Annotated in this window: 106 protein-coding genes, 6 tRNA genes and 1 pseudogene (1 of these 113 running past the window's edge); 56 read left to right on the forward strand and 57 right to left on the reverse strand. The window is 72.2% G+C overall.

The genetic code is table 11. The features are described from left to right. Positions 1-139: 139 nt before the first annotated feature. Positions 140-904, reverse strand: coding sequence for a VOC family protein (locus tag ACWDLG_RS29560; protein WP_449926062.1), 765 nt, complete (start codon positions 902-904; stop codon positions 140-142). Between the two features lie 138 nt (positions 905-1,042). Here ACWDLG_RS29560 and ACWDLG_RS29565 point away from each other — a divergent pair, with 138 nt between their 5' ends. After that, positions 1,043-1,291: a hypothetical protein gene (locus tag ACWDLG_RS29565; protein ID WP_354912439.1), complete on the forward strand. Its 249-nt coding sequence runs from the start codon at positions 1,043-1,045 to the stop codon at positions 1,289-1,291. Positions 1,292-1,604: 313 nt separating this feature from the next. Here ACWDLG_RS29565 and ACWDLG_RS29570 read toward each other — a convergent pair. From ACWDLG_RS29570 to ACWDLG_RS29600, 7 genes and pseudogenes are all read right to left on the reverse strand, one after another. After that, positions 1,605-2,108 (reverse strand): annotated as a pseudogene (locus ACWDLG_RS29570) (O-acetyl-ADP-ribose deacetylase); the annotation flags it as partial. Between the two features lie 22 nt (positions 2,109-2,130). Beyond that, positions 2,131-3,534, reverse strand: coding sequence for a dihydrolipoyl dehydrogenase family protein (locus ACWDLG_RS29575; RefSeq protein WP_449926065.1), 1,404 nt, complete (start codon positions 3,532-3,534; stop codon positions 2,131-2,133). A 34-nt stretch (positions 3,535-3,568) separates the two neighbouring features. Beyond that, positions 3,569-3,736, reverse strand: coding sequence for a hypothetical protein (locus ACWDLG_RS29580; protein ID WP_449926068.1), 168 nt, complete (start codon positions 3,734-3,736; stop codon positions 3,569-3,571). 43 nt (positions 3,737-3,779) lie between these two features. Further along, positions 3,780-3,854, reverse strand: a tRNA-Val gene (locus ACWDLG_RS29585). 1 nt (position 3,855) lies between these two features. Beyond that, positions 3,856-3,926: transfer RNA gene (locus ACWDLG_RS29590), tRNA-Cys, on the reverse strand. A 29-nt stretch (positions 3,927-3,955) separates the two neighbouring features. Continuing rightward, positions 3,956-4,027 (reverse strand) — tRNA-Gly (locus ACWDLG_RS29595). Positions 4,028-4,083: 56 nt separating this feature from the next. After that, on the reverse strand, positions 4,084-4,737 hold the full coding sequence (locus ACWDLG_RS29600; RefSeq protein ID WP_449926070.1) for an ACT domain-containing protein: 654 nt from the start codon (positions 4,735-4,737) through the stop codon (positions 4,084-4,086). Positions 4,738-4,871: 134 nt separating this feature from the next. Here ACWDLG_RS29600 and dusB point away from each other — a divergent pair, with 134 nt between their 5' ends. The 3 genes from dusB (at position 4,872) to ACWDLG_RS29615 (ending at position 8,915) form a co-directional block, all read left to right on the forward strand. Further along, on the forward strand, positions 4,872-5,981 hold the full coding sequence (gene dusB, locus ACWDLG_RS29605) for a tRNA dihydrouridine synthase DusB (RefSeq protein ID WP_449926073.1): 1,110 nt from the start codon (positions 4,872-4,874) through the stop codon (positions 5,979-5,981). A gap of 67 nt (positions 5,982-6,048) precedes the next feature. Continuing rightward, positions 6,049-7,935 (forward strand): TRAP transporter permease, encoded by a 1,887-nt coding sequence (locus ACWDLG_RS29610; RefSeq protein ID WP_449926076.1) that lies wholly within the window; start codon positions 6,049-6,051, stop codon positions 7,933-7,935. Further along, positions 7,932-8,915 carry a TAXI family TRAP transporter solute-binding subunit gene (locus tag ACWDLG_RS29615; protein ID WP_449926079.1) on the forward strand — a complete coding sequence of 328 codons (984 nt, stop codon included), beginning with the start codon at positions 7,932-7,934 and terminating at the stop codon, positions 8,913-8,915. Before ACWDLG_RS29610 ends, ACWDLG_RS29615 begins: the two co-directional genes overlap by 4 nt. 46 nt (positions 8,916-8,961) lie before the next feature. Here the strand turns inward: ACWDLG_RS29615 and ACWDLG_RS29620 are convergent, their stop codons facing one another. Continuing rightward, complete coding sequence (locus ACWDLG_RS29620; protein ID WP_449926082.1) at positions 8,962-9,456, reverse strand: DUF2087 domain-containing protein; 495 nt, start codon at positions 9,454-9,456, stop codon at positions 8,962-8,964. A 48-nt stretch (positions 9,457-9,504) separates the two neighbouring features. On the opposite strand from ACWDLG_RS29620, the gene ACWDLG_RS29625 reads away from it, so the two are divergent. Beyond that, complete coding sequence (locus ACWDLG_RS29625; RefSeq protein WP_449926084.1) at positions 9,505-10,101, forward strand: hypothetical protein; 597 nt, start codon at positions 9,505-9,507, stop codon at positions 10,099-10,101. Between the two features lie 213 nt (positions 10,102-10,314). On the opposite strand, the gene ACWDLG_RS29630 is transcribed toward ACWDLG_RS29625, so the two are convergent. The 3 genes from ACWDLG_RS29630 to ACWDLG_RS29640 form a co-directional block, all read right to left on the reverse strand. Continuing rightward, positions 10,315-11,520 (reverse strand): ROK family protein, encoded by a 1,206-nt coding sequence (locus tag ACWDLG_RS29630; RefSeq protein WP_449926087.1) that lies wholly within the window; start codon positions 11,518-11,520, stop codon positions 10,315-10,317. Positions 11,521-11,568: 48 nt separating this feature from the next. After that, positions 11,569-14,073, reverse strand: a complete 2,505-nt coding sequence (locus tag ACWDLG_RS29635; RefSeq protein WP_354912421.1) for a DEAD/DEAH box helicase — start codon at positions 14,071-14,073, stop codon at positions 11,569-11,571. A gap of 68 nt (positions 14,074-14,141) precedes the next feature. Continuing rightward, positions 14,142-15,383 carry an acyltransferase family protein gene (locus tag ACWDLG_RS29640; protein WP_449926091.1) on the reverse strand — a complete coding sequence of 414 codons (1,242 nt, stop codon included), beginning with the start codon at positions 15,381-15,383 and terminating at the stop codon, positions 14,142-14,144. A gap of 181 nt (positions 15,384-15,564) precedes the next feature. On the opposite strand from ACWDLG_RS29640, the gene ACWDLG_RS29645 reads away from it, so the two are divergent. Further along, positions 15,565-16,812 (forward strand): sensor histidine kinase, encoded by a 1,248-nt coding sequence (locus ACWDLG_RS29645; protein WP_449926094.1) that lies wholly within the window; start codon positions 15,565-15,567, stop codon positions 16,810-16,812. Beyond that, positions 16,803-17,450, forward strand: coding sequence for a response regulator (locus tag ACWDLG_RS29650; protein ID WP_449926097.1), 648 nt, complete (start codon positions 16,803-16,805; stop codon positions 17,448-17,450). The genes ACWDLG_RS29645 and ACWDLG_RS29650 overlap by 10 nt, the downstream gene beginning before the upstream one ends. A 40-nt stretch (positions 17,451-17,490) precedes the next feature. On the opposite strand, the gene mihF is transcribed toward ACWDLG_RS29650, so the two are convergent. The 3 genes from mihF to ACWDLG_RS29665 all read right to left on the reverse strand — a co-directional run bounded on the left by mihF (position 17,491) and on the right by ACWDLG_RS29665 (position 19,551). Continuing rightward, entirely contained in the window at positions 17,491-17,799 is a 309-nt protein-coding gene (gene mihF / locus ACWDLG_RS29655; protein WP_354912413.1) for an integration host factor, actinobacterial type, read from the reverse strand. Positions 17,800-17,901: 102 nt separating this feature from the next. Beyond that, positions 17,902-18,324 carry a GlcG/HbpS family heme-binding protein gene (locus ACWDLG_RS29660; protein ID WP_354912411.1) on the reverse strand — a complete coding sequence of 141 codons (423 nt, stop codon included), beginning with the start codon at positions 18,322-18,324 and terminating at the stop codon, positions 17,902-17,904. 54 nt (positions 18,325-18,378) lie between these two features. Beyond that, positions 18,379-19,551: an ROK family protein gene (locus ACWDLG_RS29665; protein WP_354912409.1), complete on the reverse strand. Its 1,173-nt coding sequence runs from the start codon at positions 19,549-19,551 to the stop codon at positions 18,379-18,381. 23 nt (positions 19,552-19,574) lie between these two features. On the opposite strand from ACWDLG_RS29665, the gene ACWDLG_RS29670 reads away from it, so the two are divergent. Together ACWDLG_RS29670 and ACWDLG_RS29675 are read left to right on the forward strand one after the other, a co-directional pair. Further along, positions 19,575-20,744: an MFS transporter gene (locus ACWDLG_RS29670; protein ID WP_449926101.1), complete on the forward strand. Its 1,170-nt coding sequence runs from the start codon at positions 19,575-19,577 to the stop codon at positions 20,742-20,744. Positions 20,745-20,778: 34 nt separating this feature from the next. Further along, positions 20,779-21,768, forward strand: coding sequence for a phosphotransferase enzyme family protein (locus tag ACWDLG_RS29675; RefSeq protein ID WP_449926104.1), 990 nt, complete (start codon positions 20,779-20,781; stop codon positions 21,766-21,768). Between the two features lie 50 nt (positions 21,769-21,818). Here ACWDLG_RS29675 and ACWDLG_RS29680 read toward each other — a convergent pair whose 3' ends face one another. Further along, positions 21,819-27,044: a DNRLRE domain-containing protein gene (locus tag ACWDLG_RS29680; protein WP_449926107.1), complete on the reverse strand. Its 5,226-nt coding sequence runs from the start codon at positions 27,042-27,044 to the stop codon at positions 21,819-21,821. 78 nt (positions 27,045-27,122) lie between these two features. After that, positions 27,123-28,082 carry a hypothetical protein gene (locus ACWDLG_RS29685; protein ID WP_449926110.1) on the reverse strand — a complete coding sequence of 320 codons (960 nt, stop codon included), beginning with the start codon at positions 28,080-28,082 and terminating at the stop codon, positions 27,123-27,125. A 284-nt stretch (positions 28,083-28,366) separates the two neighbouring features. On the opposite strand from ACWDLG_RS29685, the gene ACWDLG_RS29690 reads away from it, so the two are divergent. Genes ACWDLG_RS29690 through rbsK form a run of 9 tightly spaced genes read left to right on the forward strand, consistent with a single transcriptional unit; the run spans position 28,367 to position 37,805 of the window. Next, a complete protein-coding gene (locus ACWDLG_RS29690; RefSeq protein WP_449926113.1) occupies positions 28,367-29,461 on the forward strand; it encodes a LacI family DNA-binding transcriptional regulator in 1,095 nt (364 codons plus the stop codon). Continuing rightward, positions 29,458-30,369, forward strand: coding sequence for a carbohydrate ABC transporter permease (locus ACWDLG_RS29695; protein WP_354912401.1), 912 nt, complete (start codon positions 29,458-29,460; stop codon positions 30,367-30,369). The genes ACWDLG_RS29690 and ACWDLG_RS29695 overlap by 4 nt, the downstream gene beginning before the upstream one ends. After that, positions 30,366-31,184 carry a carbohydrate ABC transporter permease gene (locus tag ACWDLG_RS29700; RefSeq protein WP_354912399.1) on the forward strand — a complete coding sequence of 273 codons (819 nt, stop codon included), beginning with the start codon at positions 30,366-30,368 and terminating at the stop codon, positions 31,182-31,184. The genes ACWDLG_RS29695 and ACWDLG_RS29700 overlap by 4 nt, the downstream gene beginning before the upstream one ends. Positions 31,185-31,193: 9 nt before the next feature. Further along, positions 31,194-32,516, forward strand: a complete 1,323-nt coding sequence (locus ACWDLG_RS29705; protein ID WP_354912397.1) for an ABC transporter substrate-binding protein — start codon at positions 31,194-31,196, stop codon at positions 32,514-32,516. After that, positions 32,513-33,484 (forward strand): ADP-ribosylglycohydrolase family protein, encoded by a 972-nt coding sequence (locus tag ACWDLG_RS29710; RefSeq protein ID WP_449926118.1) that lies wholly within the window; start codon positions 32,513-32,515, stop codon positions 33,482-33,484. Before ACWDLG_RS29705 ends, ACWDLG_RS29710 begins: the two co-directional genes overlap by 4 nt. A 7-nt stretch (positions 33,485-33,491) precedes the next feature. Further along, the gene (locus tag ACWDLG_RS29715; protein ID WP_449926121.1) at positions 33,492-34,460 is read left to right on the forward strand and encodes an ADP-ribosylglycohydrolase family protein; all 969 of its coding nucleotides are present in this window, start codon (positions 33,492-33,494) and stop codon (positions 34,458-34,460) included. Then, positions 34,457-35,596 (forward strand): ADP-ribosylglycohydrolase family protein, encoded by a 1,140-nt coding sequence (locus tag ACWDLG_RS29720; protein ID WP_354912391.1) that lies wholly within the window; start codon positions 34,457-34,459, stop codon positions 35,594-35,596. The genes ACWDLG_RS29715 and ACWDLG_RS29720 overlap by 4 nt, the downstream gene beginning before the upstream one ends. Beyond that, a complete protein-coding gene (locus tag ACWDLG_RS29725; RefSeq protein WP_449926125.1) occupies positions 35,593-36,924 on the forward strand; it encodes an ADP-ribosylglycohydrolase family protein in 1,332 nt (443 codons plus the stop codon). The genes ACWDLG_RS29720 and ACWDLG_RS29725 overlap by 4 nt, the downstream gene beginning before the upstream one ends. Further along, the gene (gene rbsK / locus ACWDLG_RS29730) at positions 36,921-37,805 is read left to right on the forward strand and encodes a ribokinase (RefSeq protein WP_449926127.1); all 885 of its coding nucleotides are present in this window, start codon (positions 36,921-36,923) and stop codon (positions 37,803-37,805) included. Before ACWDLG_RS29725 ends, rbsK begins: the two co-directional genes overlap by 4 nt. Before the next feature lie 104 nt (positions 37,806-37,909). Here the strand turns inward: rbsK and pcp are convergent, their stop codons facing one another. Beyond that, positions 37,910-38,527: a pyroglutamyl-peptidase I gene (pcp, locus tag ACWDLG_RS29735; protein ID WP_449926129.1), complete on the reverse strand. Its 618-nt coding sequence runs from the start codon at positions 38,525-38,527 to the stop codon at positions 37,910-37,912. Between the two features lie 138 nt (positions 38,528-38,665). On the opposite strand from pcp, the gene ACWDLG_RS29740 reads away from it, so the two are divergent. Further along, positions 38,666-38,935, forward strand: coding sequence for a DUF6968 family protein (locus ACWDLG_RS29740; RefSeq protein WP_449926132.1), 270 nt, complete (start codon positions 38,666-38,668; stop codon positions 38,933-38,935). On the opposite strand, the gene ACWDLG_RS29745 is transcribed toward ACWDLG_RS29740, so the two are convergent. Continuing rightward, positions 38,928-39,272, reverse strand: coding sequence for a hypothetical protein (locus ACWDLG_RS29745; RefSeq protein ID WP_449926135.1), 345 nt, complete (start codon positions 39,270-39,272; stop codon positions 38,928-38,930). The genes ACWDLG_RS29740 and ACWDLG_RS29745 overlap by 8 nt on opposite strands. Positions 39,273-39,296: 24 nt before the next feature. On the opposite strand from ACWDLG_RS29745, the gene ACWDLG_RS29750 reads away from it, so the two are divergent. The 5 genes from ACWDLG_RS29750 to ACWDLG_RS29770 all read left to right on the forward strand — a co-directional run bounded on the left by ACWDLG_RS29750 (position 39,297) and on the right by ACWDLG_RS29770 (position 44,431). Beyond that, positions 39,297-40,097, forward strand: a complete 801-nt coding sequence (locus tag ACWDLG_RS29750) for an alpha/beta hydrolase (RefSeq protein WP_354912378.1) — start codon at positions 39,297-39,299, stop codon at positions 40,095-40,097. 25 nt (positions 40,098-40,122) lie between these two features. After that, positions 40,123-40,920: an HAD family hydrolase gene (locus tag ACWDLG_RS29755; protein ID WP_449926139.1), complete on the forward strand. Its 798-nt coding sequence runs from the start codon at positions 40,123-40,125 to the stop codon at positions 40,918-40,920. A gap of 301 nt (positions 40,921-41,221) precedes the next feature. Next, positions 41,222-41,599, forward strand: a complete 378-nt coding sequence (locus ACWDLG_RS29760) for a hypothetical protein (protein WP_354912372.1) — start codon at positions 41,222-41,224, stop codon at positions 41,597-41,599. A gap of 167 nt (positions 41,600-41,766) precedes the next feature. Beyond that, entirely contained in the window at positions 41,767-42,888 is a 1,122-nt protein-coding gene (locus ACWDLG_RS29765; protein ID WP_449926142.1) for an alpha/beta hydrolase, read from the forward strand. Between the two features lie 253 nt (positions 42,889-43,141). Continuing rightward, entirely contained in the window at positions 43,142-44,431 is a 1,290-nt protein-coding gene (locus tag ACWDLG_RS29770) for an FAD-dependent oxidoreductase (RefSeq protein WP_449926145.1), read from the forward strand. Positions 44,432-44,442: 11 nt separating this feature from the next. Here the strand turns inward: ACWDLG_RS29770 and ACWDLG_RS29775 are convergent, their stop codons facing one another. The 4 genes from ACWDLG_RS29775 to ACWDLG_RS29790 all read right to left on the reverse strand — a co-directional run bounded on the left by ACWDLG_RS29775 (position 44,443) and on the right by ACWDLG_RS29790 (position 47,579). Further along, positions 44,443-45,024, reverse strand: a complete 582-nt coding sequence (locus tag ACWDLG_RS29775; RefSeq protein ID WP_354912363.1) for a hemerythrin domain-containing protein — start codon at positions 45,022-45,024, stop codon at positions 44,443-44,445. 80 nt (positions 45,025-45,104) lie between these two features. After that, a complete protein-coding gene (locus ACWDLG_RS29780) occupies positions 45,105-45,440 on the reverse strand; it encodes a hypothetical protein (RefSeq protein WP_449926149.1) in 336 nt (111 codons plus the stop codon). A 118-nt stretch (positions 45,441-45,558) separates the two neighbouring features. Further along, a complete protein-coding gene (locus ACWDLG_RS29785; RefSeq protein WP_449926152.1) occupies positions 45,559-46,992 on the reverse strand; it encodes a serine/threonine protein kinase in 1,434 nt (477 codons plus the stop codon). A 53-nt stretch (positions 46,993-47,045) separates the two neighbouring features. Continuing rightward, positions 47,046-47,579, reverse strand: a complete 534-nt coding sequence (locus tag ACWDLG_RS29790; RefSeq protein ID WP_449926155.1) for a hypothetical protein — start codon at positions 47,577-47,579, stop codon at positions 47,046-47,048. A 172-nt stretch (positions 47,580-47,751) separates the two neighbouring features. Here ACWDLG_RS29790 and ACWDLG_RS29795 point away from each other — a divergent pair, with 172 nt between their 5' ends. Further along, the gene (locus ACWDLG_RS29795; protein ID WP_449926158.1) at positions 47,752-48,639 is read left to right on the forward strand and encodes a helix-turn-helix domain-containing protein; all 888 of its coding nucleotides are present in this window, start codon (positions 47,752-47,754) and stop codon (positions 48,637-48,639) included. Between the two features lie 58 nt (positions 48,640-48,697). On the opposite strand, the gene ACWDLG_RS29800 is transcribed toward ACWDLG_RS29795, so the two are convergent. Next, complete coding sequence (locus ACWDLG_RS29800; protein WP_449926161.1) at positions 48,698-49,525, reverse strand: response regulator transcription factor; 828 nt, start codon at positions 49,523-49,525, stop codon at positions 48,698-48,700. 84 nt (positions 49,526-49,609) lie between these two features. Between ACWDLG_RS29800 and ACWDLG_RS29805 the strand changes: the two genes are divergently transcribed. The 3 genes from ACWDLG_RS29805 (at position 49,610) to ACWDLG_RS29815 (ending at position 53,340) form a co-directional block, all read left to right on the forward strand. Further along, the gene (locus ACWDLG_RS29805; RefSeq protein ID WP_449926164.1) at positions 49,610-51,193 is read left to right on the forward strand and encodes an AMP-binding protein; all 1,584 of its coding nucleotides are present in this window, start codon (positions 49,610-49,612) and stop codon (positions 51,191-51,193) included. 75 nt (positions 51,194-51,268) lie between these two features. Then, positions 51,269-52,576 carry an ABC1 kinase family protein gene (locus ACWDLG_RS29810; protein WP_449926167.1) on the forward strand — a complete coding sequence of 436 codons (1,308 nt, stop codon included), beginning with the start codon at positions 51,269-51,271 and terminating at the stop codon, positions 52,574-52,576. A 32-nt stretch (positions 52,577-52,608) separates the two neighbouring features. Continuing rightward, complete coding sequence (locus ACWDLG_RS29815; protein WP_449926170.1) at positions 52,609-53,340, forward strand: sulfite exporter TauE/SafE family protein; 732 nt, start codon at positions 52,609-52,611, stop codon at positions 53,338-53,340. Here the strand turns inward: ACWDLG_RS29815 and ACWDLG_RS29820 are convergent. From ACWDLG_RS29820 to ACWDLG_RS29845, 6 genes are all read right to left on the reverse strand, one after another. Then, positions 53,337-54,212, reverse strand: coding sequence for an SGNH/GDSL hydrolase family protein (locus tag ACWDLG_RS29820; protein ID WP_354912338.1), 876 nt, complete (start codon positions 54,210-54,212; stop codon positions 53,337-53,339). The genes ACWDLG_RS29815 and ACWDLG_RS29820 overlap by 4 nt on opposite strands. A 97-nt stretch (positions 54,213-54,309) precedes the next feature. Beyond that, positions 54,310-55,797 (reverse strand): M1 family metallopeptidase, encoded by a 1,488-nt coding sequence (locus ACWDLG_RS29825; protein WP_449926175.1) that lies wholly within the window; start codon positions 55,795-55,797, stop codon positions 54,310-54,312. 65 nt (positions 55,798-55,862) lie between these two features. Beyond that, positions 55,863-56,549 (reverse strand): type 1 glutamine amidotransferase, encoded by a 687-nt coding sequence (locus ACWDLG_RS29830; protein WP_449926178.1) that lies wholly within the window; start codon positions 56,547-56,549, stop codon positions 55,863-55,865. A gap of 137 nt (positions 56,550-56,686) precedes the next feature. Further along, positions 56,687-57,220 (reverse strand): hypothetical protein, encoded by a 534-nt coding sequence (locus ACWDLG_RS29835; protein ID WP_449926181.1) that lies wholly within the window; start codon positions 57,218-57,220, stop codon positions 56,687-56,689. 17 nt (positions 57,221-57,237) lie between these two features. Next, positions 57,238-58,239, reverse strand: coding sequence for a LacI family DNA-binding transcriptional regulator (locus ACWDLG_RS29840; RefSeq protein ID WP_449926184.1), 1,002 nt, complete (start codon positions 58,237-58,239; stop codon positions 57,238-57,240). Next, complete coding sequence (locus ACWDLG_RS29845; protein WP_449926186.1) at positions 58,232-59,572, reverse strand: rhamnulokinase; 1,341 nt, start codon at positions 59,570-59,572, stop codon at positions 58,232-58,234. The genes ACWDLG_RS29840 and ACWDLG_RS29845 overlap by 8 nt, the downstream gene beginning before the upstream one ends. Before the next feature lie 98 nt (positions 59,573-59,670). On the opposite strand from ACWDLG_RS29845, the gene rhaI reads away from it, so the two are divergent. The 4 genes from rhaI (at position 59,671) to ACWDLG_RS29865 (ending at position 64,098) form a co-directional block, all read left to right on the forward strand. Continuing rightward, the gene (gene rhaI / locus ACWDLG_RS29850; RefSeq protein ID WP_449926189.1) at positions 59,671-60,816 is read left to right on the forward strand and encodes an L-rhamnose isomerase; all 1,146 of its coding nucleotides are present in this window, start codon (positions 59,671-59,673) and stop codon (positions 60,814-60,816) included. Positions 60,817-60,901: 85 nt separating this feature from the next. Then, a complete protein-coding gene (locus tag ACWDLG_RS29855) occupies positions 60,902-63,001 on the forward strand; it encodes a bifunctional aldolase/short-chain dehydrogenase (RefSeq protein ID WP_449926192.1) in 2,100 nt (699 codons plus the stop codon). 98 nt (positions 63,002-63,099) lie between these two features. After that, positions 63,100-63,576 (forward strand): nucleoside deaminase, encoded by a 477-nt coding sequence (locus tag ACWDLG_RS29860; protein ID WP_449926195.1) that lies wholly within the window; start codon positions 63,100-63,102, stop codon positions 63,574-63,576. Between the two features lie 12 nt (positions 63,577-63,588). Beyond that, on the forward strand, positions 63,589-64,098 hold the full coding sequence (locus tag ACWDLG_RS29865; protein ID WP_354912312.1) for a pyridoxamine 5'-phosphate oxidase family protein: 510 nt from the start codon (positions 63,589-63,591) through the stop codon (positions 64,096-64,098). A gap of 94 nt (positions 64,099-64,192) precedes the next feature. Here the strand turns inward: ACWDLG_RS29865 and ACWDLG_RS29870 are convergent, their stop codons facing one another. Next, positions 64,193-65,086, reverse strand: a complete 894-nt coding sequence (locus tag ACWDLG_RS29870) for an NAD-dependent epimerase/dehydratase family protein (RefSeq protein ID WP_449926199.1) — start codon at positions 65,084-65,086, stop codon at positions 64,193-64,195. A 204-nt stretch (positions 65,087-65,290) separates the two neighbouring features. On the opposite strand from ACWDLG_RS29870, the gene ACWDLG_RS29875 reads away from it, so the two are divergent. Beyond that, a complete protein-coding gene (locus ACWDLG_RS29875) occupies positions 65,291-65,449 on the forward strand; it encodes a hypothetical protein (protein ID WP_449926202.1) in 159 nt (52 codons plus the stop codon). Between the two features lie 104 nt (positions 65,450-65,553). Here ACWDLG_RS29875 and ACWDLG_RS29880 read toward each other — a convergent pair. The 3 genes from ACWDLG_RS29880 to ACWDLG_RS29890 form a co-directional block, all read right to left on the reverse strand. Then, positions 65,554-65,628: transfer RNA gene (locus ACWDLG_RS29880), tRNA-Val, on the reverse strand. A gap of 12 nt (positions 65,629-65,640) precedes the next feature. Beyond that, positions 65,641-65,712, reverse strand: a tRNA-Gly gene (locus ACWDLG_RS29885). A gap of 150 nt (positions 65,713-65,862) precedes the next feature. Beyond that, a complete protein-coding gene (locus ACWDLG_RS29890) occupies positions 65,863-66,399 on the reverse strand; it encodes a CGNR zinc finger domain-containing protein (RefSeq protein WP_449926205.1) in 537 nt (178 codons plus the stop codon). Between the two features lie 102 nt (positions 66,400-66,501). Here ACWDLG_RS29890 and ACWDLG_RS29895 point away from each other — a divergent pair, with 102 nt between their 5' ends. Both ACWDLG_RS29895 and hutH read left to right on the forward strand, forming a co-directional pair. Next, complete coding sequence (locus ACWDLG_RS29895) at positions 66,502-67,260, forward strand: class I SAM-dependent methyltransferase (protein WP_449926208.1); 759 nt, start codon at positions 66,502-66,504, stop codon at positions 67,258-67,260. A 215-nt stretch (positions 67,261-67,475) separates the two neighbouring features. Beyond that, positions 67,476-69,026, forward strand: a complete 1,551-nt coding sequence (hutH, locus tag ACWDLG_RS29900) for a histidine ammonia-lyase (protein WP_449926210.1) — start codon at positions 67,476-67,478, stop codon at positions 69,024-69,026. Positions 69,027-69,120: 94 nt separating this feature from the next. Here hutH and ACWDLG_RS29905 read toward each other — a convergent pair whose 3' ends face one another. Further along, complete coding sequence (locus ACWDLG_RS29905; protein ID WP_449926213.1) at positions 69,121-70,278, reverse strand: Rid family hydrolase; 1,158 nt, start codon at positions 70,276-70,278, stop codon at positions 69,121-69,123. 57 nt (positions 70,279-70,335) lie between these two features. Between ACWDLG_RS29905 and ACWDLG_RS29910 the strand changes: the two genes are divergently transcribed. Genes ACWDLG_RS29910 through ACWDLG_RS29920 form a run of 3 tightly spaced genes read left to right on the forward strand, consistent with a single transcriptional unit; the run spans position 70,336 to position 73,041 of the window. Then, positions 70,336-71,205, forward strand: a complete 870-nt coding sequence (locus ACWDLG_RS29910; protein ID WP_449926216.1) for a LysR family transcriptional regulator — start codon at positions 70,336-70,338, stop codon at positions 71,203-71,205. 4 nt (positions 71,206-71,209) lie between these two features. Beyond that, on the forward strand, positions 71,210-72,211 hold the full coding sequence (locus ACWDLG_RS29915; RefSeq protein WP_449926219.1) for a chorismate-binding protein: 1,002 nt from the start codon (positions 71,210-71,212) through the stop codon (positions 72,209-72,211). Beyond that, positions 72,208-73,041: an aminotransferase class IV gene (locus ACWDLG_RS29920; protein ID WP_449926222.1), complete on the forward strand. Its 834-nt coding sequence runs from the start codon at positions 72,208-72,210 to the stop codon at positions 73,039-73,041. The genes ACWDLG_RS29915 and ACWDLG_RS29920 overlap by 4 nt, the downstream gene beginning before the upstream one ends. Before the next feature lie 94 nt (positions 73,042-73,135). On the opposite strand, the gene ACWDLG_RS29925 is transcribed toward ACWDLG_RS29920, so the two are convergent. Then, complete coding sequence (locus tag ACWDLG_RS29925; protein ID WP_449926225.1) at positions 73,136-74,551, reverse strand: LVIVD repeat-containing protein; 1,416 nt, start codon at positions 74,549-74,551, stop codon at positions 73,136-73,138. A gap of 155 nt (positions 74,552-74,706) precedes the next feature. Here ACWDLG_RS29925 and ACWDLG_RS29930 point away from each other — a divergent pair, with 155 nt between their 5' ends. After that, positions 74,707-75,237: a DUF305 domain-containing protein gene (locus ACWDLG_RS29930; protein ID WP_449926228.1), complete on the forward strand. Its 531-nt coding sequence runs from the start codon at positions 74,707-74,709 to the stop codon at positions 75,235-75,237. A 104-nt stretch (positions 75,238-75,341) separates the two neighbouring features. Here ACWDLG_RS29930 and ACWDLG_RS29935 read toward each other — a convergent pair whose 3' ends face one another. Further along, positions 75,342-75,758 (reverse strand): SsgA family sporulation/cell division regulator, encoded by a 417-nt coding sequence (locus ACWDLG_RS29935; protein WP_354912278.1) that lies wholly within the window; start codon positions 75,756-75,758, stop codon positions 75,342-75,344. 416 nt (positions 75,759-76,174) lie between these two features. Here ACWDLG_RS29935 and ACWDLG_RS29940 point away from each other — a divergent pair. Further along, a tRNA-Val gene (locus ACWDLG_RS29940) sits at positions 76,175-76,249 on the forward strand. A 65-nt stretch (positions 76,250-76,314) separates the two neighbouring features. Here ACWDLG_RS29940 and ACWDLG_RS29945 read toward each other — a convergent pair. The 3 genes from ACWDLG_RS29945 to ACWDLG_RS29955 form a co-directional block, all read right to left on the reverse strand. After that, positions 76,315-76,452, reverse strand: coding sequence for a hypothetical protein (locus ACWDLG_RS29945; protein WP_449926231.1), 138 nt, complete (start codon positions 76,450-76,452; stop codon positions 76,315-76,317). A 329-nt stretch (positions 76,453-76,781) separates the two neighbouring features. Beyond that, complete coding sequence (locus ACWDLG_RS29950) at positions 76,782-77,792, reverse strand: FkbO/Hyg5 family chorismatase (protein ID WP_449926234.1); 1,011 nt, start codon at positions 77,790-77,792, stop codon at positions 76,782-76,784. A gap of 19 nt (positions 77,793-77,811) precedes the next feature. Then, on the reverse strand, positions 77,812-79,293 hold the full coding sequence (locus tag ACWDLG_RS29955) for a class I adenylate-forming enzyme family protein (protein ID WP_449926237.1): 1,482 nt from the start codon (positions 79,291-79,293) through the stop codon (positions 77,812-77,814). A gap of 319 nt (positions 79,294-79,612) precedes the next feature. Here ACWDLG_RS29955 and ACWDLG_RS29960 point away from each other — a divergent pair, with 319 nt between their 5' ends. Next, complete coding sequence (locus ACWDLG_RS29960) at positions 79,613-79,999, forward strand: RidA family protein (RefSeq protein ID WP_449926240.1); 387 nt, start codon at positions 79,613-79,615, stop codon at positions 79,997-79,999. Positions 80,000-80,250: 251 nt separating this feature from the next. On the opposite strand, the gene ACWDLG_RS29965 is transcribed toward ACWDLG_RS29960, so the two are convergent. From ACWDLG_RS29965 to ACWDLG_RS29980, 4 genes are all read right to left on the reverse strand, one after another. After that, positions 80,251-80,646 carry a hypothetical protein gene (locus tag ACWDLG_RS29965; RefSeq protein WP_449926243.1) on the reverse strand — a complete coding sequence of 132 codons (396 nt, stop codon included), beginning with the start codon at positions 80,644-80,646 and terminating at the stop codon, positions 80,251-80,253. A 263-nt stretch (positions 80,647-80,909) separates the two neighbouring features. Then, on the reverse strand, positions 80,910-81,065 hold the full coding sequence (locus ACWDLG_RS29970) for a hypothetical protein (RefSeq protein WP_354912260.1): 156 nt from the start codon (positions 81,063-81,065) through the stop codon (positions 80,910-80,912). 117 nt (positions 81,066-81,182) lie between these two features. Next, positions 81,183-81,413 (reverse strand): hypothetical protein, encoded by a 231-nt coding sequence (locus ACWDLG_RS29975; protein ID WP_449926246.1) that lies wholly within the window; start codon positions 81,411-81,413, stop codon positions 81,183-81,185. 9 nt (positions 81,414-81,422) lie between these two features. After that, entirely contained in the window at positions 81,423-82,109 is a 687-nt protein-coding gene (locus ACWDLG_RS29980) for an HAD family hydrolase (RefSeq protein ID WP_449926249.1), read from the reverse strand. Between the two features lie 58 nt (positions 82,110-82,167). On the opposite strand from ACWDLG_RS29980, the gene ACWDLG_RS29985 reads away from it, so the two are divergent. Then, positions 82,168-82,314, forward strand: a complete 147-nt coding sequence (locus ACWDLG_RS29985; protein WP_449926252.1) for a hypothetical protein — start codon at positions 82,168-82,170, stop codon at positions 82,312-82,314. Positions 82,315-82,521: 207 nt separating this feature from the next. Here ACWDLG_RS29985 and ACWDLG_RS29990 read toward each other — a convergent pair whose 3' ends face one another. After that, entirely contained in the window at positions 82,522-83,697 is a 1,176-nt protein-coding gene (locus tag ACWDLG_RS29990; protein ID WP_449926255.1) for a cytochrome P450, read from the reverse strand. A 59-nt stretch (positions 83,698-83,756) separates the two neighbouring features. After that, positions 83,757-83,915, reverse strand: coding sequence for a hypothetical protein (locus tag ACWDLG_RS29995; RefSeq protein WP_449926258.1), 159 nt, complete (start codon positions 83,913-83,915; stop codon positions 83,757-83,759). 158 nt (positions 83,916-84,073) lie between these two features. On the opposite strand from ACWDLG_RS29995, the gene ACWDLG_RS30000 reads away from it, so the two are divergent. Both ACWDLG_RS30000 and ACWDLG_RS30005 read left to right on the forward strand, forming a co-directional pair. Further along, a complete protein-coding gene (locus ACWDLG_RS30000) occupies positions 84,074-85,309 on the forward strand; it encodes a hypothetical protein (protein ID WP_354912244.1) in 1,236 nt (411 codons plus the stop codon). Beyond that, positions 85,306-86,010: a DUF2786 domain-containing protein gene (locus tag ACWDLG_RS30005; RefSeq protein WP_449926262.1), complete on the forward strand. Its 705-nt coding sequence runs from the start codon at positions 85,306-85,308 to the stop codon at positions 86,008-86,010. Before ACWDLG_RS30000 ends, ACWDLG_RS30005 begins: the two co-directional genes overlap by 4 nt. Before the next feature lie 165 nt (positions 86,011-86,175). On the opposite strand, the gene pgm is transcribed toward ACWDLG_RS30005, so the two are convergent. Next, entirely contained in the window at positions 86,176-87,783 is a 1,608-nt protein-coding gene (gene pgm, locus ACWDLG_RS30010) for a phosphoglucomutase (alpha-D-glucose-1,6-bisphosphate-dependent) (RefSeq protein WP_449926265.1), read from the reverse strand. A gap of 59 nt (positions 87,784-87,842) precedes the next feature. Here pgm and ACWDLG_RS30015 point away from each other — a divergent pair, with 59 nt between their 5' ends. From ACWDLG_RS30015 to ACWDLG_RS30050, 8 genes are read left to right on the forward strand one after another with little or no spacing between them, the layout of a single operon-like run. Continuing rightward, positions 87,843-88,832 carry an ABC transporter substrate-binding protein gene (locus ACWDLG_RS30015; protein WP_449926268.1) on the forward strand — a complete coding sequence of 330 codons (990 nt, stop codon included), beginning with the start codon at positions 87,843-87,845 and terminating at the stop codon, positions 88,830-88,832. After that, positions 88,829-89,653 (forward strand): ABC transporter permease, encoded by an 825-nt coding sequence (locus ACWDLG_RS30020; protein WP_449926271.1) that lies wholly within the window; start codon positions 88,829-88,831, stop codon positions 89,651-89,653. The genes ACWDLG_RS30015 and ACWDLG_RS30020 overlap by 4 nt, the downstream gene beginning before the upstream one ends. Beyond that, complete coding sequence (locus ACWDLG_RS30025) at positions 89,641-90,330, forward strand: ABC transporter ATP-binding protein (protein ID WP_354912230.1); 690 nt, start codon at positions 89,641-89,643, stop codon at positions 90,328-90,330. The genes ACWDLG_RS30020 and ACWDLG_RS30025 overlap by 13 nt, the downstream gene beginning before the upstream one ends. Beyond that, positions 90,327-91,316, forward strand: coding sequence for an ABC transporter substrate-binding protein (locus ACWDLG_RS30030; RefSeq protein WP_449926275.1), 990 nt, complete (start codon positions 90,327-90,329; stop codon positions 91,314-91,316). Before ACWDLG_RS30025 ends, ACWDLG_RS30030 begins: the two co-directional genes overlap by 4 nt. Beyond that, positions 91,316-92,146 carry an LLM class flavin-dependent oxidoreductase gene (locus ACWDLG_RS30035; RefSeq protein WP_449926278.1) on the forward strand — a complete coding sequence of 277 codons (831 nt, stop codon included), beginning with the start codon at positions 91,316-91,318 and terminating at the stop codon, positions 92,144-92,146. Before ACWDLG_RS30030 ends, ACWDLG_RS30035 begins: the two co-directional genes overlap by 1 nt. Continuing rightward, positions 92,136-93,236, forward strand: coding sequence for an LLM class flavin-dependent oxidoreductase (locus tag ACWDLG_RS30040; protein WP_449926281.1), 1,101 nt, complete (start codon positions 92,136-92,138; stop codon positions 93,234-93,236). The genes ACWDLG_RS30035 and ACWDLG_RS30040 overlap by 11 nt, the downstream gene beginning before the upstream one ends. Continuing rightward, on the forward strand, positions 93,236-94,114 hold the full coding sequence (locus ACWDLG_RS30045; protein WP_449926284.1) for an ABC transporter substrate-binding protein: 879 nt from the start codon (positions 93,236-93,238) through the stop codon (positions 94,112-94,114). Before ACWDLG_RS30040 ends, ACWDLG_RS30045 begins: the two co-directional genes overlap by 1 nt. A gap of 45 nt (positions 94,115-94,159) precedes the next feature. Next, positions 94,160-95,053, forward strand: coding sequence for a TIGR03564 family F420-dependent LLM class oxidoreductase (locus ACWDLG_RS30050; RefSeq protein ID WP_449926286.1), 894 nt, complete (start codon positions 94,160-94,162; stop codon positions 95,051-95,053). A 105-nt stretch (positions 95,054-95,158) separates the two neighbouring features. Here ACWDLG_RS30050 and ACWDLG_RS30055 read toward each other — a convergent pair whose 3' ends face one another. From ACWDLG_RS30055 to ACWDLG_RS30080, 6 genes are all read right to left on the reverse strand, one after another. Then, positions 95,159-95,566: a VOC family protein gene (locus ACWDLG_RS30055; RefSeq protein WP_354912213.1), complete on the reverse strand. Its 408-nt coding sequence runs from the start codon at positions 95,564-95,566 to the stop codon at positions 95,159-95,161. Next, positions 95,563-96,036, reverse strand: coding sequence for a helix-turn-helix transcriptional regulator (locus tag ACWDLG_RS30060; protein WP_449926290.1), 474 nt, complete (start codon positions 96,034-96,036; stop codon positions 95,563-95,565). The genes ACWDLG_RS30055 and ACWDLG_RS30060 overlap by 4 nt, the downstream gene beginning before the upstream one ends. Beyond that, complete coding sequence (locus ACWDLG_RS30065) at positions 96,033-97,184, reverse strand: 4-hydroxybenzoate 3-monooxygenase (RefSeq protein WP_449926293.1); 1,152 nt, start codon at positions 97,182-97,184, stop codon at positions 96,033-96,035. Before ACWDLG_RS30065 ends, ACWDLG_RS30060 begins: the two co-directional genes overlap by 4 nt. A gap of 79 nt (positions 97,185-97,263) precedes the next feature. Continuing rightward, positions 97,264-98,004, reverse strand: coding sequence for an IclR family transcriptional regulator (locus ACWDLG_RS30070; protein ID WP_354912204.1), 741 nt, complete (start codon positions 98,002-98,004; stop codon positions 97,264-97,266). Between the two features lie 9 nt (positions 98,005-98,013). After that, positions 98,014-98,649 carry a CoA transferase subunit B gene (locus ACWDLG_RS30075; protein ID WP_449926296.1) on the reverse strand — a complete coding sequence of 212 codons (636 nt, stop codon included), beginning with the start codon at positions 98,647-98,649 and terminating at the stop codon, positions 98,014-98,016. Further along, on the reverse strand, positions 98,649-99,401 hold the full coding sequence (locus ACWDLG_RS30080) for a CoA transferase subunit A (protein ID WP_449926298.1): 753 nt from the start codon (positions 99,399-99,401) through the stop codon (positions 98,649-98,651). The genes ACWDLG_RS30075 and ACWDLG_RS30080 overlap by 1 nt, the downstream gene beginning before the upstream one ends. Before the next feature lie 267 nt (positions 99,402-99,668). Here ACWDLG_RS30080 and ACWDLG_RS30085 point away from each other — a divergent pair, with 267 nt between their 5' ends. From ACWDLG_RS30085 to ACWDLG_RS30095, 3 genes are all read left to right on the forward strand, one after another. Further along, the gene (locus ACWDLG_RS30085; RefSeq protein WP_449926300.1) at positions 99,669-100,265 is read left to right on the forward strand and encodes a glycoside hydrolase family 25 protein; all 597 of its coding nucleotides are present in this window, start codon (positions 99,669-99,671) and stop codon (positions 100,263-100,265) included. Between the two features lie 43 nt (positions 100,266-100,308). Then, positions 100,309-102,279 (forward strand): threonine--tRNA ligase, encoded by a 1,971-nt coding sequence (thrS, locus tag ACWDLG_RS30090; protein ID WP_449926302.1) that lies wholly within the window; start codon positions 100,309-100,311, stop codon positions 102,277-102,279. Between the two features lie 91 nt (positions 102,280-102,370). Beyond that, positions 102,371-102,760, forward strand: coding sequence for a peptidase inhibitor family I36 protein (locus ACWDLG_RS30095; RefSeq protein WP_354912189.1), 390 nt, complete (start codon positions 102,371-102,373; stop codon positions 102,758-102,760). 60 nt (positions 102,761-102,820) lie between these two features. Here the strand turns inward: ACWDLG_RS30095 and ACWDLG_RS30100 are convergent, their stop codons facing one another. After that, a complete protein-coding gene (locus ACWDLG_RS30100) occupies positions 102,821-103,543 on the reverse strand; it encodes a PIG-L deacetylase family protein (RefSeq protein WP_449926304.1) in 723 nt (240 codons plus the stop codon). 121 nt (positions 103,544-103,664) lie between these two features. On the opposite strand from ACWDLG_RS30100, the gene ACWDLG_RS30105 reads away from it, so the two are divergent. Then, positions 103,665-104,219 carry an HIT family protein gene (locus tag ACWDLG_RS30105; protein ID WP_449926306.1) on the forward strand — a complete coding sequence of 185 codons (555 nt, stop codon included), beginning with the start codon at positions 103,665-103,667 and terminating at the stop codon, positions 104,217-104,219. 62 nt (positions 104,220-104,281) lie between these two features. Here the strand turns inward: ACWDLG_RS30105 and ACWDLG_RS30110 are convergent, their stop codons facing one another. From ACWDLG_RS30110 to ACWDLG_RS30120, 3 genes are all read right to left on the reverse strand, one after another. Then, positions 104,282-106,348 carry a hypothetical protein gene (locus tag ACWDLG_RS30110; RefSeq protein ID WP_354912181.1) on the reverse strand — a complete coding sequence of 689 codons (2,067 nt, stop codon included), beginning with the start codon at positions 106,346-106,348 and terminating at the stop codon, positions 104,282-104,284. Positions 106,349-106,600: 252 nt separating this feature from the next. Beyond that, positions 106,601-108,154 carry a glycoside hydrolase family 10 protein gene (locus ACWDLG_RS30115; protein WP_449926309.1) on the reverse strand — a complete coding sequence of 518 codons (1,554 nt, stop codon included), beginning with the start codon at positions 108,152-108,154 and terminating at the stop codon, positions 106,601-106,603. A 111-nt stretch (positions 108,155-108,265) separates the two neighbouring features. Then, on the reverse strand, positions 108,266-109,891 hold the 3' portion of the coding sequence (locus ACWDLG_RS30120) for an elongation factor G-like protein EF-G2 (protein WP_449926311.1). The gene runs 513 nt beyond the window's last position; 1,626 of the gene's 2,139 nt are visible here — the last part of the coding sequence; its start codon lies beyond the right edge, outside the window — the gene reads right to left on this strand; its stop codon occupies positions 108,266-108,268.

Here is a 109,891-nt window from a genome sequence, read left to right on the forward strand (position 1 = left end):
GCATCGGGCGGCGCTCAGGCACCGGTGACCGGCCTGCGGCGGGCGGCGCTCAGGTGCCGGTGACCGGCCTGCGGTGGGCGGTGTTCAGGTGCCGGTGACCGGCCCGCGGTGAGCTGTCACCTGGCGCCGGCGGCCGTGCTCAGGAGGAGCTGGTGATGATCGCGCAGCGGGCGCCGAACGGGTCGTCGACGGCCGCGAAACGGCCCACTCCCTCCACCGACTCCGCCGGCATGACGACGGTGGCGCCGAGCTCCTGCGCGCGGGCGAGCGTGGCGTCGCAGTCGGCGACCTCGAAGTAGGGCAGCCAGTGCGGCGCGTCACCCTCCCCGAGCGGCGCGAGGCCGCCGAAACTCGCGTCGTCGCCCTCGGCGGTCGAGATCACGATGTAGTCCATGGGGCCCATCGGCACCGTCTCGACCCTCCATCCGAAGACGACCTGGTAGAACGGCTGGACGGCGGCGGGATCGGACACGTGGAGCTCGGCCCAGGCCAGCGAGCCCTGTTCGGTGACGAGGTCGAGGCCCTTGGTGTCGCCGCCCTGCCAGACGGCGAAGCGGGCGCCGGCCGGATCGGTGAAGTGCGCCATGCGCCCCGCGGTGAAGACGTCGAACGGCTCGGCGCGGACACGGCCGCCGTGCTGCACGACCAGCTTGGCCGTCGCGTCGGCGTCGGGGGTGGCGAAGTAGGTGGTCCACGCCGCGGTGGCCCCCTCTTCCATGAGCGGCCCGAGAGCCGCGACGGTCCTGCCGTCCTGCTGGAAGAAGCCGTAACCGCCGGCGTCGGGCCCCGCCGACTGGAAGGCCCAGCCGAAGACGCCACGGTAGAAGGCGGCGGCCGCCTCGACGTCGGGAACGCCGAGGTCGATCCAGTCGGGCGCGCCTGGAAGGAACTGGGTGGTCAGCATGCAGCCAGCTTGACACCCGCCACCGGCGAAAACCGGGAACGCCGACGGGCGCAGCGGGTCGCGCGTGCGGGGGCGCGTTTTCCCTCCGAAACCGGGTAGCTGATCGCCGTCATGTCCCAGCGAGCGGGGAGGCCGACGATGCCGCTCATCGACACCGAATGCGTTCGGAAGCTGCTGGAGTCAGGCGACCCCGACGCGACCCTGGTGTACGTGCGGGGCGACTGCGTGGTGATGCCGGGTGACCAGATCGACGAGGCGCACCGCGGACTGGTCATCGCCAGGCGTGCCGACCTGAGGGAGTTCGTCGCCGGTGAGCACGCCACCGAGCAGCAGCTGGAGACGCTCGCGCACCGGCTCGACAACGTGGTCCGCGACCTGGGCTCGTAGGGCGGGGTCACCACTCGTTCTCGTACCAGCGGCGCAGCCGGTCGAGGACCGCCCGCAGCGCGTCCGGGTCGGCCGCGGGTCCGCCGGAGCGGGCGTCGCCGGCGATCGAGGCGGCCAGCCGTACGGCGTCGCTGACGTGGGCCTCGGCCACGTCGACGGTCGTGATGCGCCGCCAGAGCGGCCAGTCGAGGTCCACGGCCGCGCCGAGCTCGTGGAGCACGCCCACGTCGCCGGTCTCGAACGCCGCGCGCCAGTGGTCGCCCGCCTGCGCCGCCAGCACGGCCATGATCTCGTCGTCGGTCGGCCCGGCGCCGGCCGCCGCCTGCTCGAAGGCGGCGTAGGCGTCGGGCCCGAACAGCACGAACCGCACGTCCTCCACGTCGGTGTGCGCGGCGGTGACGGCGCACACGGCGATGCGGGCTGCGTCGTCGAGCGGCCAGCCGTAGATGCCGGCGGAGACGGCGGGGAAGGCCACGCTGGCCGCGCCCAGCGAGTCGGCGACCTTCAGCGACTCGCGGTAACAGGAGGCCAGCAGCGCGGCGCGGTCCTGCTCGGCGGAGTGGACGGGGCCGACCGTGTGGATCACCCAGCGGGCCGGGAGCCGGCCCGCCGTGGTGGCGGCGGCCTGGCCGGTCGGCAGGCCGCGGCCGTACCGAGAGGCGCGCAGTTCGCGGCACTCCTCCAGGATCGCCGGACCGCCGCGCCGGTGGATGGCGCCGTCCACCCCGCCGCCGCCCATGAGAGAGGAGTTGGCGGCGTTGACGACGGCGTCGACCTGCTGCTCGGTGATGTCGCCCTGGACCAGCGTGAGCCTCATGTGAAGGTCCTACCCCCGGATGTCAGAGCCCGTACTCCTCCAGCAGCCGCAGCCACACCTCGCTGACCGTCGGAAACGCCGGTACGGCGTGCCACAGCGTCTCGAGCGGCACCTCGGCCGTGACCGCGACCGTGGCGGCGTGCAGCATCTCGGCCACGGCGGGCCCCACGAACGTGACGCCCAGCAGCACCCTGCGCCGCTCGTCGACGACCGCCTTGATCCGCCCGGTGTATCCCTCGCCGAGCAGCGACGCGCCCGCGACGCTGCCCATGTCGTACTCGACCACGCGCACGTCGAAGCCCTCGTCGCGGGCCGCCCGCTCGGTACGGCCGACCGAGCAGACCTGCGGGTGGGTGAACACCACCTGGGGGGCGCCCTTGCCGTCGGCGCTGTCGCGCAGCGAGGGGGCGTCGTCGGGCCTGCCGTCGGCGCGGGCGGCGATGACGTCGCCGCACACCCTGGCCTGGTACTTGGCCATGTGGGTGAGCAGGTTGCGGCCGTTGACGTCGCCCACCGCGTACAGCCAGTCCGATCCGGGTACCCGCATGCTGTCGTCCACCTCGACGGGGCCGTTCAGATCGAGCCCGACCCCGTCGGTGGCGGGCCGGCGGCCGGTGGCCACCAGCAGCTCGTCGGCCACCACGCTGTCGCCGCCCTCCAGGTGGACGGTGACGGGGCCGCCGTCGCCGTCCCGCTCGACGCGGGTCACCTTGGCGCCGAGCCGTACGTCGATCCCCGCCTCGCGCATCGCGTCGACCAGCATCCGCCCGGCGTACGGCTCCATCCGCCCGAGCAGGCCGCCGCCGCGCACCAGCACCGTCGTCTCGGCGGCGCCCAGGGAGTGCAGCGCCTGCGCCATCTCGCAGGCCACCACCCCGCCGCCGAGGACGATCAGGCGACCGGGCACGTCGCGGACCGTGGTGGCGTCCCTGCTGAACCACGGCCTGGCCTCGGCCAGCCCCGGCACCGGCGGGACGACGGGGACGCTGCCGGTGGCCAGCACCACCGCGTGCCGGGCGCGGAGGGTGGTGACCGTGCCGTCCTTGCCCGTCACCTCCACCAGACGCTCGCCCGCCAGGCGCCCCCTGCCGCGCAGGAGCGTCGCGGGCAGCGAGGTGACCCACTCCGCCTGGCCGCTGTCGTCGAGGTTGCCGACCGCCTTGTCCCTGGAGTTGAGCACCGCCGCCACGTCGATGGGCCCGTCCAGCGTCAGGCCGGGGACCATGGCCACCTCGGCCGCCAGCTCCATCGGCCGCAGCAGCGCCTTGCTGGGAACGCACGCGTAGAAGGAGCACTCGCCTCCGGTGAGGTGATCCTCGACCACGGCGCAGGACAGGCCGCCGCGCACCACCCGCCCTGCCACGTTCTCTCCTGCGGGACCCGCGCCGATCACGACCACGTCCACGTCGGTGCTCTGCATCGTCATGTTCCGACGGTACGGCCTGCGGGACCGAAGACCGTCACCAGGTCAGGCGAACCGCCTCGGGGAGCGGTGGCAGGAAGGTCGGCCCCCGCCGCCTGCGGGCCTCGGCGCAGACGGGGCACGGGTCGCGGGAGAAGGCCTCCGCGGTCACCCGCTCGTCGTCGCGGGCGCACGATCTCCGGACAAGATCGGACCGTGCGGTCATGGCCGGAGAAACACGAAACCCCAGGCCCGAGGGCCTGGGGTAGTGGTGGACGATACTGGGATTGAACCAGTGACCTCTTCCGTGTCAGGGAAGCGCTCTCCCGCTGAGCTAATCGTCCGAGGTGGAGACGGGATTTGAACCCGTGTGGACGGCTTTGCAGGCCGCTGCCTCGCCTCTCGGCCACTCCACCGAGGGAGGCCTTCAGCTATGGCCTCTCCGAGCGGAAGACGGGATTCGAACCCGCGACCCTCACCTTGGCAAGGTGATGCTCTACCACTGAGCCACTTCCGCGTTGCCGCTCGTTCGCGGCGACAAGGAAACTCTAGCGGAGTTTCCGAGCACATGCGTCATCCATCGCTCCTGCGTAGCTGCCTGGCGACACTCCGCTCCGTCGACGGCAGGCTCAGGAAGATCTCCAGGATCCTGGTCAGCCGGTGGACCTCGATGCGATGGAAGGCGGGACCCTCCGAACGCGCCAGCATCAGCACGAGCGCCAGCGGGGGCAGCGGAGCGGCGATGACGTGCAGACCAGACTCCAGGCTGGCGGCCAGCGGCCGCGGCGGGGTGAGGTCGAGCATGGGCACCTCCCGCGGGGCGCGCCAGCTGGAGTAGACGGGGGTGCGCGGATCGCCGTCGGTGGCCGCCGCCGCCCAGTCGGCGCTGAACAGCACCGGCATCGAGTCGATCAGCGTGGACAGCCCCCTGTCGCCCGCGGTGGCGATGTACTTGAGGATCTCCAGCTCGGGATAGGTGCCGGGGGCCTCGCGCGTGGTCCAGAAGCCTTCCACCGTGACGCCCGGCACCCCGGCCAGGCTCTTGGCCAGGGCCTCCTTCGAGACGCCGTCGGGACAGAAGACCGTGAGGTCGTCGAGCGCCCTGCCCGCGCCCCGCTCAAGTACGGTGACCTGGGTGATGTCGGCTCCCGCCGTACCGAGGACGTGGGTGATCCGGCCAAGGGCGCCGGGCCGGTCGGGCAACGCGACGCGCAGTCGCAGAAGCATCCATGGCCTCCCGAGGTCGCAGATCGATCCCAGGTCACACCCTATCCGCGAATAACGCTCACGGCCGCTGGTGCGCTAGAACTTAACGAACCGCAAGCCGAAGCAGTCACAGGAAGCGAGGGCGGCGTTCCGCCATGAAGATCGGGCCCCTCGAGGTGTGGCCACCGGTGGTGCTCGCGCCCATGGCGGGCATCACCAACGCGCCCTTCAGGGTGCTCTGCCGCGAGCAGGGCGCCGGGTTGTTCGTGTGCGAGATGATCACCACCAGGGCCCTGGTCGAGCGCAACGCCAAGACCCTGCGGATGATCAGGTTCGCCGACACGGAGCGGCCCAGGAGCATCCAGCTCTACGGCGTCGACCCCGAGATCGTCGGCAGGGCGGCGAAGATGATCGCCGAGGAGGACCTGGCCGACCACATCGACCTCAACTTCGGCTGTCCCGTGCCCAAGGTCACCCGCAGGGGCGGCGGGTCGGCGCTGCCGTACAAGAGGAACCTGCTGCGGCGGATCCTGCGCGCCGCGGTGAGCAACGCGGGCGCCCTCCCCGTGACGATGAAGATGCGCAAGGGCATCGACGACGACCACCTCACCTACCTCGACGCCGGCCGGATCGCGGTCGAGGAGGGCGTGGCCGCCATCGCCCTGCACGGCCGTACGGCCAGGCAGCACTACGGCGGCGTCGCCGACTGGAGCGCGATCAGGCGGCTGAAGGAGGCCGTCACCGAGATCCCCGTCCTCGGCAACGGCGACATCTGGAGCGCCGACGACGCCCTGCGCATGGTGGCCGAGACCGGCTGCGACGGCGTGGTCGTGGGGCGCGGCTGCCTCGGGCGGCCCTGGCTGTTCAAGGACCTGGACAACGCCTTCAACGGCGGCGCGGAGCGGGCCAGGCCGACCCTCGGCGAGGTCGCCGACACCATGGCCAGGCACGCCGAGGGGCTCACCGCGTGCTTCGACGTCGAGCGCTACGCCGTCGCCGACTTCCGCAAGCACGTCGGCTGGTACCTCAAGGGCTTCTCCGTCGGCGCCGACCTGCGGCGCGAGCTGGCCACCGCCGAGTCGCTCGACGGGCTCAGGGCGGGCCTGGCCAAGCTCGACCGCGACCAGCCGTGGCCGCCCAACACCGACACCCCGCGCGGCAAGTCGGGCGAGCGCGACCGGGTGCACCTGCCCGACGGCTGGCTCGACGACCCCTACGACAGCGTCGTCCCCGAAGAGGCGGAGTCGGACGTCTCGGGTGGCTGACCGGCTCTTGACCGGCACCACATGATCCCTTGACTATCTGTCGGTGCACCTGGGTAACGTGCCCAGCGTGAGCGCCTCTTCCACCGAGGACCTGATCGCCGCCTACGACGCCGAGCGGCCCGTCCGCCGGCTCAGCGAGCGCCCCGCGGCCCTGGTGACGATCGTCTCGCTCGGGCTGGCGCTCTACGTGCTGTGGTGGACCTTCTTCCCCGGCGCGCTCCAGCCGTACCGGATCGGGTTCCTGGCGGTCGTGCTGCCGCTGGTGTTCATCTGCTACGGCCGCGACAAGGAACGCCCCTCGCTCCTCGACTGGACCCTGGCGGGCCTGTCGCTGGTGGCCTGCCTCTACCCGCTGGTGACCTTCGACGAGTTCATCAGGCGCGCCTTCGACCCGACCACGCTCGACGTCGTCACAGGCCTGGCGATCACCGCGCTGGTGCTCGAGGCGGCGCGCAGGACCGTCGGCTGGATCCTGCCGGCCGTCTGCCTGGTCTTCATCGCCTACGCCTACTGGGGCGGCTGGATCCCGATCGGCTGGGCGATCGGCCATCGCGGCTACGACGTCGACCGCATCGTCGTCGCCTTCACGATGGGCACCGAGGGCATCTACGGCGTCCCGCTCGACGTGGCGGCCACCTACATCATCCTGTTCACGATCTACGGCGCGGTCCTCGACCACTCCGGCGCCGGCAAGTTCTTCGTCGACGTCTCGCTGGCCGCCTTCCGCCGGTCACGCTCGGCGCCCGGCCGTACGGTGGCCATGGCGGGCTTCCTGCTCGGCACGGTCAGCGGCTCGGGCGTGGCCACCACCGTCAGCGTCGGCAGCGTGGCCTGGCCGGTCCTCAGGCGCGCCGGGTATCCGCGAGAGCAGGCCGGCGGCGTGCTGGCCGCCTCCGGCATCGGCGCGATCCTGTCGCCGCCCACGCTGGGCGCCGCGGCGTTCATCATCGCCGAGTACCTCAGGGTCAGCTACCTGCAGGTGCTGCTCTACGCCACCATCCCGACGGTGCTCTACTACCTGGGCATCTTCCTGGCGATCGAGATGGACGCCAGGAAGTACGGCACGCACGCGGTCGCCGTCGACGCCCCCAGGGCAGGACACCTGATCAAGCGGTTCGGCTACCACTTCAGCTCGCTCTTCGTGATCATCATCCTGATGGCGGCCGGCCAGTCGCCCTTCCGTGCGGTCGTCTACGCGACGCTGCTGGCCTTCGCGCTGTCGTTCCTCGACCCCGAGCACCGGCTCACGCCGCGCAGGGCCGCCGAGGCGCTGGCCGCGGGCGTCAAGGGCGTGCTGCCGGTGGCGGCCACCTGCGCGGCGGCCGGCACGATCGTCGCGGTCGTCACGCTGACCGGGCTCGGGCTGAAGGTCAGCTCGCTCATCGTCGGGCTGTCGGGCGGCAACCTGGTCGCCACCGCCGTGCTGTGCGCGGTGGCGGTGCTGCTGCTCGGCCTGGCCGTGCCCGTGACGGCGTCGTTCGTGATCGCCGCCGTCATCATCGGGCCCTCGCTGGCCAAGCTCGGGGTGAGCTTCCCCGAGGCGTACATGTTCATCTTCTACTACGCGGTGCTGTCGGAGGTGAGCCCGCCGACCGCGTTGTCGGCCTTCGCCGCCTCCGCCCTGACCGGCGGCAACGCCTACCGCACCATGCTCGCCACGTGGAAGTACTCCCTGCCCGCCTTCCTCGTGCCGTTCGCGTTCGTGCTGACCCCGGCGGGAGGCGCCCTGCTGGGGCAGGGGACCCCCTGGCAGATCGCCTGGACGTTCGCCGCGTCGGCGCTGGCGGTCGTGGCGCTCGCGGTGGCCACGGGCGGGCCGGCGGGTCCCGCCGAGCGGGTCCTGTGCGGGGCGGCGGCGTTGCTGCTCCTGGTGCTGTCCCCGGTGCCGATCGCGATCGGCTCAGGTCTTGCTCTGCTGGCGCTCGCCGTACACCTAGTGAGGAGACGCACATGAGGTTGTTGTCCGCGGCGTTCATGGCGGCCTGCATGGCCGGGGTGGTGGCCCTGGCCGGCTGCGGAGGCGACAGGAGCGCCGAACGAGCAGAACAGCCGACGGGAGGCGGCGGCGGGAAACGGCTGTCGATCGCGACCGGCAACACCACCGGCGTCTACTACATCATGGGGGGCGGCCTGGCCGACCTCATCACCAAGAACCTGCCCGGCTACGAGGCCACGGCCGAGGCGACCGGCGCGTCGGTGGAGAACATCCAGCGCGTGGCCAGGGGCGACTCCGACCTCGGCTTCACCCTCGCCGACTCCGCGGCCGACGCGGTGCAGGGCAAGGGCGCCTTCTCCGCGCCCCAGCCGATCAGGGCCCTGGCCCGCCTGTACAACAACTACACGCAGGTCGTGGCGAGCGCCGAGTCCGGCGTCAAGAGCATCGCCGACCTCAAGGGCAAGCGGGTCTCCACCGGCTCGCCCAACTCCGGCACCGAGGTGATCTCGCTGCGGCTGCTCAAGGCGGCCGGCCTCGACCCCGACAAGGACGTCACCCGCCAGGCGCTCGGCCTGCCCGAGAGCGTCGACGCGCTGAAGTCCGGCGGGCTCGACGCGCTGATCTGGTCGGGCGGGCTGCCCACCCCCGGCATCACCGACCTGACGACCACCATGAAGGACGAGGCGGTCTTCGTGCCGCTCGCCGACGTGCTGCCCAAGCTGCAGGCCGAGCACGGGCAGGTCTACACGGCGGGCAGCATCGGCAAGGACGTCTACCAGGCGCCGGCCGACGTCGCCACGGTGGTGGTGCCCAACCTGCTGGTCGTCAACGAGAAGATGGACCCCGCGCTGGCCGGGAGCATCACAAAGCTGATCTTCGACCACCACGCCGACCTGGTGGCGGTCTCGAAGGCGGCCACGGAGATCAACAAGGAGACGGCGGTGCGGACCGAGCCCGTCATGCTGCACGACGGGGCCAAGAAGTACTTCGGCTCCTAGCCGAGATCTTTCACAGATCCAGAAGACCGGGCGCGCGGCCGCGGCGTCACACCTCGACGGGGCCGCCGCTGCGCCAGTAGACGTTGGCGTCCCTGCTCAGCAGGTCGTGATCGACCAGGTAGCGCCGCAGCGCCGAGAAGTCGTGGTGGAAGGCCCGCAACGCCACGTTGACGTCCTTCTCGGTGTAGCGGACGCCCGGCTCGAACACCCTCACGATGTGGCGCAGGACCACCAGGCGCTTGTCCGCCTTCGCCGGGATCTCCCTCAGCCGGCCGTCGACCAGGAACGCCTGCAGGACCCGCTCCTCCTGGGTCATGGCCCGCGGTGGCGGGGCCGCCGCCTTCAGCAGCTCGCGGAACCGCTCGGGGCGCGCCGCCCAGCTCCCGTCCGCATGCCGTACGGCCAGGCCGCCGCGCTCGAGCCGGACGAGGACGTCCTCGTCGGCCTCCGGCCGCTCGCCCAGCACCAGCGCGGCGAAGGCGCGCAACGTCGCGTCCTGGTGGAGGAGCCCGAGGACTCGCCGGATGTCTTCGTCGTTCATGCAGCCATTTTGAACCAAAGGATCACCTCAAGCGTCTGATCCACCGTGATGACCAACTTCCTGCTCGCCGGCGCCCTCGCGTTGACCGCCTCCGCCCCCACCATCCCCCCTGGCTTCCTGCTCTGGGACAAGGCGGCGACCGCGAAGGACAACGACCCCGAGACGAACTGGGCCGTCAGCAGGCGCACCACGGCCAAGCTGACCGTGAACCCGTGCGACAAGGCCGCGCTCGCCTCGGCGGGCCGCGTCGCCGCCCGGACGATCATCTACACGGCGGTGCCCGACTTCCAGAAGTCCGAGCAGGTGATCCTCTACTCGACCAAGGAGCAGGCCACGCAGGCGCTGGCGGATCTCAGGTCGGCGGTGCGGACCTGCGCGTCGGCCAAGAGCGGTCAGTCGGACTACAGGTACTCGGTGAAGGCCGTCACGCTGGGCGACGAGGGCCTGGCCGTGACCGGGCAGGTCTACATGGGCCGCAAGGCCGCCATCGGCGGCGAGCGCGCGATCGTCGCCCGCAAGGGCACCGCCCTGGTGCTGTACTCGCAGGCGGGGGAGTGGGGCAAGCCCGCCGCCGCGGATTTCGCGGCCCAGACGAAGGACGCCACGAAGATGCTGGGGAAGATCTGCACGATCGCGTCGTGCTGAATGTCACGAGCTTGAGACAGGATCATGACACGATCGCGGCGTCGTGACGGGAGGCTTGGTGGAGAAACGTGTGCCGGGGCGTCCATTGCCAGTCCGTTCCGGCACACGTTCATCGTTTCCGCGGGCTCGTACGCCGATCGCGGCCGGCTCTGGGCGGTGATGACGCGCCCGCCGGGAAACCTGGGTGTCCGCCGGTGACGCCGGCCGTTCTGGTCAGCGGTGGCGGCCCGCCGTGCCCGCGTGGAACACGCGCTCCCTGGCGAGGGACAGGGCGAACTCGACGGCGCCCGCCCGGACCGCGTTGCCGCCGACGGCGCTGGGCAGCAGCACGGTGCGCGCCTCGACATCGGCGACTCGGTCGGCGACGCGCCGGTGGAGCGCCTGGCCTCCCGCCCGCAGGAGCGGCCCGCCGAGCACCACGAGACCCGGGTCGAGGACCGCGACGAGCCCGCTGACGGCGACGGCCAGGCGGGCGGCCACCTCGTCGAGAAGCGCGGGGTGCCCGCTCGCGAGCGCACGGGCCGCGGCCTCGGTGGCATCCCAGGACTCCGAGGCGCCACCCGGCATCCGGACGGCGGCGCGCGTCTCTTCCGGAGCGCCCGCCGCACGGGCGGCGCCCCAGGCGTGGGCGAGGTCGTTGACCGCGTCGGCGCCCAGCCGCGAGCCGAGGGGGCGGCCGTCGGGCGCCAGGATGGACCCCACCTCGCCGCCCCGGCCGGACGCGCCGCGCCAGAGCCTGCCGTTCAGGACGATGCCCGAGCCGAGCCCCTGGCCGAGCCAGAGCAGCGCGAAGGTGTCGGCTCCCCGGGCGGCGCCGGCCGCCTGCTCCTCGAGGGCGACCAGGTTGACGTCGTTCTCCATGCGGATGCGGGGATTGCCGAGCAGTTCGCGCAGCGGCGCGAGGTCGTGCACCCGCCGCCGGTGGGGCCGCCCGCTCACCGTGTCGAGGCGGTCGCCGGCGCCGCTGTCGACGATGCCCGGCATGCCCACCACGATCTGGTCGAGGTCGGCCGCCGCCAGCCCCGCCTTGCCCGCCGCCGCGTGCAGCGCCCCGGCGAGCGTGGTGACGGGGTCGCGCTCTCCGGTCGTGGCGATCCTGTGCTCGGCGATCGGCCGGCCCGCGAGGTCGGCCACCGCCACGTCGAGCCGGGAGGAGGTGACGTCGACGCCCGCCACGTGTCCGGCGGAGCCGTCCAGCGCCCACATCTGGGCGGCGGGGCCCACGCTTCCCGACTTGCGCCCGCCCTTGCGGACCAGGCCCGCGCTCTCCAGGCGGCGCAGCACCTCGGCGGCGGCCGCCTTCGACAGCCCGGTCCTGGACTCGAGCTCGCCCCTGGTGAGCGGTCCGTCGCCGAGCAGGAGCTCGAGGGCGGCGCGCTCGTTGAGTGTCCGCAGCACGCGCGGGCTCCCCGACGTCATGATGGTCCTTTCCCCGTGGCGGACCTCAGCCCCGCCTGGGAGCCCCGGTCACAGGCGGTTCAGACCGAGGACGTGGAGGACGGCGCGGCCTTCCTCGTCGGAGGCGGCCAGGTCGACCTGCGCGTCGATGCCCCAGTCGCCGTCGCCCGCCGGATCCTTGATGACCTGGCGCACCTTCCAGAGCTCCTTCTCCTCCGAGATGCGCAGCAGGCCGGGTCCGCGGGCGTCGGCGTCGGTGAAGATCTCCTCGTGCTCGTCGTAGTAGGCGTCGAGCGCCGCGCCCCAGTCGACGTCGGGAGCCAGCTCCTCGAGCTCGTGCTCCTTCTCCAGCGAGCACAGCTCGACCAGCCGGAACATCGCGTTCCTGACCAGGACGCGGAACGCGCGAGGGTTGCCGGTGACGGGCCTGACCGTGCGCTCCAGCTCCTGTTCCTGCTCCAGCGCCGCCTCGGGGTTGCTGAGCTTCTCCCACTCGTCGATCAGCGAGGAGTCGACCTGGCGAACCAGCTCGCCGAGCCATTCGATGAGGTCGACGAGGTCGTCGGTCTTGAGATGCTCGGGGATCGTACGGCTCAGCGTCCGGTAGGCGTCGGCGAGGTAGCGCAGCACCGCGCCTTCCGACCGGGACAGCTCGTAGAACTGGATGTACTCGGTGAAGGTCATCGCGCGCTCGTACATGTCGCGCACGACGGCCTTGGGGCTGACGGTGTAGTCGGCGACCCAGGGGTGGCCGCGCCGGTAGGTCTCGTAGGCACCGAGCAGCAGCGTCTCCAGCGGCATCGGATACATGATCTCCTGCAGCTGTTCCATGCGCTCTTCGTACTCGACGCCGTCGGCCTTCATCTGCGCCACGGCCTCGCCGCGGGCCTTCTTCAGCTGCGCCGACAGCACCTGGCGCGGGTCGTCGAGGATGGACTCGACGATCGAGACCATGTCGAGCGCGTAGCTGGGCGACTCGAGGTCGAGCAGGTCGAAGGCGGCCAGCGCGAAGGTGGACAGCGCCTGGTTAAGGGCGAAGTCCTCCTGCAGGTCGATGGTGAGGCGCGCCATCCTGCCCTGCTCGTCGGGCTCGCGCAGCTTCTCCACCACGCCGCCGGCCAGCAGCGAGCGGTAGATCGCGATGGCCTGGCTGATGTGCCGCCGCTGCCACTTGCGGTCCTCGTGGTTGTCGGTCAGCAGGTGCTTCATGGCCGCGAAGCAGTCGCCTGGCCGGTTGATGACGGCGAGCAGCATGGCGTTGCTGACCTTGAAGCGGGAGGCCAGCGGCTCGGGCTCGGCCGTCTGCAGCTTCTCGAACGTCTCCTCGCTCCAGCCGACGAACCCCTCCGGCGGCTTCTTGCGGGCGTAGCCGCGGCGCCGCTTGGGGTCGTCGCCGATCTTGGCCAGTGCCTTGGCGTTCTCGATGTCGTGCTCGGGGGCCTGGCAGGCGACGTAGCCGATCGTGTCGAAGCCGGCGCGGCCCGCGCGCCCGGCGATCTGGTGGAACTCGCGGGCGCGCAGGCGGCGCACCTTGTTGCCGTCGTACTTCGACAGGGCGGTGAACAGCACGGTCCTGATGGGGACGTTGACGCCGACGCCGAGCGTGTCGGTGCCGCAGATGACCTTCAGCAGGCCGGCCTGGGCCAGCCGCTCCACCAGGCGCCGGTACTTGGGCAGCATGCCGGCGTGGTGGACGCCGATGCCGTGCCGTACCAGGCGGGACAGGGCCCGCCCGAACCGGGTGGTGAACCGGAAGTTGCCGATCAGGGCGGCGATGGCCTCCTTCTCGGCCTTCGTCGCCATGTTGATGGACATCAGGGACTGGGCGCGCTCCATCGCGGCGGCCTGGGTGAAGTGGACCACGTAGACGGGCGCCTGGCCCGTGCTGAGCATCTCCTCGAGAGTCTCGTGCAGCGGGGTCATCCGGTAGGAGTAGACCAGCGGGACGGGCCGCTCGGCGTGCTTGACGACCGAGGTCTCCCTGCCGGTGCGCCGGGTGAGGTCCTCCATGAACATGCTGACGTCGCCGAGCGTGGCCGACATCAGCACGAACTGCACGTGCGGCAGCTCCAGCAACGGCACCTGCCACGCCCAGCCGCGGTCGGGCTCGGCGTAGAAGTGGAACTCGTCCATGACGACCTGGCCGATGTCGGCGGCGGCGCCGTCGCGCAGGGCCACGTTGGCCAGGATCTCGGCGGTGCAGCAGATGATCGGCGCGCCGGGGTTGACGCTGGCGTCGCCGGTCATCATGCCGACGTTCTCGGTGCCGAACAGCGCCACCAGGTCGAAGAACTTCTCCGAGACCAGCGCCTTGATCGGCGCGGTGTAGAAGGTGCGCTGGTCGCGGGTCAGGGCCGCGAAGTGGGCTCCGGCCGCGACCAGGCTCTTGCCGGACCCGGTCGGGGTGGCGAGGATCAGGTTGTTTCCCGAGACGACCTCGATCAGCGCCTCTTCCTGCGCCGGATAGAGGGTGAGCCCCCGTTCGGAGTTCCACGTGACGAACGCGTCGAAGATGGCATCGGGATCGGCGTCGATCTCTTCGGGGAGGCGGTCAATGAGGCTCACCCTCTCCATCTTGCCAAGGACGGGGCCGAACTGGTTAACGAGCGGCCGTCAGGACCGCGTACGGAGGCGGTGAGGAGTCACAGGCGAGCGCGGGGAGCGGTCAGGAGCAGGCCGCCCGCGATGGCGAGCGTCGAGACCACGGGGACCGCGCCCGGCGCGAACCCGAAGGCGGTCAGCCCCAGCAGCCCGCCGCCGACCAGCGCCGCGGCGGCCAGCGAGCTGCGCCACGTGGCGATCCCGTACGGCAGCGCCGGCGGCTCCTCGAACCTGGCGAACATCCGCAGCAGCGGCCAGATGACCAGGCAGAGCGCGCCGAACCACACCGGCCACCCCGCCAGCCAGCCGAGTCCGCCGGGCGCGGGGGTGCCGACGCCGAGCCCGACCACCACCACGCCGCTCACCGCGAACAGCGCGGGCATGTGCCACAGGTAGACGGTCATCATCCTGGGCCCCGCCCAGGCCACCAGCCGCTCGGTGCGCAGCCGCGTGATCCACGGCCGCAGCAGCGTGGCCAGGCCGATCTGCCCGACGCCGACGGCCAGGACGGCCAGCGTGGGCGGCGCCATGTTCGACATCCCGGCGCCGGGCAGCCCGATCATGCTGCCGGGGTAGGGGCCGAAGCCCACCAGCAGCGCCGCGGCGCCGTACCCCGCCACGGCCAGCACGCCGGGACGGCCCAGCCTGCCGTCGGTGTAGCAGAAGCCGAGCTGGTGGACGGCCAGCCACACGAAGCCGATGTTGAGGTAGCCGACCAGGTCGACACCGGAGGTGAACCTGACCAGGTCGGTGGCCACCGCGCCGGCGACCAGGACGGCCGGCACCCGCCAGCCGTACCGGTCGTGCAGCCTGAGCATCAGCGGCGTCGCGGCGACCGCGATCAGGTAGACGACCAGGAACCACAGCAGCTGCCCGGTCAGCCGCGAGCCCACCTCCAGCGGCTGCGCGGGCACCCCGAACGTGGCCAGCACGTGCGGGAGCGGGATCCAGACCGCCGCCAGCGGCAGCACCGGCCAGGCCAGCCGGCGCAGCCGTACGGCCAGCCACGCGGGCGCGGTGCCGGGTGCGCGGCGGAAGCTGATGGCGTTGGCCGCGCCGCCCGCGAAGAACACCAGCGGCATGACCTGGCTGATCCAGGTGACCACCCACACGCCGGGGGCCGACAGCGCGTTCCCCGTGGTCAGGCGGACACCGTCGTAGCCCAGGACGGGGATCGTCCAGTGCTGGAGCACCACCAGGGCCATGCCCGCGAGCCGCAGCACGTCGATGAAGGAGTCCCTGGCAGGGGCGCGTACGGCGGGGCGTTCGAGCAGGACGGTCATGGGGAGGCCTCGATTCGGAAGGTGGTGGTTCAAGGCTTCCGTCCGGGGCCGCCGAGCACAGTCCCGCAGCCCGCCGTCTTGTGGTCAAGGTCTCACCACCGCGGGTGGTAGGGCTGGCCCTACCTCCGGACGCCTGCCCGCAGGGGCGAGAACGGGTCCGCCGGGCTCGTAGCGTGGTGTCATGCGCTCCCTGATGAGACGTGTCCTGCTGGACACGCGCTACCTGCTGGTCGGCTTCCCCACGGCGATCATCGCCTTCCTCCTGCTCGTCTCCGGATTCGCGCTGGGTCTCGGTACCGTGGTGGTGTGGGTCGGGGTGCCCGTCCTGTGCGGCACCCTGATGGTGGCCAGGGGGTTCGCCGACGTGGAGCGCGGCTGGCTGTCCGACGTGCTCCACCGTCCCGCCATCAGGCCCCGCTACCGGCAGCCGCCGGAGGGCGCGGGCCGTTTCCGCCGCCTGGTGAACCCGCTGACCGCGGGCCAGTCATGGCTGGACCTGCTGCACGGCATCGTCAACTTCCCGATCGCGATCGCCACGTTCGTGGTGACGGTGGTGTTCTGGGCGGTCCCGATCCTGGGGCTGTCCTATCCGGTCTACGGCTGGATCACCTCCCGCATCCCCGGGAACATGGAGCTTCCCGAACTGCTCGGCCTGGGCGACGGCTACCTGGTCAACACGGCCTTCTACGTCGCGATCGGCCTGGCGGGCGCCCTGGTCCTGCCGTTCGTGGTCAGGGGCGCGGCGCTGCTGCGCGCGGGGCTCGGCAGGGCGCTGCTGACGAGTGTCGCCGAACTGCAGGAGCGCATCGACGACCTGGCGGAGGGCCGGGCCGCGGCGGTCTCGGCCGAGGCCGACGCGCTGCGCCGGCTGGAGCGCGACATCCACGACGGCCCGCAGCAGCGCCTGGTGTCGCTGGCGATGGACCTGTCCAGGGCGCAGCGCCAGCTGAAGAAGGACCCGCAGGCCGCCCACGCGACGCTCGACGGGGCCATCACCGCCACCCGCGAGACGCTGGACGAGCTGCGCGCCCTCTCGCGCGGCATCGCGCCGCCGATCCTGGCCGACCGGGGCCTGGCGCCCGCGCTGGCCGCCCTGGCGGGCAGGTGCACGGTGCCCGTCGACCTGGACGTGCAGGTCGCCGAGCGCTACGTCGCGGCAGTGGAGAACACGGTCTACTACGTCGTCGCCGAGTCGCTGACGAACATCGCCAAGCACAGCCGCGCCACCACCTGTTCGGTGCAACTCAGCAGGGTGGGGAACACGCTGATGCTGACGATCGGCGATGATGGGGTGGGCGGCGCACACGTCGCCAAGGGACACGGTCTGGCCGGGCTGGCCGACCGGCTGCGCGCGGTCGACGGCGAGCTGGTCGTGAGCTCGCCCGTGGGCGGGCCGACAGTGATCATCGCGGAGGTGCCGTGCGGGTAGTCGTGGCCGATGACGCGGTCCTGATCAGGGAGGGCCTGATCAGGCTGCTGGAGGAGTTCGGCTGCGAGGTGGTGGCGGCGGTCGGCGACGGAGACGCGCTGGTCGAGGCCGTGGCCACCCACAAGCCGGACGTGTCGGTGGTCGACGTGCGGATGCCGCCGTCGTTCACCGACGAGGGGCTGCGCGCGGCGGTGCGGGCCCGCGGACGGGTGCCGGGGGCGCCCGTGCTGATCCTGTCGCAGTACGTCGAGGTCTCCTATGCCGACGACCTGCTGGCCGACGCCCGCGGCGCGGTCGGCTACCTGCTGAAGGACAGGGTCGTCGACGTCGACGAGTTCATGGAGGGGCTGCGGCGCGTGGCCTCGGGCGGCACGGTCTTCGACCCCCAGGTGGTGGCCCAGCTGATGGTGCGCAGGCGCAGGGACGATCCGCTGGCCCAGCTGACACCGCGGGAGCGGGAGGTGCTGGCCCTGATGGCGGAGGGCAGGTCCAACCCGGCCATCGGCAGGCACCTGGTGATCAGTGACGGGGCGGTGGAGAAGCACATCAGGAGCATCTTCGCCAAGCTCGGGCTCTACGCCGACGACGGCGACCAGCATCGCAGGGTGCTGGCCGTGCTGGCGTACCTGCGCGGCTGAGGCGCGCGGCCGGTCCCGTCAGGACCGGCCGCGAGGGGACTCAGGCCCCGAGCGCGTCCACCAGCTTCTTGCGCTGCTGGGCGCCCAGGCCACCGAGACGGCGCTTCTCGTCGACGCCGGCCTCCTCCATGAGCGCGTTGGCCTTGGCCGGCCCGACGCCCTTGACGGCGCGCAGCGCCTGCGAGACCTTGATCTTCTTGGCGATGTCGTCGTCACGCTCCAGCAGGTCGGCGAAGGTCAGCTCACCGGCCTTGACCTTCGCGAGCAGAGCGGTGCGAGCGGCACGGGCCTCAGCGGCCTTCTCCAGCGCCGCCTTGCGCTGCTCGGGGGTAAGAGTGGGAAGTGCCATCTCGATCTCTCCTCGGGGAGTAATGCTTCGGGATTGTGTTACCCGTGGTGTCGCGGCTAATCATGGCGGATGCCAGCGGTTCGTGTTGCGGAAAGCCGCCGCTCAGCCGGTGCGCCAGACCGAAGCGGCCGCCTCGGCGCACGCCACGTCCTGCGCGACGGTGCCCCCGCTGACCCCCACGCCGCCGACCACGCGCTCTCCTTCACCGTAGTCCGCCCACAAGGGGATGCCACCTCCGAAGCAGACGAAACGGTCGCCCGCGAGGCCGTACAGCTCGCCTCCCGGGACGGTGAGCGGGGCCAGGTCGGCGGTCGCCATCCGGTTGGCCACCGAGGTGTAGGCCTTACCGGGAGCCAGGACGGGACCGGCGATCTCGGCGCCTTCCATGCGCTGGAAGCTCACCAGATGTCCGCCCGCGTCGACCACCGCTACGGAGACGAGCGCGCCCTCGCGGCGGGCCTGCCTGATCGCCGCCTCGCACATCCGTAACGCGATCTCCAACCCCACTGTGTCCCGAAATTTCATGGACTCATGGGTATCGTCCGCCGCGTCACGATTGCAAGATCATCGTGGTTTCTGTCACATTTCCCGTTTCGGGCGTGTCGCGTGCCAGATTTCGAGGCCATCGGGGGTCAGGAAGGCGTCGAAAACCGACTCCATCGCCCCGACGAGCGGGCCCGTGTCGGCCAGGGCGGAGGGCAGGATCGCCGGCGGCCGGCGGCGGCGCAGTTCCATGAGCGCCTCGTCACAGGAGCGCCGCAACCGCTCGCCGACCAGCGCGACGCCGATGCCCGACACCGTGACCGTCCCGGGGTCGAGGGCGTTGACGAGCGCGCCGATGCCCCTGCCGAGCGCCGCGGCGTTCGCCTCGATCGCCGCCACCGCCGCGGGATCGCCGGCCGCGGCGGCCGCGACGATGCCTTCGGCCTGGTCCCTGCCCCTGCCGCGACCCGCCTCCAGGCCGAGGTGCCGGAGCAGCGCGTTGCGGCCCACCGCGAGGCTGAGGCAGCCCCGGGCGCCGCACGGGCACGGCTCGTCGCCGCCGGCCAGCGGCATGTGGCCGAACTCGCCGGCCGTACCGCCCGCTCCGGTCAGGGGGCGGCCCTCGACGAGCAGGGCGCCGCCGGGGTCGAAGTCGACGTGGATGTGCAGGCCCACGTCCACGCCCCGCAGGTGGCCGCGGCGGGCCTCGGCCAGGCCCGCCAGCCTGGCGTCGTTGCCCACCAGCAGGGGCACGTCGCCGAGCGCGAGCGCCTGGGCCACGTCGACGTCGACCCAGCCGAGGTGGGAGATGTCCAGCATCCCGTCCGCGCGCACGGGGCCCGCCGCCGACAGGCCGACGCCCACCACCCGGGGCCCTAGCCGCCCGAGCCGTTCGCGCAATGCCGCCCCGAGGGACGGCAGGGCGTCGCCGGGCGTGCCGTCGTGGCCGCGCGTGGCCAGCACGCGCGAGCCGCCGCCGAGCTCGCCCGCCGCGATCGTCCAGGTGTCCTCCCGCAGGTCGGCGGCCAGGGCGAGCGGCCCGTCGGGGTGCGGGCCCGGCACCTGGGTCGGCCGCCCCCTCGCGTGCTCGCGCGGCGGCGCCTCCTGGAGCAGCTCGTCCTCGACCAGCCCGGCCACCAGCACCGACGCGGTGCCGCGCGCCAAGGCCAGGTCGCGGGTGAGCTGGGACCTCGTACGGCCGGCCGCGCAGTCGTGCACCGCGCGCAGCAGCCGCAGGCGATTGTGCACGCGCAGGTCTCCCACATCCATGGAAGTCAGTTTATGCTCTAGCCGTGAACAAAAGAGCGCGGATCGGTGTTTTCGGCTTCTTCTTCCTCTGCGGGCTCGTCATGGGCATGTGGGCGGCCGGCCTGCCGGCCCTGAACCAGCGGCTGGCCCTCGGGCCCGAGCGGATCGGCTACACGCTGCTGCTCGTGTCGCTCGGCGCCCTGGTGTCGATGCTGCTGGCCGGCCGGATCGTGGACCGGTGGACCAGCAGGACGGTGTGCTGGATCGCCGGTCCGGTGTCGGCCGCGGTGCTGCTCGGCCCCGCGCTGGCGCCCTCCTACGCGGTGCTGACCGTCACGGCCGTCGTCTTCGGCCTGGGCCTCGGCGCGATCGAGGTGGCGATGAACGTCCACTCCGTCGAGGTCGAGCAGGCCTACGGCCGGCCGATCATCTCGGCCTTCCACGGCACGTGGAGCCTGGGCGGCGCGACCGGCGGCGCGCTCACCGCGCTCGGGCTCAAGCTGGGCGTGGACGGCCAGGCGCTGCTGGTCGGCGCCGCCGTCGTCGTGCCGTTCCTGTACCTGCCCGCCGCCCGCCTCCTGCTGCCAGGACGGCCGGCGGCCTCGTCGGCGCAGCCGGGCGGCGGCATGGGAGCCATGCGGTGGGGCCTGGTCGCCCTGCTCGGCCTGGTCGCCTTCGCCGGGCACCTCAGCGAGGGCGCGGCCATCGACTGGGCGGCCCTGCACGCGGTGTGGGTGCTGGGCACCGACCCCGCCGCCGCGCCGCTGGCGTACACGGTGTTCTCCGTGGCGATGACGTCGGTGCGGCTGCTCGGCGACCCGATCAGGGCCAGGCTGGGACCGGTCCGCACGATCCAGCTCGCGGGCGCCTTCGCCACGGCCGGGTACCTGCTGGTCCTGTTCGTGCCCACCGTCGCCGGCGCGTGGGCCGGGTGGGCGCTGGCGGGCATCGGCCTGGCCACCGTGGTGCCCGTCGTCTTCAGCGCCGTGGGCGCGGCCGGCGGGGCGGTCGGCCGGGCGCTGTCGCTGGTGACGGCGTTCGGGTACTCGGGGCTGCTGGTCGGGCCCGCCGTCCTCGGATTCGTGACGGAACACTCGTCGCTGCCCGTCGCGCTGGTCATCCCCGCCGTGCTGGCCGCGGTGGTCGGCCTGGCCGGCACCCCCGCGATCCGGGCGATCACCACGGTTCCCGAGCCGGTCCCCGCGGGCCGCTGATCGCCCGCTCCCGCGCTGCCGGGACAATGCTCGGGTGGAGCTACATGATCTGTCCGCCGGAGACGGCGTCCTCGACCGCGTCGGCGAGGTGGCGCGGGCGGCGCTGACCCGCTACCGGGTCTCGCCCGCCAGCACGGTGACGCTGATCAACGTCTCGGAGAACGCCACGTTCCGCGTGGACGACCCCGACACAGGAGCGCGGTCGATCCTGCGGGTGCACCGGCTCGGCTACCACTCGGCGCAGGCGATCGGCTCCGAGCTGGCCTGGCTGGAGGCGCTCAGGCGGGAGGAGGGCGTGCGCACGCCGGGCGTGATCAAGTCGGCCGACGGCGCGCGGGTGGTCCAGGTGGGCGGCAGGAACGCCGTGATGTTCGCGTTCCTGCCGGGCACCGAGCCGCGGCAGGAACGCCTGGTCGACGGGTTCAAGCAGCTCGGCGCGGTGACCGCGCGCATGCATCGGCACGCCGTACGGTGGCGGCGGCCCGACGGCTTCACCAGGTTCGCGTGGGACTGGGAGGCCGCGTTCGGCGCCCACGCCAGATGGGGACGATGGCAGGACGGCGTCGGCGTCGACGGCGAGGCCCGCGCCCTGCTGCGGCGGCTGGAGCATCGGCTGCGCGAGCGCGTCGGCCGCTACGGGCAGCCGCCCGAGCGGTTCGGGCTGATCCACGCCGACATGCGCCTGGCCAACCTGCTCGACGACGGCGGCCCCGAACCCAGCGTGATCGACTTCGACGACTGCGGGTTCGGCTGGCACGTCTACGACCTGGCCGCCGCCCTCAGCTTCATCGAGCACGAGCCGGTGGTGCCCGAGCTGATCGACTCGTGGCTGGACGGCTACCGCGGCGAGGAGCCGTTCGACGCGGCGGACGAGCGCGAGATCTGGACGTTCATCCTGTTCAGAAGGCTCCTGCTGGTGGCGTGGATCGGGTCGCACCAGGGCGTGGACCTCGCCCGAGAGCTCGGCGCCGGCTACACGCGCGGGACCTGCGAGCTGGCCGAGCGCTACCTGACCTCGTCCTGAGCGGCCCGCGGGCCCCGCGCGCCGCTGCCGGCGCGCGGGGCCCAGGCGGCTCACCCCACGTAGGGCGACTGCAGGAAGCGGCCGAGCGCCGGGTCGTACAGGCGGGTGCCGATCAGCAGCAGGCCGCCAGGAACGCCGGAGACGAACCGGGCGCCGAGCCAGCCGTACCTGCGTGGCCGGGTGGCCACGCCGAACTCGTCGAAGCCCAGCACCGTCGCCGCCCCCGAATCGAGGTCGAGCTCGGTGCCGACGTCACCGTGCAGCGTGGTCAGCTGCACGCGGACCGCGCCGGTCGCCGAGGTCAGCGCCGCCAGTTCGCCGCCGATCCCGGCGACGGTCCGCACCATCGCCCCGCCCTCGGTCAGCCAGCGCGGCGACTCGCCGTCGGAGCCGTAGTGGTGCACGGTCACCGCGCCCGTCTCCGCCGTCTCCGACCTGACCCTGCCCATGGGGTCGCGCGCCCAGGCGAGGGCCTGGTCGCCGGCCGTCACCTTCGACGGGGCGCCGTCGTCGGCGTAGTCCACGGTCCTGCCGCCGGGCAGCGCCGTCGTCCGGCCGAGCCCGTCGTAGCCGTAACCGTCGCCGGTCAGCCGGCCGTCGGCGTAGGTGTAGCCGGTGATCGTGGCGGCCGCGTCGTCGGCCTGCGGGCACTCCTCCTCGGAACTCTGCACCGCCATCCGGGTGCGGTTGCCCTGCCCGTCGTAGGCGTAGCGGCGCAGCGAGCACACCGGGAAGGCGATCTCCTGCACCGAGGTCGGCCGGCCCGCCCTGTCGTAGCCGAGCGTGCGGTCGGTCATCGTGTCGGTGCGTAGCTGGAGCACCGGCTGCCCGTGCACGGACAGGCCGGCCTGGTCGATCAGCACGGGGCCGTCCACGCCGTCACGGGTGTAGACCCGGGCGAACGGCTGGCCGATCTCGTCGTACACCGCCGCCAGCCGCAGGCCACCGGGCAGCTCGCCGGCCACCACGCGGCCGTCGTCGTCGTAGCGGGCGGTGAAGACGCCGGCCACCGAGTCGGTGACCGAGGTGAGCAGGCCGCGCGGCTCGACGGCGTGGTCGTAGGCGTAGACGGTGGTCGACGGCGCCGAGTCGCTGACCTTGGCCGGGCGGCCGAGATCGTCGTACTCGGTGCGGGTGACGGCCCCGTCGGCGTCGGTGTGCGAGATGAGGCGCCCGAGCCGGTCGTAGGCGGAGACGGCCTTCGCGCCCGCCTGCCCGCGCTCGACCACCCTGCCGGTGGCCGGGTCGTAGCCGAGCTCTCGCGATCCGATCGTGACGGGCCGTCCGGCGTCGTCGCGCCCGATGACGGTGACGGCGCCGCCCTCGGTGATCGTGTCGACCTCGCCCATCGCGGTGTAGGTGACGATCTTGTCGCCGTCCTTGCAGGCCAGCCCCGCCCATTCGGGACGGCCGCCGCACACGCCGGTGCCGCCCGCGGTGTAGGGCACGGGCCGGTCGACGGTCCTGGTGACGGCCAGGCCGCCGGGGTCGAGGACGGTCCGCACCGGCAGCGCGGTGGTCCAGTCGTAGCCGGTGGCGGTGGTGCGCACGTCGGCGTCCGGCATGGACTCCCTGCCGACGATCCTGGCTCCCTTCCTGACCGTGGTGGGCAGATCCCTGGCGGCTGCGTCGGCGGGCCGCTGCTCGTCGTAGGTGAACACGGCGTGCGTCCTGGCCCCGATGGCGAAGCCGGCGGGCAGGTCCTCGCTGATCTCGGCCTCGAGGTTGACGATGTGGACCGGGTCGAGCTCCTCCAGCTTCCTGCGCCCGGTCTGGTCGTAGCCGACGCGGGTGGACAGCAGCTCGGCGCGCTCGGCGGGGGTGTAGCCGGAGATGCCCAGCTCGCCGAGGCGGTAGTCGGTGTCGGGCCGCTGCGACAGCTCCCTGTTGCCAGGGGTGAGGGCGCGGACCAGATGCCCGAAGCGGTCGTACTCGGCCGCGCCGAGGCGCCCGCCCGGCGCCAGGGTGTTGACGGCGCGGCCCGCCTCGTCCAGGTAGGTGACCGTGGCCCTGGTCCACGAGCCGGGCGGCTGGTCGGGCGGGAGCAGCGCGGTGGCGGTGGTGGGCGCCTTCTTCTGGCCCCAGGCGGTGACCTCCTTGGCCGTCACGTCGGCGGGGCCGCCCGCGGCCCGATCGAGCGGCACGCCGTACACGACGGTGGTGGTGGCCTGCCCGGCCACCTGGTCGGCGGTGCCGGGCCTGAGCGTGGCGCGGGTGACCGACAGCAGGCGGCCGTCGGCGTCGTACCGCGGCGTCCAGGGCAGCTCACCGGGCGGGGTGATCGAGGTCAGGCGGCCGGCGGCGTCGTAGCCGTACAGGGTCTTGAGGGGAGGGCTGATGCGCGGGTCCCACACCTCGGCCAGCCGGCCCGCGGCGTCGTAGGCGTACCGGGCGATGACCACGCCGTTGAAGCTGAGCGTGGCGGCCCGGCCGTCGGTGCCGTAGGCCAGGTCGAGCTGGCGTCCCGCCTGGGCGATCGAGGTCGGCCTGACCTGGTCGCCCACCGTCTCGTAGCCGTGCTCGGCCGGCAGGAACAGCGTGCCGTGCCTGGCGAAGACGGTCGTGCGGCCCCGGGAGTCGGTGAGGGTGTAGGAGCCGGTGAGCGTGAGGTCCTCGGCGCCGAGCTCGGGCCGCCAGACGTCGCCCGCCCTGGTGAACTGGACCGGCCGGCCCTCCTCTGTGATCACTTCGACCGAGGTGGGTGAGGTCTCCCGCAGGGAGGCGATGGCCAGCGGCCATTCCTTGCCGAAGGGGGCGAGCGGGCCGCCCCCGCCTCGCGAGCCGTACGACCTGGCGACGGTCAGACCGAACGGGCCGCCCTCGGCGGCGCGCAGCCGGTAGGCGCCGGTCAGCAGGTTGACCTCGCCGGGACCGACCTGCGCGCGGGCGGCCGTCGAGGCGGACCGGTCGGAGACGACGGTGACCGGCTCGCTGGCCGCGGCGTTGCCGAAGACCACCGCGCGGACCTGGACGGCGGCGTCGCCGAGCTGCGTTCCCACGTCCCAGACCAGGCCGGACAGGCGGCCGGGGGCGGCCACCGGCCAGGCGGTCAGCGGCTTGCCGTCGGCGCCGACGACGTGGGCGACGGGGATGTCGGACCAGGTGTCCGCCTCGGCTCTGCGGTACTGGAAGGTGGCCTGGGTGAAGCCGGTGCCCGAGACCGCCAGCGCCAGCCTGCCCGTCGTCCGGCCGCCGTCCTCCGGAGAGGTGAGCACCGCCACGGCGGTGCCGGCGCCCACGTTGAAGGTGTAGGCGGTCGTGGGGGAGGCGTTGCCCGCCTTGTCCACGGTGTAGACGCTGAGCGTGTGCGCCCCGGTGGACGGCGGCGTCACCTTCACGCTGACGGCCGCACCCGTGGTCGGCACCGAGGTCACGGCGCCGCCGTCGAGCCGGTAGGCGAGCTGGGCGGAGTCGGCGTCGGCGGGCGTCAGGGTGAAGGTGCCCGGCTTGCCGGCGTCGCCGTGCCACCCGCCGTCGGCGGGGTAGTCCGCCGAGGTCACCCGGGGAGCGGGCGGCTTGACGGTGTCGACGGCGAACGTGGCGCTCTGGTACGCCTTGGACGACAGGGCGCCGTCGTTGGCCCAGGAGCGGATCGTGTAGGACCTGCCGTGGACCAGCTTGCCGGCGGGCACGCCGGCGGCGGAGAAGCCGTTGCTGGCCACGTAGCCGCCCCAGAGGTTGTCGACGACCAGGGTGGCGCCGTCATAGACGTCGAACAGGCCGCGCACGTTGCCCTGGTCGGGGTCGCGCACGTGGTTGCGCAACTGCGGCGTCAGGGTGTTGGTCCATCGCGTGCCCGCGTTGTCGGTGTAGGGCGAGACCCACGTCGACAGGGGCGTGTCGGGGTAGGAGTTGTAGGTCACCGAGATGTACGGCACGCCCGAGGAGGCGTTGCCCGAGTTGAAGCGCTTCCAGGCGTACTCGTCGGCCTCGTCGGCGGCCCGCAGGCCCATCCCCGACTCCGTCCACGCCTTGTCCGCCCACATCTGCACCAGGGAGGTGACGTTGGCGCTCACCCAGCCGTCGGCGCAGCCGCTGCCCCAGCCCTTGGTCTCCGTCGAGGTGGCGTAGCGGGCGACCATGGTGGGCCCCGGCCAGCGGGAGGAGGTGGCGGCGCGGTTGGCCGACCAGACCTCCCACGTCCTGGCGTTGCAGGACCAGGAGTGGTGGTTCCACAGCTTCAGCGACGCCGAGAGGATCTTCTTGCCCGCGATGCCGGGCGTCTTCCAGGTGATGAACGACCTGGCCACCTGGCCGCCGCCGTTGTCGCCGATCTTGAGTTCGGTCGCGCCGGACTGGTCGGTGCCGTAGCCCTCCTGGACGAAGGTGTCGAAGACCTGGCCCAGGTTGAGCGAGGGGTCGACGGTGACCGGGTACCGCGTGGCCGGGTCGTCGAGGAAGGCGGGGTCGGGGGTCAGGACGAGGTCCTGGCCCGACAGCGTCATGGCCACCGGCGCCCGGTTCAGGTGGTCGCCGGAGACCGGGTGCACCCGCGCGTCCCACATGACCGGGGCGGGGATGGTGACGGCGACCTCGCCCTTGCGGTCCACCAGCTCGACGCCGCCGTCGCCCGCCCGGCGGGCCGTCATGCCGGGCGCCCCGAGCCGCAGCGTGTACCGCAGCGGGGTGGTGGGCCGCCGCTTGAGCAGCAGGAACTGCTCGGCGCCCGTCCTGGTGGCGCTGACGACCAGGTCGGCGCCGGGCAGCACCTCCGGATACGTGGCGCTCTCGCCGTGCAGCCGGGGCGTGGGCAGCGCGCCCTTCCACCGCATGGAGACTCTGGACTCTCCCTCGCCCACGGTGATGAGGTCGCCGCCGCCGACGCCCAGCGTGAGTCCGCGCCGGTGGCCGCGGGCCGCGATGCGGCCGGTGGCGTCGGCGGCGAGCCTGATGTCGACGGGCGCCCAGGCTCCGTCGCGGCGGAACCTGATCGGTCCGGCGAAGCTGTCGACGGTCATCGAGCCGTCGGGGTTGGCGTAGGTGGTGGTGGTCTCCGTGCGGGCGGACTCGATCTCCACCCGCCGGCCGGTCAGGCGCGCGGTGAGCCGGGCGGAGGCCTCGTCGGGCGCCGTCCCGGCCGCTGTCCCGGCCGCTGTCCCGGTCGTGGTGGCGGCCGGGGCGGGGGATGCGGGTGACGACGCCGGGGACGCGTGGGGCGGGGTGGTCACGGGCGCGGGCGGTTCGGCCGCCGCGGCGGCCGAGGGAGCGGAGGGGACCAGGGGGAGGACGATCATCGCGAGACCGCAGGCGACCGCCCGCAGCGTGATGGCAGGCATGGGTGCTCCGGAAGCGGACGTAGGGCGACGCCCCCGTCGCGGTGACGGGGGCGTCGGTGGAGAGCGGAGGAGAGAGGGCTACCTGGTCGAGCAGCTCTGCTTGCGTACCTCACCCCAGAGGATCGGCCCCGGCCATTGCGCCCGGATGGCGAAGCACTGGTTCTTCTGGGCCGCTTCGCGGATCTTGTAGATGAACGAGGCGATGCCGGTCACGACCGCCACCTTGCAGATCAGCTTGGCCCGCGCCTCCTTGATCTTGTCGCAGGCGTACTTGAGGACCTCGGCGGCGGCGGCCGCGCCGCCGTACAGCCAGGCGTTGTGGATCTTCTTGGTGAGCGTGCGCGAGAAGATGACCCGGCACATCGCCTTCCACCAGGTGCACTGCAGCTTCAGGGCGGGGTCGGCGACCACGGGGTAGGCGGCGCCCGCGTGCTGGACGGTCTGGACCAGCGTCATGCCCTCGACCCGGTAGGCCGTCGGGACCGGGTTGCCGTTGGCGTCCTTGGCCCAGGGGGCGTCGATCTCGCCGAGGTAGACCTCCTCGTTGTAGATCAGTACCGTCTGGCCGTCCTCGTCGAGTTCCAGCGTGCTGTTCTCCGGCGCGCTGATCGGGAAGCGGTACTCGGTCGGCGCCGAGGAGTCCTTGATCACGGTCAGCACGCGGGCCACCTGGCCGGTGCGGTTGTGGGCGAAGGCGACGCCGGGCTGCTTGGCGGCGTAGGTGACCAGGCCCGGCAGCGGCTGGTTGCCGGTGCCCTGCGCGTCGGGGGTGCCGATGCCGATGTCGGAGTCGCTCACGGTCGCCGTCAGCGCGGTGTCGGTGGCGGTGGAGGCCGCGAAGGGCCGCTGGGTGTTGCCCTCGGGGATCTCCGTGGGCGGCGTGGTCCTGGCCTCCTCGACGATCTCTGGGACGACCTGGGTGAGGGCGGCGAGGGCGGGGTCGTCCGCCGCGAACGCCGGGACTCCGGACAGCCCGGCCGAGGTGATGGCCAGACATGCCGTCACGATGACGGCGAGTGCACGAGTGCCGATCCGCATGAATGTCCTTCCGCATGCGATGAGGGGGGATGTGCACAAACGCCGCAAACGTAAGGATCATGGTTGTCCAGACGAGTGATCGCGGATGGCTGGTTGGTAAACGTTTCCCGACCAGAACGATCTTTCGCCCATTGGACCGGTCCGCCCCGCGAGACCGCGCTGACCTGGCGTTATGTGATCGTGACTTGACCCTCGACGTTACCGGCATGTTTCATGAGCCCAGCCCCGTAAACGTTTACAGTAAACGTACTGTAAACGTTTTCAGTTCCCAGGGAGGTCAAGCGTTGGGCGAAGGACCCACGATCACCACGATCGCCGAGCGCGCCGGGGTGTCGATCGCCTCCGTCTCCCGTGTGCTCAACGGCCTGCCCACCCGTGAGGAGACCGTCCGCAGGGTGCTGACCGCCGCCGAAGAGCTCGGCTACGTGCGCAACGCCGTGGCCCGGAGCCTCAAGTCGCGCCGCACCCACCAGATCGCCTTCGCCATGGCCGACATCGGCAACCCCGTCTACCTGGCGATGGTGCGCCAGATCCAGCCGGTGCTGAAGGCGGCGGGCTACCGGCTGGTCCTGCACTCCACCGACGCCATCGTGGCCGACGAGATCGACGTGCTGCACAGCCTCGGCGAGCGCTACGTCGACGGGCTGATCATGAGCCCGCTGCGCGTCACCGACGAGCACCTGAAGATGATCGCGGCCGCCCGGGCGCCCGTCGTCATCATCGGCTCGGTGCCGGACGGCACGCGGGTCGACAACGTCAGGGCCGACTCGCGCACCGGCGTCAGGCTCGCCATCGACCATCTCCACGCGCTCGGCCGGCGCCGGATCGGATTCCTCAACGGCCCGCTCGACACCGTGCCGGGCGCGGCGCGCGCCGCGGCCTACCGGGAGGCGCTGAAGGAGCGCGGCCTGCCGTACGACGAGGGGATCGTCGAGGTGGGCGACTTCTACCGGGCGGCGGGAGCGCGCGCGGCACGCGCGCTGCTCGAGCGCGCGGCCGGCGTGGACGCGCTGATGTGCGCCAACGACCTGATCGCGCTGGGCGCGCTCGACGTGCTGCGGGCGGGGGGCCTGCGGGTGCCGGAGGACGTGGCGGTGGTCGGCATGGACGACACCGACCTGGCCGCGGCCTCGTGGCCGTCGCTCACGAGCGTCTCGCTCGGATCGGCCGAGCGCGGCAAGGCGGCCGCCGAGCTGATGCTCGACCGCCTCAAGGACACCGGCAGGGAGCCGCGGCTGGTCACGGTGCCGCCCGTGCTCGCCGTCCGGGCCTCCACCGTCGGACAGGGCGCGGCGGGAGGACCGGTCCCGCCGGTCCGGGCGCTCCCCGCCACGCGGCCCGCCGACGCCGCATCGGACCCGCAGGGAGGCACACCATGACGGCGGTCGCGACCAGACCCCCGCACACCTCGCCGCGCCCGCGCCGCAAGGTCCGCTCGCGGCAGGGCCGCGAGACGCTGCTGCTGATGCTCCCCGCGCTGGTGCCGGTGCTGCTGTTCAGCCTCGGGCCCCTGCTGTACGGCATCAGCCTCGCCTTCACCGACGCGCGGGCCGGCAGGAACAGGGACATCGAGTTCACCGGCCTGGAGAACCTCGGCCAGCTGCTGACCGACGAGAAGTTCTGGTCCTCGTTCCGGATCGGCATGATCTGGGCCGTCTCGGTGACCGTGCTGCAGTTCCTGGCCGCGCTGGGCCTGGCGCTGCTGCTCAACCAGAACCTGCGCTTCAGGGGCGTGGCCAGGGTGCTGGCCGTGGTGCCGTGGGCGATGCCGCCCGTGGTCATCGGCCTGATGTGGAAGCTGGTCTACCACCCCGACGCCGGCATCCTGAACGCGATGCTCGGCACGCACATCGACTGGCTGGCCGACTTCTCGCTCGCGCTGCCGGCCATCATCGTGGTCGGCGTCTGGACGGGCATGCCGCAGACCACCGTCGTGCTGCTGGCCGGCCTGCAGAGCATCCCCAAGGAGCTGTACGAGGCGGTCGAGGTGGACGGCGCGGGCCGCTGGCGGCGGTTCTGGAACATCACGCTGCCGCAGCTCAGGCCGGTCATCGTGGCCATCACCTCGCTCGACTTCGTGTGGAACATCAACCAGTTCGGCCTGGTCTACGTGCTCACCGCCGGCGGACCGGGCGGCCAGACGCGGCTGCCGATGCTCTTCGCCTACGAGGAGGCCTTCCGGTACCGCTTCTTCGGCTACGCCTCCATGCTCGGCGTCGCGATGGTGATCGTCGTGCTGGCGGTGCTGGGGCTGTACCTGTGGCGCCAGATGAGGGAGACGAAGTGAAGCAGGCCCCGAAATATCTGGCGCTCCTGGCCTACATCCTCTTCCTGGCCTTCCCCCTGGTCTGGCTGCTGTCCACGGCGCTCAAGACGCCGCAGGAGATGGCCGGCCTCGACCCCACCTGGATCCCCCGCGACCCGACCCTGGCCAACTTCTCCGACGCCTTCGGCGAGCAGGACCTGCTCGGCGCCGCCGGCAGGAGCCTGGTCGTGGCGGTCTTCACCAGCGTGATCACCGTGCTGATCTCGCTGCCGGCCGCCTACGCGATGGCCCGCCACCGGAGCCTGGTCAACCGGATCGCGCTCGGCTGGGTGCTGGTCAGCCAGGTCTTCCCGTTCATCCTGATCATCATCCCGCTCTTCATGGTGCTGCGGGAGCTGCAGCTGGTGAACACGCTGCCCGGCCTGGTGATCGTGCACGTCACGTTCACGCTGCCGTTCGCGCTGTGGATGCTGCAGGGCTACGTGCGTGCCGTACCGCCCGAGCTGGAGGAGGCCGCCTCCGTCGACGGCGCGGGACGCATGCGCACCATCGCCACCGTGGTGGCGCCGCTGCTGGCCCCCGGGGTCGTGGCGACGCTGCTGTTCTCGTTCATCTCCTCATGGAACGAGTTCCTCTTCGCGCTCGTGATCCTCCAGGACCCCGACGTGATGACCCTGCCGCTCACCCTGGTCCGGTTCACCGGACCCGAGGGAGTGGCCAGGCTCGGCCCGCTCGCCGCGGCGTCGCTCATGGCGACGATCCCGAGCCTGATCTTCTTCGCAATCATCCAGCGACGGCTGAGGTCCGGCCTCATGGCCGGAGCGGTCAAGGGCTAGGAGGCTCTTATGCGTATCAAGTCCGCTTTGGCGGCTGCGGCCATCGTGACCATGGCGGCCGCGTGCGGTGGCGGCGGCGGGGGTGGCGGCGGCGCCGCCGAGTCCGCCAAGCCCGGCGGCGAGCCCGTGAAGATCAACTTCCTCAGCCTGGCCTGGCAGAAGGAGTCGCTCGCGGCGAACAAGGAGCTCGTCGAGGAGTGGAACAAGGCCAACCCCGACATCCAGGTCACCTACGTGCAGGGCAGCTGGGACAACGTCAACGACCAACTGGTCACGCAGTTCTCCGGCGGCACCGCCCCTGACGTGATCCACGACGACTCTCCCGCGCTGTCCGGCTTCGCCGCCGACGGCTACCTGCTGGACCTGAAGGACAAGCTGCCCGCCGAGCTGAAGAGCGACATCCCGCAGAAGGCGTGGGACACCGTGACCTTCAAGGACGGCAAGGGCACCGAAGGTGTGTACGGCGTGCCGTTCCTGCAGGAGTCGCAGGTCATCATCGCCAACAAGAAGCTGCTCGACGCGGCCAAGGTCCGCATCCCCACGCCCGACAACCCCTGGACGTGGGACGAGTTCGCCGAGGTCAGCAAGAAGCTGACCAAGGACGGCGGCTTCGGTGTGGCCTGGCCGATGAAGTCCCCGGTCAACAAGACGCTGAACCTGGCGCTCAACTACGGCGGCACCTTCTTCCAGACCGGCGCCGACGGCAAGACCACCGTCAAGGTCGGCCCGGAGGAGAAGGAGGTGCTGCAGCGCATCCACGACCAGCTCTGGAAGGACAAGTCGGCCGACCCCGCCGCGCTCGGCCAGGGCAGCGCCGACCCGCTGCCCGCCTTCTACGCCGGCAAGTTCGCGCTGCTGCCCGCCGGCGTCTACCTGCGCCAGCAGGTCGCCGAGCAGGCTCCCAAGGACTTCGAGTGGGTCACGCTGCCCCCGCTGAAGGGCACCACCTCCGAGCAGGGCGCGGTCTCCCAGACCTTGTCCGTCTCGGCCGACAGCAAGCACTCCGACCAGGCGCTGAAGTTCATCTCCTTCTTCCTGAACGGCACCAACCAGGCCAAGCTCGCCAAGGGCGACTGGCTGCTGCCCACCTCGCAGCAGGCCGCCGCCGACCCGTCGATGACCACCCAGGAGAACGGCTGGGACGTGGCCACCGCCTCGGCCAAGAACCTGGTCGTCGCGCCGTTCCTGAAGGTCAACGGCTTCGACGAGTGGAAGAGCAAGGTGGCCACCCCCACCCTGCAGCAGTACTACGCCAACAAGATCTCCCTCGACGAGGCGGCGGCCAAGCTGGTCGAGGAGGGCAACGAGGTGCTGGAGCGGTACTCCTCGTGACCTTGACGCAGGATCGCGCCCGGGGGTGCCTGCTCGGCCTGGCGGCCGGCGACGCCCTCGGCGCGCCCGCCGAGAACATGGAACCGGCCGAGATCGCCGCCAGGTGGGGCAGGCTCACCGAGATCGAGGGCGGCGGCACCGACGACACCGAGTACGCCATCTTCGCCGCGTCGCTGCTCGTACGGCACGGCCACGAGCTGACCAGCGTCGACGTCGCCGCCGCCTACCGCAGTGAGATCATCCCCTCGGTGCTCGGCCCGATGAGGGGCGCGGGCTTCTCCGAGCTCGGCACCGTCCAGGCGCTGCGGCGCGGTCTCGAACCGCCGCTGACCGGCAAGGTCCACGCGCACGGCTGGTCGGACGGCCTGGCGATGCGGGCGGCGCCGTACGGTGTCTTCTGCCCGGGTGATCCGGCGGAGGCGGCCCGGCTGGTCGAGCAGGACGGCCTGGTCAGCGCCGACGGGGAGGGCATCAACGGCGGCATGGCGGTCGCCGCGGCCGTGGCCGTCGCGATGACGGGGGCCACGGCGGAGGAGGCGGTCGAGGCCGGGCTGGCCGCGATCCCCGCCGACTCGTGGACCGCCCGTGCCGTCACCAGGGCGCGCCCGCTCAGGGACTCGCCCGAGCGGCTGCACGAGGCCGTGGTCATGAGGCACTACCCGTGGACCGACCTGGCGCCCGAGGCCGTGGCGCTGGCGTTCGCCGCCTACCTGCACGGTGACGGCGAGGTGGAGGAGTCGGTGACCTACGCGGTCAGCCTGGGCCGCGACGCCGACACCATCGGCGCCATCGCCGGCGCGCTGGCGGGCGCTGGGCGCGGCGAGGGCGGGGTGCCGGGCAGATGGGCCGAGCGCGTCGGCCCCGCCACCGGCAAGTGCCTGCCGGTCGTGGCGGGCAGGCACGTGCTCGACGTCGCGGACGAGCTGGCGAGAGGACCGGCCGAGGACGAGTGGGCGAGAGGACTGTAGAGACCACATGTCGGGGGACAGGATCACAGGCGCGTTCGTCGGCCTGGCCGTGGGCGACGCGGCGGGCTGGCCGGCGGCCCGGCATCGCGCCGCGCTGCACGCGCCGTGGAGCAGGCGGCTGCATCGCGAGCTCGACGCCTTCGCCGAGGAGCGCGGGGTCACCACGCTGCCGGTGCCGTTCGCGCTCAACCAGCCGACCGCGCCGCTGGCCGTCGGGCCGTCCGACGACGCCGAGTGGCTGGCGTGGACCGCGCTGACCATCGCGCAGGACCGGGCCGGGGCCTTCCTCGACCTGGCCGGGCGCGACGACCTGCGGGCCCGCGTCTCGGTGGCGAGCGCGCTGGACAACCTGCGGCGCGGCCTCGAGCCGCCCGCCAGCGGGCACGACAACCCGCACTTCTTCGACGACGCGGCCGCCGTGCGGGCCGTCGCGTTCGGGGTCACGGGGCGTGATCCCACGGCCGACGCGCACGTCACCAACGCCGGCGACGGCGTGCTCGGGGCCAGGGCGATGGCCGCGGCGGTGGCGGCCGCCGTCACCGGCGCACCGGCCGCCACGGCGGTCGAGGCGGCGCTGGCCGAACTGCCCGAAGACACCGCGATCGGCCACAACGCCAGGACGGCGCTGCGGGTGGCCCGCGAGGCGGGAGGCGCCTTCGCCGCGGTGCCCGCGCTCGACGCCGCGCTCGTCGACCACGTCTACAGCTACGCCGTCGCGGCCGCGGTGACCGTGCCGATAGCGCTGGCGCTGGCCGAGGTGGCGGGCGGGTCGCTCGCCGAGGCCGTGCCGGCCGCGGCGTGCCTGGCCGCGGTGGCCGACTCGGCGCCCGCGCTGACCGGGGCGCTCACCGGCGCCTGCGGCGGTCTTTCGGCGGTGCCGCAGGCATGGGCCGCCTCGGCGCGCAGGCTGGCCGGATGCTGCCTGCCCGAACTGGCGGGCAGGGATCTCGTTGATATCTCGGAGGGAATCGCATGACGCCGCTGGAGGACAAGGCCACTGGGTGCGTGGCGGGAGCGGCGGTCGGTGACGCCCTCGGCGGCGCCACCGAAGGCTGGACGCCCGAGCAGATCACCCAGCGTTACGGAGGAACGGTCGAGGGTGTCGTCCCGCCGTTCAACACCGACTGGCGCAACGCCCGGCCGATCGCGCCCTACCACAAGGGCGACGGCCACATCACCGACGACACCCTGATGACCCACGCGCTGATCCGCGTCTACGAGAAGACCGCCGGGCACCTCGACGCCTACGCGATGGCCGAGCACATGGTGCCGGAGATGATGGCCGAGAAGCGGTGGATCCCCGAGCTGGAGGCAGAGGCGCTGCCGCTGCAGCGGGTCTTCCTGGCCGAGAAGTGGATCGTGGCGCGGCTGCACTACGGTCACGTCGACCCGCGCGAGGCCGGCACCGGCAACATCGTCAACTGCGGCGCCGCGATGTACGTCGCGCCGGTCGGCGTGGTCAACGCCGGCGACCCCGACGCGGCCTACGCCGAGGCGATCGACCTGACCGGGGCGCACCAGTCCTCCTACGGGCGCGAGGCCGCCGGGGTCATGGCGGCGGCGGTCGCCGAGGCCATGCGGCCGGGCGCGACGGCCGACTCGGTGGTGGCCGTGGCGTCCCGGCTGGCCAAGGACGGCACCAGGGCCGCCATCGAGGCCGTGTGCTCGCGGGCGCGCGACTTCGGGCACTGGGAGGGTTCCTTCGAGGGGCTGCGCGCGGCCATGCGTCCCTACGACACGGTCGCCGACACCTACCGCGACCAGGGGCTCGGCGCCCGGCGGCCGTCCCGGGTGCACAGCATCGAGGAACTGCCCCTGGCGCTGGCGTTCCTGCTGATCGCCAAGGGTGACTACCGCGACACCGTGCTCGGCGGCGTCAACTACGGGCGCGACGCCGACTCCATCGCCTCCATGGGCGGGGCGCTGGCGGGGGCGCTCGGCGGGCTGTCCTGCGTGCCGTCCGCGTGGGTCGACCAGGTCGGTACGGCCAGCCGTACCGACCTGGTGGCACCCGGACTGGCGCTGGCCGGGGTGACGCGGCGGATCCACCGCGACGACCTGGAGCGGCGCCGCGCCCACGAGGCCGCCTTCGCCGAGCTGGCCGGCCAGTGATCAGGCTCACCTGGGTGCAGCCCGAGGACCTGGTGGGGCACGAGCTCCGCCAGGCCGCCGAGGACGGCCGCGACGTGGCCGACATCACGGCGCGCTGGCACGCGGCGGGCGGCCACGACGCGCCGCCCCGCGCGGGCGCCTCCTCGCCCGACGCGCTGGCGCTGCGCGGGCTGGCCGAGGAGCTGCTGGACGAGCTGGCCGCGCGGGAGTCGCCGCTGGACGAGCCCACCGACCTGGCCGAGATCGTCGCCCGGTGCCCCGGCTGGCCCGCCGCCCGCGCGGCGGCGGCGTCACCCGTGCCCGGCAGGATGCTCGGGGCGTGGCTCGGCAGGGCCGCCGGGTGCGTGCTCGGCAAACCGGTGGAGAAGATCCCGCGCGAGGGTGTCAGGGCCATCGCCGAGGCGACGGGCAACTGGCCGATCCGCGGCTGGTTCACCGCCGCCGGGCTGCCCGCCGAGATCAACCGGCGCTGGCCGTGGAACCGGCGCAGCGCGGTCAACTCGCTGGCCGAGAACGTCGACGGCGTCCCCGAGGACGACGACCTCAACTATCCGCTGCTGGCCCTGTCGGTGCTGGAACGGCACGGCCGCGGCTTCACCACCGACGACGTGGCCACGCTGTGGCTGGACGAGCTGCCCGCCGGGCGGACGTTCACCGCCGAGCGCGTCGCCTACCGCAACCTGCTGGCGGGCCTGGAACCGCCGACCACCGCGACCTACCGCAACCCGTTCCGGGAGTGGATCGGCGCGCTGATCAGGACCGACCTGTACGGCTGGGTCAACCCGGGCGACCCCGCCACGGCGGCCGAGTACGCCTGGCGCGACGCCAGGCTCACCCACACCGCCAACGGCGTCTACGGCGCGATGTTCGTGGCCGCCATGTGCGCCCAGTCGATGGTGGCCGGCTCGGTCGAGGAGGTCGTCGAGGCGGGCCTGTCCGTGGTCCCGCCCCGCTCCAGGCTGGCCGAGGCCGTACGGCAGGCCGTCGCGGACGCCGCCCGCCTGGACGACTTCGAGCAGGTCGTCGACCGCCTGTACGAGCGGCACGGGCACCTGCACTGGGTGCACACGATCAACAACGCCGCCCTGGTCGCGGCCACGCTCGTGCACGCCGACGGCGACTTCACCGCCACGATCGCGGGGGCCGTGGCGGGCGGCTGGGACACCGACTCGGCCGGCGCCACGGCCGGCTCGATCGCCGGCGCGCTCAACGGGGGCGTGCCGGACCGGTGGCGGCTGCGCGACAGCCTGGCCAGCAGCCTGACCGGCTTCGACGGCATCGCCCTGAGCGAGCTGGCGCGGCGCACGGAGAGGATGATGGTGTCATGATCTCGGTTTTCGGCAGCGTGAACATGGATCTGGTCGCCTACGTGCCCACGGCGCCCAGACTCGGAGAAACGGTCACCGGGCGCTCCTTCCGCACCATCCCCGGCGGGAAGGGCGCCAACCAGGCGATCGCCGCCTCCCGCGCGGGCGCGGACGTCGCCTTCCTCGGCGCGGTCGGCGACGACCCCTTCGGCGTGGTGCTGCGCTCCACGCTCGTCGAGTCGGGCGTCGATGTCAGCGTGCTCCGGCACGTGTCGGGGCCGAGCGGCATCGCGCACATCGTGGTGGAGGACTCCGGCGGCAACTCGATCATCGTGGTGCCCGGCGCCAACGGCACCGTGACCGGGCCGTCCGACGACGACCTGGAGCTCATCGCGGGCTCGGCCGCGGTGCTGCTGCAGCTCGAGCTGCCGATGGCGGCCGTCGTCGCCGCCGCGAAGGCGGCGCGGGCCGCCGACGCGCCGGTGATCCTCACCCCCGCGCCCGCCCAGCCGCTGCCCGACGAGCTGCTGGCGGCGGTGACGCTGATCGTGCCGAACGAGCACGAGGCGGCGGCGATCACCGGGGTCGAGGACCCAGGCAAGGCGCTGGACGCGCTGCTCGACCGCGTGCCGGAGGCGGTGATCACCCTGGGCGCCGAGGGCGCGCTGTACGGCTCGCGCGACGGCGCGCGGCTGCGGGTCCCCGCCGAGCCGGTGAAGGCGGTCGACACCACGGCGGCCGGCGACACCTTCGTCGGCGCGCTGGCGGTGGCCAGGTCCGAGGGACGGGCGCCGGAGGAGGCGCTCCGCTTCGCCTCGGTGGCGGCCTCGCTCTCGGTCCAGCGTGAGGGTGCCAGCACCTCGATGCCGACCCGCGCGGAGATCGACGCCGCCCTGGGCTGACCTGGACGGACCTGGGCCGGCCTGGGCCGACGGGTCACGCGCGAACGCCGGGGCGCCGCGACGCGGTCGCCGAGGGCCTCGGCGACCGCGCGGCGCCCCCGGCGCTACTGGACGGCGCCCTCGGGCAGGTCGTCCTCGACGCCGTCGGACGCCTTGACCAGCACGCCCAGCGCCCGCGCCACCGTGGCGGTGTCCATGCTGGGCCGGTCGGCGCCGGTGACCTGGTGCGGCGCGTACGGCACGTGCACGAACCCGCCGCGCAGGCCGGGCCGCTCGGTCGCGATCAGGTGCGCGAGCTCGTAGGCCACCTGGTTGCACACGAACGTGCCCGCCGTGTAGGAGACGGCGGCCGGGATCCCCTCCGCCCTGACCGCCCGCACCATGGCCTTGACCGGCAGCCTGGACAGGTAGGCGTCGGGGCCGCCCGGCACCACCGGCACGCCGCTCGGCCGGGCGCCCGCGTTGTCGGGGATGCGTGCCTCGATGAGGTTGATCGCCACCTTCTCCATCGTGATCCCGGCCCGGCCGCCGGCCTGTCCCGTGCACAGGACCACGTCGGGGTCGTACCGTTCGATCGCCTCCCGCAGCGCCGCCGGCGCGTCGGCGAACACGCACGGCAGCTCGACCGCGGTCGCCCCTGGAACCAGCACGGCGGCGTCGTAGGAGGGGTTGGTCGTCTCCCCGCCGAACGGCTCGAACCCTGTCACCAGCACACGCGACATCTCATTCAGTCCTTCGATACGGCCCGTAGCGTCAAGGCAAGAGTCTCGACCATGAGGGCCGGCGCGTGGACAGGAGCATGGTCGTGAAGACCCGTGTGATCACTTTCGCGGTACGCGCGACTGGGTAGATCGCTTGGTATGTACGAGATCGCCCAGCGTGTTCTCACGCTGCTGACCGAGCCGCCCGGCGAGGTCACGGTGACGATCGGCCTGCCGTACGAGGAGCCGACGGGGGAGTGGTCCTGCCCCTACCGGATCGACGGCCTCGGCGGCTGGGAGCGGGAGCGGAAGGTCACGGGCGCCGACTCGATGCAGGCGCTGGAGATCGTGCTGACCGTGGTGCGCAGCGCCCTCGAGGAGTCGGCGGAGGCGCGGGAGGGCCTGCTGGTGTGGGACGAGTTCAGCTGAGCAGGCGGCGCCAGCGCGGCAGCTCGGTCACCACGGTCGCGGCGGCCAGCACCGTCACGACCACCGCCACCGGGCGCGCCCATGCCGCCCACGCCGCGGTCACGGCGGCGACCAGCTGCAGGATCACCAGCAGGATCGTCACGATCCCCGGAACCGCGACGATCACCTGGCGCTTGTCGCCGGGGGTGGCGAAGACCGTCGGCAGCCCGATGAGCGCGATGACCGACAGTACGGCCAGCGTCACGGAGTGCGATGCCAGTGCCCATGGCGTCGCGATCCAGGCGACCAACTCGGTGGTGAATCGCAGCACGGAGCTGATTCCGGCTTTTTCAGGCATCCGGAAACCCTACTATGTGCCGTTATGTCTGACATAAGACTGGTGGAGCTCAGGACGCGCGCCCCGCAGCGCCCTCCCGGGCCCGATATTGCCCGGGTCGTCGACCTGACCAGTCCGTCGGGGCTGCGCCTGCGCCGCTACCATCCGGCCGACCGGCCGCGGCCGCTGATGGTGTACCTGCACGGCGGCGGCTGGGTCTTCGGCGACCTGGAAACCCACGACAGGACCTGCCGGAGGATCGCCCGCGAGTGCGACGTCGAGGTGCTGGCCGTCGACTACCGGCTCGCCCCCGAGCACCCCTGCCCCGCCGCGCTCGACGACGCGGTCGAGGTGCTGCGCTGGACCAGGCCGGTGGCGGTCGCCGGCGACAGCTCGGGCGGCTACCTGGCCACGATGGCGTGCATGCGGTTGCGCGACGAGGGCTGCGCGATGCCGGCGCTGCAGGTGCTGCTGTGCCCGAACACCGACCTCACGCTCTCCTCGCCGAGCATCGTCTCCAAGGGCTCCGGCTACGGGCTGGACGCCGACACTCTGGCCTGGTTCGTCGCCCAGTGGGTGCCCGACCCCGCGCAGCGCCCCGGCGCCAGCCCCCTGCTGTCCCCCAACCTGTACGGCCTGCCGACCACGCTGCTGGTGACCGCGGAGAACGACGCCCTGCGCGACGAGGGCGACGCCTACGCCGCCAAGCTCGCCGAGGCCGGCGTGAAGGTCGTGCACCGGCAGGAGCCCGGCCTGGCGCACGGGTTCATCCAGGACTCAGGCGACGCGGTCGGGCCCGCCTGCGAGCGGGTCTTCTCCGACATCAAGGCCCTGATCCCGCGCTGAGGCGAGGTGCCGGATAATCCCCGCCATGAGCCTCCCCCGCCTGATCGCCACCGACCTCGACGGCACGCTCCTCGACCCCGCCGGTGCCGTCACCCCCCGCACCCGCCGCGCCCTCGAGGCGGCCAGGACGGCGGGCGCGGAGGTGGTCTTCGTCACCGCGAGACCGCCGCGCTCCATCGCCCGCATCGCGGCGGAGACCGGCGTCGACGGCACGGCGATCTGCAGCAACGGCGCGATCGTCTACGACGTCGCCGCGGGCCGCGCCCTCACCACCCGGACGCTCGACCCTGCCGAGGCCCGCGCGGTCACGCGGTCCCTCGCCGAAGCGTTGCCGGGCCTCACCTTCGCGATCGAGACGGGCACCGGTGTGCTGTTCGAGCCCGGGTACGGCAAGCACGTCCCCCATGACGCCGCCTACCGCCGGGAGGTGGCGTCGGTGTGGGCCGACCCCGCGCCGGTCGTCAAGCTGCTGGCCTGGTCGCCGGCCCACCACGCGGACGAGATGTTCACCGCGGCGACCGCCGCCGTGGACGGCAGGGCCGAGCTCACCTATTCGGGCAGCGGCGGGCTGCTGGAGATCAGCGCGGCCGGGGTGACCAAGGCGGGCGCGCTGGCCGAGCTCTGCCGGGAGCGCGGCATCGACCCCGCCGGCGTGGTGGCCTTCGGCGACATGCCCAACGACCTGGCCGTACTCGCCTACGCGGGCACCGGCTACGCGATGGCCAACTCGCACCACACCGTGCTGGCCGCCGTCGAGCGCCACACGCTGTCGAACGCCGAGGACGGCGTGGCCGTGGTGCTGGAGCGCTACTTCAGCCCGTGAGCGCAGGGGCCTTCCGGCGGTGAGCGGCGTGGGCCTTCAGGCCGTGAACGGAGGGGCCTTCTGGCGGTGAACGGCGTGGCCCTTCTGGCCGTGAGCGCAGGGGCCTTCTGGCGGTGAACGGCGCGGGCCCGCAGGTCGCGGGACGAGGGCCGCGTGCCGTTGGGCGAGGGCCGCGTGCCGTTCGGCGAGGGCCGCGTGCGGTACGGCGAGGGCGGGCCGGGCCGAGTACACCCGTCGGCGTAGTCGCGATGACGACGCGTGGCGGATGCCGTCGCCGGCCGTCGGCGTGACCCTTGCTCACATGGTCAGATTCCTCACCCCCTTCAAGATCCTCGCCCTGCTCAACGTCGCCGCCGTGCTCGCCCAGGCCGTCACGGCGGGGCAGCTGCTCAGCGGCGGCGGCAGCGCGCTCCACGGCATGGGCGCCGGTGCCGTGCATACCGTGGGGCTGCTCCTGCTGATCGTCGGCGTCCTGGTGTGGCGTCCAGGACGCGGCCCGGGCTGGCCGGCGCTGGCCGGCCTGGCGATCCTGCTGCTGGGCTTCGTCCAGTCGGCCACGGGAGGCTCGGGCGTGACGGCGCTGCACGTGCCGCTCGGCATGACGATCATGGGTCTCAGCGTGTGGCTGGCCGTCTGGGCGTTCACACCCGCGCGTTCGGCACGCAGTGCTTCGTCCTGAGACCGGTGACGTCGCGCGGGCCGTTCTCGCCGAGCTGTGACAGCCGCCCCGTGTCCTCCTCCGCCCCTCCCTCGTGGTGGCCGGTCTTTGGCTCCTTATCCCGAAGAAAGGTCGATAAAAGTCCATATGGGCTTTGACTCCTGCGGGACGATCAGCATGCTTGCCTCATGACGGACGTACGGGTGATCGTCGGGCCGGGGCTGGCTGCCGACTGGGCGTTGCTGGGGGAGGTGGCCGAGCGGGAGTTCTCGGCGCTCGGAGTGAGCGGGGCGCTGCGGCACGCCCGTGACGCCGGTGAGGCGCGTGCCCTCCTTGCGGGTACGGGGGGCGGCCCCGTCGTGGCGATCCCCGGGCCCTCGCCGGAACTGCGCGAACTCATGGGGACGGCGGACGGCGTCGTCTGGTGCGACTTCAGCCGGGTGCGCCAGCTCGAGGGAACCGCGCACATCCAGGGCAGGGGGATCGACGGGCTGGTGTGGGCCATCAGGCACGCCGTCCACCGGCACCGGCACCGGCCGCGGCGCTTCACCTACGGCACGCACCCCGAGCAGTGGGGCGACCTGTACCTGCCCGCCAGGGCCACCGCCGACCTGCCCCTGCCGGTCGTGGCCCTCGTGCACGGCGGCTACTGGCGCTCGGTGTGGGCGGCCGACCTGATGGACGCGCTCTGCGCCGACCTGGCGGCGCGCGGGCTCGCGGCGTGGAACCTGGAATACCGCCGCCCCGACCTGCACGGCTGGGAGGCCACGACCGCCGACGTCGCCGCCGGGCTCGACGCCTTGCCCACCGTGGCGGCCGCGCTGACCGGCACGCGGCTCGACCTGGACAGGGTCGCGGTCGTCGGCCACTCGGCGGGCGCCCAGCTCGCCCTGCGGGCGGCGGCCGACAACGCCAAGGTGGCGCTGGCGGTGTCGCTCGCGGGCGTGCTCGACCTGGTGGAAGGCGACCGGCGGCACCTCAGCTCCGGCGCGGTGGCGGCGGCGCTGGGCGGGCACGCGCGTTTCGACAGCGGCTCGCCGCAGGCGACGTACGCGGCGTCGAGCCCGCTGCTGCGGCTGCCGCTCGGGGTGCCGCAGCTCATCGTCCAGGGGTCGGGCGACGACCTCGACCTGATCGACTTCAGCCGCAGGTACGCCAGGGCGGCCGAGGCGGTCGGGGACGAGGTGACCTACATGGAGATGTCGGGCGACCACTTCGCGGTGATCTCGCCGCGCGCCCCCATCTGGCGTACCACCGCCCTCGCCATCGCCGAACGCCTGGCCAAGGCCACGCCGCCGAAGCCCGCCTGACCGGCCGCCCGCTTCCCACCCTCTCCCGGAGGTGCTCGCCCTCCGGGAGAGGCGCTCGCCTTACCGGAGAGGTGCCCGCCCTCCGGGAGGGGTGCCCGCCCTCCCGGAGGAGCGCACGCGGGGCCGGGCCCGGCTTCGGGGTTCCGCCGAGGGAAAGGCGTGCCGGCCGGAGTGTGTGGTGCCGTGTCGTGGAACCGGTCCTGGTGTTTCGCGCCGCCGCGCCGTACCAAGGAGGGGAGGGAAGGGAGCGACCGTGGAGGTCTCGATCGTCGGAGCCGGCCTGGTGGGCTGCTTGCTGGCTTGTTTTCTCGCCAGGAGAGGCCACGAGGTGACGCTGTACGAGCGTCGCCCCGACCCCAGGCTGACGGGCGCCGAGCGCGGCAGGTCGATCAACCTGGCGATCTCCGAGCGCGGCATCGACGCGCTGCGCAGGCTCGGCCTGGCGGAGGAGGCGCTGGCGGAGGCCATCCCGATGCCGGGCCGGATGATGCACGCCGTCGACGGCTCCCTCACCTTCCAGCCCTACAGCTCCGACCAGCGGCACGCGATCAACTCCATCAGCCGGGGCGCGCTCAACGGCAAGCTGCTCGACGCGGCGGAGGCGCACAAGGGCGTGCGGGTCAGGTTCGGGCACCGGCTGACCGGCATCGGGGACGGCACGCTGGAGTTCGAGGGCGGCATCGTCGAGAAGGGCCAGCAGGTCGTCATCGGCGCCGACGGCGCCTACAGCGCGGTCAGGGCCAGGCTTCAGCAGCTGCCGGGCACCGACTTCAGCCAGCAGTACCTCGACTACGGCTACAAGGAGCTGACGATTCCCCCCAAACTGGGGGAGTTCGCCTTCGACCCGGGGGCGTTGCACATCTGGCCGCGCGGCCGGTCGATGATGATCGCCCTGCCGAACCCCGACAAGTCCTTCACGTGCACGCTGTTCTGGCCGCACGAGGCGCTGGCGGCGCTCGACACGCCGGAGAAGGTACGCGCCTTCTTCGGCAAGGAGTATCCCGACGCCGCCGAGGTGATGCCGCACCTGGCCTCCGACTACGCCCGCAACCCGGTCGGGCACCTGGTCACGATGCGCTGCGACCCCTGGCACGGGACTGTCAACGGCACCCTGGTCGGGCTGATCGGCGACGCGGCCCACGCCATCGTCCCCTTCTACGGCCAGGGCGCCAACTGCGGCTTCCAGGACTGCGTCGAGCTCGACCGGTGCCTCGACGAGACGGGCGACGACTTCGCCAGGGCGCTGGAGCTGTTCCAGCGCCGCAAGGCCGACACCGACGTCATCGCCCGCCTCGCGCTGGACAACTTCGTCGAGATGCGCGACAAGGTCGGCTCCCGGGTCTTCCTCGCCCAGAAGCGCGTCGAGCACGCCCTGGAGCGGGCGCTGCCGGGCCGCTACGTGTCCCGCTACGAGCTGGTCTCCTTCTCGACCACCCCGTACGCCGAGGTGGAGCGGCGCGTGGCCCGCCAGCGCCGGTGGGCCGCGGCCGGGGCGGCCGGGCTGCTGATCGCCGGGGCCGTCGCGTGGAGAAGGTCCCGCTAGGCCGGGACCGGTCAGGCCTGCTTGCCCATCGCCTTCCTGATGGCGTCGACCGTCCTGTCCTTCACCGCCGCCAGCGGACCCATCAGCAGGTTCTCGGTGGCCGTCTCGACGCCGGGGTGCGGGTGCGTGGGCGCCAGCGCCTCGGCCGCCTTCACTCCCACGGCCATCGTCCTGCGCTCGGCCTCGCTGGTCTCGGCGCGCAGCTGGGGGAACTCCTCACGTTCCTCGGCCGCGGCGTGTTCCAGCACCGACGCGCGCAGCGTGGCGAGGTTGGCCGTGAACTGCGGGTCGTCGACGCCCGCCTTCTCCATCTCGGCGAGCATGTCCTTGGCCGCGTTCTCCTCGGCCAGCCGCTCGTCCACGACCGCCTCCCCGCCCGGGAGCTTGCGCCGGGCGTAGGGGTGGACGATCTGCTCCTCGGCCGTCTCGTGGACGGCGAGCAGCCGTACCAGCCGCTGGAACGGCTCGCCGCGGGCGTCGGGCGGCGCGCCCTCCACCTCCGCGAACAGCTCCTTGATCAGGTCGTGCTGGTGGAGCAACAGGTCGACGACGTCGTTCTCGTTCATCCGCTCGGGTACCGTCTGATCCGCCATGGGAGCCTCCTTCCTGGTCACCCCTGCGCCTACCCTCAGGGGAGCGGGAACACCTCCGTCGGCTGGTGGGCGTGGATGTCCTAGTCGACGCGGGAGAGGACGAGCGGATCCTCCTCACCGGAGACGGCGGTGAGCGTCTCCTCGTCATCGGACAGCGTGAGGGTCCCGCTGCTCTTGCTGAAGCCGCAGTCCAGGAAGAACTTGTAGCCGTCGTCGGCGGGTTTGACGGTGCCCTCGCAGGCGCCACCGTCCGCGCTGGTGGTGATCGCGCCGTCCCCGGTGATCTCGACCGTCACCTGAGAGTCGTCGGCTTCCCCCTTCCACGCGCCCTCCAGCGCGCCCAGCCCGCTTCCACAGGCGGTGAGCAGGAGTGCGGCGCAGAGCAGGCCGGCCATCGCGCTCAGTTTGGAGAACATGTATCTGACTCCTTCGTTCGAAGATTGCTGATGTCTTGCGCCCGGTGACGAGATCGGGGCTGGTGACCGGAATCCGCGCGGGTAGTGGTGGCGGCCGGCCGTATCGGCGACCGGCCCGTCAGGGGCCGGCCGGCGGGGTGGTCTTGGGGTGCACCACGATGGGCGCGCTGGACTTGACGACGCCCGAGCCCTTGATGGCATGGCCGTCGTGCGCCTTCCAGATGTCGAGCTGGTAGGTGCCCGGCGGGACGTCGGTCCACTTGTGGTACTGCCAGGCGTTGCAGGCGAACTGCACGGCCTCGCGGCTGGGCCGTACGGCCACCCAGTAGACGGTGGTCCCCTGGGGGCAGCTCTCGTACGACCAGAACTCGACATCCCCGTCGGCCGTCTGCGTCCACCACGGAGAGAAGATCCGGAACGCCATCCGGTCGATCCGGACCGGGAACCCATACCCCTTGACCACCTGCGGCGCCCCGGACACCGGCACGGCCGCCGGGCCCGTCCCACGGGGTGAAGAGGTGCCGGCCGGAGCCGCGGGCCCGTTCCCGCCGGCGTCCCCCGGGGAGAACGCCGGCGGGTACACCAGGAGCAGCGCGGAGATCACGACGGCGACGGGGATCACGGAGAGGGGTGTCTTCCACCACGGACGGGCGGTGCCGGGCGGGCGGGTGACCGAGGCCCGGACGGCCGGGTCCGGGGGAGCGGCAGTGCCTTGTGGCGCTCCGAGGCCGTCAAGGACAGGACCGCGCGAGAGGCGGACGTCGGCGGTCGACAGGCCGGGGTTGTCGTGGAGGAGCCGGGACAGCAGGGCGGCGGCCGTGGGACGGGCGGCGGGGTCCTTGGCGAGGCAGTCGCGAAGGAGGGGGAGCAGCCCGGAGGGGACGCCGGTCAGGTCGGGTTCGGTGGTCAGGACGGCGTGCATGAGCGCCGGCACGGTGTCACCGGAGAACGCCTGCCGTCCCGTGCTCGCGAAGATCATGGTGAGGGCCCAGCTGAACAGGTCGGTGGCCGGGGTCGGCTCGCGCGGCTCGAACTGCTCGGGGGACATGTACGCCGGAGTGCCCATGGCGTTGCGGGTGAGCAGGTGGCCGGTGGCGCTGGCGATCCCGAAGTCGATCACGACGGGGCCCTCGGGGCCCATGATGACGTTGGACGGCTTGAGGTCGCGATGGACGACCCCGGCGCGGTGGATGGCCACGAGAGCCGCCAGGGTCGCGACGGCCAGGCGGTCGAGGCCGCTGCCGGTGCGCGGGCCGTCCGTCCTGACCAGCGAGTGCAGGGAGGGGCCGGGGACGTACTCGCTGACGAGGTAGGGCCGGCCGCCGTCCACCCCGGTGTGCAGCACCCTGGCCGTGCAGAACGGCGCCACCCGGCGCGCGGCGGCGGCTTCGCGTTCGAAGCGCCGCAGCGCGTCGGGGTCCCCGGCCATCGAGTCGAGCAGCACCTTGATGGCCACCCGCCCGCCGTCCGCTCCCACGCCCAGGTGGACGACGGCCTGGCCGCCCGAGCCGAGCGTGCCGGCCACCACGTACTCGCCGTACTTCTCCGTCACTGTCCTTGTCCTTACGTGGCCGCGCGGCGGGGGGTGGGGGGCTGGGCTCGGCCTCAGCAGTAGATCGCGCTGTTCGCGTTCCCGGCGAACTGCCTGCGGCTCGAGTCGGTGAACACCACGCGCCCCCAGGCCCGGATGCACTGGCTGCCGGCGATGAGGGTGGCGCCGTCGGTCCGGACGAAGCCCCGCTTCACGTGGCTCTCGGCGTTGGCCCGGTAGTGGTAGCCGCCGGTGTCGAGGTGGTCCTGGTAGTCACGGCACTCGGCGACGGAGCGCCCGCACACCCAGATCGAGACCGACATGAACTTGGCGTAGTCCTCGGCCGCGAGGCTGGTGTTGGTGAAGGCGCACACGCGGCTGCCGTTGCGGTGGACGTGCAGGAACGCGCCCTTCATCCGCGCGCCCCCGCTCGTGGCGGTGATCTCGGTGCGGCCGATGCGCTCACCGGCGCAGGGCAGACCCTGCGTGGCGGCCTGGGTCGTGGCCTGGGTCGTGGCCTGGGCGGCGGGGGCGTGGACGACAGACCCGGTCAGAGCGAGCCCGGAGGTCAGAGCCACCGTCGCGGCAAGGCGTGCAGAAGCAGACATCGTGGACATGAGGGTCCTTCCTGAGGGGGAGCGGATGAGATGATGGCGATCATGGATGGTGATCGTCCCGGACCGATGCTGCCCTAGGCGGTAGGCCTTCGACACCCCCTGCAAGCTGCGGAAACAAAGCAGCAACAACCGCAACAACTGCACAGCGACAGCGGAGGAGAGCATGGCGCGAGGTGGACGCAAGGATCACCCGATCGATCGGGAAGAGGGTCCGGTCGCGGAGTTCGTCGACGATCTGCGGCGGTTACGTGGCACGCTGACTCTGGAGGAGCTGGGGCGCCGGATGCGGTACCACCCCAGCACGCTCTCGCGGCGGCTCACGCCGAAGGAGTTGCCCCCGCAGGAGTTCGTGGACGCCTACGTGCGGGCCTGCGGGCACGACCCGCAGCCGTGGCTCGAACGCCGGCGGGAACTCGGCGAACAGCCCGCCGAGACCCAGCCGGACAACCCCGCCGATATCCAGCCGGACAATCCCGCCGCGACTCAGCCGGACGACTCCGCCGTGGCGCCGCCGGACGCGCCCGCCGTGGCGTCGCCGCCGCCGGTCGCCCCCTGGTGGAGGCGGCCCCGTTACCTGGCTCCCGCCGCTGCCGTGATCGCCGCTCTGTTGCTCGGCTACTCGCTGTTGACGCCGTCGGAGAGCGGGACCGGCCCGGCGGCCGCGCTGCTGGCCGTGCCGGTGTCCGGGGCGCCGCAGGTGGTCAAGGGGTACGGGTTCCCGACCCGGATCGACCGGATGGCGTTCCGGATCTTCTCTCCGTGGTGGACGCAGACCGCCAAGGGGGATGTCGAGTTCTGGTCGTACGAGAGCTGCCCCCAGGGGACCACCGTCTACTGGGTGGCCGTACGGCCCAGCCGCGAGGCCGTGCAGTTCGCCTGCAACACCTGGCAGTACCACAAGTGGACCGACGTCCCGCCGGGCACCTACCAACTCGAGACCTGGAAGCTGCACGACGGCCAGGCGATCAAGGGCTCGGGCGTCGTCAGGTCCAGCGTGCCCATCGTGGTGCACCCCAAGGAGACGCCGAGCCCCACCCCCAGCACGACGTGAGGGGACCGGCCGCCGCCGTCCGGCGATGGCCGCCGACCCCCCTCGGATGTGACCGGGCCTACGGCATCAGCCCCAGCCGCCGGGCGGCCACCACCGTCTCGTGCCGGTTGTGCGTGCCGAGCTTGCGCATCGCCCCGCGCAGGTAGCTCTTGACGGTCTCCGGCAGCAACCCCAGGCGCCTGGCGATCTCGGCGTTGCCGCAGCCGAGCCCGACCCAGGCCAGCACGTCGAGCTCGCGCGGCGACAGCCGTACCGGGGGCGCGGGGTCGCGCCGGACCTCACCGGACAGCCGCGCGCAGACCGTCAGCAGCCGCTCGCGCAGCTCGGGCGCGTCGACCTCCTGCGCGATGGCACGCAGTTCGGCGTTGGCCTCGCGCAGATCCTCCTGCCCGGGGGAGCGGCCCGGCGTCGCGCCCGCGCGTTCGGCCAGCGCGAGCCGCCGGGACACCTCGTCGCGGACGGCCAGCTCGGTGGCCAGCTCGCCGCTCACCCGCATGGCGGCCAGCAGCACCCGGTCGCCGAAGGCCAGCGGCTCCCTGATCGCGCCGTAGATCACCGCCCGCACCACGGAGTCGACGACGACCGGCACGGCCAGCACCGAGCGCAGCGACTCGGCGAGCACGGGGCGGTCGTACTCGTGGGTGATGTCGGTGGCCGTGGCGTAGTCGCCCACCGCCGCGGGCCGCGCCAGCGCGAGCACCTTGCCGCCGAGGCCGGCCCCCGCGGTCACGGCGATCCCGTGCAGCGCGTTCGTGCGGGTGCCGCGCAGCTGCGACATCCTGATGTGGCGCCGCTCGCCGACCATCCCGCCGAAGGCCACGTGCACGCCCGCCGTGCGCTGCAGCCTGCTGAGCGCCTGCTGGAGCGCGTCCACCTGCTCGAGCATGCCCTGATCCAACCACTGGCGGCCGTGCGGCACCACCCCTGTTCGGGGGTGGTACGGCGCGCGGCCCGGTCGCAGACTGTGAGCATGCAGTCCTACTCCAGCATCGCCGCGCACGCGCCGCTGCTCGGCGAGACGATCGGGCAGAACCTCGAGCGCACGGTCAGCCGCTTCGGCGGCAGGGAGGCCCTCGTGGAGGTGCCCACGGGCCGGCGGTGGACCTACGCCGAACTCAACGCCGAGGTGGACGGCCTGGCCAGGTCCCTGCTCGCCCGGGGGATCGGCAAGGGCGACCGGGTCGGCATCTGGGCGCCCAACTGCGCCGAATGGGTCTTCGTCCAGTACGCCACGGCGAAGATCGGCGCCATCCTCGTCAACGTCAACCCCGCCTACCGCGGCCACGAGCTGGAGTACGTGGTCCGGCAGTCGGGCATGCGGCTGCTGATCAGCGCCGTGTCGCACAAGGGCAGCGACTACCGGAAGATGATCGAGGAGATCGGTTTCGCCGACGTCGTCTATCTCGGCGAGGACAGCTGGGAGCGGCTGCTGGCCGCGCGGGTGCCCGCCGAGCGGCTGGCGGCGATCGAGCTGTCGCCCGACGAGCCCATCAACATCCAGTACACCTCCGGCACGACGGGCTTCCCCAAGGGCGCGACGCTGTCGCACCACAACATCCTCAACAACGGCTACTTCGTCGGCGAGCTGATCCACTACACCGAGCGCGACAGGGTCTGCCTTCCGGTGCCCTTCTACCACTGCTTCGGCATGGTGATGGGCAACCTCGGCGCCGTCTCCCACGGCGCGTGCGTGGTCATCCCCGCCGCCGGCTTCGACCCCGAGGCCACGCTGCGCGCGGTCGAGCAGGAGCGCTGCACCAGCCTGTACGGCGTGCCGACGATGTTCATCGCCGAGCTGGCCCTGGCCGGCGGGTTCGACCTGTCCAGCCTGCGTACCGGGATCATGGCGGGCTCGCCCTGCCCGGTCGAGGTGATGAAGCGGGTCGTCATCGAGATGCACATGACCGAGGTCGCCATCTGCTACGGCATGACCGAGACCTCCCCGGTCTCCACCATGACCAGGACCGACGACACCCTGGAGCGCCGCACCGAGACGGTCGGCCGGGTGATGCCGCACGTCGAGGTCAAGATCGTGCACCCGGAGACCGGGCTGACGGTGCCGAGGGGCGAGCCGGGCGAGCTGTGCACCCGCGGCTACTCGGTGATGCTCGGCTACTGGGACGAGCCCGGCAAGACGGCCGAGGCCATCGACGCCGCCCGGTGGATGCACACCGGCGACCTGGCGGTCATGGACGCCGACGGCTACGTCAGCGTGGTCGGCCGCATCAAGGACATGGTGATCAGGGGCGGGGAGAACGTCTACCCGCGCGAGATCGAGGAGTACCTCCACCGCCACCCCGACATCGCCGACGTCCAGGTCATCGGCGTCCCCGACGAGAAGTACGGCGAGGAGCTGATGGCCTGGGTCGTCATGCGCGAGGGCGCGCCGCCGCTGACGGCCGAGGCGGTCAGGGAGTTCTGCGCGGGGGAGATCGCCCACTACAAGATCCCGCGCTACGTCCACGTGGTCGAGGGCTTCCCGATGACGGTCACCGGCAAGATCAGGAAGGTGGAGATGCGCGAGCGCGCGATCGACGTGCTCGGTCTGCGGTGAGCGGAACCCGGCGCCCTGGGGAGGTGTGGTCACCATCACGTTGCCTTATTAGAAAACAGTCCAAAAAATGAGGGCATGGCCCACCTTCCCCGTCTGGCGGTGACGCGCACCGCCAAGCTCGCCACGCTTCCCCTCGGCTACGCCGGCCGTACCGCGCTGGGGCTCGGCAAGCGCGCGTTCGGCAGACCCGCCGAGCTGATCGCGGCCGAGGTGCAGGCGCGCACCGCCGAGCAGATCTTCACGGTGCTCGGCGAGCTCAAGGGCGGCGCCATGAAGCTGGGCCAGCTGCTGTCGGTGCTGGAGTCGGCGCTGCCGCCCGCGATCGTCGAGCCGTACCGGGCGGCGCTGACCCGGCTGCAGGACTCGGCGCCGGCCATGCCCTCCGCCACGGTGCACCGGGTGCTGGCGCAGGACTTCGGGGACGGCTGGCGCGAGCACTTCGCCGCCTTCGACGACACCCCCGCCGCCTCGGCCTCCATCGGACAGGTGCACCGGGCGGTGTGGGCCGACGGCAGGCCGGTCGCGGTCAAGGTGCAGTACCCGGGCGCGGCCAGGGCGCTGCGCACCGATCTGCGCCAGGTCGGCAGGGTCGCCAAGCTGTTCGGTGTGCTGCTGCCCGGCCTCGATGTGAAGGCGTTCGTCCAGGAGCTGCAGGAGCGGGTCGAGGAGGAGCTCGACTACGGCCTGGAGGCCGAGGCGTGGCACGCCTTCGCCGAGGCGTACGAGGGCGATCCCGACTTCGCGATCCCGCCTGTCGTGGCCGCCTCCGAGCATGTGATCGTCACCGAGTGGCTGGACGGCGTGCCGCTGTCCAGGGTGATCGAGGAGGGCACCCAGGAGGAGCGTGACAGGGCCGCGCTGCAGCTGGTGCGCTTCTCCTTCTCCGCGCCCACCCGCTGCGGCCTGCTGCACGGCGACCCGCATCCGGGCAACTTCAAGATCACTCAGGAGGGGCGGCTGGGCGTGCTCGACTTCGGCGCCGTCAAACGGCTGCCCGGCGGGCACCCGGCCGCGATCGGGCCGCTGCTGCGCCACGGAGCCGCCGGCGACATCGAGGGCGTGGCCGAGGTGTTCCGGCGGGAAGGCGTGATCCGTGAGGGCGTGGAGGTCGATCTTGCCGCCCTTGCCTCGTTCGTCGGGCCGTACGCCGAGCCGATCGCCGTGCCGGAGTTCGCCTTCACCCGCGACTGGATGCGCGAGCGCGGCCTGTACATGTTCAGCGACGGGTCGAGCATCTTCCGCATGCTCAACGTGCCGCCCGACTACGTCGTGAGCTTCCGCGTGCTCACGGCGGGCTACGGCATCCTGTCGCAGCTGGCGGCGAAGGCGCCCTTCCGGGCCGAGGCCGAGCGCTGGATTCCCGGGTTCGCCGACCAGGATTAACTGACATTTCGGGCAGGCCGTAGCATGTCGTGGTGCTCGAAGTGCTCGGCCTGCTCGCGGTCGGTGTCGTGGCCGGAGTGGTCAGCACCGTGGTCAGCCTGGCCTCGATCGTCTCCTACCCGGCGCTGCTGGCCTTCGGACTGCAACCGCTGGCCGCCAACGTCACCAACACCGTCGCCCTGGTCTTCACCGCCGTCGGGGCGGCGGCGGGTTCCCGGCCCGAGCTCCACGGGCAGGGCTCCCTCGTGCTGCGGCTGGGCTGGATCACCGCGCTGGGCGGCGCCACCGGCGCGGCGCTGTTGCTGCTCACGCCCTCGCGGACGTTCGAGATGATCGCGCCCTTCCTCATCGCGCTCGCCTCCGTGCTGCTGGTCCGCCCGCCGGGGACGCGGCCGGACGGCGACCACGGCCTGCTCACCCGGGTCGCGCTGTTCGCGGTCGCCGGATACATCGGCTACTTCGGGGCCGCGGGCGGGATCCTCATGTTCGCCGTGCTCACCGCCATCATGGATCAGGCGCCCGCCAGGGTGAACGCGGTCAAGAACGTCGTCTCGGGGCTGGCCGACTGCGTGGCCGCCGTCGGGTTCGCGCTGTTCGGCCCGGTGGAGTGGTGGGCGGTGGCGCCGCTGGCCGCCGGGTTCCTCGTCGGCGGCTGGCTCGGCCCCGCCATCGCCCGCCGCCTGCCCGGCAGGTCGCTGCGCTACCTGGCGGCGGCCTGCGGGCTGGCGGTGGCCGTCAAGCTGGGGATCGACGCGTTCGCCTAGCGTGCGGGCTGCAACGTGTCGAGCACCCTGAGGGCCTGGTGGTCGGCGCCGCGCCGGTTCGGGTGCAGGGGGATGGCCGGTCCGAGCGGGTCGGTCGACAGCGGCAGGTAGCCCTCGACCCACTTGACGCCGGGACGCCGGCACACGTCGTGCCCGACGCTGGTGCTGTAGGTGTCGACGAACTCGATCCCCTTGGCCGCCGCCACCCTCGCCAGCATGGCGTTCAGCTCCTCCAGCTTGTCGCCCAGCCATTCGAGGTCGTCGTCGGCGGCCTGGACGTAGGGGTAGCAGCCGCCCTCCTGCGGCAGCCCCGCCAGGTAGTCGACGAGCAGGATCCGGGCGCGTGGCGAACGCTGCCTGATCCCGTCGACGACCGCCGCCACCTTGGGCTCGGCCGCGACGATGGCCCGCGACATACGGTCGACGCCGCCCCGCACCCACGCCGGCTTGCACGGCCGGCCGAACGGGGCGGGCAGCAGGTTGAGGCACCCGGCCGCCGCCGTGGCCAGCTTGGCGTCGTTGCCGCCGATGCCCAGCGTCACCAGGTCAGTCGTCGGAGTCAGCCGGTCGAACTGCGGCGGGTTCACCCCGTCGAACAGGTGCCTGACGTGGTTGACGTCCTGCTCGGCCGTCATGTGGCGGGTCGTCGCGCCGCCGCAGGTCGCGTCGCGGAAGACCGGGACCCCCAGCGCCGCGGCGACCTGCTTGGGATAGTTGTAGGTGCTCTGCGCGCAGCCGCGGGGCGCGTGCGCACCCGTGACGTGCAGGACGGAGACGTCGGCGCTCCACGAGTCGCCGAGCGCGACGTACTCCTGGTAGGCCTGGACGGGCGCGGTCAGCAGCCCGGCGAAGAGGATCAAGGAAGCCAGCACGCCGACATTGTGGAGAGCGTCACGCGGCGTGCGCAGCCGATTTCACCAAGTCATGGGAGCCGGTACGGCATGCGCATGCCGTACCGGCTCCGCGGGGTCACGGCTTGCGGTGCTTCAGCAGCTCGTGCACCTTCTCGATCTTGGCGATGGACGCCGGCGCGACCGCGGCCGACTTGGCGGCGGCCGTGGGCGTGGCGCCGGTCGGCGAGGTGGCCGGCTTGCCGGGCGTGAACAGCCAGGTGTCGAACAGCGCGTCCAGCTGCTTGCCCGAGATCCGCTCGGCCAGCGCGATGAACTCGGCGGTCTCGGCATTGCCGTGCGCCTTGGCGCGCGCCCACGTCCTGATGATCGACCAGAAGGCCGCGTCGCCGACCTCGGTGCGCAGCGCCTGCAACGTCATGCCGCCGCGGTAGTAGGTGGCGTTGTGGAACAGGTCGGCCGCGCCCGGGTCGCCCGGCTTGACCTGCCAGAACGGGTCACCGGCCGGGTACTGGTCGTAGAAGAAGTCGGCGACCTCGGCGGCCGTGCCCTCACCCAGCTTCTCCGACCAGATCCACTCGGCGTAGGTGGCGAAGCCCTCGTTGAGCCAGATGTGCTTCCAGTCCTTCACCGCGACGCTGTCGCCGAACCACTGGTGGGCGTTCTCGTGCACGACCACGTAGGTGTCGGGGCCGCCGGAGAAGAAGCGCGGGTCGTAGACCGGCTGCGTCTGCGTCTCCAGCGCGAAGCCCGGCAGCGCGCTGGTGACCGAGCCGCCCATCGAGTGGAACGGGTAGCGGCCGAACCGGTCCGCCAGCCAGTCGACGATCTCCGGCGTCCGCTCCACCGACTCCTTGGCCGCCGCCTCGTAGCGGCCCAGGTTCTTGCTGTAGGCGGTGGTGACGGGCAGCCCGCCCGACGAGCGTCCCTGCCGCACGTCGAGCTGCCCGACGAACAGCGTGGCCAGGTAGGTGGCCATCGGCTTGTCCATCCGCCAGGTGGAGGTCGTCCGATCGCCCCGCGTGCGTTCCCCGACCTTGACACCGTTGCTGATGGCCTGCGTGCCCTTGGGCACGGTGATCGTGATGTCGTAGGTCGCCTTGTCGAGCGGGTGGTCGTTGCTCGGGAACCACCACCAGGCCACCTGCGGCTGGCCCAGCGCGAGCGCGCCGTCGGCGGTGGCGATCCACGGCGTGAAGCCGCCCGTCTCGTCGGGCACCGGCACCTTCGACGGGGTGTCGGCGTAGGTCACCTCGACGATGAACGGCGTGCCCCTGATCAGCGTGCGCGGCGGCGTGATCTCCAGCTCGTGCAGGCCGGACCTGGCGAACGTGGCGGTCCTGCCGTTGACCTTGACGCTGTCGACCTTGAGCAGGAAGTCGAGGTTGAAGCGGGTCAGGTGCTGGGTCGCCGTGGCCACGATCGTGGTCTTCCCGCGCAGCAGGTCGGTGCCGGGCTGGTAGTCCAGGGTCAGGCTGTAGTGCCTGGCGTCGTAGCCGCCGTTGCCGTGTTCGGGAAAGTAGGAGTCTCCGATGCCCGGTGCGCCCGGGCCCTTGTCGGTGGCGGCCGCCGGTGTGGCGAGGAAGAGCCCCGCGGCCGCGCTCATGGCGATAAGGGTGCGTGATCGGATTGATCGCATCACCGCAACGTAACCGAGGGCCGTCGCCTCGTCTACGACATCCGCGCCACCCCGGCGAAGCGCCTGGTCACCTCCCGCCAGACGGCGACGGCGGCGGGCTCGTCGAGCAGCGCCCTGCGATGCAGGTCGGCCAGGTCGAAGCCGCGGTCGTCCCACTCCAGGATCCGTTCGGGCGCCACCTCGGGGTGGAACTGCACGCCCCACGCCGCCGCGCCGACCCTGAACGCCTGGTAGGGACAGGCCTCCGTGCGCGCCAGCCACACGGCTCCCTCCGGCAGCTCGACGACCGCGTCCTTGTGGTGCTCGATCGCGGTGACGACCCCGGGCAGGTCGTGGAAGAGCGGGTCGGCGGCGGCCTCCGGGCGCAGCGTGATCGGCGTGCTGCCGTTCTCCGGCTCGCCCGCGTCGGCCTTCACCAGCCCGCCGGCCACCTCGGCGAGCATCTGCCCGCCCAGGCAGATCCCCAGGTACGGCCTGCCGTCGTCGATCGCCTCCCGGACCAGCTCCCTGGTGGCCGGCAGCCACGGCGCCCTGGCGTCGTCGGAGGGCAGGTAGCCGCCGCCCAGCACGACCAGCGCGCGCCCGCCCAGCCGCGCCGGCAGCTCGTCGCCGTCGAAGGGCCGCACGACCTCCAGGTCGAGACCGTCCTCGGCCAGCCAGTCGCCGACCCTTCTCGGGCCGCCGCTGGCGGCGTTCTGCACGATCAGGACTTCACGCATCGTGGGCCTTTCTGAGCCGGGTGGGGGATCGGCTCGGCAGGGTGGTCGAGCTCGGAGCGGGCATCGTCGAACGCCGCCCGGCAGGGACGGCGCGCCGGGAGGTCAGTGGACGGTCTCGGCGATCGGGGGTCTCCCGGTCAGCGCGGCAGCGGCCTGGTCTGGTCGTCGTCGCCGCGGTCGGGCCGCTGGAAGGGGGTGAAGGCGGAGGGGTAGGCCGGCTGCTGGGACGGCGGGCCGTACGGGGCGGGCGGCGGGGGAAGCTCGGGCCTGGCCGAGCGCCAGCGCGAGGGGAAGGCGGAGACGGTCACCAGCATCACGCCGAGGGCGAGCAGCATGCCGGTCGGGCCGAGCACGTCGAAGCCGTACTTGAGCGTGTCAGGCAGCAGGAGCAGCAGGTCCGACGGATACAGCCAGGGCATGACCAGCACCACGCCCATCAGGGTGTAGGTGAGGCCGGCCAGCAGCGAGGCCACGGGGGACAGCCGCGAGCCGGCGACGAATCCGAGCACGATCGCGGTTCCGGCGAGCGCGAGTGCTCCCCACCACGGCCCGGTGTAGGTCCTGAACGCGAACAGGATCTGGCCCGCGCCGAAGGCGAGGCCGACGGCCAGCAGGGGAGTCAGGAGCAGCCCAGCGACCACTCCGAGGACATGGCGGACAGCGTTGGACATGCTGGGAAGTCTAGACGTCACCGCGTCGATTCCCTGATCACCAGTTCGGGTTGGAACATGATCTGCTGGTGGGCGTGTGTGTTGGGATTGTCACACTCGTCCAGCAGCAACTCGGTGGCCACCCTGCCGAGCTGGTAGGTCGGCTGCCTGACCGAGCTGAGCGAGACCGCCGACGCGGCGGCGAAGTCGATGTCGTCGTAGCCGATCAGCGACACCTGCTCGGGCACCCGCACGCCCGCCTGCAGCAGGCCGCGCAGCAGGCCGAGCGCCAGCAGGTCGTTGGCGCAGAAGACGGCGTCCGGCAGGTCGGCCACGAGCATCTCCGCGGCCTGCTGGCCCGCCTTGGCGGTCATCGACGGCATCTCCAGCACGCGCAGCTCGGCGGGGTCGCGGCCGGCCGCGGCCAGCGCCCGCTCGGCCCCCTCGCGCCGCTCGCCGCACTGCCGCATCGAGGCGGGTCCGGCGACGTAGACGAGCCGCTCGGCCCCGCCCGCCAGCAGGTGGGAGACCGCCATCGTGCCGCCCATCACGTCGTTGACCGACACCGCGCACTGGTCGGGCCGCTCGGCGGGATGGTCGACGAGCACCACGCTGATGCCGCGCGAGCGCAGCCGCTCCAGGCGACGCGAGTCGTCGTCGGACGGGGTGATCAGCACGCCGCGCACCCGCTGCTCGGCGAAGACCAGCAGGTTGCGCTCCTCCTTGGCCCTGCTGCCTGAGCTGTTGCCGAGGATCACCGCGTAGCCGCGGTCGCTGGCCAGATCCTCCACGCCGGCGGCGACGTCGGTGAAGAACGGGTTGCCGATGTCGATCACCGACAGGCCGATCGTCCGGCTGTGGCCCGCCCGCAGCGTCGAGGCCGACCCGTGGCGGACGAAGCCCAGCTCGCGGATCGCCTGCTCGACCCGGCTGCGCGTGGAGCCGGCGACCTTCTCGGGGCGGTTGAGGACGTTCGACACCGTGCCGGGCGACACGCCCGCCCTGGCCGCGACCTCCTTGATGCTGACCGGTTCAGCCACGCCCGCCCCCCGGATGGTAGGTGCGCAGCGGCTGGCTGCGCCGTACCAGCTCGCGCGGGTCGGCCACCAGCCCCAGGGCACGCGCCTGCACCAGCACGTTGCCCAGCGCCGCCGCCTCCACCGGCCCCGCGACCACGGGCAGGCCCGTGGCGTCGGCCGTCAGCTGGCACAGCAGCGCGTTGCGAGCGCCGCCTCCGACGATGTGCACGACCTCGACCTCCCGTCCGCTCAGCCGCGCGGCGTCGCTGACGGCTCTCCGATAGGCGAGGGCGAGGCTTTCCAGGATGCATCGTACGGCCTGCGGCCTGCTCGACGGTGCGGGCTGCCCGGTGCGCGCGCAGTAGGCCGCGATGCGGGCCGGCATGTCGCCCGGCGGCAGGAAGCTCGGATCGTCAGGATCGATCACCGCCGTGGACCGTTCGTCCGCGGCCGCCCGCAGCAGGCCCTCCAGGTCGCTCTCGCCCCATGCCCGCATGCACTCCTGCAAAATCCACAGGCCCATGACGTTGCGCAGGTAGCGGATGGTGCCGTCGGCGCCCGCCTCGTTGGTGAAGTTGGCGGCCACGCTGCCGTCGGTCAGCACCGGTTCGTCGAGCTCGACGCCGACCAGCGACCAGGTGCCGCAGGAGACGTAGGCGAAGCGCGGTGTCCGCGCGGGCACGGCGACCACGGCGGAGGCGGTGTCGTGGGAGGCGACCCGCGTGACGACCGCGCGGTGCCCGACGTCGGCCGTCAGCGGGCCCGCCACGCTCCCCGGAGGGGAGATCCGCGGGAAGATGCGCGCCGGCAGGCCGAGGTCGGCGATCATCGGCCGTGCCCAGTCCCTTCCCCTGACGTCGAACAGGCCGGTGGTGGAGGCGTTGGTGAGCTCGGCCCCCTTGACGCCGGTCAGCCAGTAGGTGAGCAGGTCGGGGATGAGGAGCAGCGTCTCGGCGTGGTCGAGCCGGCTCTCCAGCAGCTGGTAGAGCGTGTTGAACGGCAGGAACTGCAGGCCGTTGACCTGGTAGCGGTCGAGGTCGAGCCGCTCGGTGTAGCGGGCGGTGCGCGCGTCCCGGTAGTGGACCGGGTTGCCGATGAGCGCGCCCTCGCCGTCCAGCAGGCCGTAGTCGACCGCCCACGAGTCGACGCCGATCGAGTCGGTCTCGCCGGCCCTCCGCAGGCCGTCGAGGGTGTCCTGGTAGAGGGCCAGGATGTCCCAGTGGAGGGTGCCCGCGACGGTGACGGGACGGTTGGGGAAGCGGTGCACCTCGACGAGGTCGACCCGGTCGGCCGTGACCTCGGCGCGCATGACCCGGCCGCTGGACGCGCCGAGGTCGACAGCTGTGATTCGCATGCGCTGATTAAAACGTATTTCCCAGCTTGGCATTGACCTTCAGCGGAGGTGAGTCTAGTTTTCGTTAAAACGTTTCAGGCACCCAGGCGGGGAGTCGCATGATCAAGGACCTGCTCAGGCGGCAGCACATCGAGACGCCCTCCTGGGCGTACGGCAACTCGGGCACGAGGTTCAAGGTGTTCGCCCAGCCGGGCGTGCCCCGCGACCCCTACGAGAAGCTGGCCGACGCCGCCCAGGTGCACGCCTTCACCGGCATCGCGCCCACCGTGGCGCTGCACATCCCGTGGGACCGGGTCGACTCCTACGAGGGCCTCGCCGGCCATGCCGCCTCGCTCGGCCTCGGCATCGGCGCGATCAACTCCAACGTCTTCCAGGACGACGACTACAAGCTCGGCAGCGTCACCCACCCCGACCCAGCGATCCGCCGCAAGGCCCTCGACCACCTGCTCGCCTGCGTCGACATCATGGACGCCACCGGCTCGGCCACCCTCAAGCTGTGGTTCTCCGACGGCACCAACTACCCCGGCCAGGACGACATCAGGGCACGCCAGGACCGGCTGGCCTCCGCGCTGGAGCAGGTCCACGAGCGGCTGGGGGAGGGGCAGCGGCTCCTGCTGGAGTACAAGCTGTTCGAGCCCGCCTTCTACGTCACCGACGTGCCCGACTGGGGGACCGCCTACGCCCACTGCCGCGCCCTCGGCGACAAGGCGCAGGTCGTCGTCGACACCGGCCACCACGCGCCCGGCACCAACATCGAGTTCATCGTGGCGTTCCTGCTGCGCGAGGGGAAGCTGGGCGGGTTCGACTTCAACTCCCGCTTCTACGCCGACGACGACCTCATGGTCGGCGCGGCCGACCCGTTCCAGCTGTTCCGGATCATGTTCGAGGTGATCGGCGGGGGCGGGTACGGCCCGCACGTGTCCTTCATGCTCGACCAGTGCCACAACATCGAGCCGAAGATCCCCGGGCAGATCAGGTCGGTCATGAACGTCCAGGAGGCCACGGCCAAGGCGCTGCTCGTCGACCGGGAGGCGCTGGCCGCGGCGCAGGCCGAGGGTGACGTGCTGGGGGCCAACGCCGTGCTGATGGACGCCTACAACACCGACGTGCGGGCCATGCTGGGAGAGTTGCGGGCCGAGATGGGCCTGGACCCCGACCCGATGGCGGCGTACGCGAGGTCCGGGTACTTCGAGAAGATCGCGGCCGAGCGGGTGGGCGGCTCCCAGGCGGGATGGGGCGCATGAACCGGCAGGTCCTGCCCCGCGACCCACCGGCGCGGTCTGACGATCCAGCTCCATCACCGACACCACACGCAAAGGGAGACACCTGATGACGGTTACCGAGCTGCTCGACCGGGCCCGTGCCCTCGGCTCGGACCCGCGCAACACCAACTTCGCGGGCGGCAACGCCTCGGCCAAGGGCGTCCGGCGCGACCCCGTGACCGGCGGCGACGTCGAGCTCATGTGGGTCAAGGGCTCCGGCGGCGACCTCGGAACCCTCACCGAGGACGGCCTGGCCGTCCTGCGCCTGGACCGGCTGCGCGCCCTCGCCGGCGTCTACCCGGGGGTCGAGCGCGAGGACGAGATGGTCGCCGCCTTCGACTTCTGCCTGCACGGCAAGGGCGGCGCCGCGCCGTCCATCGACACCGCCATGCACGGCCTGCTCGACGCGCCCCACGTCGACCATCTCCACCCCGACTCCGGCATCGCCCTGGCCACCGCCGCCGACGGGCCCGAGCTGACCGCCCGCATCTTCGGCGACCGGGTGCTGTGGGTGCCGTGGCGGCGGCCCGGCTTCCAGCTCGGTCTCGACATCGCCGCGCTGCAGGCCGCCAACCCGCAGGCCATCGGCGGCGTCCTCGGCGGCCACGGCATCACCGCGTGGGGCGCGACGAGCCAGGAGTGCCAGGCGAACTCCCTCGAGATCATCCGCACCGCCCAGCGCTACATCGACGAGCACGGCAAGCCGGAACCCTTCGGCCCGGTGATCCACCCCTCGCCACCGGCCGCCGAGCGGAGGGCGCGCGCCGCCGCGCTCTTCCCGCTGGTCCGCGGCCTGTGCTCCACCGACGCCCGCCAGGTCGGCCACTACACCGACAGCCCGGAGGTCCTGGACTTCCTCGCCCGTGCCGAGCACCCGCGCCTGGCCGCCCTGGGCACCTCCTGCCCCGACCACTTCCTGCGGACGAAGGTGGCTCCCCTCGTCCTCGACCTTCCCCCCACCGCCTCGCTGGACGAGGCGATGGCGCGGCTGCGCGTCCTGCATGCCGAATACCGTGACCGGTACGCGGCGTACTACCGGCGGCATGCCGTACCGGACTCGCCCGCGATGCGCGGCGCCGACCCGGCGATCGTGCTGGTGCCCGGCGTCGGCATGTTCTCCTTCGGCAAGGACAAGCAGACCGCGCGGGTCGCCGGCGAGTTCTACGTCAACGCCGTCAACGTGATGCGCGGCGCCGAGGCCGTCTCCACCTACGCGCCGATCCCCGAGTCGGAGAAGTTCCGCATCGAGTACTGGGAGCTCGAGGAGGCCAAGCTGCGCCGCCTCCCCAAGGCCAAGCCGCTGGCCGGACGGGTGGCGCTGGTCACCGGCGGCGGCTCGGGCATCGGCGCCGCCACCGCCCGCCGCCTGGCCGCCGAGGGCGCCTGCGTCGTCGTGGCCGACCGCGACCTCGCCTCCGCCGAGAAGGTCGCCGCCGAGCTCAACGGCCACGCCCACCTGCCGCCCGCCGCAGGCGTTCCCGGCGCGGCCGGGCCGAGCGCCGTGGAACCCGCCGGCCGGCGGGGGGCGGACACGGCCGTCGCCGTCGCGGTGGACGTCACGTCCGAGGAGCAGGTCGTCGCGTGCGTACGGCAGGCCGTCCTCGCCTTCGGCGGCGTCGACCTGATCGTGAACAACGCCGGCCTGTCCCTCTCGCGGTCGCTCCTCGACACCACCCTCGACGACTGGAACCTCCAGCACGACGTCATGGCCAGGGGCTCCTTCCTCGTCTCGCGGGAGACCGCCCGAGTGCTCCTCCTCCAGGACATCGGCGGCGACATCGTCTACATCTCCTCCAAGAACGCCGTCTTCGCCGGGCCGAACAACCTCGCCTACGGAGCCGCCAAGGCGGACCAGGCCCACCAGGTACGCCTGCTGGCCGCCGAGCTGGGCGCCCACGGCATCCGGGTCAACGGCGTCAACCCCGACGGCGTGGTCAGGGGGTCGGGCATCTTCGCGTCAGGGTGGGGGGCGAACCGGGCCGCCGTCTACGGAGTGGAGGAGGAGAAGCTGGGCGAGTTCTACGCCCAGCGGACGCTGCTGAAGCGCGAGGTCCTGCCCGAGCACATCGCGGCGGCGGTGTTCGCGCTGACCGGCGGCGACCTGTCGCTCACCACGGGGCTGCACATCCCCGTCGACGCGGGGGTCGCCGCGGCCTTCCTCCGCTGAGCCGGGGCGGTCGCCGGCGAGCCGTCCATGTCGACACGCCGGTGCTCGGCGGCGGTCGTGCGCGGCCGGGGTTCACCGGCCGCGCCTAGCATGGGCCGGTGAACGAGATCGATCTGCGGCATCTGCGCCGCTGCCTGGAACTGGCCGCCGAGGCGCTGGAGTCGGGCGACGACCCGTTCGGCTCGGTGCTGGTGGCCGCCGACGGCACCGTCCTGGCCGAGGACCGCAACCGCGAGACCTCCGAGTCGGACCCCACCCGCCACCCCGAGATCGACCTGGCCAGGTGGGCGGCCGCGAACCTGCCGGTGGAGGAGCGGGCCGGCACGACCCTCTACACCTCCGGCGAGCACTGCCCGATGTGTTCGGCCGCGCACGGCTGGGTGGGGCTCGGCCGGATCGTCTACGCCGCCTCCGCCGCCCAGTTCGTCGCCTGGCGGGCCGAGCTCGGCCTGCCCGCCTCGCCCGTCAACGCGCTGCCGATCCAGCAGGTGGTGCCCGGCGTCACGGTGGAGGGCCCCGTCGCGGACCTGGCCGAGGAGGTGCGCGCCCTCGTGCGTCGCTCGGCCGGGGGATGATATGCCGGAGGTATGGCGGACAAGGATCCCGAGACGACGCTCGACCGCCGCTTCAGCAGCGACAACGCCACCCCCACCAGCTGGGCGGAGGCGCGCGACATCCTGTCGGCGGCGGAGATCTACTGGCTGTCCACCGTACGGCCGGACGGCGGCCCGCACGTCACCCCGCTGATCGCCGTCTGGCACGACGGCGCGCTGTACTTCTGCACGGGGGCGACCGAGCGCAAGGCCAAGAACCTGGAGAGCAACACGCGCTGCGTGCTCACCACCGGCTCCAGCTCCATGAGCGGCGGCCCGGACGTGGTGGTCGAGGGACGCGCGGAGCCGGTGACCGACGAGGCCGAGCTGCGCCGGCTGGCCGAGGCGTACACGACCAAGTACGGCCCCGACTGGCGCTTCGACGTCGCCGACGGGGCGTTCGTCGGACGGGGTGGCCGGGTGCCGGTGTTCAGGGTCGCGCCCGAGCGGGCCTTCGGCTTCGCGAGGGACGGCGAGTACGGCCAGACCCGCTGGCTGTTCTGACCGCCCCGCGACAGGCCACACACCGCGCCACACGAGGCGGGACGCGCCCCGCGACGGCCCGGCGCCGCGCGTGGCGACCCGGGATCTGACGCGGTCAGGCCGTGGCGGTGAGGGCGGGAAAGCCGGTTCGCCAGGAGGGCCAGGCGGGGGTCCAGCCGAGGGCGCGGGCCTTCGCGTTGGAGGCGCCGCGCTCCCAGCCCTCCCGATCCGCCGTGCTCTGCCCTGTGCTGTCGGGCGTGCTCTCCGGCACTGGCTCCTGCACTGGCTCCGGAGCGGGCTCGCCGAGGGCGGCCGCCAGCACCGGCACCCACTCCCGGGCCGGAGCCGGCTCGTCGTCGACGACGTTGACGACGCCGTCGGGCCAGTCGAGTGCCAGGAGCGCCGCCAGTGCGGCGTCCGCCACGTGCACGAACGAGCTGACCGCGGCGCCCGCCGCCAGCTGTCCTTCGCGGAGCTGGTCCGCGACCCACTCGCCTGGGGAGTACCAGGTGCCGGGGCCGTACAGCAGGCCGTACCTGAGCACGACATGCCGTTCCACCTCGGCCGCGGCCGACTCCAGCGCGATCACCGGGCCGACCATGCCCTCGCGCGCCGGATCCAGCGGCTCCTCCTCGGTGGCGGGGGCGTCACCGGCGGCGTAGACCCACGAGATCGACTGGGCGACGATGCGGCCCGCGCCCGCCTTCAGCGCCCCGTCCACCAGGTTGCGGGTGCCCTCGCGGCGGATCCGGGCGTTCTGGTCGAAGCGCCGCTCGCCCAGCGCGGTCAACTGGTGGATCACCGCGTCGGGCCGGGCGGCGGCGAGCGTGGCGAGCGTGGATTCGCGGTCGAGGACGTCCAGCCGTACGGCGTCGGCGCCGGCGGCCCTGATCGCGGCGACCCCCGCGTCGGACCGCGAGGTGCCGACCACCTCGTGTCCCGCCTCGAGCAGCAGCGGCACCAGCTGACGGCCGACGGCCCCGTTGGCCCCCGCCAGGACGATCTTCATTCGGGTCGGACCTCCTTCGCCGGAACACCGTGGCGGTGACGGCGTCAGAGATCGTAGCCAGGGGCGCGCGGTCGGGTCCGGGGCGGGGCCGGCCTGACCGCGACCGGGTCCCCGGGAAGTACGGAGATCATCTTTTCGCAGGTCGCGGCCACGATCATTACCTTCAGTAACATCTGGACCGCGCTGGCGACAGTGGATACGTTTTTGACCCTCTTCCGACTGAAGGCGATGATGAACGACGAATCCCCTGGCCGGCTGCCGATGCGTGAGGACGCCGAACGCTGTCCCAGCACCGACCGCGGCCGCCGCTGCGTCCTGCCGCCCGGCCACCGTGGCGACCACGTCTACCCGCCGCTCACCTGACCCGCTCTCACCTGGCGCAGCCGCGAGGAGTGCCCGCCCCCACGGGCGGGCGCGGGTCTGCGTAAACACGAAACCCCAGGCCGGGACGGCCTGGGGTGTCGATGTGGTGGACGATACTGGGATTGAACCAGTGACCTCTTCCGTGTCAGGGAAGCGCTCTCCCGCTGAGCTAATCGTCCTCGGTACTTCCGAGCGGAAGACGGGATTCGAACCCGCGACCCTCACCTTGGCAAGGTGATGCTCTACCACTGAGCCACTTCCGCGTTGCCGCTCGTTCGCGACGACGAAGAGAACTGTACCGAATCCTTGCCGAGTCCCCAAACCGAAAGCGGCGCGCACGGAGTGACCCCGGCCGCCGCGGCGGAGCCCGGCGGGCCGGACGGCGTCGCGGGCCCCGTCCGGCGCGGTGGCGGTCAGGTCCTGGCGCGGGCGCGGAACGCGGCGGTCTTCACCCGGTTCTGGCAGGCCGTGGAGCAGAAGCGGCGGGTGCCGTTGCGGGAGACGTCCACGTAGACCCGGTCGCAGTGCGGCGCCGTGCACACGCCGAGCCGGTCGTGGAACTCGCTGCCCAGCACGATCGCCAGCGACGTCGCGCAGCTGGCCGCCCAGTCGCCCGCCATCGTGCCGCCGGGGCCGTGGAAGTGCAGGTGCCAGGGTTCCCCGTCGTGCCGGTCGAGGCGAGGCCGCGCGTTGGTCTCCTCGAGCAGCCGGTTGATCTGCCCGGCCGCCGCGTCGATGTCGCCCGAGGAGACGGCCTCGAAGACGGCGCGCAGCCGCCGCGCGACGGCGGCCAGCTCCGTCGCCTCCGTCGGGCTCGCCTCCTGGTGGCGCGGGTAGCCGGCGCGCAGCCCGTCGGTTGCCGCCGGCGCCAGGTCGGCGGGGAGGGCGTAGGGACGGCCCCGCCGCTCGCCCGGGGTCAGGGAGTTGATCAGTCCTACGGCGACCCGCACGACGCCATCATTGTGACTGTTGAATTCCACTTGACCAGTTACTCCCTCGCGCTCTACGTTGTGACTGCCGAAATTGTAAACGACGGTCACAAGGAGATCTTCGTGCTCACCAACGCTGCCGCCAAGGAGTGGATCGCACGCTGGGACCGCCAGCAGGAGGGCTACCTGCCCGACCGTGAGGAGCGTTTCACCGCGTTGATCGACGCCGTGGAGGCTCTGGGGCGCCCCGACCCGCTCGTGATCGACCTCGGATGTGGCCCCGGCTCGCTGTCGGCCAGGCTGGTCGAGCGCCTGCCCGAGGCCACCGTGATCTCCGTCGACGCCGACCCGCTGCTGCTCGGGCTCGGTCGCGCCGCCTATCCGCACCTCCGTTTCCTCTCGCTCGACCTGCGCACTCCCGGATGGACCCGGCAGCTCGGCCTTGACCGGCAGGCGGACGCGGCGGTGAGCACCACCGCGCTGCACTGGATCGCCGGTCCCGACCTGGCCACCCTGTACGGCGAGCTGGCGGCGGTCCTGCGGCCCGGCGGGCTGCTGCTCAACGGCGACCACCTCGACTCCGACGACGCCACGCCGTCCCTCGCCAGGCTGGAGCGTGCCGTACACGAGAGGGAGACCGAGCGCTACTTCGGCGGCGACCTGCCCGAGGGCTGGAAGCAGTGGTGGGAGGCGGTGGCGGCCGACCCCGACCTGGCGGCGCTCAACACCGCCCGCACCACGGCGGGCAGCAGCCACAGCGGCGCGGAGTCCAACCTGCTCTCCACGCACGTCGACGCCCTTCGCGGCGCCGGCTTCGCCGAGATCGGCACGCTGTGGCAGCGCGGCAACAACCGCCTGCTGTGCGCGGTGGCGGGTGCCTAGGCCGGCCCCGTGGGTGTCGGCCGAGGCGTGGCCGCGCAAGCCGTCGCTTGTGCGGCCCGTCCCGCACCGCTCTCCGCGCTCCACGCCGACCAGGCCGAGCCCGACGGCCCCCCGTGGTGATTCCTCCCATGCCGGGGCAGGAGAGACGGTGCGGTCGGTTGCCCTGTAAGGAGCTAACATCACATACGCCGGTTACCTGAGCGAGAGAGTGCAACATGCGCGACAACGAAGTCGTGAACGTCGGTCCTGAGCCGCTGACCTTCGACGACGTCATCCGAGTGGCCCGCCACGGCGCCCCCGTCCACCTCACGGACGACGCGATCGCCGCCATCTCCGCCGCCCGCCAGCGGGTGGACGAACTGGCCGAGAGCCCGACCCCCGCCTACGGCGTCTCCACCGGGTTCGGCGCGCTGGCCACCAGGCACATCGACCCCTCGCTGCGCGCCCAGCTGCAGCGTTCGCTGGTGCGCTCCCACGCGGCCGGCAGCGGGCCCGAGGTCGAGACCGAGGTGGTGCGCGCGCTGATGCTGCTGCGCCTGCACACTCTCGCCACGGGTCACACCGGCATCCGCCCGACGACCGCCAAGACCATGGCGGCTCTCCTCAACGCGCACATCACCCCGGTCGTCCACGAGTACGGCAGCCTGGGCTGCTCGGGAGACCTCGCCCCCCTCGCCCATGTCGCCCTCACCTTGATGGGCGAAGGCGTCGTGAGGGACAAGTCCGGAAAGGTCGGGCCGAGTGTCGAGGCGCTCAAGCAGGCGGGCATCGAGCCCGTCGAGCTGGCCGCCAAGGAGGGCCTGGCTCTCATCAACGGCACCGACGGCATGCTCGGCATGCTCATCCTCGCCATCCACGACCTCACCAGGCTGCTCAAGACCGCCGACATCAGCGCCGCCATGAGCGTGGAGGCGCTGCTCGGCACCGACCGCGTGTTCGCGCCCGAGCTGCAGGCGCTGCGCCCGCAGCCGGGCCAGGCGCTGGCGGCGGCGAACATGGTCCGCGTCCTGAAGGACTCCGGGATCATGGAGAGCCACCGCGACCCCAACGCCTGCACCCGCGTCCAGGACGCCTACTCCCTGCGCTGCGCCCCGCAGGTGGCCGGCGCCGCCCGTGACACCGTCGCCCACGCCGCCAACGTCGCCACCTGGGAGCTGGCCTCGGCCGTCGACAACCCCGCCGTCCTGGCCGACGGCCGGGTGGAGTCCAACGGCAACTTCCACGGCGCGCCCGTCGCCTACGTCCTCGACTTCCTGGCCATCGTCGCCGCCGACGTCGCCTCCATGTCCGAGCGCAGGACCGACCGGTTCCTCGACGTGGCCCGCAACCACGGCCTGCCCGCCTTCCTGGCCGACGACCCGGGCGTCGACTCCGGCCACATGATCGCCCAGTACACCCAGGCGGCCATCGTGTCGGAGATGAAGCGCCTGGCCGCTCCCGCGAGCGTCGACTCGATCCCGAGCTCGGCCATGCAGGAGGACCACGTCTCCATGGGCTGGTCGGCCGCGCGCAAGCTGCGCCGTTCGGTCGACGGGCTGACGCGGGTGCTGGCCGTGGAGGTGCTCACCGCCGCGCGGGCCATCGACCTGCGCGCTCCGCTCCAGCCCGCCCCCGCCACCGGGGCCGTGGTCGGGGCGCTGCGCGACAGCGTGCCGGGGCCCGGCACCGACAGGTTCCTGGCGCCCGAGATCGAGTCCGTCGTCCGCCTGGTCGCCGACGGCACGGTCGTGTCCGCCGTCGAGTCCGTCACCGGCCCGCTGGCCTAGCCGCTCGCCCCGAGACGGGCCGCCGCCCACCGGCGGCCCATCTCGCACGGCCCATCTGGCACGGGGCGGATGTCGGCCCGCCGCCTTCGTGCCTCTACGGCAGGGCGACGATCAGGTCGATCTCCAGCAGCAGCCCCGGCATGAACAGCTTGGACACCTCCACGGTCGTGCTCGCCGGCGGCGTTCCCGTGATGTACTTCCGGCGCACCTGCCCGTAGGCGAACCTCTGCTCCATGTCCGTCAGGTAGGTCCTGATGAACGCGATGTCCTCGAACCCGGCCCCCTGGTCGGCGAGGATCTTGCCGATGTTCTGGAAGACGGCCTCGGCCTGCGCCGCCATGTCGCCCTCGCCGACCACCTGGCCGCGCTCGTCGAAGGCGGCCTGGCCGGAGACGTAGAGCATGCCGCCCACGCGGACCGCGTGCGAGTAGAACCCGTTGGTGGCCGGCACGCTGCCCGGGTTGACCGGCACCGCGCGCGACGGCGCAGCGACTCCGGCCGCGACGTGCGTGGCGATCGCGGTCACGTCACGCTCGCCGTGGCCGGCGGCCTCCGCCGCCTCCAGCCGGGCCTGCGCCGCGCGCGCCATCGTCGTTCCCTCCCACGCCCCCAGCCGCACGTCCTTGGCCGCCAGCCCCAGCGCGTACCTGGTCTCCTGCGCCGGAGCCGCGATCCGCGCCGCCAGCGCGCCCAGCGGCGTGGCCGACAGCACCTGGGCCAGCGCCTCACGGGAGACCCCGTGCGCCTCGCCGTACGCGAAGGTCTCCGCCAGCAGGACCTGCGCCGGCACCAGGGCGCCCATCACGGCCACCTTCATCGCCGCGCCCGCGCCGAGCGGGCCGAGTTCGAGCACGGTCCCGAACTCCGCCAGCACCGTCCTGCAGGCCGACACGTCACCGCCGGCCAGTACCGTCAGCGTGCCGTCCGCGGCGGGGCCGACGCTGCCCAGGACGGGCGCGTCGACGAGCGCCACCGACGGGGGCAGCAGGTCGCGCAGCCGCCGCACCGCATCGGGGCCGATCGTGGACATCTCCACCACCGTCGTCCCCGGCCGCAGCCCTTCGAGGGCGCCGGTCAGCACCTCCTCGACGGCGGGCCCGTCGCGCAGCATCGTGATGACCAGGTCGGCGCCCTCCACCGCCGCCGCCACCGGGCCGAGCCCGCGCTTCCACACCGTCACCTGGTGCCCGGCCGCCTGCAGCCGCCGGGCCATGGGGACGCCCATGCGTCCCTGTCCGAGAAAGGCAATCACGTCCGCATTCAATAGTGATGCGAGCCATTCCACCACCGACTAGGCTGCATGCCAGCCATGCTTGAAACGAATGACTTGCGGCTGTTCACCGAGGTCGCCCGCGAGGGCTCCTTCACCGGCGCGGCCGAGTTGCTCGGCTACACCCAGTCGGCGGTCTCGCGCCGCATCGCCGCGCTGGAGCGCGCGGCGGGCGGCCCGCTGTTCGTCCGCCTGGCCAGGGGCGTCCGGCTCACCCCGGCGGGCGTCGCGCTGCAGCGGCACGCCGTGGCCGTCCTCGACCGTCTGGAACGGGCCGGGGAGGAACTGGCCGCGATCCACCGGGGCGAGGGCGGCACGCTGCGCGTCGGCGCCTTCGCCACCGCGAACGTGTGGCTGGTCCCGCAGGCGCTCAAGACCTTCGGCGAGCGCTTCCCCGGCGTCGAGGTGCGCCTGACCGAGGGGCTGACCGGGCTGCTGCTCGACCAGCTCAACGGCGGCGCCCTCGACGTGGCCGTGGTCAGCGACTACCCGGCCGGCCTGCCCGCGGCCGCCGAGACCGTGCTGCTGCTGGAGGAGCGGCTGCTCGTGGCGCTGCCCGCGCATCACCGGCTGGCCGATCGTGAGGTGGTCGACCTGCGCGACCTGGCCGAGGAGACCTGGATCGAGGCGGCGCCGCCGGGCCGGCCGACGATCCTGACCGCGGCCTGCGCCCGGGCGGGTTTCACGCCGCGGGGCGGGCTGCGGGTGGCCGAATGGACGGGCAAGTTCGGCTACGTCGCGGCGGGCCTCGGCGTCACGCTGGTGCCGGAGCTGGCGGCGCGGGCCGTACCCGACGATCTGGTGGTGCGGCCGATCTCCGAGGAGGGGCCGCGCAGGAAGGTTTACGCGGCGCTGCCGGACGTGCCGCTGCCGTCCGCGCTGGCGCTCGTCGGAATACTGGGACAATAGGGGCGTGCAAGACAGTTTCGCCCATGTCGGCGGCCTCCTGGCGACCAGGCTCAGGGACCTCACCACCGACCTGGCCGCGCTCGACAGCGCGGGCTGGTGGGCGGTCGTGGTCGACTACGAGGGCAAGGTCACCTGCGCCGGCTTCGACGACGTACGGCCGGCCCCGCTGCCCGCCGCCGGAGCATGGCGCGGCCCCGCGCCCGAGGAATGGCGCAGCTCGCTCGACCAGGCCGCCTACGAACGCGGTGTGCAGCGCATCCGCGACTACATCGAGCAGGGCGAGGTTTACCAGGCCAACCTGTGCCGCGTCCTGTCCGCGCCGCTCGACCCCGCGGCCGACCCCCTCGCCCTTGCCGCCCGCCTCCAGGAGGGCAACCCCGCGCCCTACGCCGCCGTGGTCAGCGTGCCGGGGCTGAGCGTGGTGTCGGCCTCGCCCGAGCTGTACCTCTCCCGCGCCGGCTCCACCATCGAGTCCAGGCCCATCAAGGGCACCGGCGTCACCGCCGCCGACCTGCTCGACAAGGACTACGCCGAGAACGTCATGATCGTCGACCTGGTCCGCAACGACCTCGGCAGGGTGGCCGAGGTCGGCTCGGTGAGCGTGCCGGCGCTGTGCGCGGTCGAGGAGCACCCCGGACTGGTCCACCTGGTGTCGACCGTGCGCGCCACGCTGGCCGAGGGCGCCGGATGGGCCGAGCTGTTCGCCGCCACCTTCCCGCCCGGCTCGGTCACCGGAGCGCCGAAATCTTCGGCCCTGCGCATCATCAATGAGCTCGAAACCGAGCCTCGCGGGCCGTACTGTGGGGCGGTGGGCTGGGTCGACGCCGACCGGCGCACGGCCGCGCTGGCCGTCGGCATCCGCACGTTCTGGATCACCGAAGGGGAGATCCGCTTCGGCACGGGGGCAGGCATCACCTGGGGGAGCGACCCCCGCGGGGAATGGCGCGAGACCGAGCTCAAGGCGTCGAGGCTCATCCAACTGGCGTCCTCAGGAGGAAATCGATGAACGTTCCCGTCTGGGTCAACGGGGAACTACTGGATCCGGCGCAGGCCACCGTCTCGGTGTTCGACCACGGGCTGATGGTGGGCGACGGCGTGTTCGAGACCGTCAAGTGCGTCAACGGGGAGTCGTTCGCGCTCACCAGGCACCTCGACCGGCTGAAGCTGTCGGCCCAGCGCATGGACCTGCCCGAGCCGGACCTCGAGGCGATCGCCGACGGCGTACGGCGCTGCCTGGCCGAGGCGCCCGCCTGGCCGCTCGGCCGCATCCGCATCACCTACACCAGCGGGCCTGGCCCCCTCGGCTCCGACCGCGGCGACCAGGGCACGACCGCGATCGTCATCGTGGGCGAGCAGGCCGCCTTCCCGCTGACCGCCGACGTGACCGTGGTCCCGTGGCCGCGCAACGAGCGCGGCGCCCTGGCCGGGGTGAAGTCGACCTCCTATGGCGACAACGCCAAGGCGCTGGCCTACGCCAAGGCCCGCGGCGGCGGCGAGGCCATCTTCGGCAACCTGGCCGGCAACCTGTGCGAGGGCACCGGATCCAACATCTTCCTCGTCCAGGACGGCCGCCTCATCACTCCCACGCTCGCCTCCGGCTGCCTGGCGGGCGTCACGCGCGCGCTGACCCTGGAGTGGTGCGGCGGGGAGGAGGCCGACGTGCCCCTCTCGGCGCTCTACGAGGCGGAGGAGGCGTTCCTGACCTCGACGACGCGTGACATCCAGCCGATCAGGCTGGTCGACGGCACCGTCCTGCCGTCCGCGCCGGGCCCGGTCACGGCCAAGGCCCAGGAGGTCTTCGCGGTCCGCTCGGCGGCCGACACCGACCCGCGCTGACCTCTCGGGCTCCGGTCCCCGCCGCCATGTCACCCGGCGGTCGCGTGACGGTGACGCGGCGGGGGCCCGGCTCGCCCCCGCCGCCGCCCAGGACTCAGTAGGTCTTCTGGGTCTGCACGTTGAAGTCGGGCATCTTCACCGACTTGGCGGGATCGGTCAGCGGGTCGTCGATCGCGATGACGTCCAGGCCGCGCAGTATGTCGCTGGAGTATATGTAGCCGTTGTAGTAGTACGCCGACCACGATCCCGCGATCATCTGCGAGTGCTCGGCCGGCCGGTCGAAGAAACCGATCTCCTTCGGCGCGTTCGAGTCGGTGAAGTCCCAGATGGACACCCCGCCCTGGTACCAGCCCTGGACCATGATGTCCTTGCCCTTGACCGGGATCAGCGACCCGTTGTGCGCGACGCAGTTCTCCTTGGGGGCCTGCTCGCGCGGCATCTTGAAGTAGCCGCGCCGCTCCAGCTTGCCGTTCACGATGTCGTAGATCGCGTTCGCGCCCTTGGTCCTGGGCGTCCTGGAGTCGCAGGTCGCCATCCCGCCGCCGCCGAGCTCGTCGCCGAAGACCACCTTCGTGGCGTCGTTGTTGAAGGTCGCCGAGTGCCAGATCTGGAAGTTCTCCTTGTCCTTGATCTGCTGCAGCACCTTCGGCTTCACCCGGTCGGTGATGTCGAGGAGCACCCCGTCGCCGAAGCAGGCGGCGGCGGCCAGGTTCTTCTCAGGATAGGCGGTGATGTCGTGGCAGCCCGCCATGAACGAGTCGCTGCCCTGCCCCTCGGGGAAGATGTTGGGCGAGGCGACCACCTTGGCCTGCTTCGGGTCCTTCACCGGCACCTCGACGATCTGGATCAGCTCGTGCGGCGCGGGGCAGGTCTTGGAGCTGGGCTCGGGCCCCGGCGAGGAGACGTAGATGTAGAGGGTGTCGGGGTCCTTGCCGGGCACCATGGTGTGCGTGTGCGAGCCGCAGTCGGTCGCCACCGAGCTCACGTACTTGGGCGCCGTCTTGTCGGTGATGTCGAAGATCCGGATGCCCTCCCACGGCGTGCCGCCGTCCGAGGAGCCCAGGCCGGCCGGCTTCGAGGCGCACGTCGGGTCGGAGCGGACCTCGTCCACCGACAGGAACAGCAGGTTCCCGTGGACGGACACGTCGTTCTGCTGCGACTCGCAGGCGACCTTGCTGACCGTCTTCGGCTTGGTGGGGTCGCTGATGTCGTAGATCGTGAAGCCGCCGAAGTTGCCGACGAAGGCGTAGTCGCCCTGGAAGGCCAGGTCGGAGTTCCAGTTCGTGCTGCCGTTGAGCGGGGCCTCGCGCGGCACGTTGGCGACCAGCCTGACGTTGGCGCTCGTCGTCACCTCGTCGCCGCCGGAGCCCTGGGTGGAGGCCGCCGGGGCGGAGGCCGGAGCCGACGACGAGGAGGCAGCGCGTGGGGGTTGCACGGGCGGTGGCGCCGACGCGCACGCCGACACCACCAGCATCATCGTCACCACAGCACCCAGCCTGGTCACCTTCACACGCGCCCCCTTCGGAATCGTGGCCCAGTATGGAAGCTATGCCAGCCAGGTTCCGAACGTGCGGACTTATCGTCACGGTATTGGTGACATCGGCGCTGACGGGTTGCGCCGCGGCGGAGCACGACGGGCCCTCGGCGGTCGGTTCAGGCGCTCCGGTGATCGTGCCTGACACGCCGGGCGGGGCCGGCCGTACGGCCGCGCCGGGAGAGTTGCTCCCCTCCCGCGACTGGTCGGCCGTGGCGGCGGACGTGCGGTTCGCCGAAGGCATGATCCCGCACCACCGGCAGGCGCTCGAGATGGCCGACCTGGCCGGGTCGCGCACGACGACCACGGGTGTGCTCGGCATGGCGCGGCAGATCGCGCTCACCCAGCAGCCGGAGATCGACGTCATGCGCGACTGGCTGCGCGCGCTCGGCAGGGCCGTACCCGATCACGGCTCGCACGCCGCCGGCGCCTACGGGATGGCGTCGCTGGAGGAGATGAACAGGCTGCGAGCCGCGCGCGGCCCGGCCTTCGACCGGCTGTTCCTCGAGCTGATGATCAGGCATCACGAGGGCGCGATGCGGATGGCAGGCGAGGAGCTGTCCGGCGGCCAGGACCAGCGCATGCGGCTGATGGCCAAGGACGTCTACTCGGGCCAGGGCATCGAGGTGGCACGGATGAAGGAGGCCCTCGCCAGGCTCTGAGACGCGAAACGGCCCGCACCAGGAACGGTGCGGGCCGAGCGCCGCGGGAGGCGCGCCGACGGGTCGTCCGACGACGAGGTGGCCGGCGGGGGAGGAGGGACAGGTCAGGACGGCCAGAGCATGTTGGTCAGCTCGGAGTCCAGGTCCATGAAATCGGTCTCCCTGCCCGCGGGTACGAGCTCGTACGTGCGGTGCAGGAACTCGGTCAGGGGTGCCAGGGGGACTTCGAAGAGCGCCTGTCCGAACGGCGACGTCAGGCTGATGTGAAGCGTGCGCTCGCCGTCGGCGCGTGCGGGCCACACCTGCACGTCGCCGTCGCCGACACGTCTCACGATGCCTACAGTCAGCAGTTCACGGGCGAAGATCCACTCGACCGGTTCGTCGTTCCCTACGTGGAAGGCCATGCGGATGGCGTACGGGTCGTCGGCTGTATAGCTCAGCCCGGCGAGCAGGGGGACGGTGGTACGGTCGGGGACCACAAGCCGAAGGCCAAGCTCGGCGGAGACGGTGGTGCTGTTCATCGTCAGCCAAACCTTTTCGTCGTACGGTCCCCTCTTCGGGGCTTTCACTGCTCTGACGGACTTCGTCCTGAGCTATGACGCCGAACGAAGAAACCTGTAGGAAAGATTCCGCCTCCAGGCCCTTCTGTAACGCAACTCACAGCTGGACATTTGGGCATCTACCTGGCTAAACATCATTAACTTGGATGATGTTTGCGAGGGTTTTGCGGTTGCCGGCGTCGATCCGGCGCGCCCCGCGCGACCTTTCGGGCGATCGGGGCCTTCCGGAACAGCTCGATGGTATGCCACAGAGCCACCATGCTGATGGGCAACCGCCGCGTTTGGCCCGAATCCCCTGCCGATCGGCGCCGCTTCGCGCGTGGTCGGGAAGTGCGGTATGGTTTTCCACGTCGGCGCCGCGAGGGGCCGGACAGGGCGGGCGATTAGCTCAGCGGGAGAGCGCTTCGTTCACACCGAAGAGGTCACTGGTTCGATCCCAGTATCGCCCACCAGCTCAAAGGCCGCTTCCCAGACGGGGAGGCGGCCTTTTTGATCTACTGGGTGACCAGCTGAGTGACTATGCCTCAGAGGGGAAGATCCGGTCCATGGCCTGGGCTCCCTCCAGCATCACTGGTCTGAGCTGCTTGCGGTAGACGGTCTCCGTGACGGTCGTGTTGAAGTGGCCGACCAGGCGGGAGATGCGCTCCAGCGGCACCCCCTCGTCGGAGAGCAGCCGCTGAGCCGATGGGCTCCGGCGCCCGGCGTCCGGTGGCTTCCCCTGACCGGCGCCGAGCCCTACGAGCTGGCCGTCGTGTGGACGCCGCGGGCACCGGAATCCCTCGTGGCCAGACTGGTCGCCGAGATCAGAAAGATCATCGCCTGAGCGACGGCGACGCCGCGCTGTCGTGCGCGGTGCGGTGGCGCAGATCCGCCAGGTCGAGCAGACCCGGGCCGAGACCGGCGCCCTGACCGGACGACCGCGCGACCCCGGACAAGCGGGCCGAGCACCGGCGGGTCACCCGTAGCCCGGGCGCCGGAGGGGTGTCAGGGGCGCGGGGCGATGCCTTCGATCTCCACCAGCAGGTCCGACCGGCAGATGTCGACGGTGAAGTAGGCGATCTCCGCCCTGTCGGAGAAGGCCTGCTCGCACTTGGCGGCGACGAGCGGGACGTCCTCCTCGTGACGGACGTAGACCTTGACGAAGCGGAGGTCCTTCAGGGTCCGGCCGTCATCGATCCCGTGGGCCAGCAGGTTCTCCCGGCCGATGACCGTCGCGATGTTGCCGAGGGTCACGTCGCACTGCTTCTCGACGTCGCCCGCGTGAACCGTCCGGTGGCCGAGGATGCCGGCCGTACCGGCGACGAAGAGGTCACCGGCGCCCCCGAGGCCGCTCGGAGTGAAGCAGGTGGCGCGGGCGAATTTCGGCGGGCGAGGACCGTACCGGTGCGGATAGGACGGGGCGGGCACCTGCAGCGGGTTTTCGATGTTGCGCGCCCGCCCGCTCCGCGACGCCAACAGGTACCAGCTGATGCCGCCGCCCAGCGCGCCGACCCCGGTCGCGGCCGGCATGTCGTCGGCTCGCCCGAGAAGGCGATCCACCGCCTCTGCCCGGCCGAGGCAGAAGTCCCGGTAGACCTCCAGGCCGTCCGGGTTGGGGCGGTTGATGTCGGTGATGAACTGCCAGATCCGCATGACGGTGGGGTAGTCGAGTTTGGCGAGCAGATCGAAGGCCGTCCGGTAGGCGTCGCGGACCGGCTCCCGGTACGACCTGTTGGCCGGGACCTGGCCGGCGCAGAAGAGGTACTCGCCGTCGTGGGCGTAGACCAGGTCCTGGTACATGCCTGACGTGACGGGAGCATCCGTCTCCCACACCTCGGTGACGTGGCTGTTCCCGTCCTTGGCCAGGTGGACACCCATGTCGGCCACGCCTGCGCGGATCGCGGGAGCACGGTGGTGGTCCATGAACGCGATCCGGCCGAGGACGTGACGTCCGGAGGGCGCCGGTTCGCCGGAAGGGAGTAATCGGCAGTGGAGTCCGTTCGGGTGTGTCGTCATGTGCGCCGCCTCCCGCCGGTCAGCGTGCCGCCTGAGCCCGTAGTCGCCGCCGGCTGAGCTTGCCCGTGGAGGTTCGCGGCAGCTCGGTCACGAAGACGATCTCCGATGGCACCTTGTACCAGGTCAGCCGCTCCTTGGCCGAGTCGGACAAGTCGCTGCGTATCGCGGCGTGATCGCTCTCGTCGCCCTTGGCGATGACGTAGGCCAGCAGCCTCGACGTGCCGTCCTCGGCCCGTGTCGAGCAGACCGCCGCCTCGATCACCAGCGGATGCTGCGCCAGGACGTCCTCGATCTCCGCGGGGTGCACGTTCTGCCCGCCGACGATCTCGATGTCGTCGGCTCTGCCGTGGATCCGGATGTAGCCGTCGTCGTCCATGGTCGCCGTGTCACCCGTGGGCCACCACGTGCCCTCGCCGTGCCGGGGCACGTCCGACGGGGAGCCGATGCCGGGAGCGATGGTGGGCCCGGCGACCTCCAGGTTGCCTTCCGCCCCGGCGGGCACGGGTTCGCCCGCGTCGTCGACCAGCCGTACCCGGAACGGGGGCAGGCAGCGGCCGACCGTGCCTTCCCTGGCCTCCGCGAGGCTGTTCGCGGCGAACACCTGCCCCACCTCCGTGGTGCCGAGGACATTGAGCAGCCGTCCCCCCAGCACCTCCCGCAGGCCGGCCGCCAGGCCCGGGGCGAGCACCTCGCCGGCGGTGACGGCCAGCCGGAGGCCGGCCAGTGGCGACAGGTCCGGCTCGGCGAGCAGCCTGGCGTAGAAGCTCGGCTGGGCGTAGAACACGGTGACGCCGAGGTCGCGCATCGCGGCGAGCGCGGCGGCGGGAGCGGGCCGTTCCGCCGCGAGTACGGCGGCGCTCCCGCTGAGCAGCGGGTAGAGGAGCGTGTTTCCGAGCCCGTACGAGAAGTACATGCGGGACACGGACAGGCTCACGTCGTCGGGCCGCAGGTCCAGGACCCGGCCGAACGCGGAGGCGAAGACGTGGGGGTCGCCGTGCGTGTGGAAGCACAGACGGGGGCGTCCGGTGGTCGTTCCCGAGGTGAGGAGGGCGATGCCGGGGGTGTCCGGGCTGCATGCGGCCGCGGCGGGCGCCGGAACCTGTCCGGGCTCGGCCGGGATCAGGGCCGGTGTGACCGTGGCGCCGTCGAAGACATCGGCGATGCGCGGGTCGGCGATGGTGAGCTTCGGCCGCGCGAGCTCGGCCGTCTGCCGCAGCTCGTCGGGGTGGAGGTCGGCGTTGACCAGCGCGACGATCGCGCCGATACGGAGCGTGCCGAGAATGGTCCAGATCAGGTCGATGCCGTCGGGCAGCGACGCCAGCACCCGGTCTCCCCTGCGGACGCCGGAGGCGGACAGGAACCCGGCCACCCGCTCGGCCCCGGCGAAGACGTCGGCGTACCGGTGGACGGTGCTTGCGGTGAGATATGCCGGGCGGTCGAGCCATCCCTGATCATGAGCGGTTCGCGCGAGATGTTCGGTGAGATTGCGGTCGTCCGTCATCAGACATCTCCTGTGATCGTCAGAACACGTTCGCTGTCCCACCCCTGTTTGTGATCTTCGCGAGCTTTCTACATCGCCTGACTCGGCAGCGTCAAGGGTGTGGAGTCGACGGTAACGGGACGGCGACGGCACGTGCCGGCCGGGGACGCCCCGGGTGGGACGATCGGTGCCGGGCAGGACGAATATGGCGAGCCCCCGTCAGGGTGGGACGAGTGCCGGGCAGGGCGAAAACGGCGAGCCCCCGTCAGGGTGGGACGAGTGCCGGGCAGGGCGAAAACGGCGAGCCCCCGCCAGGACGCGTCGGATACATTGCGGCGCTATGGACATCACCCCGCGCAACCCGACCGAAGGCGTCTACCCCGCCACCGCCGACTACGTGCACGCCATCGAGGTCAGCGGGGCCCAACGGCTGCTGTTCGTCGCGGGCACGATGGGCCTTGACCCTCAGGGCGTCCCCGGCGCCACCCTGGAGGACCAGCTGGAGCTCATCTGGTCCAACATCCGCGCCATCCTCGCCTCCGCCGGGATGACCGTCGACAACATCGTGCGGCTCACCAGCTACCTGCGCGACCCCTCCTATGCCGAGGCCAACGCCAAGGCGAGGGTGGCGGCGCTCGGCGGCCGTCCCGTGCCGACGACCGCGATCGTGGCGCAGACCCTCGTCACCGAGTGGCTGGTCGAGATCGAGATCATCGCCGCCGCCTGAGCGGGGGGAGCGGGTACCGCGGCCTGAGCGGAGGAGCGGGAAGCAGCCGGTACGGCAGGCCGGGGTAAGGGGAAGCGACGGGTACGGCAGGCCCGGGTACGGCAGGCCAGCCCCGGATGCGGCAGGCTCGGGTACGGCAGGCCCGGGAAGGGCAGGGCCCGGGAAGGGCCAGCCCCGGGTACGGCAGGCCCGGGGACGGGGAGCGGGAAGGGCGGGTGCGGCAGGCCGGAAGTGGGGGAGTCGGTGGGCCCTCAGCGGTCGAACCAGGCCCTTCCCGACGGCGGGCCCAGCAGGAGGACGACCACCACGACGGGCACGACCAGCTGCGGGTTGACAAGCGTGAACACCTCGACGCCGGACTCCGCGAGCGTCTTGGCCAGCCCCGCGGCGAAGACCGCGGCCTCCAGCGCCACGACCGCGAGAAGGACACGCCGCCTGCGGGAGGAGACCCGGTCGGCCAGGATCCAGCCGCAGACCCCGGCCGCGAGCGCCGCGGACACCAGCGTCCAGGCGATCCACGGCGCGTCGGACGTCCCCACGAGCAGCCCACCCATGAACACCGCGCCTACGGCGGCCAGCGCCGACTGGATCGTCAGAAGCAGGCAGGCGATGTCCACGGGTCTCGGCATCCGCTGTTTCCGGTCCACGGGCAGATCATCCGCGCCGCGGCCGCGTGAGGGCAACATCCCCGCGACCGTCCTGTGACGGCGGAGAGCAAGAGGCCCTCGCGGATGGGGCCGACAGGATCCATCGGCGCCCTCGGTCGCGAGCCCACCCATCCCAGCCGCAGGCGGCGCTCACCCCCAGCGCGCCCCACCCCAGCCGTAAGCGCACGCGAGGGGGCGCTGATCGAGGGGGCGGTGCGACTCTGCCGGCGGGCGTCGAACCGCAGAAGAAGGCCGCCTGACCCCTACTGCCCGCCCGCGGCGGCCCGCCTCTCGGCCATCGCCTCGCGGCGCTCCTGCGCCCTGGCCGCCTTTTCGTGCTTGAGCAGGGCGCGGACGCCGAGCAGGAAGGCGGTGGCCACGATCGCGGGCGGCGCGAGGGCCGAGAAGACCTCGAACATACAGATCACCGTTTGGGGTCGGCGGACAAGGGTTCATCCAGGATATGACGCCTGCCCGTCGGTGCCTCCCCCCGCCCGGTCCGTAACGCGGCTTCCGGACGGCCGGAGCCGCCGCCGCTAGCGCGCGGCGTCCGGCTCGCCCGCCGTGAGCTCGCCGAAGAGCTCCAGGGCGGCCCGCCGGACGTCGACGGGATCGAGGCCGTCGAGCACGTTCCTGGCGTGCTCGGCGTCCCTGGTGGTCGCCAGCGTGATGGCGACGGAGTGGGCGGCGGTACGGCTGAGCGACCCGGCGGGCGCGCGGTCGGCGAGCTCCTGGGCGCGCGCGGCGAGGTCGAGGTTGTCCGTCATAACCGCACGTTATAGAGGAACACGGCCGGTGACGTCCAGCTCCGCGAGATCCGTGATGACCACGTGGGCGCCAAGTTCCTTGAAGGCCAGCCCGGCCCGGTCGATCGCCACGACCTGCCCGAAACCGGCGCGGGCCGCCGCCTCGATCCCCGGCAGCGTGTCGCCGACCACGGCGGCCCGCTCCGGCGGGACGTCCAGCAGCCTGGCGGCCTCCTCGAAGGAGGCGGGGCCCGGCTGGTCGTGCCGGCCGTCGATGACGACGTCGAACAGGTGCATGAGCCCCGCCGCCGTGATCACCTTGCGGCAGTGCGCGCTCGCCGAGACGCCGGCCGTACGGCAGCCGCGGTGGCGCAGCTCGTGCAGCAGGCCGACGGCCGACGGGAAGGCCGCCACGCCGTACCGCTCGATCTGTTCGACGAAGATCCGGTCCTTGGCGCTCCCGAGCGCGGCCACCTCCTCCTCGCCGGGCCTGATCCCGCGCGAGGCGAGGAAGGTGCGGACCCCGTCGAGACGGGTGCGCCCGTCGACGTGACAGAGGTAGTCCTCGCGCACGTCGAACGGCGTCGACGAGACGGCGCGCAGGTAGGGGTCGAAGACGCTCTTCCACGCCGCGGCGTGCACCCGGGCCGTGTCGGTGACCACCCCGTCGGTGTCGAACACCACGGCCCTGATACCGCTCAGATCGATCGCTGCCACATCTGTGACGCTACGCCTTGACACGCTCCCAGGGGAGAGCCATCTCTGGTAGGTGCGCGTGCTGCTGATCACGGTCGTGGTGATGACGCTCGGCGTGCTCGCCGCTGCCGTCTCGCTCCTGATCCTCTTCCGGCCACCCGACTTCCGGCCACCCGACTTCCGGCCTCCCGACTTCCGGCCACCCGGAGGAGGAGCCGGCCGGTGAGCCGCCAGGAGGAGGAACCGACCCGTGAGTCGCCGGGACGAGGAGCGGGCTCGTGAGCCGCCAGGAGGAGGAACCGACCCGTGAGTCGCCGGGACGAGGAGCGGGCTCGTGAGCCGCCAGGACGAGGAGCCCGCGGAGGAGCCCCTTACGAGGAACCGGCCGGTGCGGTCGGGCGCGGCGACCACACCGGCCGGAGACCGGCCGCGCTCAGAAGGCGACGGGCAGCCGCTTCAGCCCGTAGACGATGGCCATCTCCCTGAAGGGCACCTCGTCGTACGGCACCGCGAGCCGCAGCTCAGGGAAGCGACGCAGCAGTGCCGGGTAGGCGATGCGCATCTCCATCTGCGCCAGCGGGGCGCCGATGCAGCGGTGGATGCCGTGCCCGAAGGCCAGGTGGGAGGGCGCCTCCCGCATCGGCTTGACGGTGTCGATGTCGGCGCCGAGCGCCGGGTCGCGGTTGGCCGCGGCCAGCGAGCACAGCACCATCTCGCCCTTGGCGATCGGCTGCCCGGCCAGCTCCAGGTCCTCGCGGGCGAAGCGGGGGAAGGCGACCTGGACCACGCTCATGTACCGCAGCAGTTCCTCCACCACCCTGGTGACGTGCTCGCCGCCCTCGCGCACCCTGGCCAGCTCGTCGGGGTTCTGCAGCAGCCACAGCGTGCCCAGCGCGAGCATGCTGGTGCTGGTGTCGTGCCCGCCGGTCAGCAGGCCGTCGGCGAACCCCGCCAGCTCCTTGTCGGAGATCTCGTCGCCGTGGTCGCGCACCAGCTGCCCGAGCAGCCCGTCACCGGGGTTCTTGCGCTCCCTCTTGGCCAGCTCGGTGAGGAAGGCCATCGACTCGTTGACCGCCGCGAGCGAGGCCTCCGGGCCCGCGGAGAAGTCGAACCGGTCCGTGCTCAGGCGCAGGAAGTCGGACCGCTCCTCGTACGGCACGCCGAGCAGCTCGCACACCACCAGCGACGGGATCGGCAGCGCGAACTCCTCCACCAGGTCCACGGGCGAGCCCTTGCGTTCCATGGTGTCGAGGCAACCGGTCACGATCTCCTCGATCCGCGGCTCCAGGCGGCGCAGGCGGCGCATCGTGAACTCGGGGGTCAGGTAGCGGCGCAGCCTGGTGTGCTCGGGCGGGTCGCGGAAGCCGAGACCGCCGGGATCCTCCTGGGTGGCCCCCATGCCGATCACGTTGCCGAAGTCGTTGCTGAACTTTCCCGCGTCGCCCAGGACGGCTTTCACGTCCTCGTAGCGGGTGACCAGCCACACGGTCTGCCCGCCGGGGATCCGCATGGGGTAGGCGGCTTGCTCCGTGCGGATGCGGGCCAGCTCGGCGACCGGATCGAAACCTTCGCGCATGAACTGCACGAGCGGGAACTCATTATCAGACACGTGTGACAGCGTAGGGGGGCAGGTCGTCGGTTATGTGATCCCCTGGTAGGAATTGCGGCTCATCCCGGGGGCGGAAGATCGGTCGGCCGCTCGTAGCCCTCGTCCCCGCCGTACACCTCCTGGTCCGGGTCCTGCTCCGGCTGGTTGGCCGGGTCGCTGGGCGAGGGGCTGTGCTCGTCGGCGAAGTCCGGCTCGTCTTCTGGTGCGAGGTTCGACATGCCCGCTCCCTACCCCCGGGCGAGGGCGGAAGTCCCGATGTGGTGGCGAAACCGCCGGCCGCACACCCCAACACCTCGGTTTCGCATACAAGAAGCCGACATTCTGCGATGATCTCGTCGATATACAGTCGGACATCGAGACTGACGGAAAGTGACTGATGCCTCTCATCGAGCAAGCCGCCACTTTCGCGTCGGAGCACCCGGTCAGCGCGGCGCTGGTCTGCCTGCTGGCCCTGATCGCCCTGGCGCTCGCCTTCCTGGCCCTTCGCGTCGTCCTCCGGGTGGGGGCGCGCTTCTACCTTCAGGTGATAGCTCCCCGCCCGATCGAGGACATCCTCACCGTCGTCGCCGCCTCCATCGCCACGGGCGTGTCCGCCCAGGGCATGTGGCGCTTCTCCGGCGACGTGCTCGGCCTCGACGGGCCGCTCAGGCTGCTGCTGTTCGCCTTCATCGAGGTGGCGATCGTCACCTCGGCCGTGCGCGCCCGGCGCAACATGAGGGAGAACTTCTCGGCGGGCATCGACGGCATCGCCGTGTGGGCGCTGACCTGCCTGACCGCGGTGCTGTCCAGCATGGACGCGCGCAGCCTGGCCGAGGCGGTCTTCCGCCTGGCCGCGCCGCTGGTGGCCGCGTGGCTGTGGGAGCGCGGCATGGCCATCGAACGGCACCGCATCCGCGGCACCGGCCGCATCAACTGGCGCTTCACGCCGGAGCGGGTGCTGGTGCGCATGGGGCTGGCCGAGGTGTCCGACCGTACGGCCAGCGAGGTCGACGCCCACCGCAGGCTCACCCGCGTCGCGCTGGCCGCCAAGAAGGCCCGCAGCCTGCGCGAGCAGGGCGCCTCCGAGCGCAAGCTGCGCGTGGCGATGGCCCGCCTCGACCGGGCGATGGACCAGGCGGTCGAGCACACCGGGCTGGCCGTCGACCCGGCCCGCCAGGAGGCGCTGCTGCAGCAGATCGCCGCCCTCTACAACACCGCCAAGCTCATCGACGCCGACCCCCGCGTGCCGTGGGCCGCCGAGACCGACCACCAGCCGGTGCCCGCCAGGCCCGCGCTGCCCCCGGCGCTGGCCCGCCTGGTCGAGGACGAGGACGAGGATGTCGCGGTCCTCGACACCACCCCGCAGGTCATGGACACCGCCCAGCGCGCCGCCCTGATGCGGGCCGCCCGCGAGTACTGGGACCGGCAGATCGCCAAGCGGATCGTGCCGCGCACGGTCGACATCGCCCAGGAGATCGGCATCTCGCTGGCGACCGCCAGGGAGTACCGGGCGCTGTGGAAGCTCGAACCGCAGGCGCACGCGCTGATCGAGGCCCTCTACCACGAGCACGGCATCGTGGACACCGGCACCTTCCCCGTCATCGCGCAGGAGGACCGTATCCTCGCCGGGTGAGCGAACCCGCGATGAGCCGCACCCTCGACCGGGTGCGGAAGCTGCTGGCCAAGGCCGAGGGCACCGACAACGAGCACGAGCGCGAGACGTTCATGGCCGCGGCGACGGCGTTGATGGCCAAGTACGGCATCGAGCGGGCGGCGCCGTCGGCGCCCTCGTCCGCCCGCGGCGTGCCCGCCGGCCGGGTCGTCACGCTCGGCGATCCGTGGGCGCGGGAGAAGGCCAGGCTGGTGTACCTGGTGTCGGAGGCGGTGCGCTGCCGTCCGGTGCTGATCGGCAAGGGGGACGGCGGGCAGCGGGTGCACGTGTTCGGGTTCGCGTCGGACCTGGAGCGGGCCGACCTGCTGGCCACCTCGTTGCTGCTGCAGATGGCCTCGGGGCTGGCCAGGGTGCCGGTGCCGGCCGACCGGGTGCGGGCCTACCGGCGCTCGTGGATGCTGGGGTTCACCGACGAGGTGTACCGGCTGCTGGTGGCGGCCGAGTCGCGGGCGGCCGCGTCCGGCGCGCCGGGCACCGAGCTGGTGCTGGCCGATCGAAGGGCCGAGGTGGAGCGGGCGGTGGCGGAGGTGTACCCGCGCATCAGGCGCAGCGTGCCGCGGATGAGCGGCACCGGCTACCGCGACGGGGTGGCCGCGGGGCGCCGCGCCGACCTGGCCCGCACCGCCGTACGGCCGGAGCCGGCGGTCCCGCTGGACCGGTGACGGGAGTCGGCGGTCCCGGTGACCGGTGACCGGTGACCGGTGATGGGAGTCGGCGCGACGCGGTGGACCGGTGACCGGAGTCGGCGCGACGCGGTGGACCGGTGACCGGAGCCGGCGTGAGGCGCCGGGCGGGTGGGCCGTCCGGCGCGCCGACGCGGCCGGCGGTCAGCCGAGCGCGGCCGAGACGACCGCGCGGGCCTCCTCCTGCACGCGGGCCAGGTGCTCGGGCCCCTTGAACGACTCCGCGTAGATCTTGTAGACGTCCTCGGTGCCCGAGGGCCTGGCCGCGAACCAGGCGTTCTCGGTGGTCACCTTCACCCCGCCCAGCGGTGCCCCGTTGCCCGGCGCGTTGGTCAGCACCCCGGTGATCGGCTCGCCGGCCAGCGTGCCGGCGGTGATCTGCGACGCCGACAGCTTGGCCAGCACCGCCTTCTCCTCGCGGGTCGCCGGGGCGTCCACCCGCGCGTAGGCGGGCGAGCCGAACCGCGACGTCAGCGAGGAGTAGTGCTCGCTCGGCGACGACCCGGTCACCGCGAGGATCTCCGAGGCCAGCAGCGCCAGGATGATCCCGTCCTTGTCGGTGCTCCACGGCGACCCGTCGCGTCGCAGGAACGAGGCCCCGGCGCTCTCCTCGCCGCCGAACCCGAGCGAGCCGTCCAGCAGCCCGGCGACGAACCACTTGAACCCGACGGGCACCTCGTACAGCTTGCGCCCGACGGACGCCGCCACCCTGTCGATCATGCTGCTGCTGACGAGGGTCTTGCCGACGCCCGCGTCGCCCGGCCACGAGGGACGGTGACCGTACAGGTAGGAGATGGCCACGGCCAGGTAGTGGTTGGGGTTGAGCAGGCCGGCGTCGGGGGTGACGACGCCGTGCCGGTCGGCGTCGGCGTCGTTGCCCGTGGCGATGTCGTAGGTGGAGCGGTTGGCGATCAGCGACGCCATGGCGTGAGGGGAGGAGCAGTCCATGCGGATCTTGCCGTCCCAGTCGAGCGTCATGAACCGCCACGTCGGGTCGGTGAGCGGGTTGACGACCGTGAGGTCGAGGCCGTGCCTGGCGGCGATCTCGCCCCAGTAGGCCACGCTCGCCCCGCCGAGCGGGTCGGCGCCGATGCGCACGCCGGCCGACCTGATCGCGTCGATGTCGATCACGCTGGGCAGGTCGTCGACGTAGGCGCCGAGGAAGTCGTAGCGCTCGCCGAGCGCGGGGGAGTACGGCACCCGCCGTACCTCCTTCAGGCCGCCCGCGATGAGCGCGTTGGCGCGGTCCTGGATCCAGGAGGTGGCGTCGGTGTCGGCCGGCCCGCCGTTCGGCGGGTTGTACTTGAACCCGCCGTCGCGCGGCGGGTTGTGCGACGGGGTGACCACGACGCCGTCGGAACCTGGATGGGTCAGGATCGCGTGGGAGACGGCGGGGGTGGGCGTGTAGCCGTCGCGGCTGTCGACGAGCACGGTCACGTCGTTGGCGGCGAACACCTCCAGCGCCGAGACCTTGGCCGGCTCCGACAGCGCGTGGGTGTCGGCGCCGAGGAACAGCGGCCCGGTGATGCCCTGCGCGGCACGGTACTCCACGATCGCCTGGCTGGTCGCCAGGATGTGGTCCTCGTTGAAGGCGGTGTCCAGGGACGAGCCCCGGTGACCCGAGGTGCCGAACGCCACGCGCTGCGACACCTCGGCGGGGTCGGGGTGCAGCGTGTAGTACGCGGTCACCAGGCGGGCCACGTCGACCAGGTCGGATGGCCGGGCGGGCTGTCCGGCGCGCTCATGCGTCATGAGATCCACCCTACAGACCGGGGTTGACGCAGACTAAACCTACCTGAATTATAGGGAATATGAGTCCTCGTCTGGCGAGCCTCGCGGTCGCGACGCTCCTCGCCGTGTCCGCCTGTGCCTCCCCCGCCGCGAAAGCGCAGGAGGGAGCCGTGCTCAAGCTGAAGGACCCGGGCAACGCCGGCCCGCTGGCCTACGCCAAGAAGCACGGGATCCTGGAGAAGCGCCTGGCCGCCGTCGGCGCCACGGTCGAGTGGGGCGGCACCTACGCCTCCTTCACCGCCACCGTCGACGCCGTCCGCTCCGGCTCGGTCAACGTCCTGGAAGGCGCGATCTCACCCGCCCTCGGCTACCTCGCCAACGGCAAGGACATCAAGATCTTCTCGATCACCGACCGGGTCACCGACCCCGCCGCGCCGAAGACGGACGGTCTCGTGGTGCCCGCCGGCAGCCCGGTCAAGGACGTCAAGGAGCTCGCCGGCAGGAAGGTCGCGGTCAACAAGGGCGGGCGGGGGGAGTACCTGCTGCTGCTCGCGCTGGAGCGGGCGGGCCTGCGCCCCGAGCAGGTGACCCGCGTCTACCTCAACCCCGACCAGGCCGCCTCCGCCTTCGCCACCGGCAAGGTCGACGCCTGGTGGGCGATCGTGCGCGCCTACCCGGAGGTCGTGGCCAAGGGCGCCAAGGTGCTGGTGCACAGCGATGACCTGCCCGACCGGGACCTGTCCATCCAGGCCGCGCGGGTGGAGCTGCTCCAGCGGCACCCCGAGGCGGTGCGGGTCTATCTCGACGTGCTGCGCGAGCTGACCACACAGGCCCAGACGGAGCCGGAGAGGTTCCAGAACGTCTTCCTCGCCCAGGGCCCCACCGCCCTGTCCGGCGCGCGCCTGCAGGAGGAGCTGGCCAAGGCCAGGTACGCCCTCCCCCCGCGCCCGGCCACCGCCGCCGACGGCGCCTACGTCAAGGACGTGGCGGCCGTCTTCCACAAGTACGGCGTGCTGCCCGCCGCGCCGAACCCGGCCGACGTCATCTTCGAACGGAAGGCGAGCCGATGACGACCACGCTGACCGGCGCCGAACCGGTCACGGCGCTGGAGGAGCCGCGCTTCCTCGGCACGAGGCGGCGCCCGCCTGCCCTCAGCGCGGCCGTCAGGGGGTCGGTGCCGCTGCTCCTGCTGGCCGCCTGGTGGTACGGCTCGGCCGGCGGCGCCATCCCCTCCGACGTGCTGGCGGCTCCCGAGCAGGTCGCCGGCGCGCTCGGCGAGCTGGCGGGAACCGGCCAGCTGGGCGACTACCTGCTCGCCTCGGCCCACCGAGCAGGTCTCGGGGTCCTGCTCGGCGGCGGGCTCGGCCTGCTCCTCGGCGTGGTCGCGGGACTGTCCGCGCTCGGCGAGGAGCTGGTCGACCCCACCATGCAGATGAAGCGCGCCGTGCCCTTCCTCGCGCTGGTGCCGCTGTTCATCTCCTGGTTCGGGGTGGAGGAGACGTTCAAGGTCGTCCTCATCGCCGTGGCGGCGGCCGGCCCCATGTACGCCTACACCTACCTCGGCGTGCGCGGCGTCGACCGCAAGCTGGTCGAGGCGGCCAGGGGCTTCGGCCTGAAGGGGCCGGCGCTGGCCCTCGGCGTGGTCGTCCCGACCGCCCTGCCGAACATCCTCATGGCCCTGCGCGTGTCGCTGTCGGTCGCGCTCACCGGCCTCATCGCGGCCGAGCAGATCGGCGCCACCGAGGGCATCGGCTATCTCGTCACGCTCTCCCAGCAGTACTACCGCAACGACTACATGATCCTCTGCGTGGTGATCTACGCGGTGCTCGGGCTGGCCATCGACCTGGCCGTCCGCGGCGTCGAGAGGGTGAGCATGCCGTGGCGGCGGTGATCGTCAAGGAGCTAGGCAAGTCCTTCGGCGGCAGGACCGTCCTGAAGGACGTCAGCCTGGAGCTCGCGCGCGGGGAGTTCTTCGCCCTGCTCGGCCCGAGCGGCACGGGCAAGACGACGCTCCTGCGCGTCCTGGCGGGGCTGGAGCGGCCCGACGCGGGCACGGTGCTGGCGCCGCGCCGCCGTACGACGGTCTACCAGGAGCCCAGGCTGGTGCAGGCGCGCAGGGTGCTGGCCAACGTCACGCTGGGGCTGCCGCGCTCGGCCCGCGAGGCGGGCCTGGCGGCGCTGGCGGAGGTGGGCCTGGCCGGGCACGCCGACGCGTGGCCCGCCACCCTGTCCGGCGGGGAGGCCCAGCGGGTCGCCCTGGCCAGAGCCCTGGTCAGGGAGCCGGAGCTGCTCCTGCTCGACGAGCCGTTCGCCGCCCTCGACGCGCTCACCCGGCTGCAGATGCAGGACCTCGTCGCCGAGCTGTGCGCCCGCCACCGGCCCGCCGTCGTGCTGGTCACCCACGACGTGGACGAGGCGGTACGGCTGGCCGACCGCGTCGCCGTCCTGCGCGACGGCGAGCTGGCCGTCGACCGCCGCATCGACCTGCCCCACCCGCGAGAGCGCGACGACCCCCGCTTCCTCGCCCATCGCGGCCTGTTCCTCTCCCACCTTGGAGTGCACGCATGAACATCTGGTACACCCGCTGCCCGGTGCCGACGGCCTCCGGCCTGGCGCACAACCTGGGCTGGCTGGAGCAGGAGCTCGGCGAGATCGGCATCCTGCAGGACGCCCCGCCCGAGATCGCCAGGCACCACTTCGACCACGACCTGCTCGGCCTGTTCCGCGAGGGCGGGAACGTTCCCGCGCTGGCCGCCCGCGCGGAGGGCGCCCGCACCCGGCTGATCGGCCTGACCTGGATCGAGGAGTGGCAGTCGATCCTGGTCCGGCCCGGGTCGGGGATCGAGGACGCGGCCGGCCTGCGCGGCGCCCGCTTCGCGCTGCCCGCGTGGGCCGCCACCAGGGCCGAGAGCTTTCCCCGCGCGATGGCGCTGCACGGCGCCAAGGGCGCACTGTCGCAGGCGGGCCTGACGCTCGACGACGTGACGTTCGTGGACGTGGAGATCGCCGGGCCCGGCGTCGGGCGCGGGGCGGGGGCCGGCCCGTGGTCATGGCCGGGCATCGAGGAGCTGGCCAGGGGCGAGGTGGACGCGGTGTACGTCAAGGGCGCCCGCGCCGCCGAGCAGGCCGCCGGGATCGGCGCGGTCGTGGCCGTGGACCTGGACGCCCACCCCGATCCGCGCACCCGCGTCAACAACGGCACGCCCAGGCCCATCACCGTGCACGAGGACCTGCTGGCCGAGCGCCCCGAGGTCGTCACCGGGTTCCTGGTGCAGACGCTGCGCGCCGCCGAGTGGGCGGCCACCAGCCTGGAGGAGGTGCGCGCCATCCTCGGCAGGGAGACCCGGTCGGGCCCGCGCGGCGTGACCACCGCCTACCGCGACGACTTCCACACCACGCTGCACCCCGACCTGTCGCCGGAGCGCCTGGACCTGCTGGGCGTGCAGAAGGACTTCCTGCGCCTGCACGGGTTCCTGGCCGCCGACGTCGACATCGACGCCTGGGCCGCCCACGAGCCGCTGGCCGCGGCGCGCGAGATCCTGGCGGGTGCGTGATGGCCGAGTTCTTCATCACGCTGCCCAGCAAGGGCCAGCGGCGCGGCGGCGACCACCTGCTGCAGGTGGGCAGGGCGGCCGAGCTGGCCGGCTACACCGGCGCCTACGCGCCCTTCGACCCCGAGGGGGAGGAGTCGCTGGTCATCGCCGCGGGGCTGCTCAGGCAGACCAGGTACCTGCGGCTGCTGGCCGGCTTCCACCCCGGCATCGCCACCCCCGTCTACGCCGCCAAGGTCGCCGCCTCCCTGCAGCGATTCTCCGGTGACAGGCTCGACTGGCGCATCGACGTCGACCTCGACCCGGCCGTGGCCAGGGCGCACGGCGACTTCACCGAGGGCGCCGACCGCTACGCCCGCGCCGAGGAGTTCCTGACCATCGCCAAGGGCGTCTGGCACCAGCGCGACTACACCCACGAGGGCCGCTACTACCAGGTGCTGTCCGGCGGCTTCGCGGCGCCGCTGTCGGGGCGGGCCTTCCCACGTGTCCACCTGTCGGGCACCTCGCCCGACGCACTGGCCCTGTCGCTGCGGCACGCCGACGTCCACGTCTTCGACCACGGCGACGACCTGTCCCTCACCGCCGAGCTGCCGGGCCTCGCCTACGGCCTGCGCCTGGCCGTCCACGCGAGGGAGACCGAGAGGGAGGCCGCGCTGGACGGCTTCGACGGCCTCGCCGGCTCCTATGAGAGCATCGCCCGCCGGCTGCGGGACTACATCGACCAGGGCGTCGAGGTCTTCTACCTGGAGGCCACGCCGTACCTGGAGGAGACCTACCGTCTGGGCGAGCACCTGCTGCCGCTGCTGGCCAGGGAGGACGTCCATGCCGGTTGACATCTACTGGCGCATCGGCACCCACGGCGACCAGCCCTCGCTGCGCCGCCGCACGCCCTCCAGGGGAGACTGGGCGCCGCTCGCGCCCGGCAACCTCGCGCCCGGGGTGCGTGACGACTACAGCTACCTCGAGCACATGGCCGACGTGGCGCGGGCCGGCGAGGGGGCGGGCTTCGCAGGCGGGCTGCTGCCGTCCTTCCCCAACACCGACGATCCGTGGGCGACGGCCGCGAGCCTGGGCCGCGAGACCTCCACCTACCGGTTCATGATCGCTTTTCAGCCGGGGTTCCTGCACCCGGTGCAGGCGGCGCGGATGACCGCGACGCTGCAGCGGGCCACCGGCGGCCGGGTCGTCTACAACGTGATCTCCGGTGGCGGCGGGCCCGACCAGCTGTGGTGGGGCGACAAGGTCGGCCACGACGACCGCTACGCGCGCACCTCGGAGTTCCTCGACGTCCTGCGCGGCGTGTGGGGCGGCGCCCCGTACTCCTTCGACGGGCGGTTCTACCGCGTCGAAGGTGCGCGGCTGCCCGAACCGCTGCGGGGCCAGCCGTTCCCCGAGATCTACTTCTCCGGCTCCTCGCCGGCGGCCATCGAGGCCGCGGGACGGCACGCCGACTACTACCTGTCGTGGCTGGAGCCGTTCCACGCCCTGGAGGAGAAGTTCGCCCGGGTGCGCGAGCGCAGCCCCACCCCGCCGAAGTTCGCCGTGCGGATCGACGTGCTGGCCCGCGAGAGCGAGCGGGAGGCGTGGGCGGAGATCGAGCAGGGCTGGGACAACATCGACCCCTCGGTGCTGCGCGGCGCCACCGGCGACTCGATCGGCTGGCAGCGCAGCCAGTCGTTCGTCACCGGCCCGGTCACCGGCCACCGGGACCTGGAGGTCACGCCCAACGTGTGGGGCGGCTTCCACCTGCTGCGCGGCGGGCCCGCCTTCGGCCTGGTCGGCAGCTACGCGCAGGTCGCCGCGCGGCTCGACGAGCTGATCGCGCTCGGCGTCGGCGCCTTCATCCTGGCCGGCGTGCCTCACCTGGAAGAGGCCTACCGCGTCGGCGAGAACGTGCTCCCCCTCGTGAAAGGAATCTCCTGATGACCGTCCGTGTCGGCTACTTCCCTTCCAACAACTCCCTCTGGGTGCTGCGTCACCGCGGCGTCCTGGAGCGGACCCTGCCCGAGGTCGAGTGGGTGGACCTGCGCGACCTGCCCGCCGGGGAGCGCCCCTCGCCGGCCGAGGGGCTGCCCTCCCTGCACGGCGACCACCTCTTCGACGGCGGCTACGACTTCATCGGCACCGGCTCGACGCCGCCGGTCACCGCCCAGGCCAAGGGGCACGACATCGTCTACGTGGGCATCTCGGGCTCGCGGCACGAGAACGGCCGCCTGGTGACCAGGGCCGACTCCGGCATCGCCTCAGTCGCCGACCTCAAGGGCAGGAAGGTGGCGCTCGGGCACGGCTCGTGGCAGACGACGCTGCTGCTGTTCGCCCTGGACGAGGCCGGCCTGGCCTGGAGCGACATCGTCCCCGTCGACGCGGGCGTCGACGCCGCCCGGCTGCTGCTCGACGGCGAGGTGGACGCCTGGGTCGGCTCCTACCCGGCGCTCAGCCGGGTCGAGGACCGGACCAGGACGCTCGTGCGGACCGACGGCCTGTTCAGCCACCGCTCGCTCTGGTTCACCCGCCGTGACTTCGCCACCGAGCGCCCGGACGCGGTGAAGGCCATCGTCGCCGCGCTCCAGGAGTCCGACGACTGGATCACCCGCAACCACCGCGCCGCCGCCGAACTGTTCGCGGCCGACGACGGCGGCAGCGTCGACGACTGGGAGAACGCGCTGCGCAGGCGGCCGTTCGGGGTGGAGAAGGTCACGCCCGAGTTCGTCGCCGAGCAGCAGCGTGCCGCCGACCTGTTCCACGCCGCGGGCCTCATCGACAGGCGGATCCGCGTGGCCGACGCGGTGATCGACATCTAGCGGGTTAGACTCGCCGCATCCAGAACAGAATGGAGTTCGGTTGCGATGCGAGTCGGACTGTTCCTCAACGAGCCCCAGGGCCAGGACCCCATCGCCGAGCTGCGGGAGTCGATGGCCCGAGCCGCGGACGACGGGTTCGCCTCCGCCTGGATGTCCAACATCTTCGGGCTCGACGCGATCACCGCGCTGGCCGTGGCGGGCAGCCAGGTGCCCGGCATCGAGCTCGGCACCGCGGTCGTGCCGACCTACCCGCGCCACCCGGCGGCGCTGGCCCAGCAGGCGCTGACGGCCAACGCCGCCCTCGGCGGCAGGCTCGCGCTCGGCATCGGCCTGTCGCACAGGATCGTCATCGAGGACATGTTCGGCTACAGCTACGAGCGGCCCGCCCGGCACATGAAGGAGTACCTGGACATCCTGCTGCCGCTGACGCGCGGCGAGAAGGCCCAGGTCAACGGCGAGACGCTGCGGGCGAACATCCGGCTCGGCGCCGCCGGCACCGGCCTGCCGGTGCTGATCGCCGCGCTCGCGCCCCGCATGCTGGAGCTGGCCGGCTCCATGACCGACGGCACCGTGCTCTGGATGACCGGCCCCAGGACGGTCGAGGAGCACGTCGTGCCCGCCATCACGCGGGCCGCCGAGCGCGCCGGCAGGCCCGCGCCCCGCGTGGTGTGCGCGCTGCCGGTCTGCGTCACCGACGACCCCGCCACGGCCAAGGCCCGTGCCGCCGAGGTCTTCTCGGTGTACGGCCGGCTGCCCTCCTACCGGGCGATGCTCGACAGGGAGGGCGCGGCGGGACCCGGCGACGTGGCGATCGTCGGGGACGAGGCCGAGGTGCGCGCCCAGATCGAGGCGCTCGGCCGGATCGGGGTCACCGACTTCGTGGCCGCCGAGTTCTCCGCGCGCGAGCGCACCAGGGAACTCCTCAAGAGCCTCCGCTGACCGGCCGGTCTGGCGGGCACGGCCCGGCGACCAGGGCCCGCTTCGGCCGCCACGACACGGCCTGGACCCCGGCTCGGCGCCCTCGCCGGGGAGGCCGGCCTGGGGTCAGCGCCTGCGCTGGGTCAGGCTGAACCAGTTGCCCGAGTTGTCGCGGAAGAGAGCCTCGATCCCGTAGGGCCGGTCGGCCGGCTCCTGAACGAACTCGACCCCCTTGGCCGACAACTCCTCGAAGGTCTTGTGGCAGTCGTCGGTGGTCAAGACGCCCGGCCCCATCGCCCCCTTGGCGATCACGGACCGCAGCTGGGCCGCTGTCTCCTCGTCGAAGTGCGGCGCGCCGATCGCCGACAGGACGATCGTGATGTCCTGCCGGTCCTTCGGCCCCACCGTCAGCCAGCGGTAGTCGCCGAGCGTGATGTCCTCGCGGACCACCAGCCCCAGCTTCTCGGTGTAGAAGGCCTTCGCCTCGTCCTGGTCGAGCACGTAGACACAGGTGTGGGAGAGCCCGTTGATCATGATGTTCCTCCTCCTATGCGGTCGGGTCCGACGCTAGGGGAGGTCCCGCGGGGGCCGCTTCTCCCAGATTGCTCGAACGGCGGGCGGGTGCACATCAGCACGAAGCAGCCGGGGATCGGGGGAGGGCCGCCCTGCCGTACGGACTCCTCCCTGAAGGCGCTCGGCGAGCGGCCGACCATGGCGGTGAACCGGGAGCTGAACGAGCCGAGGCTGGAGAAGCCGACCAGGACGCAGATCTCGGTGACGTCGAGGTTGGTGGCGCGCAGCAGGTCCTTGGCCCGTTCGATGCGCCGCGAGGTCAGGTAGCGTGCCGGCGTCTCGCCGTAGGCCTGCTTGAAGGAGCGGGCGAAGTGGAAGCGGGAGCAGCCCGCGGCGCCGGCCAGCGCGTCGAGGTCGAGCGGCTCGGCGTAGCGTCGGTCGGCCAGATCACGCGCGCGCCGCAGATGCGGCAGCAGGTCAGGGGCCGTCATGGGGGGAAGCCTACGTAGTTCTCCGCCAGCGTGGTGGCCGCCGCCCTGGAGGAGACCACGTACTCCAGGTGCGACAGCTGCAGCCGCCGGGCGAAGGCGTCGGCCGAGTGGTCGGTGTGCAGGAGCGTGGTCATCCAGTACGAGAAGTGCTCGGCCCGCCACACGCCCCTGAGCCTGGAGGCGGAGTAGCCGTCGAGCAGCGCGGTGGAGCCCTCCTCGTAGCGGGCGGCGATCGCCGCGGCCAGCGCCGTCACGTCGGACACCGCCAGGTTGAGCCCCTTGGCGCCGGTCGGCGGCACGATGTGCGCGGCGTCACCGGCCAGGAAGAGCTTGTCGTGCCGCATCGGCTCGGTGACGAAGCTGCGCATCGGCGTGATCGCCTTCTCCCTGATCGGGCCGTCCTTGAGCGTCCAGCCGTCACGGGTGGCGAACCTGGTGCGCAGCTCGCTCCAGACGCGCTCGTCCGGCCAGGCGGCAACCTGCTCGTCGGGGGCGACCTGGAGGTAGAGGCGGCTGACCTGGGGCGAGCGCAGGCTGTGCAGGGCGAAGCCGCGCTCGTGGTGGCAGTAGATGAGCTCCTCGGTCGAGGGCGCGACGTCGGCCAGCACGCCCAGCCAGGCGAACGGGTAGTCACGCTCGAACACCCGCGCGTCAGGCACGGCGGCGCGCGAGACCCCGTGGAAGCCGTCGCACCCGGCGATCAGGTCGCAATCGAGGGTCTTGAGCACGCCGTTCTCGCGGTAGGTGACGCGCGGCGTGGCCGGATCGACCGCCACGACCTCCGCCTCGAACCTGATCCGGCCCTCGGGCGACAGCGCGATGAGATCTTTCACGATCTCGGTCTGCGCGTAGATCGTGACCGCTTTGCCCCCGGTCAGCTCGCTCAGCGGGATCCGGTGGCCGGCCCCGTCGAAGCGCAGCTCCAGCCCGTGGTGGGTGAGCCCCTCGCGATCCAGCCGGGCGCCCGCCCCCGAGGCCCGCAGCACGTCGACCGTGCCCTGCTCCAGCATCCCGGCCCGCTGCCGGTGCTCGCAGTAGGCGCGGTCGCGGCTCTCGAGCACCACCGCGTCGATGCCGCGCCGTTCGAGCAGGCGGGACAGCACCAGTCCCGCCGGCCCCGCTCCGATGATCGCTACCTGGGTACGCATGCCCTGATCCTCATGGTCGGCCCCCTGTGCTCGTCCGCCGCTCTTCCGGTCAGCGGAACCTCCCTCGCCGGCGCCCGTGTCAGTAGTGGCCGCTGACGTCGCGCGACAGCGCCTTGGCGCTGGTGACCAGCGTGGGCACGACCGCGCGCAGGTCGGCGCGCGGCCGGGTGACGATCGACAGGGCCGCGACCACCTCACCGTCCGCCCCGCGCACCGGAGCCGCCACCGAGCAGGTGCCCAGGGTCATCTCCTCGCGCGTCACCGCCACGCCGATCCTGCGCACCTCGGCCAGGGCGGCGCGCAGCCGGTCGGGATCGGTCACCGTGTGCCTGGTCAGCGCGGGCAGGCCGGCGGCGACGACCGCCTCGGTCACCTGGTCGGGCGCGAACGCCAGCAGCACCCTGCCCACCCCTGTGGCGTGCAGCGGCAGCTCGCCGCCGACCCTGCTGACGGTCGGGACCGAGGCGGGGCCGCGCAGCCGTTCGAGATACAGCGCCTTCAGCCCGCGCCGCACGGCCAGCTGCACGTTGGCGTGCGTGATCTCGTACAGGTCCTCCATGTACGGCAGCGCCAGCTCCCGCAGGTCGGCCGCGGCCGCCGCCTGGGCGCCGATCCGCCACAGCCTGATGCCCACCCGGTAGGCGCCGTCGGGCAGCCGCTCGACGAAGCCGCCCCTGGCCAGCTCGCCCACCAGCCGGTGCCCGGTGGTCAGCGGCAGGCCCGCCCTGCGGCAGATCTCGGTCAGCGTCAGCCGTACGTCGCCGTGGGCGAAGGCGTCGAGGATCGCCATCACTTTTCCGGCGACGCTAACGGGCGGCATGACCGGATATTAACGCTCCGTCACAACCTCGGGCTCGGTGGCCGCCCGCACCTGCTCGACGCTCACCCCCGGCGCGGTCTCGACCAGCCTGAGCCCCTCGGGCGTCACGTCGAGCACGGCCAGGTCGGTGATGATCCGGTCGACGCACGCCGCCCCGGTGAGCGGCAGCGAGCACTCCTTGACGATCTTCGGGACGCCGTCGCGGGTCAGGTGCTCCATGACCACGATCACCCTGCGCGCGCCGTGGACCAGGTCCATCGCGCCGCCCATCCCCTTGATCATCTTGCCCGGCACCGACCAGTTGGCCAGGTCGCCCCGGGCCGACACCTGCATGGCGCCGAGCACCGCCACGTCGATGTGACCGCCGCGGATCATCCCGAACGACAGGGCGGAGTCGAAGAACGCCGCCCCCGGCAGCACGGTGACCGTCTCCTTGCCGGCGTTGATCAGGTCGGGGTCCACCTCGTCCTCGAGCGGGTAGGGCCCCACGCCCAGCACGCCGTTCTCCGAGTGGACCACGACGTCCACGCCGGGCGGGATGAAGGCGGGGATCATCGTCGGCAGCCCGATGCCGAGGTTGACGTAGGTGCCGTCGGTGAGCTCGGCCGCCGCTCTGGCCGCGATCTGCTCCCTTGACCAGGCCATCAGCCGCGCACCGTCCTCTTCTCCACGTGCTTGACCGCCGCCTGCTCGGGCGTCAGCACGACCACCTTCTGCACGAACACCCCCGGCAGGTGCACCTCGTCGGGGTCGAGCTCGCACAGCTCCTCCACCTCCGCGATCGTCACCCGGCCCGCCATCGCCGCCAGCGGGTTGAAGTTGCGCGCGCTCTTGTCGAAGACCAGATTGCCGTGGGCGTCCCCCTTCGCCGCCCTGACCAGCGCGAAATCCGTCCTGATCGACTCCTCCAGCACGTACGGCACGCCGCCGAACTCCCGCACCTCCTTGGCCGGCGAGGCCACGGCCACGCTCCCGTCGGCGGCGTAGCGCCACGGCAGCCCGCCCTCGGCCACCAGCGTGCCGACCCCCGCGGGCGTGTAGAAGGCGGGGATCCCGCTGCCGCCCGCCCTGAGCCGCTCGGCCAGCGTGCCCTGCGGCACCAGCTCCACCTCGATCTCGCCGCCCAGATAGCGCCTGGCCAGCTCCCTGTTCTCGCCGATGTAGGAGCCCGTCGCCCGCGCGATCCGGCCCGCCGCCAGCAGCACCCCGAGCCCGCGCCCGTCGAGGCCGCAGTTGTTCGACACCACGTGCAGCCCGCTCGCGCCCTGCTCGTGCAGCGCCGCGATCAGCACCGCCGGCACGCCGCACAGCCCGAACCCGCCCACGGCCAGCGACGCGCCGTCACCGATGCCGGCGACCGCCTCGGCCGCCGACCCGACCACCTTCCCGACACTCATAGCGCTCACCGTTCCAGCCGGCACCGACAACACCACAGTGTCCTTCCGCAGAGCGGAAGCGGAACTCCCCGGCTTCGCCGGTTGGCGTCCGTTCACATGGAACGGTCACGCGCGGTGAGCGAAACCCGGAGGGGCGTGACGGACCGTGCGGGCCCGTTCGGCCGAAGCGGTTGCCCCCATGGGGCTGGAACTGTTCAATGACCTGCAGGCGGCGCGGTGGGAAGCCGGCCCCGGCCCGCCTTCGTAGACTCCGGCAGGGTGAAGCGCGTGCTGCACGGCATAGACGTGTCCGACTGGCAGGAAACGGTCGACTGGGCCGCTCACGCCGGCAGCGGCGTCGCCTTCGCCTTCGCCAGGGCGAGCGAGGGCGCCACCGGGCTCGACACGTCGTTCGACCGCAACTGGCGGCTCATGCGCGAGCACCGGCTGGTGTGCGGCGCCTACCACGTGGCCAGGCCCCAGGACGACCCGGTCGAGCAGGCCGGCCACTTCCTGCGCACCGTCGAGCGGGCCGGCGGGCTGCACGAGGGCGACCTGCTGGCGCTCGACCTGGAGTCGGCCGACGGGCTGCCGCCCGAGCGGGTGGCCAGGTTCGCCCGGCGCTGGTGCCGGCAGATCGACAAGCAGGTGGGCCTGCGACCCCTCATCCACACCTTCCAGTGGTTCGCCGACGAGGGCAACTGCGCCGGCCTGGGCGACCATCCCCTCTGGATCGCCGCGCCGGGGAAGGCGATGGGGGAGCCCGTCGTGCCCCGGCCGTGGCGTGAGTGGGCCATCCACCAGTACGCCAACGTCCCCGTGGACCGCGACGTCTTCCACGGCAGCCGCCAGGACCTGACCAGGCTGGGGTATCACCCGCGATAGCATCGGTGTTCACCGTCGAAACCGTGCTATTCAAGGAGTCACCGTGTCAGCCGAGCTGCATATCACCCTCGCCGGAGCCGAGCGTGTGGTCGCGGCCGGCACGACGTACGGCGAGGCGCTCGAGGCCGACGGCCGCACCGTCATCGCCGCCCGCGTCGGCGGCGAGCTTCGCGACCTGGCCGCACCCGTCCGTGACGGCGACGTGATCGAGCCGGTCCAGATCGGCAGCGACGACGGCCGCGCCATCCTGCGCCACTCCACCGCCCACGTCATGGCGCAGGCGGTGCAGGAGCTGTTCCCCGAGGCCAGGCTGGGCATCGGCCCGCCGGTCGAGAACGGCTTCTACTACGACTTCGACGTCGAGCAGGCCTTCCACCCCGACGACCTCAAGCGCATCGAGAAGCGGATGCGCGAGATCGTCAAGCAGGGGCAGCTGTTCGCGCGGCGCGAGGTGTCCGACGACGCCGCGCGCGCCGAGCTGGCGGCCGAGCCGTACAAGCTGGAGCTGATCGGGCTCAAGGGCGGCGCCGCGGCCGCCGAGGACGGCGCCGGCGTCGAGGTCGGCGAGGGCCAGCTGAGCATCTACGACAACCTCGACCCGAAGACCGGCGAGCTGTGCTGGAAGGACCTGTGCAGGGGTCCCCACCTGCCCTCGACCAGGGTCATCCCGGCCTTCAAGCTGATGCGCTCGGGCGGCGCCTACTGGCGGGGCAGCGAGAAGAACCCGCAGCTGCAGCGCATCTACGGCACCGCGTGGGAGAGCCGCGAGAAGCAGGAGGAGTACCTCCACCTGCTGGAGGAGGCCGAGAAGCGCGACCACCGCAAGCTGGGCGCCGAGCTCGACCTGTTCTCCTTCCCCGAAGAGCTCGGCTCGGGCCTGCCGGTCTTCCACCCCAAGGGCGGCATCATCCGCAGGGAGATGGAGACCTACTCCAGGCGCAGGCACGAGGAGGCGGGCTACTCCTTCGTCAACTCCCCGCACATCACCAAGGGCCACCTGTACGAGGTCTCCGGTCACCTCGACTGGTACCGCGACGGCATGTTCCCGCCCATGGAGGTCGAGGGCGCCGACTACTACCTCAAGCCGATGAACTGCCCCATGCACAACCTGATCTTCGGGGCGCGCGGCAGGTCCTACCGCGAGCTGCCGCTGCGGCTGTTCGAGTTCGGCACCGTCTACCGCTACGAGAAGTCGGGCGTGGTCCACGGCCTGACCAGGGTGCGCGGCCTCACCCAGGACGACGCCCACATCTACTGCACCCGCGAGCAGATGAAGGACGAGCTGGCCTCGGCGCTGCGCTTCACGCTGAGCCTGCTGCGCGACTACGGCCTCGAGGACTTCTACCTCGAGCTGTCGACCAAGGACCCGGACAAGTTCGTCGGCTCCGACGAGGTCTGGGAGGAGGCGACCCGCACGCTGCGCGAGGTCGCCGAGGGCGAGAAGCTCGAGCTGGTGCTCGACCCCGGCGGCGCCGCCTTCTACGGCCCGAAGATCTCCGTGCAGGCCCGCGACGCGATCGGCCGCTCGTGGCAGATGTCGACCATCCAGCTCGACTTCAACCTGCCCGAGCGCTTCCAGCTGGAGTACCAGGCGGCCGACGGCAGCCGCCAGCGGCCCGTCATGATCCACCGGGCGCTGTTCGGCTCCATCGAGCGCTTCTTCGGCGTGCTGGTCGAGCACTACGCCGGCGCCTTCCCGCCCTGGCTGGCCCCGGTGCAGGTGGTCGGCATCCCGATCGCCGACGCCCACGCCCCCTACCTGCTCGACGTCGCCAAGAGGCTGCGCGAGCGGGGGATCAGGGTGGAGGTCGACACCGCCGACGACCGCATGCAGAAGAAGATCCGCAACGCGCAGAAGGCGAAGGTGCCCTTCATGCTGCTGGCCGGCGACGACGACATCGCCAACGGCGCGGTGTCCTTCCGCTACCGCAACGGCGAGCAGAAGAACGGCGTCCCGATCGACGAGGCCGTCGCCGAGATCGTCAACGCCGTGGAGCGCCGCGTCCAGGTCTGAGCGGTCCAGGTCTGAGTAGGGGTCTACTCATGCACGGCCGCCCGCGCCGGGAGACCCTCCTCGGGAAGCGATTCCTGGGGAGGGAACATCCATGCGACTCACGCGCATCCTGGTGGCGGGCGGGCTCGGCCTCGCCGTCCTCACGGCGGTGACCGGCGCCGCGCAGGCGTCGAGCACGGCGGCACCCAAGTGGAAGTGCTCGAACGGCAACGTCTGCCTGTACGACAAGGCCAACGGGGCGACGCTGTTCTGGCAGGAGAGCGAGTGCGGCGTCCACGGCCTGGGCACCGGCTATCTCGGCAGGGCCAGCTCGGTCAGGAACAGGACCGGCTCGACCGTGACGCTCTTCTCGGTCTTCCAGCCCAACGGCGCACCGAACACGCTCGCCGAGGAGATCGTCTCCGTCGACGACAGTGACCGGGTCAACCTCGAGGACGACGAGGACAACGCGACCGCGCTCGTCTACATCCCGTGCGACTGACGCGTCCACGACCGCCCCTGCCGCCACCCGCGGCAGGGGCGGTCCCGTGCCGGCGACCGCTCAGCGGGCGAACAGCTGGAAGGTGACGGCGGGCCGGCCGCCGAACCGCTCGGCGGCCTGGCGGGCGACGCCTTCCAGGAAGGCCCTGCAGTACGCCTCGGGGTTCTCGTCGGTCAGGGCCTCGATGTAGGCGCGGTGCTCCAGCAGCGAGCGCACGCCCACCTCCAGCGTGTCGGTGACGTCCACCGCGTGGGTGGGCTCGTCGGCGCCCGCCACGGCCACCCAGCGCACGCCGTCCCACGGCTCGGGGCCGGCGTCAGGGAAGATCCACCGGTTGCCGGCGTCGCCCGCGGCGTCGAGCACCGCCCTGCCCACCGCCCGGTGGTCGGGGGTGTTCCAGTACCTCCCGCCCCACGTGTCGCCGAAGTTCAGGGTGATCAGCAGCTCGGGCCGGTGCCTGCGGATGGCGGCGGCCAGGTCGCGGCGCAGCGGCAGGCCGTACTCGATGACACCGTCCGGGTGGTCGAGGAACTCCACCTGGTCCACCCCGACGACGGCCGCCGACGCGCGCTGCTCCCGCTCGCGCAGCGGACCCGCCTTGGCCGGGTCGACGGTGTCGATGCCCGCCTCGCCGCGCGTCACGAGCAGGTAGGCCACCTCCCGCCCCTCGGCGGTCCACGAGGCGACGGCCGAGGCGCAGCCGTACTCCAGGTCGTCGGGATGCGCGACGATCGCCAGCGCGCGTCGCCAGTCCTGGGGCATGGGTGCCAGCTGCTCGGCCATCGGCTCCTCCATGATTGTTCTCGGGGTACGGCAAGCGTAACGATCCCGACCAGGTTCTCCGCACCGCAGGAGGACGGTGCTCCCCGCCGACCCTGCCCGCCATGGTCATATGCTGCAGAACATGCAGGAGAGCGAACCGATGGAGCAGGCTGGGGCGGGGTCGCCGGACAACTTCCAGCGGCTGTGGACACCGCACCGGATGGCCTACATCAAGGGGGAGAACAAGCCGAGCGGCGAGGGGGCGGGCGACGGCTGCCCGTTCTGCGAGATCCCCAAGATGAGCGACGAGGACGGCCTGGTCGTCGCCAGGGGCGAGACGGTGTTCGCGGTGCTCAACCTCTACCCCTACAACTCCGGCCACCTGATGGTCTGCCCCTACCGGCACGTCTCCGACTACGACGAGCTGAAGGACGAGGAGATGACCGAGCTGGGCGACTTCACCAGGCGGGCGCTGCGCGCGTTGCGCCGGGCCGGCGGCGCCCAGGGTTTCAACGTCGGCATGAACCTCGGCCACGTCGCGGGCGCGGGCATCGCCGCCCACCTGCACCAGCACGTCGTGCCCCGGTGGGGCGGCGACACCAACTTCATGCCCGTGGTCGCCAGGACCAAGGTGCTGCCGCAACTGCTGCGCGACACCCGCACGATGCTCGCCGACGCCTGGCACGCCCCCGCCTGAGCCGGGATGGCAGCGCGCTCCCCGGGCGCTCCCCTGGCGGTGCCCGGGGAGCGCGTGGCCGCCTACACCTTGGCGAGCGGGCGCTCCTCGGCGGCCGCCGCCCCCGGCAGCGCCGCGATGCCCGCGGACAGCACCAGCGGGATCGCCAGCGCCAGCGCCATGGACAGCACCGCCGCGCCCGAGTCGTTGACCAGGGTGCCGACCACGCCGCTGATGAGCGTGCCGATCAGCCCGGCCTTGAGCGCGGGGGAGTAGTCGAAGGCCGCCGGGAGCACGCCCGCGGTGGCCTGGTCAGGCCGCATGATCGCGTAGACGAGGAAGGCGACCGCGGCGATCACCACCGGCATCAGGGTGGGGCTGAGCAGCGTGCCGAGCATCGCCATCAGCTTGCGGACGATCACGTCGAGCGCCTCGCCGCTGATCACCTGCCCGACGAACCTGCCCAGATGCGACTGCTCGGCCGCCGGGCGCAGGTAGTTGGCCACCGCGAAACCCATCACGGTCACGCCGCCCGCCACGCAGAACGCGCCCAGCTTCCACAGCGAGATCCGCTTGCCGAGGATCAGCAGCGCGGTCACCGCGATGCCGGGCACGAACGCGATCACCCCGCCGAAGTCGCTGCCCATGCCCGAGCCGCCCAGCACCATCGCGAACGTGCCGAGGACCGCCACCACCGCCGCCCCCCACGGCCGTGACAGCCGGTGCGCGATCACCGTGGAGGTCAGCAACGTGCCGGTGGCCAGCAGCGCGAACGGGATGTTGCCCAGGCCGTAGTAGCGGGCGCCCTGCTCGGCGCTGAAGCCCATGAAGCTGTTTAGCTGCAGGGTGGTGCCGGTCAGCAGGTCCCCGGCCAGGGTGACCGCCGTGACGCCCGCGACCACCGCCAGCGGGCCGAGCGGGCTGCGCCGCCACGGCCCGGCGAAGGCCGCGACCGTGATCACCACCAGCCAGGCCAGCATGCCGCCGAACAGCTCCAGATGGGTCGACCACGGCAGCAGGTTGACCAGGATCGAGGTGATGGGGATCGCCGCCAGCGTCACCGCCGCCAGCCGTACCCAGGACAGGCCCTTACGGCGGCGCAGCAGCACGAACGCCACCGCGTAGAACAGCACCTGCAGCACCGCGAGGGCGATGAAGTAGTAGCCCTTCACCGAGCGCATCGTCTGGGCCGTCTGGTCGGACTCGGCCATCCGCTCGAACGTGGCGCCCGGCCCGTTGACCCGCATGACCTGGCCGACGACGCTGTCGGGAACGGGGACGCCCAGCCTGGTCAGCACGGTGGTGGTCAGGTCGGGCAGGATCGAGATGTCCTCGCGCCGGGTCGAGGCCGCGCCGAGCGCGTGCCCCTGCGCCCCCGGCTGCCGGAGGGCGGCGACCCGCAGGTGCGGCACGGAGCCGTGGTCGGACATCCCCACCAGCAGGATCGTGGTGTCCTGGGGCAGGACGGCCAGCAGCGCGCCCGCCTTGGCGTCGGCCAGGCGCAGCGCCGCGCGCCGCTCCTGGGCCGACAGCTTGTCCGGGACGGTCGGCAGCTTGCCGTCGTCGGAGATGTAGGGCCTGATGAGGTCGTCGACGTCCATGGCGACCAGGCGGCAGCGCTCCAGATCGGCCGCCTTCACCGCGAGGGGCGAGGCGTAGTAGGTGGCCACGGCGCCCTTGCCGTCGGCCAGCCCCAGGGCCGCGCCGGGACCGACGGCGATCGCGCACCGGCCCGCCTTGGCCAGCGTGTCGCCCAGCAGTCCCGCGTAGCGCTGCCCGGCCACCTCGTGCAGGTAGTCGTAGTCGGGGATGACCGCGCCGCTGCCCTGCTGCTCGGGCATGGGCGGCGGTCCGCACCGGTAGCCGGAGGCCGAGCGGATGCCCGCCGACACCGTCAGCCAGCCGTCGTAGGGGCAGGTGATGTTGCCGACCGTGCGCACCGACATCGAGCCGATGGCGCTGCCGCGGGCCAGCTCCCACAGGTTGGGCGTGTCGGCCTGGGACAGGTCGTTCCAGTGCAGGCCGGACACGCCGATGAGGGCGACCCGCTCGCCGTCCGGAGCCTGCGCGCGGTCCGACGCGTGCGCGGGGGCCCACCCCAGCAGCATCTGGCTGACCAGCACGGCCAGCATCAGCAGGGTCCGCCTCACGCACGACCTCCCGAGACTCGACTTCGTCGGAGGGCACGCTACACCGGCTCGTCGCTGTCAGGTGACGAGCTCGGCACACCGCCACCCTATGCGGGCGCGCACGCGCACCGGGGTGTCGCCCCCGCGCACGGCTCGGGCGCCGGGCCGCGCGGGGCCAGCCCGCGCGTCCGGGGAGCCTCCCGTGGCGGGGTTCCCGCGCCACGCGGGCGCGTGGCGCGGCCTGCCGGCCGTACCGGCGGATCCGGGGACGGATCAGGCCGGGGAGACCGCCGCCTCGGCGGGCTTGCTCTCACGGGTCAGCGGGTCCAGGGCTGTGACCTGGTAGGTGCCGGGCTTCTGGGCCGTGTAGGAGGTGCCGGTGACGATGGCGACCAGGTTGCGCGAGTCGGTCGACTGGCAGCTCTGCCCCGAGGCGGGCACCCGGTAGACGGCGTAGGAACGGGCGCCCTCCACCGGGCTCCAGGTCAGCGCCGCACCCGACGCCTTCAGCCCCGACGGCTTGGCCGGCGCGTCACCGCCCTTGGGCGCCGGCAGCAGGGCCGGACGGGCGTAGTGCTCCTTGGACAGGCGGTCCATGGCCTTCAGCGGGTTGGCCAGGACGTTCTTGGCGCTGAAGTAGACGTCGCCGTCGATCTCGGGGTACTTGCGGTTGAACGCCAGGTGCGCGGGCATCTCACCCGGCTTGGTCCAGGTCGCGACGTCTCGCGCGCCGACCCGGTAGAGGCCCTGGCCGATGTACAGGCGCACGTCGGTGCCCTTGACCTCGTTGGCCCACCAGGCGGCCAGCACGTTGTAGTCGGCCGCCTTGAACCCGCGCGGCCAGTAGAGCTGCGGCATGACGTAGTCGACGGTGCCGGACTTGATCCACGCCCTGGCGTCGGCGTAGATCGAGTCGTAGGCGGACATGCCGGAGGTGGCCGAGCCCGTCGGGTCCTGCGCCTTGTTGCGCCAGATGCCGAACGGGCTGATGCCGAACTTCACGTCCTTCTTGGTGTCGTGGACGGCCTTGTGCACCTGGGCGACGAGCGTGTTGACGTTGTCGCGGCGCCAGTCGGCGAGCTTGGCGCCCTTGCCGTACTTCCGGAACGCGGCGGTGTCGTTGAACATGGGGGCCGCGCCCGGGTAGGGGTAGAAGTAGTCGTCGAAGTGGACGCCGTCGACGTCGTAGCGCTTGACCACGTCGGTGACGACCTTGACGACGTGCTCGCGGACCTGGGGCAGGCCCGGGTTGTAGTAGTACTGCTCGCCGTACTTCACCAGCCAGTCGGGGTGCTGCCGGGCGGGGTGGGCGGCGGGCAGCCGGCCCAGGTTGGCGTCGTAGGCGGCGCGGTACGGGTTGAACCAGGCGTGGAACTCCAGGCCGCGCTTGTGCGCCTCGGCGGTCAGGAACGGCAGCGGGTCCCAGCCGGGGTTCTTGCCCGGCGTGCCGGTGAGGTACTGCGACCACGGCTCGTGCGGCGACTGGTACAGCGCGTCGGAGGCGGGCCGCACCTGCACGAACACCGCGTTGAGGTTGCGCTTGACCGCGTTGTCGAGGATCTTGACGTACTCGGCCTGCTGCCGGGCGGGGCTGAGGCCGGTCGCGGAGGGCCAGTCGATGTTCTTGACCGTGGCGATCCAGACGCCGCGCAGCTGGCGCTTGGGGTATCTGACGTCGGCGACGCACTTCTTGACCGCCTTGGTGGCGGGCTTGGCCTTCGTCTGGGGAGCAGCGGCCTCGGCTCCTGGTCCGCCGAAGGAGTAGGCGGCGGCGGTGGCGGCGATCGCGACAGCGGCGGCGGCGAGAAGAGGTCGTCCGGTACGCATAGTCCCCCAGTGTGACATCGCCACCGGGGTGCTTCGACCAAAAATCGCAATGGATTTGTGATCCTAGTGTGACTCAGGGGGAGGGCGTTACCCTCCCCCTGTCGAGGGGCGTCAGTCCTGAGCCGTCACCTTCTCGGTCAGATGCGAGGGCAGGGGCTCGTAGCGCAGGAACGTGCGCTGGAAGGTGCCCGTCCCGTGCGACATGGACCGCAGGTCGATCGCGTAGCGGGTGATCTCCAGTTGCGGCACCTCGGCCTTCACCAGCGTCCGCCCCGTGCCGACGGGCTCGGTGCCCAGCACCCGGCCACGCCGCGAGGACAGGTCGGACATCACCGAGCCGACGTGCTCGTCGGCCACCAGCACCGCGATCTCGTCGACCGGTTCGAGCAGCAGCGTCGGCACCTTGGCGGCGGCCTCCTTCAGCGCCAGCGAGCCGGCGATCTGGAAGGCCATGTCGGAGGAGTCGACCGAGTGCGCCTTGCCGTCGTAGAGCGTGACCCGCAGATCCACCATCGGGTACCCGGCCAGCACCCCCCGCTCCATCTGCGTGCGCACGCCCTTCTCCACCGACGGGATGAACTGGCGGGGGACCACGCCGCCGACGATCTTGTCCACGAACTCGAAACCCCCGCCGGAGGGCAGGGGCTCGACCTCGAGGTGGCAGATCGCGTACTGGCCGTGGCCGCCGGTCTGCTTGACGTTGCGGCCCATGGCCTGGCACCTGCCGCCGAACGTCTCGCGCAGCGGCACCCGCAGGTCGACCCGTTCGACCTCGACGCCGTGGCGCTTGGCGAGCCGGTCGAGCAGGACGTCGGCGTGCGCCTCGCCCATGCACCACAGCACCAGCTGCCGGGTCTCGGCGTTGTTCTCCAGCCGCAACGTCGGGTCCTCGGCCACCAGCCGGGCCAGGCCCTGCGACAGCTTGTCCTCGTCGGCCTTCGACCTGGCCCTGATCGCCACCGGCAGCAGCGGGTCGGGCATGCTCCACGCCGTCATGAGCAGCGGCCGCTCCGGTTCCGACAGCGTGTCGCCTGTCTCGGCCCGCGACAGCTTGGCCACCGCGACGATGTCGCCCGCCATGCCCTTGGCGATGGTGCGCTGCTGCTTGCCCAGGGGGCCCGTCAGCGTGCCGATGCGCTCGTCGACGTCGTGGTCCTCATGCCCTCTGTCGGCCAGGCCGTGCCCGGAGACGTGCACGGTCATGTCGGGGCGCAGCGTCCCCGAGAAGACGCGCACCAGGCTGATGCGTCCCACGTAGGGGTCGCTGGTCGTCTTGACCACCTCGGCCACCAGCGGCCCGTCCGGGTCGCACGCCCTGACCTGGACGGGCTTGCCGTCCGGGGTGGTGATCTCGGGAAGCGGGTGCTCGAGCGGCGAGGGGAAGCCCTGCGTGATCACCTCGAGCAGTTCCTGCGCGCCGATGCCGGCGCCGCTGGCGAGCACGGGATAGAACGTGCCGCGGGCGACCGCCTTCTCCAGGTCGTCGATGAGCACCTTGGAGTCGATGGCCTCGCCCGACAGGTACCTCTCCATGAGCGACTCGTCCTCGCTCTCCTGGATGATCCCCTCGATCAGGCTGCCGCGGTACTCCTCGATCCGTGCCTCGTACTCCGCGCCCGGCTCCTTCTCGGCCCGCTCGCCGGTGGCGTAGTTGTAGAACTTCTGCGACAGCAGCCCGATCAGCCCCGCCACCTTCCCGTTGGTCACCACGGGCAGGTAAAGCGGCGCGACCCCGTC

It is taken from the genome of Nonomuraea sp. NPDC003727 (assembly GCF_053586935.1).

Coding starts and splice junctions, on each gene's coding strand:
- ACWDLG_RS29560 (WP_449926062.1), bottom strand. CDS start 904: ATGCTGACCACCCAGTTCCTTCCAGGCGCGCCCGACTGGATCGACCTC.
- ACWDLG_RS29565 (WP_354912439.1), top strand. CDS start 1,043: ATGCCGCTCATCGACACCGAATGCGTTCGGAAGCTGCTGGAGTCAGGC.
- ACWDLG_RS29575 (WP_449926065.1), bottom strand. CDS start 3,534: ATGACGATGCAGAGCACCGACGTGGACGTGGTCGTGATCGGCGCGGGT.
- ACWDLG_RS29580 (WP_449926068.1), bottom strand. CDS start 3,736: ATGACCGCACGGTCCGATCTTGTCCGGAGATCGTGCGCCCGCGACGAC.
- ACWDLG_RS29600 (WP_449926070.1), bottom strand. CDS start 4,737: ATGCTTCTGCGACTGCGCGTCGCGTTGCCCGACCGGCCCGGCGCCCTT.
- dusB (WP_449926073.1), top strand. CDS start 4,872: ATGAAGATCGGGCCCCTCGAGGTGTGGCCACCGGTGGTGCTCGCGCCC.
- ACWDLG_RS29615 (WP_449926079.1), top strand. CDS start 7,932: ATGAGGTTGTTGTCCGCGGCGTTCATGGCGGCCTGCATGGCCGGGGTG.
- ACWDLG_RS29620 (WP_449926082.1), bottom strand. CDS start 9,456: ATGAACGACGAAGACATCCGGCGAGTCCTCGGGCTCCTCCACCAGGAC.
- ACWDLG_RS29625 (WP_449926084.1), top strand. CDS start 9,505: ATGACCAACTTCCTGCTCGCCGGCGCCCTCGCGTTGACCGCCTCCGCC.
- ACWDLG_RS29630 (WP_449926087.1), bottom strand. CDS start 11,520: ATGACGTCGGGGAGCCCGCGCGTGCTGCGGACACTCAACGAGCGCGCC.
- ACWDLG_RS29635 (WP_354912421.1), bottom strand. CDS start 14,073: ATGGAGAGGGTGAGCCTCATTGACCGCCTCCCCGAAGAGATCGACGCC.
- ACWDLG_RS29640 (WP_449926091.1), bottom strand. CDS start 15,383: ATGACCGTCCTGCTCGAACGCCCCGCCGTACGCGCCCCTGCCAGGGAC.
- ACWDLG_RS29645 (WP_449926094.1), top strand. CDS start 15,565: ATGCGCTCCCTGATGAGACGTGTCCTGCTGGACACGCGCTACCTGCTG.
- mihF (WP_354912413.1), bottom strand. CDS start 17,799: ATGGCACTTCCCACTCTTACCCCCGAGCAGCGCAAGGCGGCGCTGGAG.
- ACWDLG_RS29660 (WP_354912411.1), bottom strand. CDS start 18,324: ATGAAATTTCGGGACACAGTGGGGTTGGAGATCGCGTTACGGATGTGC.
- ACWDLG_RS29665 (WP_354912409.1), bottom strand. CDS start 19,551: ATGGATGTGGGAGACCTGCGCGTGCACAATCGCCTGCGGCTGCTGCGC.
- ACWDLG_RS29680 (WP_449926107.1), bottom strand. CDS start 27,044: ATGCCTGCCATCACGCTGCGGGCGGTCGCCTGCGGTCTCGCGATGATC.
- ACWDLG_RS29685 (WP_449926110.1), bottom strand. CDS start 28,082: ATGCGGATCGGCACTCGTGCACTCGCCGTCATCGTGACGGCATGTCTG.
- ACWDLG_RS29695 (WP_354912401.1), top strand. CDS start 29,458: ATGACGGCGGTCGCGACCAGACCCCCGCACACCTCGCCGCGCCCGCGC.
- ACWDLG_RS29705 (WP_354912397.1), top strand. CDS start 31,194: ATGCGTATCAAGTCCGCTTTGGCGGCTGCGGCCATCGTGACCATGGCG.
- ACWDLG_RS29715 (WP_449926121.1), top strand. CDS start 33,492: ATGTCGGGGGACAGGATCACAGGCGCGTTCGTCGGCCTGGCCGTGGGC.
- ACWDLG_RS29720 (WP_354912391.1), top strand. CDS start 34,457: ATGACGCCGCTGGAGGACAAGGCCACTGGGTGCGTGGCGGGAGCGGCG.
- rbsK (WP_449926127.1), top strand. CDS start 36,921: ATGATCTCGGTTTTCGGCAGCGTGAACATGGATCTGGTCGCCTACGTG.
- pcp (WP_449926129.1), bottom strand. CDS start 38,527: ATGTCGCGTGTGCTGGTGACAGGGTTCGAGCCGTTCGGCGGGGAGACG.
- ACWDLG_RS29740 (WP_449926132.1), top strand. CDS start 38,666: ATGTACGAGATCGCCCAGCGTGTTCTCACGCTGCTGACCGAGCCGCCC.
- ACWDLG_RS29745 (WP_449926135.1), bottom strand. CDS start 39,272: ATGCCTGAAAAAGCCGGAATCAGCTCCGTGCTGCGATTCACCACCGAG.
- ACWDLG_RS29750 (WP_354912378.1), top strand. CDS start 39,297: ATGTCTGACATAAGACTGGTGGAGCTCAGGACGCGCGCCCCGCAGCGC.
- ACWDLG_RS29755 (WP_449926139.1), top strand. CDS start 40,123: ATGAGCCTCCCCCGCCTGATCGCCACCGACCTCGACGGCACGCTCCTC.
- ACWDLG_RS29760 (WP_354912372.1), top strand. CDS start 41,222: ATGGTCAGATTCCTCACCCCCTTCAAGATCCTCGCCCTGCTCAACGTC.
- ACWDLG_RS29765 (WP_449926142.1), top strand. CDS start 41,767: ATGACGGACGTACGGGTGATCGTCGGGCCGGGGCTGGCTGCCGACTGG.
- ACWDLG_RS29775 (WP_354912363.1), bottom strand. CDS start 45,024: ATGGCGGATCAGACGGTACCCGAGCGGATGAACGAGAACGACGTCGTC.
- ACWDLG_RS29780 (WP_449926149.1), bottom strand. CDS start 45,440: ATGTTCTCCAAACTGAGCGCGATGGCCGGCCTGCTCTGCGCCGCACTC.
- ACWDLG_RS29790 (WP_449926155.1), bottom strand. CDS start 47,579: ATGTCTGCTTCTGCACGCCTTGCCGCGACGGTGGCTCTGACCTCCGGG.
- ACWDLG_RS29795 (WP_449926158.1), top strand. CDS start 47,752: ATGGCGCGAGGTGGACGCAAGGATCACCCGATCGATCGGGAAGAGGGT.
- ACWDLG_RS29800 (WP_449926161.1), bottom strand. CDS start 49,525: ATGCTCGAGCAGGTGGACGCGCTCCAGCAGGCGCTCAGCAGGCTGCAG.
- ACWDLG_RS29805 (WP_449926164.1), top strand. CDS start 49,610: ATGCAGTCCTACTCCAGCATCGCCGCGCACGCGCCGCTGCTCGGCGAG.
- ACWDLG_RS29810 (WP_449926167.1), top strand. CDS start 51,269: ATGGCCCACCTTCCCCGTCTGGCGGTGACGCGCACCGCCAAGCTCGCC.
- ACWDLG_RS29825 (WP_449926175.1), bottom strand. CDS start 55,797: ATGAGCGCGGCCGCGGGGCTCTTCCTCGCCACACCGGCGGCCGCCACC.
- ACWDLG_RS29830 (WP_449926178.1), bottom strand. CDS start 56,549: ATGCGTGAAGTCCTGATCGTGCAGAACGCCGCCAGCGGCGGCCCGAGA.
- ACWDLG_RS29835 (WP_449926181.1), bottom strand. CDS start 57,220: ATGTCCAACGCTGTCCGCCATGTCCTCGGAGTGGTCGCTGGGCTGCTC.
- ACWDLG_RS29845 (WP_449926186.1), bottom strand. CDS start 59,572: ATGCGAATCACAGCTGTCGACCTCGGCGCGTCCAGCGGCCGGGTCATG.
- rhaI (WP_449926189.1), top strand. CDS start 59,671: ATGATCAAGGACCTGCTCAGGCGGCAGCACATCGAGACGCCCTCCTGG.
- ACWDLG_RS29855 (WP_449926192.1), top strand. CDS start 60,902: ATGACGGTTACCGAGCTGCTCGACCGGGCCCGTGCCCTCGGCTCGGAC.
- ACWDLG_RS29865 (WP_354912312.1), top strand. CDS start 63,589: ATGGCGGACAAGGATCCCGAGACGACGCTCGACCGCCGCTTCAGCAGC.
- ACWDLG_RS29870 (WP_449926199.1), bottom strand. CDS start 65,086: ATGAAGATCGTCCTGGCGGGGGCCAACGGGGCCGTCGGCCGTCAGCTG.
- hutH (WP_449926210.1), top strand. CDS start 67,476: ATGCGCGACAACGAAGTCGTGAACGTCGGTCCTGAGCCGCTGACCTTC.
- ACWDLG_RS29910 (WP_449926216.1), top strand. CDS start 70,336: ATGCTTGAAACGAATGACTTGCGGCTGTTCACCGAGGTCGCCCGCGAG.
- ACWDLG_RS29920 (WP_449926222.1), top strand. CDS start 72,208: ATGAACGTTCCCGTCTGGGTCAACGGGGAACTACTGGATCCGGCGCAG.
- ACWDLG_RS29935 (WP_354912278.1), bottom strand. CDS start 75,758: ATGAACAGCACCACCGTCTCCGCCGAGCTTGGCCTTCGGCTTGTGGTC.
- ACWDLG_RS29950 (WP_449926234.1), bottom strand. CDS start 77,792: ATGACGACACACCCGAACGGACTCCACTGCCGATTACTCCCTTCCGGC.
- ACWDLG_RS29955 (WP_449926237.1), bottom strand. CDS start 79,293: ATGACGGACGACCGCAATCTCACCGAACATCTCGCGCGAACCGCTCAT.
- ACWDLG_RS29960 (WP_449926240.1), top strand. CDS start 79,613: ATGGACATCACCCCGCGCAACCCGACCGAAGGCGTCTACCCCGCCACC.
- ACWDLG_RS29970 (WP_354912260.1), bottom strand. CDS start 81,065: ATGTTCGAGGTCTTCTCGGCCCTCGCGCCGCCCGCGATCGTGGCCACC.
- ACWDLG_RS29975 (WP_449926246.1), bottom strand. CDS start 81,413: ATGACGGACAACCTCGACCTCGCCGCGCGCGCCCAGGAGCTCGCCGAC.
- ACWDLG_RS29995 (WP_449926258.1), bottom strand. CDS start 83,915: ATGTCGAACCTCGCACCAGAAGACGAGCCGGACTTCGCCGACGAGCAC.
- ACWDLG_RS30000 (WP_354912244.1), top strand. CDS start 84,074: ATGCCTCTCATCGAGCAAGCCGCCACTTTCGCGTCGGAGCACCCGGTC.
- pgm (WP_449926265.1), bottom strand. CDS start 87,783: ATGACGCATGAGCGCGCCGGACAGCCCGCCCGGCCATCCGACCTGGTC.
- ACWDLG_RS30015 (WP_449926268.1), top strand. CDS start 87,843: ATGAGTCCTCGTCTGGCGAGCCTCGCGGTCGCGACGCTCCTCGCCGTG.
- ACWDLG_RS30020 (WP_449926271.1), top strand. CDS start 88,829: ATGACGACCACGCTGACCGGCGCCGAACCGGTCACGGCGCTGGAGGAG.
- ACWDLG_RS30030 (WP_449926275.1), top strand. CDS start 90,327: ATGAACATCTGGTACACCCGCTGCCCGGTGCCGACGGCCTCCGGCCTG.
- ACWDLG_RS30035 (WP_449926278.1), top strand. CDS start 91,316: ATGGCCGAGTTCTTCATCACGCTGCCCAGCAAGGGCCAGCGGCGCGGC.
- ACWDLG_RS30040 (WP_449926281.1), top strand. CDS start 92,136: ATGCCGGTTGACATCTACTGGCGCATCGGCACCCACGGCGACCAGCCC.
- ACWDLG_RS30045 (WP_449926284.1), top strand. CDS start 93,236: ATGACCGTCCGTGTCGGCTACTTCCCTTCCAACAACTCCCTCTGGGTG.
- ACWDLG_RS30050 (WP_449926286.1), top strand. CDS start 94,160: ATGCGAGTCGGACTGTTCCTCAACGAGCCCCAGGGCCAGGACCCCATC.
- ACWDLG_RS30055 (WP_354912213.1), bottom strand. CDS start 95,566: ATGATCAACGGGCTCTCCCACACCTGTGTCTACGTGCTCGACCAGGAC.
- ACWDLG_RS30060 (WP_449926290.1), bottom strand. CDS start 96,036: ATGACGGCCCCTGACCTGCTGCCGCATCTGCGGCGCGCGCGTGATCTG.
- ACWDLG_RS30065 (WP_449926293.1), bottom strand. CDS start 97,184: ATGCGTACCCAGGTAGCGATCATCGGAGCGGGGCCGGCGGGACTGGTG.
- ACWDLG_RS30070 (WP_354912204.1), bottom strand. CDS start 98,004: ATGCCGCCCGTTAGCGTCGCCGGAAAAGTGATGGCGATCCTCGACGCC.
- ACWDLG_RS30075 (WP_449926296.1), bottom strand. CDS start 98,649: ATGGCCTGGTCAAGGGAGCAGATCGCGGCCAGAGCGGCGGCCGAGCTC.
- ACWDLG_RS30080 (WP_449926298.1), bottom strand. CDS start 99,401: ATGAGTGTCGGGAAGGTGGTCGGGTCGGCGGCCGAGGCGGTCGCCGGC.
- ACWDLG_RS30095 (WP_354912189.1), top strand. CDS start 102,371: ATGCGACTCACGCGCATCCTGGTGGCGGGCGGGCTCGGCCTCGCCGTC.
- ACWDLG_RS30100 (WP_449926304.1), bottom strand. CDS start 103,543: ATGGCCGAGCAGCTGGCACCCATGCCCCAGGACTGGCGACGCGCGCTG.
- ACWDLG_RS30105 (WP_449926306.1), top strand. CDS start 103,665: ATGCAGGAGAGCGAACCGATGGAGCAGGCTGGGGCGGGGTCGCCGGAC.
- ACWDLG_RS30115 (WP_449926309.1), bottom strand. CDS start 108,154: ATGCGTACCGGACGACCTCTTCTCGCCGCCGCCGCTGTCGCGATCGCC.